The 114473-nt window shown below is 73.1% G+C and carries 102 protein-coding genes (1 of these 102 running past the window's edge); 48 read left to right on the forward strand and 54 right to left on the reverse strand.

All coding sequences use genetic code 11. The features are described from left to right. Positions 1-507: 507 nt before the first annotated feature. Together ACWEPX_RS10735 and ACWEPX_RS10740 are read left to right on the forward strand one after the other, a co-directional pair. Entirely contained in the window at positions 508-1935 is a 1428-nt protein-coding gene (locus ACWEPX_RS10735; protein WP_451896893.1) for an aldehyde dehydrogenase family protein, read from the forward strand. Continuing rightward, positions 1932-3332 carry an aldehyde dehydrogenase family protein gene (locus ACWEPX_RS10740; RefSeq protein WP_451896894.1) on the forward strand — a complete coding sequence of 467 codons (1401 nt, stop codon included), beginning with the start codon at positions 1932-1934 and terminating at the stop codon, positions 3330-3332. Before ACWEPX_RS10735 ends, ACWEPX_RS10740 begins: the two co-directional genes overlap by 4 nt. On the opposite strand, the gene ACWEPX_RS10745 is transcribed toward ACWEPX_RS10740, so the two are convergent. From ACWEPX_RS10745 to ACWEPX_RS10805, 13 genes are all read right to left on the reverse strand, one after another. Beyond that, positions 3329-4345 carry a response regulator transcription factor gene (locus ACWEPX_RS10745; RefSeq protein ID WP_451896895.1) on the reverse strand — a complete coding sequence of 339 codons (1017 nt, stop codon included), beginning with the start codon at positions 4343-4345 and terminating at the stop codon, positions 3329-3331. The two genes, ACWEPX_RS10740 and ACWEPX_RS10745, sit on opposite strands and share 4 nt — an antisense overlap. A gap of 123 nt (positions 4346-4468) precedes the next feature. Then, complete coding sequence (locus tag ACWEPX_RS10750) at positions 4469-5437, reverse strand: aldo/keto reductase (protein ID WP_451896896.1); 969 nt, start codon at positions 5435-5437, stop codon at positions 4469-4471. After that, a complete protein-coding gene (locus tag ACWEPX_RS10755) occupies positions 5434-6375 on the reverse strand; it encodes an alpha/beta hydrolase (RefSeq protein ID WP_451896897.1) in 942 nt (313 codons plus the stop codon). The genes ACWEPX_RS10750 and ACWEPX_RS10755 overlap by 4 nt, the downstream gene beginning before the upstream one ends. After that, positions 6359-8479 (reverse strand): N,N-dimethylformamidase beta subunit family domain-containing protein, encoded by a 2121-nt coding sequence (locus tag ACWEPX_RS10760; protein WP_451896898.1) that lies wholly within the window; start codon positions 8477-8479, stop codon positions 6359-6361. The genes ACWEPX_RS10755 and ACWEPX_RS10760 overlap by 17 nt, the downstream gene beginning before the upstream one ends. A gap of 4 nt (positions 8480-8483) precedes the next feature. Then, entirely contained in the window at positions 8484-9221 is a 738-nt protein-coding gene (locus ACWEPX_RS10765) for an SDR family NAD(P)-dependent oxidoreductase (RefSeq protein ID WP_451896899.1), read from the reverse strand. After that, positions 9221-10177, reverse strand: a complete 957-nt coding sequence (locus ACWEPX_RS10770) for a methyltransferase (protein ID WP_451896900.1) — start codon at positions 10175-10177, stop codon at positions 9221-9223. The genes ACWEPX_RS10765 and ACWEPX_RS10770 overlap by 1 nt, the downstream gene beginning before the upstream one ends. Next, entirely contained in the window at positions 10174-11292 is a 1119-nt protein-coding gene (locus ACWEPX_RS10775) for a zinc-binding dehydrogenase (RefSeq protein ID WP_451896901.1), read from the reverse strand. Before ACWEPX_RS10775 ends, ACWEPX_RS10770 begins: the two co-directional genes overlap by 4 nt. Continuing rightward, a complete protein-coding gene (locus ACWEPX_RS10780) occupies positions 11277-12023 on the reverse strand; it encodes a dienelactone hydrolase family protein (RefSeq protein WP_451896902.1) in 747 nt (248 codons plus the stop codon). The genes ACWEPX_RS10775 and ACWEPX_RS10780 overlap by 16 nt, the downstream gene beginning before the upstream one ends. Before the next feature lie 17 nt (positions 12024-12040). Further along, positions 12041-12904 (reverse strand): branched-chain amino acid ABC transporter permease, encoded by an 864-nt coding sequence (locus ACWEPX_RS10785; protein ID WP_451896903.1) that lies wholly within the window; start codon positions 12902-12904, stop codon positions 12041-12043. A gap of 1 nt (position 12905) precedes the next feature. Then, positions 12906-14060, reverse strand: a complete 1155-nt coding sequence (locus tag ACWEPX_RS10790; protein WP_451896904.1) for an ABC transporter substrate-binding protein — start codon at positions 14058-14060, stop codon at positions 12906-12908. Continuing rightward, positions 14057-15781, reverse strand: a complete 1725-nt coding sequence (locus ACWEPX_RS10795) for a branched-chain amino acid ABC transporter ATP-binding protein/permease (protein ID WP_451896905.1) — start codon at positions 15779-15781, stop codon at positions 14057-14059. The genes ACWEPX_RS10790 and ACWEPX_RS10795 overlap by 4 nt, the downstream gene beginning before the upstream one ends. Positions 15782-15783: 2 nt before the next feature. Continuing rightward, a complete protein-coding gene (locus ACWEPX_RS10800; protein WP_451896906.1) occupies positions 15784-16497 on the reverse strand; it encodes an ABC transporter ATP-binding protein in 714 nt (237 codons plus the stop codon). A 15-nt stretch (positions 16498-16512) separates the two neighbouring features. Continuing rightward, positions 16513-18405, reverse strand: a complete 1893-nt coding sequence (locus ACWEPX_RS10805; RefSeq protein WP_451896907.1) for a primary-amine oxidase — start codon at positions 18403-18405, stop codon at positions 16513-16515. Between the two features lie 144 nt (positions 18406-18549). Between ACWEPX_RS10805 and ACWEPX_RS10810 the strand changes: the two genes are divergently transcribed. The 5 genes from ACWEPX_RS10810 (at position 18550) to ACWEPX_RS10830 (ending at position 24684) form a co-directional block, all read left to right on the forward strand. Continuing rightward, complete coding sequence (locus ACWEPX_RS10810) at positions 18550-19653, forward strand: class II histone deacetylase (protein WP_451896908.1); 1104 nt, start codon at positions 18550-18552, stop codon at positions 19651-19653. A 109-nt stretch (positions 19654-19762) separates the two neighbouring features. Beyond that, positions 19763-20812 (forward strand): TIR domain-containing protein, encoded by a 1050-nt coding sequence (locus ACWEPX_RS10815; RefSeq protein WP_451896909.1) that lies wholly within the window; start codon positions 19763-19765, stop codon positions 20810-20812. Next, a complete protein-coding gene (locus ACWEPX_RS10820; RefSeq protein WP_451896910.1) occupies positions 20805-22964 on the forward strand; it encodes a hypothetical protein in 2160 nt (719 codons plus the stop codon). The genes ACWEPX_RS10815 and ACWEPX_RS10820 overlap by 8 nt, the downstream gene beginning before the upstream one ends. A gap of 3 nt (positions 22965-22967) precedes the next feature. Beyond that, complete coding sequence (locus tag ACWEPX_RS10825; RefSeq protein ID WP_451896911.1) at positions 22968-24146, forward strand: hypothetical protein; 1179 nt, start codon at positions 22968-22970, stop codon at positions 24144-24146. Beyond that, positions 24127-24684: a hypothetical protein gene (locus tag ACWEPX_RS10830; protein ID WP_451896912.1), complete on the forward strand. Its 558-nt coding sequence runs from the start codon at positions 24127-24129 to the stop codon at positions 24682-24684. The genes ACWEPX_RS10825 and ACWEPX_RS10830 overlap by 20 nt, the downstream gene beginning before the upstream one ends. A gap of 3 nt (positions 24685-24687) precedes the next feature. On the opposite strand, the gene ACWEPX_RS10835 is transcribed toward ACWEPX_RS10830, so the two are convergent. Then, positions 24688-25254, reverse strand: a complete 567-nt coding sequence (locus ACWEPX_RS10835) for a TetR/AcrR family transcriptional regulator (protein WP_451896913.1) — start codon at positions 25252-25254, stop codon at positions 24688-24690. A gap of 78 nt (positions 25255-25332) precedes the next feature. Here ACWEPX_RS10835 and ACWEPX_RS10840 point away from each other — a divergent pair, with 78 nt between their 5' ends. Further along, positions 25333-27087 carry an ABC transporter ATP-binding protein gene (locus ACWEPX_RS10840; protein WP_451896914.1) on the forward strand — a complete coding sequence of 585 codons (1755 nt, stop codon included), beginning with the start codon at positions 25333-25335 and terminating at the stop codon, positions 27085-27087. Positions 27088-27313: 226 nt separating this feature from the next. Further along, entirely contained in the window at positions 27314-29206 is a 1893-nt protein-coding gene (locus ACWEPX_RS10845) for a Calx-beta domain-containing protein (protein ID WP_451896915.1), read from the forward strand. Positions 29207-29249: 43 nt separating this feature from the next. Here the strand turns inward: ACWEPX_RS10845 and ACWEPX_RS10850 are convergent, their stop codons facing one another. The 6 genes from ACWEPX_RS10850 to ACWEPX_RS10875 form a co-directional block, all read right to left on the reverse strand. Continuing rightward, positions 29250-30806 carry an amidohydrolase gene (locus ACWEPX_RS10850; protein ID WP_451896916.1) on the reverse strand — a complete coding sequence of 519 codons (1557 nt, stop codon included), beginning with the start codon at positions 30804-30806 and terminating at the stop codon, positions 29250-29252. 53 nt (positions 30807-30859) lie between these two features. Next, on the reverse strand, positions 30860-33799 hold the full coding sequence (locus tag ACWEPX_RS10855) for a glycoside hydrolase family 48 protein (protein ID WP_451896917.1): 2940 nt from the start codon (positions 33797-33799) through the stop codon (positions 30860-30862). 102 nt (positions 33800-33901) lie between these two features. Then, positions 33902-36310 (reverse strand): glycoside hydrolase family 9 protein, encoded by a 2409-nt coding sequence (locus ACWEPX_RS10860; protein WP_451896918.1) that lies wholly within the window; start codon positions 36308-36310, stop codon positions 33902-33904. A 231-nt stretch (positions 36311-36541) separates the two neighbouring features. Further along, positions 36542-37099 carry a hypothetical protein gene (locus tag ACWEPX_RS10865; RefSeq protein ID WP_451896919.1) on the reverse strand — a complete coding sequence of 186 codons (558 nt, stop codon included), beginning with the start codon at positions 37097-37099 and terminating at the stop codon, positions 36542-36544. A 61-nt stretch (positions 37100-37160) separates the two neighbouring features. After that, positions 37161-38468, reverse strand: a complete 1308-nt coding sequence (locus tag ACWEPX_RS10870; RefSeq protein ID WP_451896920.1) for a lytic polysaccharide monooxygenase — start codon at positions 38466-38468, stop codon at positions 37161-37163. A 212-nt stretch (positions 38469-38680) separates the two neighbouring features. After that, entirely contained in the window at positions 38681-40279 is a 1599-nt protein-coding gene (locus ACWEPX_RS10875) for a cellulase family glycosylhydrolase (protein WP_451896921.1), read from the reverse strand. A 470-nt stretch (positions 40280-40749) separates the two neighbouring features. Between ACWEPX_RS10875 and ACWEPX_RS10880 the strand changes: the two genes are divergently transcribed. The 3 genes from ACWEPX_RS10880 to ACWEPX_RS10890 all read left to right on the forward strand — a co-directional run bounded on the left by ACWEPX_RS10880 (position 40750) and on the right by ACWEPX_RS10890 (position 42812). Further along, positions 40750-41355, forward strand: coding sequence for a TetR/AcrR family transcriptional regulator (locus ACWEPX_RS10880; RefSeq protein ID WP_451896922.1), 606 nt, complete (start codon positions 40750-40752; stop codon positions 41353-41355). Between the two features lie 204 nt (positions 41356-41559). Then, complete coding sequence (locus ACWEPX_RS10885; RefSeq protein WP_451896923.1) at positions 41560-42024, forward strand: ATP-binding protein; 465 nt, start codon at positions 41560-41562, stop codon at positions 42022-42024. Next, positions 42021-42812, forward strand: coding sequence for a SigB/SigF/SigG family RNA polymerase sigma factor (locus ACWEPX_RS10890; protein ID WP_451896924.1), 792 nt, complete (start codon positions 42021-42023; stop codon positions 42810-42812). Before ACWEPX_RS10885 ends, ACWEPX_RS10890 begins: the two co-directional genes overlap by 4 nt. 423 nt (positions 42813-43235) lie before the next feature. On the opposite strand, the gene ACWEPX_RS10895 is transcribed toward ACWEPX_RS10890, so the two are convergent. Next, positions 43236-43595, reverse strand: a complete 360-nt coding sequence (locus ACWEPX_RS10895; protein ID WP_451896925.1) for an STAS domain-containing protein — start codon at positions 43593-43595, stop codon at positions 43236-43238. A 130-nt stretch (positions 43596-43725) separates the two neighbouring features. Between ACWEPX_RS10895 and ACWEPX_RS10900 the strand changes: the two genes are divergently transcribed. Both ACWEPX_RS10900 and ACWEPX_RS10905 read left to right on the forward strand, forming a co-directional pair. Then, a complete protein-coding gene (locus ACWEPX_RS10900) occupies positions 43726-44214 on the forward strand; it encodes a DUF6328 family protein (RefSeq protein ID WP_451896926.1) in 489 nt (162 codons plus the stop codon). A gap of 3 nt (positions 44215-44217) precedes the next feature. Continuing rightward, positions 44218-45108 (forward strand): universal stress protein, encoded by an 891-nt coding sequence (locus ACWEPX_RS10905; protein WP_451896927.1) that lies wholly within the window; start codon positions 44218-44220, stop codon positions 45106-45108. Here ACWEPX_RS10905 and ACWEPX_RS10910 read toward each other — a convergent pair. Beyond that, positions 45105-45707 (reverse strand): flavodoxin family protein, encoded by a 603-nt coding sequence (locus ACWEPX_RS10910; RefSeq protein ID WP_451896928.1) that lies wholly within the window; start codon positions 45705-45707, stop codon positions 45105-45107. The two genes, ACWEPX_RS10905 and ACWEPX_RS10910, sit on opposite strands and share 4 nt — an antisense overlap. A 13-nt stretch (positions 45708-45720) precedes the next feature. Further along, positions 45721-46134 carry a CBS domain-containing protein gene (locus ACWEPX_RS10915; RefSeq protein ID WP_451896929.1) on the reverse strand — a complete coding sequence of 138 codons (414 nt, stop codon included), beginning with the start codon at positions 46132-46134 and terminating at the stop codon, positions 45721-45723. Between the two features lie 83 nt (positions 46135-46217). On the opposite strand from ACWEPX_RS10915, the gene ACWEPX_RS10920 reads away from it, so the two are divergent. Continuing rightward, entirely contained in the window at positions 46218-46964 is a 747-nt protein-coding gene (locus ACWEPX_RS10920) for a ZIP family metal transporter (RefSeq protein ID WP_451896930.1), read from the forward strand. On the opposite strand, the gene ACWEPX_RS10925 is transcribed toward ACWEPX_RS10920, so the two are convergent. Genes ACWEPX_RS10925 through ACWEPX_RS10935 form a run of 3 tightly spaced genes read right to left on the reverse strand, consistent with a single transcriptional unit; the run spans position 46961 to position 49449 of the window. Further along, on the reverse strand, positions 46961-47233 hold the full coding sequence (locus tag ACWEPX_RS10925; RefSeq protein WP_451896931.1) for a DUF3618 domain-containing protein: 273 nt from the start codon (positions 47231-47233) through the stop codon (positions 46961-46963). The genes ACWEPX_RS10920 and ACWEPX_RS10925 overlap by 4 nt on opposite strands. Further along, entirely contained in the window at positions 47230-47616 is a 387-nt protein-coding gene (locus ACWEPX_RS10930) for a phage holin family protein (RefSeq protein ID WP_451896932.1), read from the reverse strand. Before ACWEPX_RS10930 ends, ACWEPX_RS10925 begins: the two co-directional genes overlap by 4 nt. Positions 47617-47625: 9 nt before the next feature. After that, a complete protein-coding gene (locus tag ACWEPX_RS10935; protein ID WP_451896933.1) occupies positions 47626-49449 on the reverse strand; it encodes a transketolase in 1824 nt (607 codons plus the stop codon). 120 nt (positions 49450-49569) lie between these two features. On the opposite strand from ACWEPX_RS10935, the gene surE reads away from it, so the two are divergent. Next, complete coding sequence (gene surE, locus ACWEPX_RS10940; protein WP_451896934.1) at positions 49570-50346, forward strand: 5'/3'-nucleotidase SurE; 777 nt, start codon at positions 49570-49572, stop codon at positions 50344-50346. Positions 50347-50356: 10 nt separating this feature from the next. Further along, positions 50357-51556: an AGE family epimerase/isomerase gene (locus tag ACWEPX_RS10945; RefSeq protein WP_451896935.1), complete on the forward strand. Its 1200-nt coding sequence runs from the start codon at positions 50357-50359 to the stop codon at positions 51554-51556. Here the strand turns inward: ACWEPX_RS10945 and ACWEPX_RS10950 are convergent. Next, positions 51547-51975 (reverse strand): PaaI family thioesterase, encoded by a 429-nt coding sequence (locus ACWEPX_RS10950; RefSeq protein ID WP_451896936.1) that lies wholly within the window; start codon positions 51973-51975, stop codon positions 51547-51549. The two genes, ACWEPX_RS10945 and ACWEPX_RS10950, sit on opposite strands and share 10 nt — an antisense overlap. Before the next feature lie 70 nt (positions 51976-52045). Between ACWEPX_RS10950 and ACWEPX_RS10955 the strand changes: the two genes are divergently transcribed. Both ACWEPX_RS10955 and ACWEPX_RS10960 read left to right on the forward strand, forming a co-directional pair. Continuing rightward, positions 52046-52564 (forward strand): TetR/AcrR family transcriptional regulator, encoded by a 519-nt coding sequence (locus tag ACWEPX_RS10955; protein ID WP_451896937.1) that lies wholly within the window; start codon positions 52046-52048, stop codon positions 52562-52564. A 39-nt stretch (positions 52565-52603) separates the two neighbouring features. Beyond that, positions 52604-53353, forward strand: coding sequence for a GntR family transcriptional regulator (locus tag ACWEPX_RS10960; protein ID WP_451896938.1), 750 nt, complete (start codon positions 52604-52606; stop codon positions 53351-53353). Positions 53354-53706: 353 nt separating this feature from the next. Here ACWEPX_RS10960 and ACWEPX_RS10965 read toward each other — a convergent pair whose 3' ends face one another. From ACWEPX_RS10965 to ACWEPX_RS10975, 3 genes are all read right to left on the reverse strand, one after another. After that, a complete protein-coding gene (locus ACWEPX_RS10965) occupies positions 53707-54570 on the reverse strand; it encodes a hypothetical protein (protein ID WP_451896939.1) in 864 nt (287 codons plus the stop codon). 58 nt (positions 54571-54628) lie between these two features. After that, entirely contained in the window at positions 54629-56281 is a 1653-nt protein-coding gene (locus ACWEPX_RS10970) for a choice-of-anchor B family protein (protein ID WP_451896940.1), read from the reverse strand. Positions 56282-56486: 205 nt separating this feature from the next. Further along, complete coding sequence (locus ACWEPX_RS10975; RefSeq protein ID WP_451896941.1) at positions 56487-57206, reverse strand: maleylpyruvate isomerase family mycothiol-dependent enzyme; 720 nt, start codon at positions 57204-57206, stop codon at positions 56487-56489. A 150-nt stretch (positions 57207-57356) separates the two neighbouring features. Between ACWEPX_RS10975 and ACWEPX_RS10980 the strand changes: the two genes are divergently transcribed. After that, positions 57357-58067 (forward strand): hypothetical protein, encoded by a 711-nt coding sequence (locus ACWEPX_RS10980; RefSeq protein ID WP_451896942.1) that lies wholly within the window; start codon positions 57357-57359, stop codon positions 58065-58067. Between the two features lie 38 nt (positions 58068-58105). Here ACWEPX_RS10980 and ACWEPX_RS10985 read toward each other — a convergent pair whose 3' ends face one another. From ACWEPX_RS10985 to ACWEPX_RS11000, 4 genes are read right to left on the reverse strand one after another with little or no spacing between them, the layout of a single operon-like run. Next, positions 58106-58276 (reverse strand): hypothetical protein, encoded by a 171-nt coding sequence (locus ACWEPX_RS10985; protein ID WP_451896943.1) that lies wholly within the window; start codon positions 58274-58276, stop codon positions 58106-58108. A 21-nt stretch (positions 58277-58297) separates the two neighbouring features. Next, positions 58298-58774 (reverse strand): hypothetical protein, encoded by a 477-nt coding sequence (locus tag ACWEPX_RS10990; RefSeq protein WP_451896944.1) that lies wholly within the window; start codon positions 58772-58774, stop codon positions 58298-58300. A 59-nt stretch (positions 58775-58833) separates the two neighbouring features. Then, a complete protein-coding gene (locus ACWEPX_RS10995; RefSeq protein ID WP_451896945.1) occupies positions 58834-59241 on the reverse strand; it encodes a hypothetical protein in 408 nt (135 codons plus the stop codon). 4 nt (positions 59242-59245) lie between these two features. Beyond that, on the reverse strand, positions 59246-59704 hold the full coding sequence (locus ACWEPX_RS11000; RefSeq protein ID WP_451896946.1) for an NAD(P)H-dependent oxidoreductase: 459 nt from the start codon (positions 59702-59704) through the stop codon (positions 59246-59248). A gap of 85 nt (positions 59705-59789) precedes the next feature. Here ACWEPX_RS11000 and ACWEPX_RS11005 point away from each other — a divergent pair, with 85 nt between their 5' ends. Next, a complete protein-coding gene (locus ACWEPX_RS11005; RefSeq protein ID WP_451896947.1) occupies positions 59790-60119 on the forward strand; it encodes a PadR family transcriptional regulator in 330 nt (109 codons plus the stop codon). Continuing rightward, a complete protein-coding gene (locus ACWEPX_RS11010) occupies positions 60116-61249 on the forward strand; it encodes a hypothetical protein (protein WP_451896948.1) in 1134 nt (377 codons plus the stop codon). Before ACWEPX_RS11005 ends, ACWEPX_RS11010 begins: the two co-directional genes overlap by 4 nt. Here the strand turns inward: ACWEPX_RS11010 and ACWEPX_RS11015 are convergent. Next, entirely contained in the window at positions 61194-61679 is a 486-nt protein-coding gene (locus ACWEPX_RS11015) for a gluconokinase (RefSeq protein ID WP_451896949.1), read from the reverse strand. The two genes, ACWEPX_RS11010 and ACWEPX_RS11015, sit on opposite strands and share 56 nt — an antisense overlap. A gap of 66 nt (positions 61680-61745) precedes the next feature. Between ACWEPX_RS11015 and ACWEPX_RS11020 the strand changes: the two genes are divergently transcribed. Both ACWEPX_RS11020 and ACWEPX_RS11025 read left to right on the forward strand, forming a co-directional pair. Then, positions 61746-62435: a FadR/GntR family transcriptional regulator gene (locus ACWEPX_RS11020; RefSeq protein WP_451896950.1), complete on the forward strand. Its 690-nt coding sequence runs from the start codon at positions 61746-61748 to the stop codon at positions 62433-62435. Positions 62436-62445: 10 nt separating this feature from the next. Continuing rightward, positions 62446-62985 carry a copper resistance CopC family protein gene (locus ACWEPX_RS11025; RefSeq protein WP_451896951.1) on the forward strand — a complete coding sequence of 180 codons (540 nt, stop codon included), beginning with the start codon at positions 62446-62448 and terminating at the stop codon, positions 62983-62985. A 6-nt stretch (positions 62986-62991) separates the two neighbouring features. Here the strand turns inward: ACWEPX_RS11025 and ACWEPX_RS11030 are convergent, their stop codons facing one another. Further along, on the reverse strand, positions 62992-64533 hold the full coding sequence (locus ACWEPX_RS11030; protein ID WP_451896952.1) for a deoxyguanosinetriphosphate triphosphohydrolase family protein: 1542 nt from the start codon (positions 64531-64533) through the stop codon (positions 62992-62994). Positions 64534-64588: 55 nt separating this feature from the next. Between ACWEPX_RS11030 and ACWEPX_RS11035 the strand changes: the two genes are divergently transcribed. Both ACWEPX_RS11035 and ACWEPX_RS11040 read left to right on the forward strand, forming a co-directional pair. Next, on the forward strand, positions 64589-65722 hold the full coding sequence (locus ACWEPX_RS11035) for a lycopene cyclase family protein (protein ID WP_451896953.1): 1134 nt from the start codon (positions 64589-64591) through the stop codon (positions 65720-65722). 86 nt (positions 65723-65808) lie between these two features. Next, a complete protein-coding gene (locus ACWEPX_RS11040; protein WP_451896954.1) occupies positions 65809-67500 on the forward strand; it encodes an EAL domain-containing protein in 1692 nt (563 codons plus the stop codon). A 915-nt stretch (positions 67501-68415) separates the two neighbouring features. Here the strand turns inward: ACWEPX_RS11040 and glmS are convergent. From glmS to ACWEPX_RS11095, 11 genes are read right to left on the reverse strand one after another with little or no spacing between them, the layout of a single operon-like run. Continuing rightward, the gene (glmS, locus tag ACWEPX_RS11045) at positions 68416-70236 is read right to left on the reverse strand and encodes a glutamine--fructose-6-phosphate transaminase (isomerizing) (RefSeq protein ID WP_451896955.1); all 1821 of its coding nucleotides are present in this window, start codon (positions 70234-70236) and stop codon (positions 68416-68418) included. An 11-nt stretch (positions 70237-70247) separates the two neighbouring features. Beyond that, the gene (locus ACWEPX_RS11050) at positions 70248-70505 is read right to left on the reverse strand and encodes a hypothetical protein (RefSeq protein WP_451896956.1); all 258 of its coding nucleotides are present in this window, start codon (positions 70503-70505) and stop codon (positions 70248-70250) included. 30 nt (positions 70506-70535) lie between these two features. Next, positions 70536-71108, reverse strand: a complete 573-nt coding sequence (gene mug / locus ACWEPX_RS11055) for a G/U mismatch-specific DNA glycosylase (RefSeq protein WP_451897199.1) — start codon at positions 71106-71108, stop codon at positions 70536-70538. 39 nt (positions 71109-71147) lie between these two features. Then, the gene (locus ACWEPX_RS11060; RefSeq protein ID WP_451897200.1) at positions 71148-71498 is read right to left on the reverse strand and encodes a metal-sulfur cluster assembly factor; all 351 of its coding nucleotides are present in this window, start codon (positions 71496-71498) and stop codon (positions 71148-71150) included. Between the two features lie 32 nt (positions 71499-71530). Beyond that, positions 71531-71971 (reverse strand): Fe-S cluster assembly sulfur transfer protein SufU, encoded by a 441-nt coding sequence (sufU, locus tag ACWEPX_RS11065; RefSeq protein WP_451896957.1) that lies wholly within the window; start codon positions 71969-71971, stop codon positions 71531-71533. After that, positions 71971-73263 carry a cysteine desulfurase gene (locus ACWEPX_RS11070; RefSeq protein ID WP_451896958.1) on the reverse strand — a complete coding sequence of 431 codons (1293 nt, stop codon included), beginning with the start codon at positions 73261-73263 and terminating at the stop codon, positions 71971-71973. The genes sufU and ACWEPX_RS11070 overlap by 1 nt, the downstream gene beginning before the upstream one ends. A 43-nt stretch (positions 73264-73306) precedes the next feature. After that, on the reverse strand, positions 73307-74080 hold the full coding sequence (gene sufC, locus ACWEPX_RS11075; RefSeq protein WP_451896959.1) for a Fe-S cluster assembly ATPase SufC: 774 nt from the start codon (positions 74078-74080) through the stop codon (positions 73307-73309). A gap of 19 nt (positions 74081-74099) precedes the next feature. Then, positions 74100-74414, reverse strand: a complete 315-nt coding sequence (locus ACWEPX_RS11080) for a non-heme iron oxygenase ferredoxin subunit (RefSeq protein WP_451896960.1) — start codon at positions 74412-74414, stop codon at positions 74100-74102. Then, on the reverse strand, positions 74411-75556 hold the full coding sequence (gene sufD / locus ACWEPX_RS11085; RefSeq protein WP_451896961.1) for a Fe-S cluster assembly protein SufD: 1146 nt from the start codon (positions 75554-75556) through the stop codon (positions 74411-74413). Before sufD ends, ACWEPX_RS11080 begins: the two co-directional genes overlap by 4 nt. Continuing rightward, the gene (sufB, locus tag ACWEPX_RS11090) at positions 75557-76999 is read right to left on the reverse strand and encodes a Fe-S cluster assembly protein SufB (RefSeq protein ID WP_451896962.1); all 1443 of its coding nucleotides are present in this window, start codon (positions 76997-76999) and stop codon (positions 75557-75559) included. Beyond that, positions 76996-77769: a helix-turn-helix transcriptional regulator gene (locus tag ACWEPX_RS11095; protein ID WP_451896963.1), complete on the reverse strand. Its 774-nt coding sequence runs from the start codon at positions 77767-77769 to the stop codon at positions 76996-76998. The genes sufB and ACWEPX_RS11095 overlap by 4 nt, the downstream gene beginning before the upstream one ends. 108 nt (positions 77770-77877) lie before the next feature. On the opposite strand from ACWEPX_RS11095, the gene mptB reads away from it, so the two are divergent. The 3 genes from mptB to ACWEPX_RS11110 are packed head-to-tail and all read left to right on the forward strand — an operon-like array spanning position 77878 to position 81148. Beyond that, positions 77878-79464, forward strand: a complete 1587-nt coding sequence (gene mptB, locus ACWEPX_RS11100) for a polyprenol phosphomannose-dependent alpha 1,6 mannosyltransferase MptB (RefSeq protein WP_451897201.1) — start codon at positions 77878-77880, stop codon at positions 79462-79464. A gap of 11 nt (positions 79465-79475) precedes the next feature. After that, positions 79476-80387 (forward strand): ABC transporter ATP-binding protein, encoded by a 912-nt coding sequence (locus ACWEPX_RS11105; RefSeq protein ID WP_451896964.1) that lies wholly within the window; start codon positions 79476-79478, stop codon positions 80385-80387. A gap of 53 nt (positions 80388-80440) precedes the next feature. Beyond that, positions 80441-81148: an ABC transporter permease gene (locus tag ACWEPX_RS11110; RefSeq protein WP_451897202.1), complete on the forward strand. Its 708-nt coding sequence runs from the start codon at positions 80441-80443 to the stop codon at positions 81146-81148. Here the strand turns inward: ACWEPX_RS11110 and ACWEPX_RS11115 are convergent. Continuing rightward, positions 81132-81980 (reverse strand): GNAT family N-acetyltransferase, encoded by an 849-nt coding sequence (locus tag ACWEPX_RS11115; protein ID WP_451896965.1) that lies wholly within the window; start codon positions 81978-81980, stop codon positions 81132-81134. The genes ACWEPX_RS11110 and ACWEPX_RS11115 overlap by 17 nt on opposite strands. Positions 81981-82011: 31 nt before the next feature. After that, positions 82012-82434 carry a helix-turn-helix domain-containing protein gene (locus tag ACWEPX_RS11120; RefSeq protein WP_451896966.1) on the reverse strand — a complete coding sequence of 141 codons (423 nt, stop codon included), beginning with the start codon at positions 82432-82434 and terminating at the stop codon, positions 82012-82014. Between the two features lie 346 nt (positions 82435-82780). Between ACWEPX_RS11120 and ACWEPX_RS11125 the strand changes: the two genes are divergently transcribed. After that, positions 82781-83695, forward strand: coding sequence for a COX15/CtaA family protein (locus tag ACWEPX_RS11125; protein ID WP_451896967.1), 915 nt, complete (start codon positions 82781-82783; stop codon positions 83693-83695). Here ACWEPX_RS11125 and ACWEPX_RS11130 read toward each other — a convergent pair. Further along, the gene (locus ACWEPX_RS11130; protein WP_451896968.1) at positions 83692-84006 is read right to left on the reverse strand and encodes a hypothetical protein; all 315 of its coding nucleotides are present in this window, start codon (positions 84004-84006) and stop codon (positions 83692-83694) included. The genes ACWEPX_RS11125 and ACWEPX_RS11130 overlap by 4 nt on opposite strands. 82 nt (positions 84007-84088) lie before the next feature. On the opposite strand from ACWEPX_RS11130, the gene ACWEPX_RS11135 reads away from it, so the two are divergent. Beyond that, positions 84089-85057 (forward strand): quinone oxidoreductase family protein, encoded by a 969-nt coding sequence (locus ACWEPX_RS11135; protein WP_451896969.1) that lies wholly within the window; start codon positions 84089-84091, stop codon positions 85055-85057. A 7-nt stretch (positions 85058-85064) separates the two neighbouring features. On the opposite strand, the gene ACWEPX_RS11140 is transcribed toward ACWEPX_RS11135, so the two are convergent. Next, positions 85065-85613 carry an FKBP-type peptidyl-prolyl cis-trans isomerase gene (locus ACWEPX_RS11140; RefSeq protein ID WP_451896970.1) on the reverse strand — a complete coding sequence of 183 codons (549 nt, stop codon included), beginning with the start codon at positions 85611-85613 and terminating at the stop codon, positions 85065-85067. A 206-nt stretch (positions 85614-85819) separates the two neighbouring features. On the opposite strand from ACWEPX_RS11140, the gene ACWEPX_RS11145 reads away from it, so the two are divergent. Genes ACWEPX_RS11145 through ACWEPX_RS11155 form a run of 3 tightly spaced genes read left to right on the forward strand, consistent with a single transcriptional unit; the run spans position 85820 to position 88174 of the window. Continuing rightward, a complete protein-coding gene (locus ACWEPX_RS11145) occupies positions 85820-86821 on the forward strand; it encodes a hypothetical protein (protein WP_451896971.1) in 1002 nt (333 codons plus the stop codon). Positions 86822-86826: 5 nt separating this feature from the next. Continuing rightward, positions 86827-87459, forward strand: a complete 633-nt coding sequence (locus tag ACWEPX_RS11150) for a hypothetical protein (RefSeq protein WP_451896972.1) — start codon at positions 86827-86829, stop codon at positions 87457-87459. A 43-nt stretch (positions 87460-87502) separates the two neighbouring features. After that, positions 87503-88174, forward strand: coding sequence for an HD family phosphohydrolase (locus ACWEPX_RS11155; RefSeq protein WP_451896973.1), 672 nt, complete (start codon positions 87503-87505; stop codon positions 88172-88174). On the opposite strand, the gene ACWEPX_RS11160 is transcribed toward ACWEPX_RS11155, so the two are convergent. After that, on the reverse strand, positions 88171-89109 hold the full coding sequence (locus ACWEPX_RS11160) for a heme o synthase (RefSeq protein WP_451896974.1): 939 nt from the start codon (positions 89107-89109) through the stop codon (positions 88171-88173). The genes ACWEPX_RS11155 and ACWEPX_RS11160 overlap by 4 nt on opposite strands. Positions 89110-89400: 291 nt before the next feature. On the opposite strand from ACWEPX_RS11160, the gene tkt reads away from it, so the two are divergent. The 10 genes from tkt (at position 89401) to ACWEPX_RS11210 (ending at position 108042) form a co-directional block, all read left to right on the forward strand. Then, entirely contained in the window at positions 89401-91509 is a 2109-nt protein-coding gene (gene tkt, locus ACWEPX_RS11165) for a transketolase (protein ID WP_451896975.1), read from the forward strand. Then, a complete protein-coding gene (gene tal, locus ACWEPX_RS11170; RefSeq protein WP_451896976.1) occupies positions 91506-92636 on the forward strand; it encodes a transaldolase in 1131 nt (376 codons plus the stop codon). Before tkt ends, tal begins: the two co-directional genes overlap by 4 nt. Positions 92637-92665: 29 nt before the next feature. Beyond that, positions 92666-94267, forward strand: a complete 1602-nt coding sequence (locus ACWEPX_RS11175; RefSeq protein WP_451896977.1) for a glucose-6-phosphate isomerase — start codon at positions 92666-92668, stop codon at positions 94265-94267. Beyond that, positions 94264-95796, forward strand: a complete 1533-nt coding sequence (gene zwf, locus ACWEPX_RS11180; protein ID WP_451896978.1) for a glucose-6-phosphate dehydrogenase — start codon at positions 94264-94266, stop codon at positions 95794-95796. The genes ACWEPX_RS11175 and zwf overlap by 4 nt, the downstream gene beginning before the upstream one ends. Beyond that, positions 95793-96929, forward strand: a complete 1137-nt coding sequence (opcA, locus tag ACWEPX_RS11185; RefSeq protein ID WP_451896979.1) for a glucose-6-phosphate dehydrogenase assembly protein OpcA — start codon at positions 95793-95795, stop codon at positions 96927-96929. The genes zwf and opcA overlap by 4 nt, the downstream gene beginning before the upstream one ends. Beyond that, a complete protein-coding gene (pgl, locus tag ACWEPX_RS11190) occupies positions 96926-97663 on the forward strand; it encodes a 6-phosphogluconolactonase (protein WP_451896980.1) in 738 nt (245 codons plus the stop codon). The genes opcA and pgl overlap by 4 nt, the downstream gene beginning before the upstream one ends. A 119-nt stretch (positions 97664-97782) precedes the next feature. After that, positions 97783-98820, forward strand: a complete 1038-nt coding sequence (locus ACWEPX_RS11195) for a sigma-70 family RNA polymerase sigma factor (protein WP_451896981.1) — start codon at positions 97783-97785, stop codon at positions 98818-98820. Between the two features lie 13 nt (positions 98821-98833). Further along, entirely contained in the window at positions 98834-99568 is a 735-nt protein-coding gene (locus ACWEPX_RS11200) for an isocitrate lyase/PEP mutase family protein (RefSeq protein WP_451896982.1), read from the forward strand. Between the two features lie 191 nt (positions 99569-99759). Then, complete coding sequence (locus ACWEPX_RS11205) at positions 99760-105906, forward strand: hypothetical protein (RefSeq protein WP_451896983.1); 6147 nt, start codon at positions 99760-99762, stop codon at positions 105904-105906. Continuing rightward, on the forward strand, positions 105907-108042 hold the full coding sequence (locus ACWEPX_RS11210; protein ID WP_451896984.1) for an MBL fold metallo-hydrolase: 2136 nt from the start codon (positions 105907-105909) through the stop codon (positions 108040-108042). A 49-nt stretch (positions 108043-108091) separates the two neighbouring features. Here ACWEPX_RS11210 and ACWEPX_RS11215 read toward each other — a convergent pair whose 3' ends face one another. Continuing rightward, positions 108092-109204, reverse strand: a complete 1113-nt coding sequence (locus tag ACWEPX_RS11215; RefSeq protein WP_451896985.1) for an erythromycin esterase family protein — start codon at positions 109202-109204, stop codon at positions 108092-108094. Positions 109205-109293: 89 nt separating this feature from the next. Between ACWEPX_RS11215 and ACWEPX_RS11220 the strand changes: the two genes are divergently transcribed. After that, positions 109294-109974, forward strand: coding sequence for a TioE family transcriptional regulator (locus ACWEPX_RS11220; RefSeq protein WP_451896986.1), 681 nt, complete (start codon positions 109294-109296; stop codon positions 109972-109974). Here ACWEPX_RS11220 and pabB read toward each other — a convergent pair. After that, positions 109961-111991 (reverse strand): aminodeoxychorismate synthase component I, encoded by a 2031-nt coding sequence (gene pabB / locus ACWEPX_RS11225; protein WP_451896987.1) that lies wholly within the window; start codon positions 111989-111991, stop codon positions 109961-109963. The two genes, ACWEPX_RS11220 and pabB, sit on opposite strands and share 14 nt — an antisense overlap. Positions 111992-112219: 228 nt before the next feature. On the opposite strand from pabB, the gene ACWEPX_RS11230 reads away from it, so the two are divergent. From ACWEPX_RS11230 to ACWEPX_RS11240, 3 genes are all read left to right on the forward strand, one after another. Further along, on the forward strand, positions 112220-113347 hold the full coding sequence (locus ACWEPX_RS11230; RefSeq protein WP_451896988.1) for a sensor histidine kinase: 1128 nt from the start codon (positions 112220-112222) through the stop codon (positions 113345-113347). A gap of 84 nt (positions 113348-113431) precedes the next feature. Next, on the forward strand, positions 113432-113719 hold the full coding sequence (locus tag ACWEPX_RS11235; RefSeq protein ID WP_451896989.1) for a hypothetical protein: 288 nt from the start codon (positions 113432-113434) through the stop codon (positions 113717-113719). Next, on the forward strand, positions 113719-114473 hold the 5' portion of the coding sequence (locus ACWEPX_RS11240) for a hypothetical protein (RefSeq protein WP_451896990.1). It continues 196 nt past the right edge of the window; the window shows 755 of its 951 coding nt (coding positions 1-755); its start codon is at positions 113719-113721; its stop codon lies beyond the right edge, outside the window. Before ACWEPX_RS11235 ends, ACWEPX_RS11240 begins: the two co-directional genes overlap by 1 nt.

The raw sequence follows: 114473 nt of genomic DNA on the forward strand, positions 1-114473 counted from the left end.
CCAGCGCCCACAACTCATCCGGCACCAACCGCAGCGACAACCTGTCCACAACAAGATCATCGCAGACCTAGATCAACCCACGTGAGACACCCTCTAAGCGAAACGCCGCTGGGCGTGAAGAGCGGCGATGCGGGCGAAGCCCGTTCACGCCCTTGCCAGTTTAGCGGCGTTTCGCTCCCCGCGAATGCGAGTCCACCCCATCGGACATTTCGGGCGGGGCGCGTTGCGGTTGGGTGGGTGGGCGCGTTGCGGTTGGGTAAGTGGGCGCGTTGCGGTTGGGTGGGTGGGCGCGTTCCTTGTTAGGTGGGTGGCGCGTTCCTTGTTGGGGTGGGTGGCGCGTTCCCTTGTTGGGTGGGTGGCGCGTTCCCTTGTTGGGTGGGTGGCGCGTTGCTGGTGGTTGTGGTGGGTGCTTCAACGGCGGTTCGTCTCCCAACTGGGCACGCACGGTCAACACCCATGCACGTGGAACCAAGGGGCTGACAAGCGGCGAGCCGGAGACTTGCAGCCATGCGCACGACGAGTCTCTTCATCGACGGTGAGTGGAGCCGGGGCGAAGGTGTGTTCGCCACCTGTGATCCTGCTACGGGGGAGGTGCTGGCCGAGTGCGCGGTGGCGGGGCCCAAGGAGGTGGATGCCGCCGTGGCGGCGGCGCGGGCCGCGTTGGCCGGGTGGGCGGGGACGGCGCCTGGGGAGCGGGCGCGGGTCCTCTGGCGGATCGCCGAGTTGATTGAGGCGCATGGGGATGAGCTGGCGGAGATCGAGACGCGGGATCAGGGGCAGCCGCTGGGGGTTGCGCGGGGGGTGAGCGTCGCGGGGGCGGCGGAGCACTTCCGGTACTTCGCGGGGTGGTGCAGCAAGCTCGACGGGGCTGTGCACTCCGTCGGCTACCCCGACACGCTCCAGTACACCCGCCGCGTCCCCGTGGGCGTCTGCGCGCTGATCGCGCCGTGGAACTTCCCGTTGATGATCATGGCGTGGAAGCTGGCCCCGGCGCTCGCGTGCGGGAACACCGCGGTCATCAAGCCCGCTGAGCAGACGCCGCTGACCACCGTGCGGCTGGTCGAGCTGTGCGTCGAGGCGGGCGTCCCGCGCGGGGTGGTCAACCTGGTCACCGGTGGGCCGGAGACCGGGCGGGCGATGGTGCGCCACCCCGGGGTCGACAAGGTGTCCTTCACCGGGTCCACCGAGGTCGGGGAGGAGATCGTCGCGGAGGCGGGGCTCAAGCGGGTCACGCTGGAGCTGGGTGGGAAGACGCCGGTGGTGGTGGCGCGCTCGGCAGACCTGGACGCCGCGGTCGCCGGGACGGTGGCTGGCGGGCTGCTCAACAGCGGGCAGGTCTGCGCGGCGTACGCGCGGATCTTCGTCGACTCCGCCCGGGCCGAGCAGTTCACCGCGAAGCTGTCCGCGGCGGTGGCCGGGCTGCGGGTGGGGCCGGGTATGGCCCCGGACACCGAGCTGGGGCCGCTGGTCGGCAAGGAGCACGTGGCGCGGGTCGACGCGCACGTGCGGACCGCGGTGGGCGCGGGCGCGCGGGTGGTGACCGGGGGCGCGCCCATCGACGGGCCTGGGTGCTTCTACCAGCCCACGGTCTTCTCCGACGTCACCGACGAGATGGCGCTGGCCAGGGACGAGGTCTTCGGCCCGGTGCTGGCCGTGCTGCCCTACGACGACGAGGACACCCTGCTCGACCGCGTGAACGACTCGCGCTACGGCCTGGCCGCCGCGGTGTGGAGCGAGGACGTGCGGGAGGCGCACCGGCTGGCCGAGGGCATCCGCGCGGGCGCGGTGTACGTGAACATGCCGTGCATCCCCGACGCGGCCGCGCCCTGGGGCGGGTTCCGGGCCAGCGGCGTCGGCCGCGAGATGGGCCCGTACGCCATCGACGCCTACACCGAGGTCAAGGGCATCTGGGTGCACCACGGGGCGCGGGCGTGATCCCCTACTGGGTGGCCGGGTCGCCGGTCACCGGGGTCGAGCCGCTGACCGTGCGCGGCCCGCGCGCCTGCGCTCCCGCGGGGACGACGTCGTGGGCCACCGCGGCGCACGTCGAGCACGCGGTGGCCGCGGCGTGGGCCGCCCGCCGCCTGCGCACCCCGGCCCGGGTGCGGGCCGAGGCCCTGGCGCACGTCTCCCGCGCCCTGGTCGAGCGGGCCGACGAGGCCGCCGCGCTGATCACCGCCGAGTCGGGCAAGCCCGCGGCGTGGGCGCGCGCGGAGATCACCCGGGCCGCGGCCACCTTCCGCTGGGGCGCCGAGGAGGCCCGCCGGTACTCCGGCTCCGTCCAGCGCCTGGACACCGACCCGGGCTCCGACGGGCGCGTCGCGCTGGTGCGGCGGGTGCCGCGGGGCCCGGTCCTGGGCATCACGCCGTTCAACTTCCCGGTGAACCTCGTCGCGCACAAGCTCGCGCCCGCGATCGCCGTCGGCGCGCCCATCGTGGTCAAGCCCGCGCCGTCGACCCCGCTGTCGGCGCTGTTCCTCGGCTCGCTGCTGGCCGAGACCGACCTGCCCGCAGGCACGTGGTCGGTGCTGCCGGTGCCCAACTCCGAGGCCGCCCGGCTGGCCGCCGACCCGCGCCTGCCGGTGGTGTCCTTCACCGGCAGCGACCGGGTCGGGCACCTGATCCGCGACGCCAACCCGGCCAAGCACGTGCTGCTGGAACTCGGCGGCAACGCCGCGGCGATCGTCTGCCCCGACTGGACCGACCTGGACTGGGCGGCCGGGCGCATCGCGGAGCTGGGCACCGCCCAGGCGGGCCAGTCCTGCGTCTCCGTCCAGCGCGTCTACGCCCACCGCGCGGTCTACGCCGAGCTGGTCGAGCTGCTGCGCGCCCGCATGGCCGCCCTCGACCCCGACACCCACGTCGGCCCGCTCATCGACGACGCGGCGGCCACCCGGGTGCAGTCCTGGGTCGCCGACGCGGTCACCCGCGGGGCCACGCTGCTCACCGGCGGCGCCCGCGACGGCGCCCTGCTCGCGCCGACCCTGCTGGCCGACGTGCCCGAGGGCTGCGCGGTGCTCACCGAGGAGGTCTTCGGCCCGGTGGTCGTGGTGTCCCCGGTGGACTCCCTGGACGAGGCCATCGCCGAGGTCAACGCCTCCCGCTACGGCCTGCAGGCGGGTGTGTTCACCCACGACCTGCGGGTGGTCGACCAGGTGGCGGCCGAGCTGGAGGTCGGCGGCGTCATCATCGGCGACGTGCCCACTTACCGGGCCGACCAGATGCCCTACGGCGGCGTCAAGGACTCCGGCACCGGCCGCGAGGGCGTGGCCGCGGCGATGGAGGACCTGACCGAGCCGCGGGTGCTGGTCGTGCGCGGGATGGGCTACTAGCCCCAGCTCGGGTCGCTGCCCCTGGTCAGCCGGGCGAGGTCGCCGATGCCGGGGTGCGGGGTCGGGCGGACGAACCCGGCCCTGGCCGCCACGCCCGCGGTCTCGCCGCGGGTCTGGCAGCCGAGCTTGGTCAGCAGGCGCTCCACGTAGGTCTCCACCGTGCGGCGGCTGACCACCAGCATCTCCGCGATGGCCTGGTTGCTCAGCCCCGCCACCAGCCCGGTGGCCACGTCCAGCTCGCGGGCGGTCAGGCCGAGGGTGTTGGCGAAGGGCGTGCAGACCAGCACGACGCCGGTGTGCTCGCCCTTGATGACGCGCAGCAGCCGCGCCCGGTGCCAGCCGTCGCGGCCGGGCCACAGGAACGGCAGCAGGTCGGCCCGCACCCGGGCGAAGGCGTCGGCCACCGCCAGCAGCTCCCCCGCGATCGGCGCCGGGTCGCGCCCGGGGATCTCGGCGATCGAGGGCAGCACCCAGCTGGCCGTCCACTCCGGACCGAACCAGGCGTCGATGGCCGGGCAGTGCAGCGGGTTGACCCGGCGGGCGATGGCCGCGCCGACCTCGGCGATGAACAACCGGGTCGACTCGTCGAAGGCGTGGCGGACGGCGGCGTTCATGTGCAGCACGCCCACCACCGAGCCAGCCGACGAGCGCAGCGCGGCCGAGAGCCCGTCCTCCAGGCCCGCGGGCCGCAGCTGCTCCTGGTAGTGCGGGGAATCCCGGAAGTTGTGCGGCATGTCGTCCATGAGCAGCGGACGCGGCGAGTCGAACAGCTGCCCGCCCCACCGCGTCCGCGGCAGCTCGTAGGCCAGCTCGGTGCTGATCCTGCGGTTGTAGCCCTCCTCGGCCAGGACGCGGAAGCGCCGCTGGACCGGGTCCCAGCCGGTGATCTGGGTGGCGCACACCTCGGGCAGCGCGCGGCGGAGGTCGGCGAAGACCGACGGCCAGTCCACCGGCGACGCGCTGCCCAGGGTGGTGCCGATGCGCACGGCGGAGGCCAGCAGTGCCGGATCCATGCGCCCCTCCTCCTCGGGTAGAGCGCACAACCTACGGTGCGTGATGTGACCTGGACAATACTCCCGGCCTGACGTGCGCTCCCGGACAACAGCAGTTCCCCGGGAGACCAAAGCGAGGCACCCTCAGTGACCGGTCGGGTCCACCACGTCCCGGTCCAGCCACAGCTCGGCGACCGCCTCGCGGATGGCCGGGTCGTGCTCGGCGGCCAGCTCGACGGCGGCGATGTTCTCCGTCAGCTGGGCCATCCGGCTGGCTCCGAAGAGCACGGTCGTCGTCGCCGGATCGGCCAGGCAGAAGGCGATCGCGGCCTGGGCGGGGGTGGCGCCGAAGCGGGCGGCGATCTCGGCCAGGCGCGGCGCGGCCTCGATGATCCGCTCGCGGATGCCGCCGGGGTCCTTGCCGATCTGCCGCTGCGGGGCGCCCACGCCGGCCAGGATGCCGCCCTCCAGCACGTCGCTGGCCTGGATGGTCAGCCCCAGGTCGTCCACCAGGGACCGGAACGGCGCGCCGTCCGGGATGGACCGGCGCACGACGCTGTACTTGAGCTGGGCCATCGTCGGCCCGGGCACGCCCTGGGCGGCCGCGGCGGCGTGGGTGGCCCGGATGTGGTCGACCGACCAGTTGTTGACCCCCCAGCCGCCGAGCTTGCCCTTGGCGACCAGCTCGCCGAGCTGCGCGGTCAGCAGGTCGAGGTCGGGCTCCATGCCGAACAGGTCGCCGAGGATGGCGTAGTCGGCGTGCTCGACGCCGACGCGGAACAGCAGCCGGTCGAGCTGCTCCTCCATCGACTGGTCGGGGAAGTAGTTCACCCACAGCTTGGCCGAGAGCTTGTAGTCGCCGCGGTCGACGCCCGCGGCCTGCATGATCCGGCCGAAGATGACGTCGGTGTAGGACTCGGGCACGGGCTTGCCGTCGATGCTGAACCCGCCGTAGTAGCCGACGTCGAACAGGTCGATCCCGGCCGCGAGCGCGTGCTCGACCAGGGCGACCGAGTCGTGGAAGGGCACGCGGTCGTAGATGTGCCACGACCCCAGCGCGAGGACGGACACCTCCGGGCCCGTCGCCCCGATGCGGCGCTTGGGGATGGTCATGCGGTCTCCTCGGTGAAGGCGAAGGCCCGGCGCAGCGCGGCGGCGGCGCGGGCGTGGGCGTCGGCTGAGATGGAGAGCTGGTCGACCAGCAGGGCGAAGAACCCGTGGATCTGCCCGGGGTAGCGGACCAGCTCCACCGGGACGCCCGCGTCGAGCAGGCGGTGGGCGTACTCCTCGCCCTCGTCGCGCAGCACGTCGTACTCGGCGGTGAGCACGAGCGCGGGCGCCACCCCGGACAGGTCCGGCGCGGCCAGCGGCGACAGGTACGGGTCGTCGAGGTCTTCTGGGGTGCGCGGGTACTGGGCGAAGAACCACTCCATGCTGCCGCGGCTGAGGAAGTGCCCGTCGGCGTAGTCCACATAGGAGGGGCGGTCGCTCGGCGGCGCGGTGACCGGCGAGGCCAGCACCTGCAGGGCCACCCGCGGCCCGCCCCGGTCCCTGGCCATCAGCGACGCCACGGCGGCGAGGTTGCCGCCCGCGCTCTCCCCCGCCACGGCCACCCGGGCGGGGTCGACGCCCTCGGCGCCTGCCGTCCACAGCAACGCCGCGTAGGCGTCCTCGGCCGCGGCCGGGAACCGGTGCTCGGGGGCCAGCCGGTAGTCCACCGACACCACGACCATGCCCACCGCGTCGCACAGCACGCGGCAGGTGGCCTCGTTCTCGTCCAGCGACCCGATGACCCAGCCGCCGCCGTGGAACCACACCAGGGCGGGGAACGGGCCGTCGCCGTGCGGGGTGTAGACGCGCACGGGGATCTCCCCGTCCGGGCCGGGGATGGTGCGGTCGACCACGGACGCGACCGGCTTGAGGTTCGGGGACGGCTGCCAGGACTGGGCGAACGCGGCGCGCATGTCCGCGGCGGACAGCTCCACCGGGACCAGCCCGCCCGCGGCCTCGCTGGCCTCGATCACCGCCTTGGCTTCAGGGTGCAGTGGCATCGTCGGCTCCGTTCGACCCGGTGAACCGGCGCAGCACGGCGGCGGTCATCCGGGACACGTCGTTGTCGTCCCCGTCGTGGGTCAGGGCGGCGCACCAGCCGATGGAGCCGGTGGCGAACACCTCCCCGCCGCCGGGGTGGCGGTAGATGGTCAGGTCGGCGCGGCGGCGGTCCACCGGGTCGCCGAGCGGGTGCGGGATGGCCGGGCCGGTGTCGCCGGACATGTAGGTGTCGCCGAGCATCGCCCGGCCCAGCAGCTCGACCCCGGGCGGGCTGCCCAGCAGCGGGTCGATGCCGTCGGTCTCGAACGACGCCGCGCCGCCCAGCACCGCGCCGTAGTCGCCCAGCGGCTCGGTCACCCCGGCCAGCAGCGGGTGGTCGGCCAGGTCGGTGTACGACCCGCCGGTGGACATGCCCGCCGCGGTGGTGCCGATGCCGAAGAGCCGGTGCGGGGAGCGCCCGCGCTCGGCCCACAGCCCGCCGGGCTCGCCGGTGCAGGCGATGGTCAGCTCCCCCGGCTCGCACTCCCAGGTGCGCACGCCGCTGTAGCCGCGGCGCAGCTCGGCGATGTGCTCGCGGCCCGGCGCGATCGCGGTCACCCAGTAGGCGCCGTTGCCGCCGAGGTAGGCGAGGTTGCCGCCGCCGTCGAGGTAGGCGTTGGCGGCGTCGAGCATCGCCGTGGTCCAGTACTCGGGGTGGCTGCCGGTCAGCACGGCCCGGTAGCCGTCGAGCAGGCCCGGCACGGAGTGCAGGTCGTGGTCGGTGACGACGTCGACCGCGACGCCCTGGCGCTCCAGCCAGCCCACGAGGAACAGGTCCTCGCTGTACTGGTGCGGCGAGCGGGTGTAGCGGAAGAAGTGGTCCTCGCGCATCCCCAGCAGCGGCCGCAGCAGCGACGCGATCGCCACCCCGCTGCCGTCGGCGTGCCGGTCGTACAGGCTGTGCAGGGTGTTGTCCCTGGCGAAGGGCGCGGCGACCTCGCGCGGGTCCTCCGGGGCGAAGGGCTGGTAGAGGTGGTCCAGCGCGTAGGCGAGGTAGCTCAGCGTCGGGACCAGCAGCGCGACGTCGGCCTGCCTGCTGCGCGGCCGGACGAAGAACGGCAGCCGGTCCACGCCGCCGTCGGTGGCCAGCTCGACCGCGTAGCAGCCGGTCGGCAGGTCCGCGGGCAGCTCGACGGTGAGCACCGGCTCCCACCCGCAGTCGGACAGGTCGTCGGAGTGGAAGTGCACCGCGCCGTAGCCCTGCATGGCGAAGCGGAAGTCCAACACGTCGCCGTCCCAGTCGTACCCGGTGACCCCGCGCAGCGGGTGGTTGCGCAGCACGCCGTGCCGCCCGTCGATGACGTCGAGCATCCGGTCGCCGCCGATGTCGGCCGACAGGTCCCAGTGCGAGCGGGCGCCGCCGCGGGCGTCCAGCTGCGGGTCGGCCTCCACCCGGTCGAACACGGTGGGGCTGTCGAGCTTGCCGTCGAAGTGCCCGACCCGCTCGCCGTCGACCCGCCGCGCGGCCAGCAGCAGCGGGGCGGCGCCCGCCACGAGCTGCCCGGCGGCCGCGGTGGCGACCGCGGCGGGCTCCTCCCCCGCCACGCGGTCGCGCGGGCGCACCTCCAGCCGCAGCCCGTCGGGCCCGCAGCTGCCGACCAGCCGGTACCAGCGCCGCAGGTGCAGCGCCGGACCGGTGACCGAGGCCAGGCCGTCGGCCGTGCGGGCGGTGAACACCGGCCTGCCGTCGGCCGCCAGCGCCAGCTCGGCGTGCGGCCCGGCCGCGGCGTCGCCCTGGCTGAGCAGCCCGGCCCGCTCGGCAGGCCGGGCCGTCGGCCAGACCCAGACGGCGAAGGTGACCGCCGACCCCAGCTCCGGCGGGCGGGCCACCTCCCCGTAGGAGCCGTGGTCGATGCGCTCATGCCGCAGCTCGACCACCTCGGGTGTGCCGAGGTCGAGCGCGGTGTGCACGGGTGCGGTCCCGTCGTGCCCGACCCGCACCACCCGCACGCGCGCCACCGGGTCCAGCGCGCTGGCCGAGACGGTGATCCGCTCGCCGGGGGCGGCCGAGAGCCGGTCGGTGTAGCCCACCACCGGGGCGTGGGTGTGGTCCACGAGAGCCATCGCCTCAGCCCTTCAGCAGTTGGCCGCCGTCGATCGGCAGCACGGTTCCGGTGATGTGCGCGGAGTCCGGGGACGCCAGCAGCAGCACCGCGGGCACCAGGTCGGCCGTGGTGGCGACCCGGCCCAGCGGGATGCGCCTGGTCCAGAACTCCCTGGCCTCGGGCGCGGCCATCGCCTCGGCGGTCAGCGGCGTCTCCACCGGGCCGGGCGCGACGGCGTTGACCCGCACCCCGGCCGCGGCGAACTCCAGCGCCGCCGAGCGGGTCAGCGCGTTGACCGCGGCCTTGCTCGCCTCGTAGTGGCCGAGCCCGACCGTGGGCTGCACCGCGCCCGCGGAGCTGATGTGCACGATCGACCCGCCGCGCCCGGCCATCGCCTCCGCGGCGTGCCGGGTGACCAGGAAGGTGCCGCGCACGTTGACCGCCAGCACGGTGTCCAGCGCCTCGACCGGCAGGGCCAGCAGCGGCGCGCCGCCGCCGACGACGCCCGCGGTGTGCACCACGACATCGATCGGGCCCAGCTCGGCGCTGGTGCGGGCGAAGCCGGCCCGCACCGATTCCTCGTCGCGCACGTCCATCCGCACGGCGAGCCCGCCGATGCCCGAGGCCACCCGGACGGCGCCCTCGGCGTCCACATCGGCCACGGCGACCTTGGCGCCGAGCCCGGCCAGGGCGGTGGCGATCGCCCCGCCGATGCCGCCCGCGCCCCCGGTGACCAGCGCGATCCTGCCGTCGAACCCCATCACACCGCCTCGGCGACGACGACCCGCGGGCTGCCCGGCAGCGGCCGGACCTCCAGCAGCCGCCACCCGGTCCCGGCCAGCCACCCGGCGACCTCGGCCTCGGGGTAGACGACGGTGCCGTCGATGACCAGGTACTCCCCGGCCAGCACCGGGTCGAGCCTGCGGCCGTCGGCGGCGTCGAGCAGGAAGTCCAGCACGAGCAGCGTCGCGCCCGGGTCCACGACCTTGCGGGCGGCGCGGAAGAAGGTCTTGTTCTGCTCGGCGTCGAAGCGGTGGATGACGTGCTCCAGCAGCACCGCGTCGTAGTGGCCGGGGATCTCGTCGGTCAGCGGGTCGGCCTCGTGGAAGGAGATCCGGTCGGCCACCGCGGCGGGCACCGAGCCGGACACCATCGACAGGAACTCCGCGGTGCTGACGAACGACCCGCGCAGCTGCGGGGCCCGCGCCGCGGCTTCGGCGAGGAACGCCGTGGACAGCCCGCCCAGGTCGAGCACGGCGCGGTGGGCGCTGAAGTCGTAGTTCTCGGCGAGCATCTTCGCGTGCAGCGAGTTGTAGGTCTGCACGCCCGCCATGAACCGGCCCAGCGTGGACTCGTCGAGGTTGAACGGGCCGGGCTTGGCCGTGCGCATCGACTCCGTGTAGTGCTGCCAGTGCGGGTAGCTCAGCGAGTCCCAGAACGCCAGCCACGGCCGCAGGTCCAGCCCGTCGCCACCGGCCAGGTAGGCGGCGGTGACCTCGGTGTTGGCGTAGCGCCCGTCGGCGAACTCGACCAAGCCCAGGCCGACCATCGCGTCGGCGAGGATGCGGGCGGAGCGCTCCGGCAGGCCGGTGCGCTCGGCGACCTCGGCCGCCGTGCCCGGCAGCGCGGTGAAGACGCCCAGCTCGGACGCGGCGAAGAGCTGCTTGGCCGCCATGAACCCGGTGGCGGCGGCCACCAGCGGCGTCGGGTCGGTCATGGGGTCTCCATTCGGGGGTCGACGACGGCCTTGACGGCGGCCATCGTGGCCATGTCCTTGATCGCGGAATCGGCCTCGGCGAGGCCGACGGGGTCGCTGAACAGCGCGTCCCAGGCGAAGCGGTCGGCGAAGGCGGTGAGGAAGCGCAGCGCGCGGACGAGGTCGCCGACGTCGCCGTTGAGCGAGCCGACGACGCGCAGCTCGCGGCTCATCACCACGTCCATCGGCACCGCGGCCGCGTTCGGCCCGGCGAGGCCGACGACGACGTGGGTGCCGCGCTGGGCGCACATCAGCACGCCCTCGCGGTTGGCCGTCCGCGCGCCCGCCACGTCGACCACCAGGTCGGCGCCGCGCGCCCCGGTCAGCTCCTCGACCATCGCCACGCGCTCGTCGGGGTCGGTGACGGCGGTGACGTCGATGATGGTGTCGGCGCCGAACGCGGTGGCCATCCGCAGCCGCGTGCTCGGCCCGCCGAGGGTGATCACCTGGCCCGCGCCGCTGGCCCTGGCCAGTGCGGTCGCCACCAGCCCGAGCGGGCCGGAGCCCTGCACGACGACGGTCGAGCCCGGCTCGACGCCCCCGGCGTTGGCGAAGGCCCGCACGACGGTCTTGACCGCGCAGCCCGCCGAGGCCGCCCAGGTGTCGGGCACGTCGTCGCCGACGACCAGCCGGTGCGCGCCGGGCGGCAGGTAGGCGTACTCCGACAGCCCGCCGATGACGAACGGCCACCGGTCGGCGCGCTGGGTGAAGCCGTAGCCGCGGTTGGCGCACAGCACCGGCTCGCGCAGCACCGCGCAGCCGTGGCAGTGCCCGCACACCGACTCCGACCACACCACCCGGCTGCCGATCTCGACCGGCGCGCCGAGGGCGTCCTGCCCGGCGTAGGCGCCGAGCGCGACGACCTCGCCGACCATCTCGTGGCCGAGCACGATCGGCAGCGACACGAACGGCATCGCGCCCTGCCACAGGTGCGCGTCGGTGCCGCACAGCGTGGTCGTGAGCACCCGCACGATCGCCGCGCCGGGCGGCAGTTCGTCGGGCAGCGGCACCTCGGCCAGCTCCAGCGGGGCGCCGAACTCGCGCAGCAGCGCCGCGCGGGTCACCTTGGGACGCATGCCTGCTCCTCGATGAACGAGCGGACCCGCGCCCAGGCGTCGGCGGCGTTGGCCGCCTGGTCGGGCAGCGCGCCGTCGAAGAAGGAGTGCGGGGCCCCGGGGTAGAGGTGGAACTCGTGCGGCACGGCCGCCTCGGTCAGCCTGCGGTCGAAGTCGCGCGCCTCCTCCTCGGAGGTGAGCGGGTCCGCGCCCGCGGCGATGACCAGCAGCGGCGCCCGCATCTGCGGGATGAGGTCGGCGCACTCGGCGGGCTTGCCGTAGAAGCCGATCACGCCCGCCAGCCGCGGGTCGATGGCCGACTGGGCCCACGACATGGCCCCGCCCAGGCAGAACCCGACGGTGAACAGGGCGCTCACGCCCTCGTCGGCCAGCCGGTCCAGCGCCGCGGCGATGTCCATGCGGGTGTGCTCCGGCCGCAACTTGGCGACGTGGCCGAACCCGTCGAAGTCGGGCCCGCGGTCGTCGTCGGCGGCGACGCGGCCGTAGTAGTCCAGCCCGATCGCGGTCACCCCCGCCTCGGCGAAGCGCCGCGCGAGGTCGCGGTAGAACTCGTGCAGGCCGCGCACGTCCGGCAGCAGCACCACCCCCGCGCCGGACGGCTGCTCGGGCAGCGCCCGGTAGGCGAGGAAGCTCGCGCCGTCGGCCGCGGTGATCCGCAGCTCGCCGGCCTCGGCCACCGCCCCCGCCGTGCCGGGGAGGGCGGGCGGGCGCGACTGGTCACCGTGACACATATTCCGGTTGTCCTTTCTCAGGCGGGTTCGTCCCAGCGGTCCCGGCGCCGCGTCCAGACCAGGACGACGAGGATCACCAGGAACGGCAGGACGCCGCGGTACTGCTGGAGCTGGGTGACGGTGCTGGCCAGGCCTTGGAGCACGCCGAGGCCGACACCGCCGACGAAGGTCCACGCGAAGCTGCTGAACCCGCCGATGAGGGCGGCGGCCAGCGCGGGGGTGATGAGCAGGGTCTGGGAGCTGAAGTCGCTGGCCAGCTGCGGGGCCACGATCATGATGGCCAGGGCGCTGGCCGCGCCGGCCGAGCCCCACACCACCATCGACAGCCGCGGCACGCGCACGCCGATCAGCTCGGCGGTCGTGGGCCGCTCGGCCATCGCCCGCAGCAGCAGGCCCAGGCGGGTGTGCCGCAGCAGCAGCGCGGGGCCGACGGCGAACAGCACGGCCAGCACCATCGTCAGCACGGCCGTCCAGGTGACGACCACGCCGCCGACGGTGAGCGCGGGTGCGTCGAACGGGCTCGGGAAGCGACGCGGGTGCTGGGCGCCGAAGAGGCGCAGGCCCAGCGCGACGAGTCCGGTGTAGACGGCGATGGTGACGGCCGCCTTCACCCCCTCGCCCGCCTCGGCGAACCAGCGCACCATGACCACGCCCAGGCCCATGTGCAGCAGGGCGGCGACGGCCAGGCCCGCGGGCACGGCCAGCGGCAGCGGCAGCCCGGCCTCGTAGAGCACGACCATGGCGAAGGCGCCGAACGCGCCCACGGCGGCCTGGGCGAAGTTCACCACCGCGACGAGCCGGTAGGTCAGCAGGGTGGACAGGCCCATCAGGGCGTAGGCCCCGCCGGTGGCCAGCCCGGCGATGGCCGCGGAGACCAGCACCTCAGCCTCCCGTCGGGACGGAGATGAACTCGTCGCTGGCCACGACCCACTTCGTGCCCTCCAGGCGGACCATCTTCGACGCCTGGTTGGGCGCGTGGCGGTCGCCGGGGCCGAAGGCGAACGGCGTGCCGAGCATCGGGTGCTCGATCGGGGTCATGGTGCGCAGCGCGTTGTTGACCGAATCGCGGGTGATCTCGCCGTCGATGGTCTTGAGCACGTCGACGAGGAACTTCGCCGACAGGTAGCCGCCCTGGGAGAACGCGGTGGCGGGCTGCTGCGCGCGGGTCACGGTGTCGCGCCAGGCGGAGTTGGCCGGGCTCTCCACGGTGTAGGGCTCGAACTCGCTGCCCGCGTGCACCTTCAGGCCGAGCCCGCCCACGGCGGTGGCCACGCTGTCGGTGTAGGCCGGGGCCAGCAGCAGGAACTCCACATCGGACATGCCCTGGGTCTTGGCGGCCTGCAGCCACGGCACGACCAGCTGCTCGGCCGGGTTGAACAGGATGGCGTCGCAGCCCGCCTGCTTGGCCTTGAGCAGGTACGGGGTCAGGTCGCCGCTCTGCTGCACGGTCATGTCGTTGACCACGAGCTTCTGGCCGCTGAGCCGCTCCCAGTCGCCGAGCGCCTGCTTGACGGCGTCCTCGCTGCCGGGCAGCACGACGGTGAAGTTGCAGACCGCCTTGGCGTCGAGCTCCTCGGATGCGTAGAGCAGCACCGCCGTCATCAGGGTGAAGGGGCCAACGTTGACGGGGGCGATGTTGGGGCTCTGGAAGCACTTGGGGCTGGCCGCGACGGCCATGATCGAGCTGAGCTCGGACTGGCGGTAGAAGGCGTCGTTGACGTCGCAGTCGGTGAAGCTGGCCGACCCGGCCATCGCCACCACGCCCTCGCTGTCGAGCTCGCGGGCGACCTGGGCGGTGCGCTGCGGGTTGCCCGCGTCGTCCTTGACGATGAACTCGATCTTCTTGCCGTTGATGCCGCCCGCCTCGTTGGCGTCGTCGAACACCCGCTGGGCGGTCTTGACGACCTCAGCGGTGATGAAGTTGCCGGTCAGCCCGGCGATCGCGCCGATCTTGATGGTGTCGTCGGAGGTCGAGCAGCCCGCCAGCGCGGTGGCGGCGAGCGCGGCCGACAGCGCGGTCGCGATGTGCGCTCTCATGAGGTCTCCTTGGCTGTGGTGGGGGCGGTACCGAGGTAGGCGGAGATGACGGCGGGGTCGGCGAGCACCTGCTCGGGCGGGCCAGCGGCGATGACCCGGCCGAAGTCGAGGACGACCACGGTGTCGCAGGTGGAGCGGACCAGCTCGATGTCGTGCTCGACCAGCAGCACGGCGCTGCCGAAGCGCTCGGGGATCTCGGCGAGGCGCTGCTGCAGCAGCCGGGTCTCGCCTGCGGAGTGGCCCGCGGCGGGCTCGTCGAGCAGCAGCACCGGCGGCCTGCCCGCGGCCAGGCCCGCGACCTCCAGCAGCCTGCGGGTGGCCACGTCCACGGTGTCGACCGGGACGTCGGCGGCCGGGCAGCCGAAGAGGGCCAGCTGCTCGTCGATCTCCGTGGCCGTCAGCGGCTTGCCCGCCGCGACCTGCAGGAACATGCCCACGGTGACAGTGGTCGGCACGCGCAGCTGCTGGAAGCTGCGGCGCAGCCCGGCGCGGGCCCTGCGGTGGGCGGGCAGGGCGTCGACCGGCTTGCCGCCGAGCAGAACAGTGCCCTCGTACTGGCCGGTGAAGCCGGTGACGGTGTTGATGAAGGTGGACTTGCCCGCGCCGTTGGGGCCGACCAGGCCGACCACGCTGCCCTTGGGGACGATCAGGTCCACCCCGTCGACGGCGGTGAGGGCGCCGAAGCGCACCCGCAGGCCGCGCACCTCCAGGGCCGGGTCGCTGCCGTTGCTGGCCCGCAGCCGCATGGGCACCAGCGGCGGCGGGGGCGCGGTCGGCGCGGCGGGCGGGTGCTTGGCGGCCCGCTTCTGCCTGCGCTGGGCGCGCAGCAGGTCGGTCTGGCTGCCGCCCAGGCGCAGCACCTGGATGGCGGCCACGCCGAAGAACAGCGCGGCGAGGTCCTGCGGGATGCCCACGGCGTCGATGAGCACCGGGAACACCGCGCCGAGCAGGCCGCCCGCGATCGCGCCCTCGATGTTGTTCGTGCCGACGAACAGCGCGATGGCGAACATCGACACCGAGGCGAACGCGGCGAAGTTGCCCGCGGCGACGATGCCGAGCTGCCCGGCCATCAGCCCGCCGCCGACGCCCGCGACGAACGCGCTGAGCGCGAAGGCGGTCAGCTTGCCGCGCACGACGCTGATGCCGTGGGCGGCGGCGGCGCGCTCGGAGTGGCGGATCTCGGCGAGCGCGCCGCCGACGCGGCTGCGGTCGAGGAACCACAGCCCGACGAAGATCAGCGCGACGACGGCGACGGTGAAGGCGAAGTAGGCGCTGTCGTCGGTCAGGCCAGCGGGGCGGCGGACCAGCTCGAAGGTGTCCTGGCCGGGGAAGGCGATGCCGGTGAACACCACGTCGAGGGCGGTGGCGAAGGCGAAGGTGGCCACCGCGAGGTTCACCCCGCGCAGCCGCAGGGCGGGCAGGCCGACGAGCACCCCGGCCACCACCGCAGCCAGGCCGCCCAGCAGCATCCACACCACGAACCCGCCGGGGATGTCGACGACGTTGGCGAAGCCGACCGTCCACGCGCCGATGGCGGCGAAGCTGAGCTGGCACAGCGCGATGACCCCGGCCCGGCCGGTGATGAGCCCGTAGCTCTGCATGAACACCGTCGACACCGCGGCGCTGGTCAGCAGGAACAGCACGTAGTTGGAGGCGAAGCCCGCGACCAGGGCGGTGAGGACCGCGGTGGCCGCCAGGGCGATCGTGATCGGGTGACGCATGCTCACACCCCGCTTCCGGTGGTCGACTCGCCCAGGTAGAGCGCGCGCAGCAGGGAGTCGTCGGCGCGCAGCGCGGCGCCGTCGCCCGCGAAGACGATCTCGCCGCGGGCCATGACGTAGGCCCGGTCGGCGATGCCCAGGGCCAGGGCGGCGAACTGCTCGACCAGCAGCACCCCCATGCCGCCGTCGGCCAGCGCGCGCAGCGCGGCGGCCAGCCGCTCGACCACGATCGGGCCCAGGCCCAGCGACATCTCGTCGATCAGCAGCACCTTGGGCTCGCCCAGCAGGGCCCGGCCGACGACGAGCATCTGCTGCTCGCCGCCGGAGAGCAGCCCGGCGGGGGCGTCGAGCTGCTTGCGCAGTTCGGGGAACAGGTCCAGCACCTGGTCCGGCGACCGGCCCGCCGTGCAGGCGACCAGCAGGTTCTCCCGGGCGGTGAGGTCGGCGAAGACGCCGCGGTTCTGCTCGACGTGGGCCAGCCCGGCGCGGGCGCGGCGCCAGGCGCGCATCCGGTCGACACGCTGCCCGTCGATGGCGATCTCGCCGCGGGCGATCGGGATGGCCCCCGACACCCCGTCCAGCAGGGTGGTCTTCCCGGCGCCGTTGGCGCCGAGCAGCACGGTCACCGAGCCGGGGTCCACCAGCAGCGAGACGCCGCGCACGACGGGCAGCCCGGCCCGCTCGACGTCGACGTCCGCAATGGACAGAACACTCACGTATCCACCGTCCTGTCAGGGGTTGCCGGGCGACTGGCCCGGAGTGGGGTGGTTGGGACAGCCAACTCCGGTCGCGGGGGCGGGGCGGTCCGTAGAAATACCGAAATCGGCGGACGGGTTGCGGTCGCGGAAGCCGACCGGGCGCAGCAGGAAGCCGCTGTAGTCCACCGGCATGACCGGCCAGTCCTCCGGCCTGGGCACGTGCGTCGGGCCGAACACGTGCCAGAGCACCAGATCGGTCGCCACCAGCTCCCGGTCCTGCGCGGTCCACGCGGGCAGCCCGGCGCCGCCGGGGTGCTGGTTGGGGTAGTCGCCCGCCGGGTAGCGCTCGGCCGGGTCGTAGCGGGTGACCCACAGGTGCCTGGTGGCGAAGGCGGCCCGCGCGGCGACGCTGGAATCCGGCTGGGCGAGCAGGGTCGGCCCGGGGCGCGGGACGAGCTGGTAGGAGCGCGGCTTGCCCAACCGGTTGGTGTCGGTGCCGCTGACCAGCCAGGTGCGCCCGCGCGCGGGGTCGGCGACGCGCGCGGCCCGGGATTCGCGGTCCAGGACGGTGCGCTGGGTGGTGAAGGCGTTGCCGTAGGGGTTGTCCGGGCCCGTCGGCACGCCCACCAGGTCGACCTCGGTGACGGTGTTGGCCCCGTCGGCGACCGCGACGTCGAGCCGCGCGCAGAAGAGGTGCTGGTGCACCGGCGCGGTGAGGCCGGGGGCGATCTGGGCGGCGTAGGCCGACTCCTCGCCGCCCGCGGCGAAGACGATGCCGGTGGCCTTGGCCTCCAGCTCGATCGTGCCGTCGGGGTAGAAGTACCAGAAGAAGCCGTAGTCGTAGTTGCCGATGGTGCTGAAGAAGGAGATGACCAGCCTGCGCGAGCGCAGGGTGTCGGCGGCGCCGGTGAGGATGTTGGTGTGCTTCCAGAGGACGCCGTAGTCCTCCTCGTGCATGCAGATCGCCTGCGGGATGGTCACCGGGCGGCCGTGGTCGTCGGCCAGCACGGCGTCGAAGTAGCGGATGACCCCGAGGCAGTCGCAGCCCAGCTTGAGCGGGTTGGCGTTCTTGCCCAGCAGGTACTCGCCCGCGTCGAAGTAGCTGATCCAGTGCCGGAAGGGCGACGGGTCGCCGTAGGGCACGACCATCTCGGCGACCGCGGCGCGGTGCAGCACGGAGTCCCCGCCGAACTCGATGCCGTGCAGCGTCAGGCCCTCGCGGGCGTTGAACCCCACGCGCAGCCGCCATTCGCCCCAGGTGACCTCGTGCCCGTCGACGGTGAAGCTGACGCCCTCGGGCTGGGTGATGGCGATGGGGCGGAAGGGGTCGTGGGAGCGGTAGTTGCCGTGCTCGGCGGGGATGGGCGTGTCGCCCTCGTCGCGCACGTCCAGCACCTCGCCGCTGATCAGGTCGACCAGGGCGAGCAGGCCCTCCACCGGGTGCGCCCACGGGCTGTCGTCCACGTGGTCGCGCAGGAAGGTCAGCGTGCGCAGGACGCGGCGGCCGCGCTCCTCCGGGTGGTTGAAGTGGCCCGGGGACAGCGGGGCGAGGAACACCAGGTCGAAGTCGGTGACGCCGCGCCTGCGCAGGGCCGCCTGCCAGCGGGGGTCGGCGCGCACCAGGTCGGCGCAGCGGTCGTACTCCTGGAACAGGACGGGCGGCTGGCCGTCGCGGGCGGGGTCGAGGTCGCGGACGGTCTCGACCTCGCCCGCGTCGAGGTCGACCACCGCCTCGGCGGCCGCGCCGGTCGCGGTGTCGAGCAGGACGGCGAGCGCCCGCCGCGGCGCCGCCGCGCCGCGGGGCGGCTCCAGCGGGAGCACGCTGGGGAAGCGGGTGTGCTCGCCGACCCGCCCCTCGGCCACGAGCACGGCGCGGACCTGGGCGATCTCGGCCGCGCTGAGCGGATCGAGCGGGTGGGGTGTCATGGGGCGGCAGTATTGGCGGGTCCGCGCGCGCCGGTCTTGGCCCGGGGCGTACCGCTGTTGACCGTCCGCGAACGTGCGCTGTGGGCCAAGGAGGGGACGCGCGGGGACAAGACCGGGGCGGGCGCGCGGCCGACACTTCCCCCCATGGCGACGGGTTACGTGTACCACGAGCTCTACGGCTGGCACGACACCGGAACGCACGCGGGCCTGCTGCCCGCCGACCCCCGGCGCGGCCTTCAGCCCTACCGGCACTTCGAGAACGCCGAGGCCAAGCGGCGCGTGCACGAGCTGGTGGTGGCCAGCGGCCTGGTGGACCGGCTGACCCGGCTGCGCCCGCGCCCGGTGTCGGACGCGGAGATCCTGCGCGTGCACACCCCCGAGCACCTGCACCGGCTGGCCACCGGCGCCGACGCGGGCGACGGCGGCAGCCCGTTCGGCCCCGGCGGGCTGGACATCGCCCGGCTGGCCGCAGGCGGCGTCCTCGTCGCCGCGGAGTCCGTTGTGGACGGCGAGGTGGACAACGCCTACGCGCTCATCCGCCCGCCGGGCCACCACGCCCTGCCGGACACCGGGATGGGCTTCTGCCTGCTGGCCAACATCGCCGTCGCGGTGGCCGCCGTGCGGGCCACGCGCGGCGTGCGGCGGGTGGCCGTGGTCGACATCGATGTGCACCACGGCAACGGCACCCAGGCCATCTTCGCCGCCGACCCGGAGGTGCTGACCATCTCGGTGCACCAGGAGCGCGTCTTCCCGCCGGACTCCGGCGACCTGACCGAGCGCGGCGACGGCCCGGGCTTCGGCAGCGCCCTCAACCTGCCCCTGCCCCCCGGCACCGGCAACGGCGGCTACACCGCAGCCCTGTCCCGCGTCGTCATCCCCGCCCTGGAGCGCTTCGCCCCCGACCTGATCGTCGTCGCCGCGGGCTACGACGCGGGCGCGACCGACCCGCTCGCCCGCATGATGGTCACCGCCGCAGGCTTCCGCGCGATCGCCGACTCCCTCATCGACGCCGCGAACCGCCTCTGCGCAGGCCGGATCGTCTTCGCCCACGAAGGCGGCTACGACCCGGTCTACGTCCCGTTCTGCGCCCACGCCGTCATCGAGGCCCTCGCAGGCATCACCGACCCCCTGCCCGACCCCTTCTCCCCCAACTTCGACCACATGACCGGCCAGGACCTGCAACCCCACCAGGACCAGGCCATCGCCGCAGCCGAGAAGCTCCTGGCAGACATCCCGACCCGAACCTGACCCCGGCACCGGACAATCACCGGACAGTTCCAGGTCACGCCATTTCGGGGCCGTCGGGCCTCTGGTAATTCCTCTACCTTCAGCACTGCCTGGCTGGAAGAGGATCCGGATGGTCGAAGCGGCCTACGACGTCTGCCTGTCCTTCGCCGGGGACCAGCGCCCCTACGTCGACGAGGTGGCCAAGGTCCTGCGCGCCCACGGGGTGCGGGTGTTCTACGACGACGACGAGCGCGCCGACCTGTGGGGCAGGGACCTCGCCGCGCACCTCACCTCGGTCTACGCCGACGCGGCCCGCTACTGCGTGCTCTTCGCCTCGGCCGCCTACGCCCGCAGGCGGTGGACCGACCTGGAGCGCCGGGCGATCCTGGCGCGGGTGTTCCGCGACGGGGACGGCTACCTGCTCCCGGTGCGCTTCGACGACACCCCCATCCCCGGCGTGGTCGAGACGACCGGGCACGTCGACGCCCGCACCACCGGGCCGCCCGAGCTGGCGCGGCTGCTGCTGGCCAAGCTCGGCCGGACGCCGATCGCCCCGACCGGCCCGATGACGATCGTGGCCCTCTCCGTCGACACCACCGCGGTGGACCTCGACAAGATCGCCGACGACGCGCTCGCCCGCTGCCGCATGACCCTGGCCCCGCAGCTGCGGGGCCGGTGGGCGCAGTGGTCCGCGCTGGCCATCCCCACCGCCCAGGTGTCCGACGCCGAGGTCCTCGCCGCGCTCGTGCCCGCGCTCATCGCGGTGGGCGCCCCGCGGCTCACCGACGGCTCGTCCCTGCGGGTGGCGGTGCACCGCGGCGAACTCCCCGCAGGCGGCTGGAGCGGCCCGGACGTCGACGCGGCAGTCGATGCCGCCACCTCGGCCGCGGTGACCGACCTGGTGGCCCGCACCCCGGGCGCCGACTCCGCGGTGGTCGTGACCAAGCAGGTCTTCGACCGCGTGGTGGCGCGCGGGCGCGGTGGGGCCAACCCGGCGGCGTACCAGGCGGTGGCCTTGGCCGACGGCAGCGTCGTGCACGTCCGGCTGCCCGGCCACCCGAAGCCCGGCGGGGCCGCGCCGCCGCCGAGCGCCGCGGCGAGCCGGACCACCGTGTTCTTCGGGCCTGCCGCGGTGCACCAGATCGGCGACGTCATCAACTACGGGGGCTCGGGTGGCTGACGACGAGGCGCCCGCCGACGCCCCGGCCGAGGAGGCCAAGCCCCCCGACGAGGCGGCCCGGGAGCCCGCCGACGAGGGCAGCGCCGAGTCGCAGTCCCGCGCCGCCCAGGAGAACGCCACCAGCGCCAGCAGCAGCGAGGACTGGAAGCGGTTCTCCGCCTCGATCGAGTCCGGGATGCGCTCGCTGCTCGGCAGGCAGGCGGGCGGCACATCCAACTTCTTCTTCGGCGCCACCTCGGTGGACACCATCGGCGACCGGATCGGGCAGGCCGCCCCCGCCGCCCCGGTGCGCAGCGGCCCGGTGCCCGCCGCCACCCTGGCGCGGATCCGCGACTCCTTCGTGGCCCCGCCCGCGTTCCCCGCGCTCCAGCGCGTGCTGGAGTCCCACCACGTCCTGATCATCCACGCCCCGCCCGGGACGGGCCGCACGACCACGGCCCTGCGGCTGCTCGACCAGACCTGCCGCGCCGGGGTGCACAAGCTCGACCCGGACGTCCAGCTCAAGGGGCTGACCGCGGCCGACCTGCGCGGCGGCCCGGGCTTCCTGCTGGAGTCCCTGGACCCGGGCCAGGCGGCCGCCCTGCGCGGGTTCCACGCCGACCGGCTCGGCCGGTTGCTGCAGGAGCGGGGCGGCATGCTGGTGGTCGTCGTCGACCGCGCGACCCGGCTGCCCGCCGCAGAGATCGGCCACCTCGTCGTCGCCGACCTCGGCCCGGTCGAGCCCACCGCGCTGCTGGCCAAGCACCTGGAGCACACCCTCGGCGACGCCGCCGAGGCCGCGGCCGTGCTCGACCGGCCGCCGGTGCGGCAGATCATCGCCGACCTCGCCCCGGACACCCCCTGCCGGGAGGTCGCCGAGCTGAGCGGCCTGCTCATCGAGCTGGCGCGGGACCGCATCGACGCCGACGCCGTGCGCCGGGTCCGGGAGCGCACCTCCGACACCAGCTTCGCCGAGTGGTTCGACCAGCAGGGCACCACCGACCAGCGGGCGTTCGTGATCGCGCTGGCGGTGTTCAACAACGAGGCCGTGCAGCTGGTCTCCGAGGCGGCGACCGCGCTGGCCGAGCGGATCAGGCTGCTCGAGGTGCCGGACCCGGAAGCGCGCACGCGGTCGCTGTTCGACGTCCCGCTGCACGCCCGGCTCGACGCGGCCAGGGCCGAGGTGGTCACCGAGATCGTGGAGTACCGCGGCGCGGAGGTGCCCGAGCAGCGGGCGCGCTTCCGCGACGACAGCTACGCCACCCGGGTGCTCGCGCAGGTCGAGCGGTACGGCGAGGTCTACCCGGTCGTCCTCGACTGGATCCGGGACCTCGGCGCGATGACCGGCCAGGTCGTGCGGAGCCGGGCGGGCCTGGCCGCGGGCATGTTCGCCAGGACCGACTTCATCGGCGTCTTCGAGCGCCTCATCCACCCCTGGGCCTGCTCCGGCGACTTCGCGGACTGCTGGGCGGCCGCGGCCGCGCTGCGCATGGCGGGCGAGCACCCGACCTACGAGCGCATCGTGGTCGGCCTGCTCAGCCGGTGGGTTCGCCATCACGAGGACCCGGAGCTGCGCGCTGCCGCGGCCCGGGCCCTGGGGACCACCACGGCGCTGAGCACCGCCCGCGTCCTGTCCCTGCTGAAGGTCGCAACGAGGAACGCGACCCCGGAGCTGGGCCTGATCATCGGTGAGAGCGTGTCGGCGCTGATGCTCGACCCGGCCGCGCAGGATCCGGTGCTGCGCGCGTTGGTCAACTGGATCCACGACGCGCGGGAACCGCAGCGCCGCTGGACGGCGATGATCGCGGTGCTGCTGCTCTCGTACCGGTTCAAGGTGGTGGTCGCCGAGAGCGGCGAGCCGTGGCCCGCGCTGCTGTGGCTGGCCGAGCACCAGCCCGAGCACCGCCCCCAGATCGTCGTGCTGCTGGGCAAGGTGCTGCAAGCCGCGGCCTTCCTGCACAGCGGCTACGCCGAGGTCATGCGCTGGGTCCGGCTCGCCTACCGCGACCCCACCCTGCGCGCCCCGGTCGGCTCCCTGCTCGGCGCGGTCGCCGCCGAGATGGGCGAGACGGCCACGATCGAGCACTACATCGGCGAGTGGGCGGCGCGCCACCCGGCGCGGGCCGAGCCCGCCGCCGAGATCCTCAGCCACCTCGACCGGAAGGAGCGGTGATCCATGGAGGACCCGAAGGCGCCCGAGGACGCCGCCCCCGAGCCGCAGGCCGCCGACGAGCCGCCCGCCACCACCCCACCACCGCCTGCCGAGGCGCCGCCGCCGGACAGCGCGGCGGCGCCTGCCAGCCGCGGCACCGCCGTCCTGGCGGAGGCGCCCGCGGTCGAGGTCGTGCGCTCGATCGCCGTCGACCGGGCGAGCCTGCGCGCCACGAACCCGGTCAGCTCGGGGCACTGCGCCGTGGTCTACGTGACCAAGCGCGGCGACTACCGCCTCGGCGTCGGCAGGCTGACCGCCGCCGAGATCTGGCTGACCCCGCCGCGCGAGCTCCACGAGGTGGACGTCGCGCCGCACCCGGCCACCTTCGACATCGATCTGCCCTCGCGGCAGGAGGCGTTCCACTTCACCGCGAGCGTCCGGGTCGTGTGGCAGGTCGTCGACCCCGTCCACGCCGTGCGGTCCCGGCTCAGCGACCCCCAGCACGACATCAAGGCGTACCTGGAGAAGCACCTCAGGGAGATCACCCGGGGGTTCGACGTGGAGCAGAACGCCGCGGCCGAGCGCCGGATCAACGGCGACTACGCCAACCGGTCGGTCCACCTCTCCCCGGCGCTGGCGCTGCGCATCGAAACCGTGGTACTGCAACTGGACGAGGAGACCCGGGCCCACATCGCGGCCCGCACCCTCGCCGACCGCGAGGACGAGGCCGCGCAGCGGTCCAAGCTGAGCAACGCGATCAAGCACGAGCTCGCCTTGCAGGCCGCCGAGTTCGAGCGGGAGCGGGAGCGGCTGCAGCAGAGCCACCAGATGCAGCTCCAGCAGGAGCGGATCAAGTTCTACGCCGAAGCGCTGCGCAGCGACACCCTCAACGTGCTGGCCATGCGGCTCGACGGCCACGGCGAGGACGTCAACGACGTGATCAACCTGCTGATGAAGCAGCGGCAGATGGAGTTCCAGGAGGCGTCGAGCATGCTCGAACGGATCCTGGAAGCCAACCTGGCCGACCGCAAGGACGTCGCAGCGCTGATGGCGGGCGCGAGCAAGCACCTCGTCGACCGCATCCGCGGCGACGGCGGCACCGGCTTCGGCGCGCTCCCGGCCGCGGGCGGCGCGCCCGCCCCCGCCGAGGTGGCGGCGACCCGGCCGGACCGGGAGGACGACGATGACCCCAACGACTATTGACGTCCCCACCCCGGTCGACGGGCTGCCGGTCCTCGGCGACCTGGCGCACCTGGCCGACACCGCCGCCCGCGGGCTGGGGATGCCGTTCTGGCTGCGCGGCGTCGCGGTCGGCGCCCTGGTCGCGGTGCTGCTCTACGTCGGGTTGCGGCTGCTGGTCGCGCACCTCCTGCCGAAGGCGGAGGCGCTGCTGGCCGGTCCGCTGACCGCGGTGCTCGAAGGGGTCCGCGCGGTGCTGCTGCTGCCCGACCTCGGCGCGGCCTGGCTGTGGCGGCGGCTGGGCAGGATCCCGCCCGAGGTCGTGTACGCCTACGGAGCGGTGGTGATGACGGTCGTCGACGGCACCCAGAAGACCGTCCGGACCATCCTGCCGATGCTGGGGGCGGCCCACCAGGTCAAGCGCTGGATGCTCGGTGCGCTGGTCGTTCTGGCGTTCGTGGCGTGGAACGGCGGCGAGTGCGTGGCCGGGTCCGGTCCCGGCTGCGTCAGCCCGGCCGACCAGTGGGCGCTGTCGCTGACGAGTTGGCTGGGCGGCAGGTAGCGGTCAGGGACGTAGGGTCTTGCGCAGGCTGTAGAGGCACATGTCCAGGGCCTGGTGGCGGGAGACCTGGTGCTCCTGGGCGTACTGCCAGGCCGAGTAGAGCATCGACCAGAGCATGTTCTGCACCCACAGCGGGGACAGGCGGGGGTCGATCGTGCCGTCCTCGTGGCCGCGTTCGACCAAATCCAGCAGGGACTTGTCGGCGGGGCTGCAGGTGTCCCAGTCGGCGGCGGCGTACTGCTGGGGGTCGTTGAAGACCAGGGTGAGGACGCGGCCGAGGTCGAAGTACTCCTGGCAGAGGCGGTCGAGGGCGTCGGCGGCCGGGCCCTCGTGGGGGCGGGCGCGTTCGGTGGCCTCGGCGACCTGGTCCCACGCCGACTTGCTCAGGGCGGTGAGGAGGTCGGCCCGTTCGGGGAAGTAGCGGTGGACGGTGGTGCGGCCGACGCCCGCCGCGGTGGCGATGTCGCCCAGGGACGCGGCCGGGTCGGCGGTGAGCACGTCCACGGCGGCGTCCAGGATCGCGCGCCGGGTGCGGGCGCGGGTGCCCGATTCCGCGCGTACGTCGGTCATGGACGCAGCGTAAGGCAGGACGACCCGGAACGGTATTCGGCTTGACCGAAATGGAACAGCTATGTTCCACTCGTAAGCATGAGTGTTCCGAAGAGGTTTCCTCGGCTCCGCGTGCTGTGGTCGTTCGCCCGGCCGCACCGGGGCGCGCTCGCACTGGGGTTGCTGCTCGCGCTGGCGGGGTCCGCCGCCGGTCTGGCCACGCCGCTGGCCACGAAGTGGGTGCTGGACTCGCTGGGGGCGTCGGCGTCGCTGGCCGGGCCGGTGGTGCTGATGCTGTCGCTGCTGGTCGTCGGCACCGCGGTGTGGCTGATGCAGTGGATCCTGCTGGGCAGCCTGGGCGAACGGGTCGTGCTGGCCGCGCGGGAGGCGATGGTGCGGCGGTTCTTCCGCGCGACCGTCCCCGCGGTGACCGCGCGGCAGTCGGGCGAGCTGGTCACCCGCGTCACCTCCGACACCGTCCTGCTGCGCGAGGCGGCCACCTCCAGCGTCATCGGGCTGATCAACGGCGCGGTGACGCTGGTCGGCACGCTGGCGATGATGGCCGTGCTCGACCTGACGCTGCTGGCCACCACGGTCGCGTCGGTCATCGTCATCGCCATCCTGTTCGCCGTGCTCATGCCCGCCATCGCGGTGGCCAAGGAGAAGGCTCAGGCGCACATCGGCGCGCTCGGCGGCGTGCTGGAGGGCGCGCTGCGGGCGGTGCGCACGGTCAAGGCCAGCCGCGCCGAGAACCGCCAGGCCGAGCAGATCATGACCGACGCGCGCGAGGCCGCCCGGCACAGCATCGCCGCGGTCCGCCGGGAGGCGATCGCCTGGAGCACGGCGTGGACGGGCATCCAACTGGCGATCATCCTCATCCTGGGCATCGGCGCGTGGCGGGTGGCCGACGGCGAGCTGGCCATCTCGGCGCTGATCGCCTTCCTGCTCTACGCCTTCGGCCTGATCGACCCGATCACCTCGCTGAGCCAGAACGTCACCGCCCTGCAGAACGGCATCGCCGCGGCCGCCCGCATCCGCGAGGTCGAGGCGATGCCGGTGGAGGACGACAGCGAGGCCCGCAGCGGCCGCGCGGGCTCGCCCGAGGCGCCCGTGCTGGAGCTGCGCGGGGTGACCGCCGCCTACGGCCCGGACGCCGAGCCTGCGGTGCGCGGGGTCGACCTGGTGATCCCCCGCACCGGCCACACCGCGATCGTCGGCCCGTCCGGCGCGGGCAAGACCACGCTGTTCTCGCTGATCCTGCGCTTCCTCGAACCGCAGGAGGGCACCCTGCTGGTCGACGGGATCCCCTACCGCGAGCTGACCCACGCCGACGTGCGCGCCCGGCTGGCCTACGTCGAGCAGGAGACGCCGGTCGTGCCCGGCACCATCCGCGACAACCTGCTGTTCTCCCACCCGGAGGCGACCCGCGAGGAGCTGGACCGGGTGCTGCGCGCGGTCCGGCTCGACACCCTGGCCGACGGCCTGGAGCAGGGCCTGGACACCCCGCTGTCGGCGACCTCGGTCTCCGGCGGCCAGCGCCAGCGCATCGCGATGGCGCGCGCGGTCCTGCGCAACCCGGAGGTCCTGCTGCTGGACGAGGCGACCGCCCAGGTGGACGGGCTGACCGAGGCCGCGCTGCACGACGTCATCCGCGAGCAGGCCGCCCGCGCCGCGGTCGTGACCATCGCCCACCGCCTGTCGACGGTGGTGGACGCGGACACGATCATCGTGCTGCAGGACGGCGGCGTCCGCGCCCGCGGGACGCACAGCGAGCTGCTGGCCACCGACGAGCTCTACCGCGAGCTCGTCGCCTCGCTGCGCATCCCGGACGACGACGCCGTCCTCGCCGGATGACCGCCGGTCGACGGGCAGGCCCCCTGCCTGCCCGTTGACCGCTGCGATGGGCCGAAGGGCTCTACCTGATCGGACGCGCGCCAGCCAACCCAGCGTTGAGCGGAGCAACGCCGGTTGCGCCGGTCAGGTCCAGACCGCTGGACCGGAGGCGTTTCGTGCCGCCCTGCGCGTTGTCCGCCCGATCACCCGGTGCCCAGGATGTGTCGCTACCGACCCTGGAGGACACATGCGCAGATCCACCGGACGAAGACGAGCTGCGGCGGGCATCCTCGTGCTCGCCGTGACCGCGGGGCTGGTGACCGCCCTGCCGGGCGCGGCCGCGGCGGCGCCCCCGGGCGTTTCACCCTCCACTGTGGACGTGACCCTGGGACCGGGCCAGTCGACGACGGTCACCAAGTCCGTCACCACCGCCGCCGTCCCGCCCAACCCCGACCTGGTCCTGCTGGCCGACACGACCGGCAGCATGGGCATCTCGATCGCGGACGTGAAGGCCAACGCCAGCGAGATCACCTCCGACGTGCTGGCCGCCCAGTCCAGCGCCCAGTTCGCGGTGGCGGAGTACAAGGACTTCACCGACCCGTTCGCCTACCGGCTCAACCAGAACACCACCGCCGACCCGGCCGCCGTCCAGGCGGGCATCGACCAGTGGGTCGCCTCCGGCGGCGGCGACTTCCCCGAGGGCCAGATCAACGCCCTCTACCAGATCGCCACCGGCTCGGTGGCCTTCCGCCCGGGCAGCACCCGCATCCTGGCGATGTTCGGCGACGCGCCCGGCCACGACCCCAGCGGCGGGCACACCCTCGCCGAGGCCATCGCCGCCCTGCAGGCGGCCGACGTGCGCGTCATCGTGGTCAACGTCGGACTGATCGATGCGACCGGCCAGGCCACCGCGCTGGTCGAGGCCACCGGCGGCGTGCTGCTCAACGACGTCCCCGCCGACCAGGTCTCCCAGGCCATCCTCGACGGCATCGCCGCGATCGAGGTCACCGTCACCCCGCAGGTCGGGGCGTGCGACGACGAGATCGAGATCAGCAACTCGCCCGCCAGCCGCACGGTCGTCGGCGGCGAGACGGCCACCTTCACCGAGACGATCGGCGCGGCTGCGGACGCGGCCCCGGGCGTCTACACCTGCTCGGTCGACTACCTGGTCGACGGCGTGTCCGCGGGCTACGTCCAGACGGTCACCGTCCGGGTGCCCGGCCTGTCGATCAACGACGTCACCGTGACCGAACCCGACGTGGGCACGACCGCGGCGGTGTTCACCGTGTCGCTGTCGATCCCGGCGAGCACGGCGGTGACCGTGCAGTACGTGACGGCCAACGGCACGGCGACCGCGCCCGCGGACTACGCCAGCGCGTTCGGGACGGTCACCTTCGCCCCCGGCGAGACGAGCAAACCGGTCGCGGTGCAGGTCGTCGGCGACACCGTGGATGAGCTGGCGGAGAACTTCACCGTCACGCTGTCCAACCCGGTCGGCGCGGGCCTGATCGACCCGGTGGGCGTCGGCACGATCATCGACGCCGACCGCGACGGGACGTTCTCCTGCTCGGCCACCGGGCTGCGCGTGGCGGGCATCGAGGTGGCGCGGGCCAACCCGCAGAACCTGCCGTGCGCCGACGACAGCAAGACTGTCGTGGACGCGAACCTGAACGCTGGCCTGATCAACGTCGGCGCCGAGGCGCTGAGCGCGCGGACCGGGCTGACCCCGGACGACCAGCAGGTCGCCCCGGCGCCCGGGGACAAGGCCGAGGCGCACAGCCAGGTCGAGCGGACCGTCGTGAGCACCCTGGGCCTGAAGGTCGAGCTGGGCGTGATCGAGGCCAACGCCGCGGTCACCTGCGTGCCGGGTGACGGCGGGCTGGTGCCGGTCTTCGCGGGCGACTCCCGCGTCGCCTCGCTGAAGATCAACGGTGTCGCGGTGGAGGTCGGCTCGGCCCCGCTGACGATCCCGCTGGTCATCGGCTCGCTGAAGCTCAACTCGCAAACGCTGAAGAACGGCGTGCTGACGCAGCGCGCGGTGTCGATCGAGACCCCGCTGACCACCATCGTGGTCGCCGAGGCCAAGGTGGACATCCACGGCACGTCCACGCACCCGGGCGGCAACCCCTGCCGCAGGTGAGCCACCCGGGGGCGGGCGCCGGACGACCGGCGCCCGCCCCCGCTCACCAGCCTTGGCCGTGCACGACCGCGCCACCGAGCACAGTGGACACCACGGAGATGTCGAAGGAAGCCATTGGGTCGCCGTCGAGCACCACGAGGTCGGCGAACCGCCCCGGCGCGATGCTGCCGAGGTCGTCCTCCCACCCGCAGGCCCACGCGGCGTCGACGGTGTAGGCCCGCAAGGCCTGCATCGGCGTGATGGCTTCCTCCGGCCCGATCGGCTGGCCCGAGGAGGACAACCGGTCGACCATGAACCGCATGGCCGTCAGAGGGGCGCCGGTGGTCACCGGGCGGTCGGAGCTGCCGACCAGCCGGACACCCGCGTCGAGGAACGAGCGGCCCCGGTACAGCCAGCCAGCGCGCTCCGGGCCCATGATCCGGGCGTAGTCGTCGCCGAAGGACCACAGGAACGCGGGCTGGACGACGGCGGCGATCCCCAGGCGGGCGAAGCGCGCGAGCTGGTCGGGCCGGACCAGCCCGGCGTGCTCGATCCGGTGCCGCAGGCCCGGGCGGGGCGTGGACACGGCCGCCTCGAAGCCGTCCAGGGCGACGTCGACCGCGCGGTCGCCGATGGCGTGGACGGCGAGCTGCCACCCGGCCAGGTGCGCGTCGCGGATCACCGCGTGCAGCTCGGCCGGGTCGGCGTACAGCTCGCCGGAGCCGGACCCGTCGGCGTACGGCGCGGTCAGCGCGGCGGTGCGGGCCATCATCCCGCCGTCGGTGAAGACCTTGACCGCCCCCAGGCCCAGCCGGTCGCCGCCGAACCCGCTGCGCAGGCCGAGGTCCATCGCCCGCGGCGTCGCGTCCGACGGGTGGGCCCCGACCGGGCGCAGCACGTCGGCCGAGACCATCAGCCGCACCCGCAGCGGCAGCCTGCCGAGCCGCTGGGCCTCCTGGTAGGCCGCGCCCTCGATCGGGCTGTGCTTGATCAGCCCGCCGCCGATGCCCGCCTCGGCGCAGGCCGTGACGCCCTCGGCCAGGCACTGCCGCCCCGCCCGCTCGATCGCGTCGACCAGCTCGGCCCGCGGGTAGGGCTGGCGCGCCTGCCGCACCGCCGCCGCGCCTGCCTCCACCAGCAGCCCGTCGAGGTGCGCGGTCCCGTCCGGCAGCAGCGGCAGCACCGACGACGAGACCACGCAGGCGTGCCCGGAGTCGTGGACCAGGTGCACCAGCCGCCCGTCGGCCACGGCGTCCAGCTCGGCGGCGGTGATGTGCCTGCCCAGCCTGCGCTGGTCGTAGCCCACCACGTCGACCCACTCCCCCGCCGCCCGCCGGGCCGCGGCCGCCCGCACCGCGGCCAGCAGCTCCGCGGGGTCGGCGCACCCGGCCACCGACGGCGTGCCCGCGGCCAGGCCCGCCCACGCCAGGTGCACGTGCGCGTCGACGAACCCGGGCACCACCCACGCCCCGCCGAGGTCCACCCGCGCGGCGGCGGGCAGGTCGGCCACCGCCTCGTCCACCCCGACGACGCGACCCCGCCACACCCCGATGCTGCGCGCGGCGGGGTGGGCGGGGTCCATGGTCAGCGCCCGGGCTCCGGTGATCAGCAAGTCCAGCACGGGCGCAGCCTAGCCGGCGGGGCCGCCGGAACGGGTCCGGCGGCCCCGCGGGGCTACGGCGTGAACAGGTCGACGTGCGCGGCGAAGGCGGTCGCGATCTCCGCCTGCGCCCAGAACCGGTGGTAGGTGAACGTCGGCGCGGGGCCGCCGTCCAGGTACGCCTGCACCTTCGGCCAGTCCGGGTCGTCGAGGTAGAACGAGCGGATGGACAGGAAGGTGGCGCCCGGCTCGATCACGTCGCCGTTGGGCATCGTGCCGCGCCAGCCCGGCGGCACGTACACCCCGTCGCCGCCTGCGACGTACTCGTCGTCGAAGCGCGAGTAGTCCGTGCGGGTCTCCGGGGTGGCGATGCCCAGCGCGGTCTGGTTGGCCAGCAGGGCGTCCAGCAGGCCCTCGCCGGTCGTGCGCGCCGCCGCGTCGCCGGACCGCGCCGCGTAGTGCAGCAGGGTCTTGGCCAGCGCCGCGGCCACGCCGACGTCGCGGCCCTTGGTGTCGACGGTGACGTGCAGGCCGGGGTTGGCCGCGGGCCAGTTGCTGCCGCTGCTGGTGAAGCTGCCCGACGGCGTGCCGGTCCAGGTCATGTCCGACGGCACGGCGAAGTCGCCGCCCTCGCCGACCTCGGTGTTGGCGATGGCCCACGGCACCCACTTGTCGAGGATGTCCTTGGCCTGGGCGTTGCCGGTCTCGGAGTACAGCGCCGCGACCCGCTCCATGCCCCACACCTGGAACCCGAACCACCGGTTGGACGGCGGGTCGTGCCAGACCGGCTGGTAGTCGTAGAACATGCCGTTGAACGTGGGCAGGTTCGCGGGCGGCTGGGCGTACTGGCCGTCCCAGCTGTTCGTCGCGCCACCGGCGATGCCGCCCTCGGCCGACTGGAGCCACTTGATGAACTGGAGCTGCCGGTTGAGGCTGGTCGCCCAGTCCTGCGCGCCGGTCGCCGACCGCGGCCGCAGCGCCGGGTCGTTGGCCAGCGCGTAGGCCGCCAGCGGGTTCTGGTAACCCTGGTGGTTGGCGCCGTCGCCGATGCGCCACGCCCAGCCCGCCGAGGTGTCGGTCGCCCCGCCCCAGGCGTAGTACCAGGACATCAGGTAGTGCTGGCTCTGCCTGCCGGTGCCGCCGGGGCACGCCGACGGGCTGGTGCAGCCGCCGATGCGCTTGAAGTACTTGTCGAACATGGCGTAGCGCAGGTAGTCGCCCATCTTCGAGGCGTCGGCGACGACGCCCGCGACCTCGGCCGCCTTGCCCTGCTCGGTCGCCCACTTGTTCGCCAGGTAGGCCACCTGCACCGCGCGCGCGTCGGCGTCGGGGGCGTTGGTGTACTTCCACTGCTTGGCGTACTGGGCGTCCCCGGTGAACAGGTCGAGGAAGCCGTTGGGGCCGCCGTGGGCGAAGGTGTCGCACGAGGGCTGCGGGATCGTCTCCCACACCGACTCCTGCGAGCCGCGCTGGTAGGTGTTGATGTAGGCCGGGGCGGCGTCGGACTCGTCGCCGCAGCGGCCGAAGCCCAGCGTGTTGTCCACGTCGAGCAGCCAGTGCATGCCATAGATCGCGTCGGTGCCGTAGGCGGTGCGCAGCTCGCCCGCGATCGGGTCCTGCCCGACCGGGACGTTGCCGTCCAGCTGCGAGGGGTAGGCCGACGGGTGCGGGTGCTCCGGGGCGTAGGTCGCCGGGTCGGCCGGGTTGTAGCGGCCCGCGTTCGGCTGGTCGGCCGCCGAGGGGACGATGAACTTCTCCAGCGACTCCCAGGCGTCGTTGAACGGACCCCACTCACCGCTGATCCGGCCGTAGGCCGCCTCCAGCCACAGGTAGTAGCTGTAGGCCTCGGAGGTGGTCTGGTGGCCGTGGTCGGGGGCCTCGACGAGCAGCGTCTCCACCGAGTGGTACGGCACGAGCAGGCCGCCGATCTCGCGGAAGTAGCCGCTGGCAGGGTCCTTGATCTTGTGGTACTGCTCCAGGAACGCCGCGGTGTAGTCCGAGGTGTCCGCCGACAGCTCGCGGGCCTCGATCGTCGCCGCGGTGTAGCCGGTCGCGGTCGCCCGGAAGGTCGCGCTGGCCAGCGCCCCGCCGTTGGCCGCCGAGGTGATGGTCACCGGCTTGGCGGTGCTCCAGTCCGTCGGCGAGAACGTCAGGGTGGCGGGCGATGCGGTCAGGTCGGTGCTGCCCGCGGTGCGGGCGACCGAGACCGTCACCGTGCCCGACGGCTGGGTGGCCAGCTTGACCCCGGTCTGCGCGGTCTGCCCCTGCCGCACGGTCACCGCGGAGGGGCTGGCCACGATCGTGGGCGCGCCGACGACGGTCACCGCGATGGGCGTCGACAGCGCGGACGCGCCGCGGTTGTCGTGCGCCCGCGCGGCCAGCGAGTGCTGCCCCACCGGCGCGTTCGCCCACTGCACGCTGTAGGGCGCGGTGCTGTCGGTGGCGATCAGCGTCGTGCCGTTGTAGAACTCCACGCGGTCGACCGTGCCGTCGCTGTCGGCGGCGCTGGCCGACAGGGTGATCGGCGTGCCGACGGGGTGGCTGGAGTTGTCGGCCGGGGCCGTCATCGCCACCGTGGGCGGCTTGTTCGCCCCGGTGCAGGGCGTGCCGTTGACGGCGAAGTCGGTCGGCGTGCGGTTCTGCCCGCTCCAACTGGCGTTGAAGCCCAGGCTCACCGTCCCGCCTGCCGGGACCGCGCCGTTCCAGGACTCGTTCTGCACCACCACGGCGCTGCCGTTCTGGGTGTGGCGGCCGCTCCACAGCTGCTGGATCCGCTGGCCGTCGAGGAAGGTCCAGGTCAGCTGCCACGCGGTCAGGGCGTCGCCCTCGTTGCGCAGGGTGAGGTTGGCGGTGAAGCCGCCCGGCCACTGGTTGGTCGTGTAGGTCACCGAGCACGCCACGGCGGCGTGCGCCGTGCCTGCCATCGGCACCAGGGCCGCGGCCGCCAGGGTGGTCGCCGCGAGGGCCACCCCCAGCGGCCCCGGCCGGGCTCGGCGGGACAGGACGGAACGCATCGTTGCAGGTCCTCCTTCATGGGACGCAGGGATTCCCGCGCGGGGGCACGGGGTCCGGCCCGGGGCACAGCCGCCCCGGGCCGGGGCTGGCACGCCGTCCCGCTAGGGTTCGACGCCCCAGAGCAGGGCGGGTCCGCTGTGCGCCGTCACCCGCGGGGCGTCGCGGTAGGCGGCGGTGGCGCCTGCAAAGCTGTGGTCGTCGGACTGGTCGAGCGGGGACCAGTCCGCCTTGGCGACCCGCAGCTGGACCTCACCGGAGTCCTGTCCGGGGTGGACAGTGCCCGCGGTGAAGGAGACCTGGACGTAGTGGTCGGCCCCGGGACGCGCGGCGGGCAAGGCGGCCACGCTCATCCGGACGTTGGCGCAGCCGACGGCGGCGTAGTCGCACCAGACCTGGAACGACCGCGCGCCATCGCCGGTGAACCAGTAGCGCACCGTCGTGGTCGCCAGGTCCAGCGGCGCTGTCCCGGTGTTGCGGACGCGCACCGCGCCGCGGATCTGGTTCTCGGTGGGCGCCGAGGACGTGCGGTGCTGGACCACCACGGGGCCATTCGGCACAGGCTCAGTTGTGGTGGTGGGGGTCGTGGTGGTGGGTTCGGGGCTGCTGCCGTCCGGGACCTGGCCCCACAGCACGCCGGACTCGTCGGCGATGACAATGTTGTTGGTGGTGGCCTGCCCGGCGGTCAGGCCGCGGTAGGACCAGTCATTGGTGGGGTCCCACGCGCCGGAGCTGGTCAGCCGGAGCTGGATCTCCCGCCGCCACGCGCTCTGCCCGGCAGGCGCGATGTCGCCCGCGCACCGCACCTCGACGTAGTACACCGCGCCCGAGTGCTGCCTCGGCGCAGAAGGCGCACCGCATTGGTTGTAGTTCGCCGTCGCGGTGATCTGCTCAGGGCGCGTGCCGCCGTCGAGGGTGAAGTAGTAGCGGACGACGCCGTTGGTCACCGCGTGGGCGGGGAACGCCGACCGGTTGTAGGCGAACATCTTGACCTCGGTGAAGGTCGCCGCGGACTGGCTGATGCCCGCCTGGACGTAGATCTCGTCGAGGTCGGGCTCCTCGACCGGCGGGAAGTCCGCCAGCGGCGCGCCGCCGAACTCGTCGTAGAGCTTGACCAGGGCGCTGGTGAACCCGGCGTTGTAGTCGATGGCGACTTCGTTCGCCACGTAGTCGTCGCGGTTGTCGGTGTAGGCGTCGTTGTTGGTCGACGGCCCGCCGACGAGCGCGCCGTAGAGCACGTGCCTGCTCAGCTCGGGCGTCTTGCTGCTGTCCAGCCACGCGCCGTGCGCGGTGCGGTGGTGCGGGTTGCGCGGCGGGTTGTGCCCGAACCCGACGACGTAGCTGGACCCGCGCGGGTTGTCGCCGAGGATGTAGTTGATCTGGCGGACGCCGAAGTCGTGGTAACGGGCCTTGCGCACCGGGTCGGCGACGTTCTCGGCGTGCACCATGGCGACGAAGGCCGTGTTCGCCGCGTAGCGCAGCGAGCCCCAGGTGTCGAGGACGGCCTGCCCGCCCGGGGAGTAGCGGACGCGGTTGCCGTTGTGCCCGACGGTCCAGAAGTCCAACCAGCGGTTGGCGTCGGTGACGTAGCGCTGGCCGCCGGTCAGCTCGGCGAGCAGGACGTAGGCGCCGTAGGACTTGTCGTCCCACGCGATCGTCCAGCGGTAGGAGCGCTCGGTGCTCTGCGGCTCGGTGGCGAGGCGGTCGTACTCGCTCTCAGCCTTGGCCAGGTAGGCGGCCTCGCCGGTGGCCTTGTGCAGCCAGATCGCGCCCCACACGAGTTCGTCCTGGTAACCGCTCCACGAGCGGTAGAAGTTCTGCGCGTCGGTGATGCAATCGCTGTAGCGGCCGCGGTAGGTGTCGGCGAAGCTGTAGAGCTGGCGGGCGTGGGTGAGCAGCGTCGCGGCGTAGGCCGGGTCGCTGTCGCGGAAGACCAGGGACGCGGCGGCCATCGCCGCGGCGTACTCCCCGGCCAGGTCCGAGCCCGGGCAGCGGGCGTCCACTTTGTACGCCGGGCGGGCCATCGGCATGACCTCGGCGGGCCCCCACCAGCGGTGGTCGTCGTCGCCCTTGCCCACCTGCCCGTAGACGACGTTCGGCTCCGGGTGCGCCTTGATGATCCAGTCGGTGCCCCAGCGCAGGTTGGCCTTGAGGTGGTCGAGCTGGCCGGAGCGGGCGTAGGCCGCGGGCTCCTCCAGCGCGCCCCAGGCCAGCATGGTCATCGACGCGGCGAACGGCAGGCCGAACTTGACGTGGTCGCCCGCGTCGTAGAAGCCGCCGGTCAGGTCCAGGCCGACGTCGGCGCCGTCGGCGAGCGCGGAGTCCCCGCGCCAGGACACGCGGTTGTCCGCGGGCAGGGCGCCCGAGCGCTGGGCGTCGTAGAACCAGAGGGATTTCTGCAGGGCCTCGCCGTAGTTGAAGGCCGGGGCGGCGGTGGCCGAGCCCGCCACCGGGACGACGACCGCGGCGACCACCACGGCGCTCAACAGCGCGCGAACGGGACGACTGGTCACAGCCGCTTCCTCCTCGAAGCATCACCGTGCTGGCATCGCCGGAGCGATTGGGAGCGCTCTCAGCAGAGAGTAGCCCCCGTCACGTCGGTTGGGAACAGGCAAACCCGAAGGCGCACGAATGGATCGGCGGGGTGCGCCGAATGCCGGAAAGGCGGGACCGCCCGCCGTGTAAGAGCGCTCCCAGTCTCTCGGCGGGCGGTCCCGGTCAGGGGCGGCCGGAACGGCCGGTTCCTACTCGTGGTGGTCGACGGCGGCGTACACGCAGCCGGGCACGTCGGCGGGCACGGTGCCCGACGCGGGCAACTCCCCCGGCTCGCACATCAGGTACCGCAGCCCCAGCCGCTCGACGCCCAAGGGGCCCGCGGTCACCGCGAAACCGTTGCCGAAGGCCCAGTCCGGGTTGCTGCGCTCCTCACCGGCCCGCAGCGCCGCGGCCCAGTCCTGCTGGAACTGAGCCTGCGCGCCCGGGGCGAAGACGACCAACCCGATCTTGGCGTACGGGGCCACCGCGCACGTCGCCCACGACCCGACATACGCGGCGTACCAGGGGAAGCGCGTCGGGCCGAGGTACTCCCGCAACTGCTGCTCGGTGGCGGATTCGGCGTCGTCGCACTCGTCGGTCGCGCTCTGCACCCAGTCGATGAGCGCCTCCAGCTCGCCGACCGGCTGGCTGAGCGCGGCCGACCCGCTCGACCCGGCCGGGATCAGCATCCGGTCGGCGTGGTGGCCCGGGCTGCAGGCGGCCAGCGCCGCGGTCACCGCCGCGACGGCGGCCAGGCGCACCAGCATCGGCACTCCCTCGCGCTCGCGGGAGCGGGGCGGGCCCGCGCCGGACCCGCCCCGCCGCCCATCAGGAAACGGTGCACGCCGTGCCGTTGAGGGCGAACCCGCTCGGCGCCGCCCCCGGCTGGCCGGTGCCGTTGAATCCGAACTCGACGGTCGCGTTCGGCGCGATCGACCCGTTCCAGGACACGTTGCGCGCGGTCACCGCGGTGCCGGACTGGCTCACCGTCGCGTTCCACGCCTGGGTGACCTGCTGGCCGCCGGGGTAGGACCAGGTCAGCGCCCAGCCGTTGACCGCGGCCGTGCCGGTGTTGGTGATCCGCACCGCGCCGGTGAAGCCGCCGTTCCACGAGGTGGCGACGGTGTGGGCGATCCGGCAGGTGGAGCCGCCCGGCCCGTCGCCGGAGGCCGTGGTGAACCGCCCGACGGGCGAGGCCGCCGACCGGTTGCCCGCGGCGTCCTTGGCCACGACGTAGACGGCGTACTCGGTGCTCGCGGTGAGCCCGGTCAGCGCGGTGGAGTTGGTCGCCGTCGAGGTCAGCAGGGTGTCGTTGGCCCCGTTCTCCCGGTACACCTCGTACCCGGCGACGCCGGTGTTGTCGGTCGACGCCGACCAGCTCAGCTGCGCCGACGAGGCGGTCACCCCGCTGGCCGCGGGCGTGCCCGGCGTGGACGGCGCGGTGGTGTCATCGCCACCGGTGCCGCCGTTGAAGACCACGTCCGAGCAGTTGTAGAACGCCTCCGGGCTGTCCGAGCGCTGCCAGATCGAGTAGATGATGTGCCTGCCGGACTTGTTGGGCAGGGTCACCGGCCAGGTGTACTCCGCGCCCTCCGGCCCGCTGCCGTTGATCGGCGGGTTCGTCACCTCGTTGAACGGCACCGGCTCCAGGTCCGACCACTTCAGCGGCTGCGAGGGGTCCCAGCCGTTGCGGGTGACGTACTGCGACCAGGTGCCCGGGTGCGGCGCCCAGGCGTTGTAGCGGAAGGTCACCCGGGCGTTGGCCTGCAGGGTCGTGGTGGGCCACGCGGGGTGCGCGATGTTGAAGCCGTCGTACTTGGCGGTCGGCCCGCACAGGTCGCCGTCGGCGATGATCTCGCGGTGCCTGCCGCCCGCCAGGCTGATCAGGTTGCCGAACCAGTCCCACAGCGGCTGCTTGCCGCTGATCGCCACCGCGGCCTTGCACGCCTCGTTCTGCGGGTTCAGGTCGCCGCCGCCCCCGCCTGCCCGGCCGTCGACGTAGCAGGCGTAGGTCCGGGTGGCCGGGAAGGTCATCCCTCCGTGGGCCTGCGCCGTGGTCGTGGGGATCAGGATTCCCCCCGCCGCCAGCGCGCCGACCAAGCCCGCGAGCAACGCGCCGTTGCGTCGTGTTCGCACGGGTATCTCCTTTGGTGGTCTGGGAGCACCTCGGGACTGAGAGCGCTCCCAGAACTAGGGGAGCATCCGCGTCCCGATCTCGTCAAGGGTTGACCTGGTGGCAGGCCAGGCCGAACATCTTTCGAGCAGCACGCAGCGGCCGCACCGCATGCGGCACGGCCGCCGGGCTCCCCGGTCAGGTGTCGGTTGCTGTTGTGAACCCAGGGTCCGCGTCAGGTGACCGAGCAGGTCGTCCCGTTGAGCGCGAACGCGGTCGGCGCGCTGTTGGCGCCGGACCAGCTTCCGATGAAGCCGAAGGCCGCCGACCCGTTGGGCGCGATCGTGCCGTTCCACCCGGCGTCGGCGGCGGTGACCTGCGCGCCGGACTGGGTGTGCCCGGCGTTCCACATCTGCGAGATCCGCTGCCCGTCGCCGAACGACCAGCGCAGCGACCAGCCCGCCACCGGGGACGCGCCGGTGTTGCGGATCGTGACGTCGCCTTGGAAGCCGCCCTGCCACTGGTTGACCACCTTGTAGGTCACCGCGCAGCCGCCTCCGCCGCCAGTCGTCGTGACGGTCACCGGGGCCGACCGGGGCGAGCGGTTGCCCGCGGCGTCGAAGGCGTAGACGGCGAAGGAGTAGGTGGTCGACGCCGCGAGGCCGGAGATGGTGGCGGAAGCGGTGGTCGACGTCCCGGCCGGGGACTCGCTCCCGTCCGCGATGCGCACGACTTCGTACCTGGTCACGCCGACGTCATCGGTCGCGGCCTGCCAGGCGAGGCGGACGCTGGAGCTGGTGGCGTCGGATGCGGTGGGCGCGCCGGGGGCGGTCGGCGGGGTGGTGTCGGCGGAGCCGCCGTAGATCGCGGCCTCGCGGGAGGTGGCCCTGATCCCGTCCACGCCGTTGACCGCGCGCTGCCCCCAGGGGGTGAGCTGGGCGGGGTTGAAGGCGGTCACCATGTCCAGGTACTCCACCCCGCCGCCGTTGCCGCTCCACGACCAGGCCAGGTAGCCGAGCCGCAACCGCTGGGCGGTGGCGAAGATGGCGTCCTCGTCGGGGTTGCCGTCGGAGTGGTCGTGCCCGAACTCCCCTACCAGGATCGGCAGTCCCGCGGAGACGAAGGCGTTGAGGTAGGCCGAGATCTCCGCGACGGTGTCGAACACGCCGTACATGTGGATGGAGAACATCGTGTTGCCGGTGGGGTCGGCGGCGTACACCTGCGCGGCGTTGTCCCGCATGGTGAAGGACCAGTCCTGGCCCCAGTTGGGCGCGTCGACCATGATGACGTGGTCGTACCCGCCCGCGCGGAGCCGCTGGATGGCCTGGCTGCTGTGCGCTGTCCAGTTCTGGTAGCCCGTGTTGCCGAAGGGTTCGTTGCCGACGTTGAGGATGACGTAGTCCTCCTGGCCCGCGAGCGCGGCTTTGATGTCGGCGCTGAGCCAGTAGTCGGTGGCTTGAGCGAGTGAGGAGGCGCCGCTCTGCTCGCCGTATCCGGTGGTGTCGTGGACTTCTAGGACGCAGATGAGCTTGTTGGCCTTGCAGAGCGAGATGACGTTGGAGACGTCGGCACCGCTGTTGCGCGTCCATCGCACGCCGTTGGAGAGGACAACGCGGACGGTGTTGGCACCGGTTGCCTTGATGTTGGCGAAGGAGCTGGTTTCGCCTGGGTACCAGGTGTGGGCGTGGTTGACGCCGCGCATGACGAACTCGGTGCCGCTGCTTTCGTAGAGCCTGCCGTCGTGTACGTGCAGGCCGGTGGCGGCTGTTGCTGGGATGGCGGTGAGCAGGGGGAGGAGGAGTGTGAGCGCTCCCAGTGCGATGGGTGATCTCATGGTGCAGACCTCTCGGGTGGTCCTGGGGGATCGCGCACGCTGGTGAGTCCACAGTGGAGTGGAGCGGCTGGTGTCGGACGCACGGGCGTGCTGTCCGCCTGTTCGCGAAGCCGCTCTCACGCCGGGGGGCGTGTCTTCGTTGAGAGGGAGGACGGGGATCACTTAACCAATCGAGGGGTGGAGCGTCAAGGGTGGGCCGGTGAGGTGGTCCCGCGGCTTGGCGGGCGGGTCCGATGGGGTGAACTCGCATTCGCGGGGACCCCTAAGCGAAACGCCGCTTGGGCGTGAAAGCGGTGAAGGCGGGCGAAGCCCGTTCACGCCCCCGCAAGTTTAGCGGCGTTTCGCTCCCCGCGAATGCGAGTCCACCCCATCGGACAGGCTTGGTGGGGCGCGTTCCTGTTGGGCGGGTGGGCGCGTTGCCTTTCCCATGTCGGAATCTTCGTCTGTGGACCGGTCAGTACAATCGGGTGATGGGCAACCTTCCTCGGACTGAGCGTGGGCGGCGGACGCGCGAGCGGTTGGTTAGTGCGGCGGCGGAGTTGTTTCGGGTGCAAGGGGTGCGGGCTACTGGGGTTGAGGAGGTGTTGGAGCGGGCTGGGTGTGGGAAGAGTCAGCTCTACCACTACTTCGATGGCAAGGCGGATCTTGTTGCTGCCGTGCTTGATCACCAGTTGGATCGGTTGTTGGACAACCAGCGGGAGCATCTTGCGGCGTTGGGGAGTTGGGAGGGGATCGAGCGTTGGTTGCGGGCGTTGGCGTTGGTGTTTGTGCGGCCGACGGGGGTGATGGCGTGTCCGTTGGGGGCGTTGGCTGCGGAGTTGGCTGGGACGGATGAGGATGTGCGGCATGCGCTCGTCGCGGCGTTTGATCGGTGGGGCAGCCATCTCGGCGCGGGGCTGGCGGCGCTACGGGAGCGGGGGGAGTTGGACGGTGGGGTTGATCCGCAGCGGTTGGCGCGGATGACCATCGGGACGATGCAGGGTGGGCTGCTGATGGCGCGGACGTATGCCGATCCGACGGCGCTGGACGACGCCGTGGAGTGCGCGTTGGCGGGGCTTCGGGCGTTCGCCCGTTGAAACTGTACCGAACGGTCCGTACAGTTCTTGGCATGATCGAGTCGCGCTGCCCCGTGTTCGCGTTGCAGGTCTGCTCGTGCGGGGAGGGCCGGCAGCGGAATCGCGACATGGCCTGCTCGGTCCCACCGGCGCACTCCTGCCGTGAGCGGCTGCCGCCCTGCGCCGACTAGGTGTAAATCCGCGCCCAGCGGGTACATCACCCGCGTGACTGACTGGACGCAGGTGGGCTGGTCGCCGGAGTCGACGGCCGCGGAATCGGATGCAGCGGAGACCATGACGCAGGGCGAACTCGTCGAGCTGCGGGTCGACGCGGCACTGGACAGCCTTCCGCTCGTGCGGACGATGGCGGGCGCGGTCGCCATGCGCGCGGACTACGACATCGATGCCATTGCCGACCTCAAGCTGGTCGCCGACGAGATCTGCACCATGCTCATCCGGCGGGCCGCGGCGGGCGCGCGGCTGTGCGGGCGGTTCTCGCTGCTGCCCCGGTCACTCACGTTCGGCGTGTCGGTCGAGGTCGTCGACACCGCCCCCATCCGGCCGGACACCCTGGGCTGGCGGCTGCTCACCGCGCTGGTCGACTCGATCGCGACCACCGTGCGCACCGACGGCGGGCAGCCGCAACTGGTCATCGAGGTCCTCATGACCAGGAAGAGCGCCGTATTGTGACCCAGCCGCACCTGACCACCCACGCCCGGCGGGAAACAGGTGACTACGCGGACCTGGCGCCACTGTTCGACGAACTGGCGGCCCTGCCGCCCGACGACCCCCGCCGTGCCGACCTCCGCACCCGCCTGGTCACCGGCCACCTCCCCGTCGCCCAGCACATCGCCCAGCGCTTCGCCAACCGCGGCGAGCCCCAGGACGACCTGCTGCAGGTGGCGACCGTGGGGCTGATCAACGCCGTCGACCGCTTCGACCCGTCGCGCGGCACCGACTTCCTGTCCTTCGCCATCCCGACGGTGATGGGCGAGGTCCGCCGCCACTTCCGCGACACCTGCTGGTCCCTGCGCGTCCCCCGCAGGCTCAAGGAACTCCACCTCGCGGTCAGCACCGCCAGCGCCGAACTGGCCCAGACCCTCGGCCGCGCCCCCACCCCCAGCGAGATCGCCGCCCACCTCAAGGAACCGATCGAAGACGTCTACCAGGGCTTGGAGGCGGCAGGCGGCTACCGCTCCCAATCCCTCGACGAAGTCCTCGGCCCCGACGAGGACTCCGCCTCCGTCGGCGACCGAATCGGCTTTGAAGACCGCGCCCTGGCCGAAGTCGACCAGCAGGAAACCCTCCAACCCCTCCTAGCCGAACTCCCCGAACGCGAACGCCGAATCCTCATCCTGCGCTTCTACGGCAACATGACCCAAACCCAGATAGCGGAGAAGGTCGGCCTCTCCCAAATGCACGTCTCCCGCCTCCTGAGCCGAACCCTCCGCCGCCTCCGCGAACGAATCGGCGACTAACCCGCCTCCCGGACGGCCCGCGCGCCTGCCCCCCGGCTCTCCCGCCAGCCGCTCTCCCACCGGCCGCTCCCGCCAGCCGCTCTCCCACCGGCCGCTCAGCTGCCGGCCCCTCAGCTTCCGGCCGCTTAGCTGCACACACGACACCGTCCTTGCGTCGACCACCCAGGCTCCGCCGCCCCGAGGTCGCCCCGCCCATTCCGCGGCAAGCGCATGACCCGCGACGCCTTCCCGTCACCCAAAACGCCGCCAAGGATCATCTCGATCATGACTATGCTGCCCCCACCTGCCGCTTGACCAGGCCGTTTCATCGGTCCTGCAATATTCGCTTGCCCGCTCGAACGCCAGTTCGATAGCGTAATTCTGTGGGGGTAAGCCCCCGGGTGGGCGGGGTCGTGTCTGGGGGTGCTTTCGCGCTGGCGCGGGTTAGGGGTTGGGGGTTTTGGGGGTTAGGGCGGAGGGTTCGTCGTCTACGACGGTGAGGACTCGGTCTAGGCCGGTTAGTTCCAGGGCTCGGCGGGCTACGCAGTCGGGGCCTGCTACGACTACCAGGGAGCGGCCGGTGGTTGCGGTTTCCGAGCCTGCGGTGACCAGGACGGCCAGGCCTGCTGAGCCGAGGAAGCGGAGCTTGCTGAGGTCGGCGACCAGGAGGTGGTCGGTGTCTTCGGCGGCCAACGCCAGGGCGGCGGCCAGCTGGGGGGCGGTGGCCAGGTCGACCTCGCCCTCGGCGGTGACCACCACCGCGGCGTCGTGGTCGGCCCGGCCCAGGGTCAACAGGGTGCTCACCGGTGTGACTCCTTGGTGCCTGCGGCTCGGTCGAGGCCCACTGTAACCGCTTCCAGGGCGGCGCGCGGCACGGTTGAGCGGTACCCGATCGGGGTACGTCGAGCGCATCATCCGAGGTCAGGAGGGCCGGTTGAGCGAGGAATCCGACTCCGCGCGGTTACGGCGGAACCTCAACGAGCTGCTGCAGGAGCTGCGCGTCGCACAGGCGGGTGTGCAGATCCTGTTCGGGTTCCTGCTCGCCGTCACCTTCACCGAGCCGTACCTGCGGGGCACGGACTTCCAGCACGTCGTGCACTTGATCACAGTCGGCTTCACCGTCGTGGCCGTCGCGCTGTTCACCGCGCCCGCCGCGTGGCACCGGGTGCTGTTCCGCAACGGGCAGCGCGACCGCATCCTGCGCAGCTCCAACCGGTTCGCCATCTGGGGCATGGGGTGCCTGGCCTGCGCGGTGTCGGGAACGGTGCTACTTCTGGTGGACGTCATCGTCGGGACGGTCCCCGCCGCGATCGCCGCGGCGGCCGCGTTGGCCGGGTTCGGGGTGCTGTGGTTCGCCCTGCCGCTGCGCCACCGCGACCCGGAGCGGGAGAAGCCCGCCCCGCGCGACATCAGCGAGGAGTGAGCGATGCGAGACCGCGCGGTTGTGGTCGGGTACGACGCCTCCCCCGGGGCCCGCGACGCGATCAGGTGGGCGGCGGCCGAGGCGCGGCGGACCGGGGGGCCGCTGGTCGCGGTGTTCGCCGTCGACCCGAACCCGGTCGCCCCCGCGCTCGCCGGGCCGGTGCCCACCGACGGCATCGATGAGGAGAACCTGCGCGCCGCCGCCGCATCGATCCTGGACGAGCTGACCGCCGTGCTGCGGGAGAAGGCGGGCGACGTGCAGGTCAGCACCCGCATCCCGCTCGGCCCGCCCGCGCCCGGCCTGCTGGCCGTGGCCGACGAGACCGACGCCGAGGTGATCGTCGTCGGCGCGACCGGGCACAACGCGGTGGCCCGCGCGGTGCTCGGCTCGACCACCGACGCCCTGCTCAAGGCCGCCCGCCGACCGGTCGTCGTCGCGCGCGGCGCCGGCGACCCCGACGGCGACGTGCTGGTCGGCATCGCCGACGACGACTCCAGCAACGCCGCGGCCGCCTTCGCCGCGGAGTACGCCTCCCGGCACGGCAAGCGGCTGCGCGCCGTGCACGGCTGGTCCCCCGAGCCCATCCCCGGCTTCGGCGCGGTCGAGCTGTGGGCCGGGGACGCCCAGCGCGGCGAGGGCCTGGCCGACGAGCTGCTCAGCGGACCGCTCGCCCCGATCCTGGAGGCGTACCCGACCGTCCCCATCGAGGTGGAGGCGATCCCCGAACCGCCCGGCCAGGCCCTGATGGAGCGCGCCGCGCACGCCGCGCTCCTGGTGGTGGGCACGCACGGGCGCGGCGCGCTGCGGCGGATGCTGCTCGGCTCGGTCAGCCACCGGGCCGCGCACGTGGCGCCCTGCCCGGTGGCCGTCGTGCACGGCCGCTGCGAGCTCTAGCCCTGCGGCTGGATCGGGTTGCGCCGCAACGCCTCGGCGACGGAGTGGAGGTTGTGGGCCATCGCCTTGGCGGTCTTCTCCGACCAGTCGTGGCGGTGGTCGGTCTCGGTGTAGCTCGGGCCGGGGCCGGGGCCCATGTTCCAGTACGTCCACGACTGGCCGGGCACGGTGTAGCCGATGTCGATGAGCGCGCCGCTGATCTCGCTGATGACGTGGTGCGCGCCGTCCTCGTTGCCGGTCACCACCACGCCCGCGACCCGGTTGTAGGCGACCGGGTTCCCGTCGTCGCCGGTCTCCGACAGCATGGCGTCCATCCGCTCCAGCGCGCGCTGCGCCAGCGACGAGGGCCTGCCCAGCCAGGTGGGCGAGGCGAAGACCAGGATCTCCGCGGCCAGCAGGTCCTCGTGGATGCGCGGCCACTGGTCGCCGTCGCCCGCGTCGGTGACCACCCCCGGCGGCACGTTCAGGTCCGCCAACCGGTGCACCGTGGTGGCGCAGTCCCGCTCGGCCAGCGCCCCGATCACCACATCGGCGAGCACCTGCGTGTTCGACGGCTCCGGTGAGCCCTTCAACGAGCAGTTGAGCACGACCGCGCGCACGGCGAGCTCCCCCTCAGTCCGAGATCTCGGCGAGCAGGGCGCCCACGGTCTCGTGCGGCAGGGCCCTGGCCACGTCGGCCTGGGCGACGACGCCGACCAGCTTGTGCCCGTCGATCACCGGCAGCCTGCGCACCTCGTGGCGGGCCATCGTGCGCAGGATCTCCTCGGCCTCGTCGTCGGCGCCGATGGTGACCGCCTCGCCCTGGGCCAGCTCGCCCACGTGCACCGCCATCGGGTCCTTGCCCTCGGCCAGCACCTTCACCACGATGTCCCGGTCGGTGATCATGCCCTTGAGCTTGCCGTCCTGCCCGCAGATCGGCAGCGCCCCGACGGCGGAGGAGGCCATCTTGGCCGCGGCCTCGCGCACGGTGGACGAGGTCTCCACGCACACCGGGTCGGGGGTCATCAGTTCACGTGCGGTAGTCATCGCATCTCCTTGTCGGCTGGTTCTGCACTTTCCACGCCCGCCCACCCGGCAAACCCCGTCCACATCGGACTACCCTCGGTCGGGTGCCGGAATGGATGGCAGCGGGGCTGTGGGGGCTGGTGGCCGGGTCGACGCTGGTCGTCGGCGCGGCGATCGCGTGGCTGGTCCGGGTGCCCGCCCGGGTGGTCGCGTCGGTGATGGCCTTCGGCGCGGGCGTGCTGATCGCCGCGCTGTCCTTCGAGCTGGTCGACGAGGCCGAGCGCACCGGCGGCCTGCTGCCCACCGCGGGCGGCTTCCTCGGCGGCGCGCTGGCCTACGTGGGGGCGAACGTCGTGCTGGCCCGCCGCGGCGCCCGGCACCGCAAGCGCTCCGGCGGCCAGCAGCCCTCGGAGGAGCAGCAGGCGGGCAGCGGCCTGGCCATCGCCATCGGCGCGCTGCTCGACGGCATCCCCGAGTCGGTGGTGCTCGGGCTGACCCTGCAGACCGGCGGCATCGGCGTCACCGTGCTGGCCGCGGTGGCGATCTCCAACCTGCCCGAGGGCCTCTCCAGCGCCGCGGGCATGAAGGCCGCGGGCCGCGGCGCCGGCTACGTCTTCGGCGTGTGGGGCGGCATCGCGGTGGCGTCCGGGCTGGCGGCGCTGGTGGGCAGCCTGCTGCTGGCCGACGCCTCGCCGCAGGTGATCGCGGTCATCACCGCGGTCGCCGCGGGGGCCATCCTGGCCATGGTCGCCGACACGATGATCCCGGAGGCGTTCGAGCGGGCCCACCTCTACGCGGGCCTGCTGACGACGCTCGGCTTCCTCACCGCGTTCACCATCGACCGGCTCTAGTGCCGCAGCCCGCGGGCCAGCGCGCCGACCGCGCCGAGGCCCAGCGCCGCGCCGACGGCCACCGGGACCGGGTCGCGCCTGACCCACTCGGCCGCCTGCCTGCCCGCCAGCGCCACGCGCCCGCGCAGCTCGTCGGCCTTGGCCGAGGCGCGCCCGCGCACGTCGGCCTTCTCGACCAGCAGGTCCACGGTGTCGGCCAGCTCGGCCCTGGTCCGCTCGATGTCCGCGCGCAGCCCGTCCTCGCGCAGGATCTCCTCCCGCCTGCTCATCGGTGTGCCCTCTCCTTGATCGCGTCGATGTCGCGCCGGGTGCTGGCGATGGCCTGCTCGGGCACCGGCGGGGTGGCCTTCTTGACGTCGCCGATGCCGATGGCGGCCAGGATGCCCGCGACCACCAGCAGCACGGCGCCCACGATCAGCGCGGCGGCCCAGACCGGCAGCACCAGGGCCAGCGCGGCCCCGGCGGCCACCAGCAGCGCGCCGAGGCCGAACCAGGCCAGCACCCCGGCCGCCCCGCCGAGCGCGGCGCCCGCGCCCATGCGCCTGCCCTTCTCCCGCAGCTCGGCCTTGGCCAGCGCCATCTCGTCGCGGACCAGGCGGGAGAGCTGCTCGCCCACCCGGCTGATGAGTTCGGCTGTGGATGGTTCGCTCATACCCGGGGGCTACCCCGTTCCGCCGTTGATCACGCGCGCGGCCGCGGCGATGGCGTCGGCGTCGATGCCCGCGGCGGCCACCAGCTCGGCGGGCTTGCCCGACAGGGGCATGTCCCGCACGGCCAGCGACCGCACGGGGGCCTGGACCCCGGCCTCGGCCAGCGCCGCCAGCACCGCCTCGCCCAGCCCGCCCTGCGGCCAGTGGTCCTCCACGGTCACCAGGCCGCGGGTCTCCCGGGCGGCCGCGACCAGCGCCTCGGCGTCGATCGGCTTGATGGAGTAGCAGTCGAGGACCCGCGCGCTGATGCCCTGCTCCGCGAGCGCGTCCGCGGCGGTGTCGGCCTCCGCCACGGTGATGCCGCAGGCCACGATCGCCACGTCGGAGCCGTCGCGGACGATGCGGCTGCCGCCGACGCGCACGTGCTCGTCGGCGGGCGTGCGCACCTTCGTCGCCCCGCGCAGGGTCCGCAGGTAGGAGATGCCGGGCAGCCCGGCCATCGCGCGCACGAGCTGGCCGGTCTGGTTGGCGTCGGAGGGGTGCAGCACGGTGCTGCCGTGCACGGCGCGGAAGAACGCCAGGTCCTCCAGCGCCATCTGCGACGGCCCGTCCTCGCCGATGGACACCCCCGCGTGCGAGCCGCACAGCCGCAGGTCGGCCCGGGACACCGCGGCCATCCGGATGAAGTCGGCCGCCCTGGTCCAGAACGCGCCGAAGGTCGAGGCGAACGGCTTCCACCCGCGTGCCTGCATGCCCACCGCGGCGGCGAGCATCAGCTGCTCGGCGATGAACATCTCGAAGTAGCGCTCGGGGTGCGCCTCGGCGAACAGGTCGCTGTGCGTGGAGTTGGAGACCTCGCCGTCGAGGGCGACGACCTCGCCGTCGCGCGCGCCCAGCGCGGCCAGGGCCATGCCGTAGGCCTTGCGCGTGGCGACCTCCTCGCCCACCTGCCAGGTCGGCGGGTCCGCGGAGCCCGCGGGGAAGCGGTGCGGCGTGCCGTCGGCGGGCACGGCCACCGAGACGTCGAGGTCGCGCTCGCCGCCCAGCTCGGCGATGGCGGCGCGCGGGTCGTCCAGGGGCTTGCCGTGCTTGCCCGGTTTGTCCTCCACGGCGGCGACGCCGTGCCCCTTCTCGGTGCGCGCGACGACCGCGGCGGGCCGGTCGGCGCCCTCGGCCTCGGTGTAGGCGCGGTCCACCGCGTCGACGTCGTGGCCGTCGACGACGATGGCGTGCCAGCCGAAGGCCCGCAGGCGGGCGGCGTAGCCGTCGACGTCCCAGCCGAGCATGGTCTCCCTGGTCTGGCCGAGCCGGTTGACGTCGATGACCGCCACCAGGTTGTCCAGCCGGGCCCAGCCCGCGTGCTGGATGGCCTCCCACATCGAGCCCTCGGCCATCTCCGAGTCCCCGCACAGCACCCACACCCGGTACGGCAGCCGGTCCAGCCGCTTGCCCGCCAGCGCCAGGCCGACGGCGACGGGCAGCCCCTGCCCGAGCGAGCCGGTGGCCACGTCGGTGGGCGGGATGCGCGGGGTGGGGTGGCCCTCCAGCCTGCTGCCGAAGGTGCGGAAGCCGAGCAGCTCCTCGTCGCTGACCGCGCCTGCGGCCTTGAGCATCGCGTAGTACAGCGGCGATGCGTGGCCCTTGGAGAAGACCAGGTGGTCGTTGGTGGGCTCGTGCGGGCGGTCGTAGCGCAGGCGCAGGTGGCCGTCGAGCAGCACGGCCATCAGCTCGGCCGCGGACATCGATGAGGTGGGGTGGCCGGACCCGGCGGCCGCGGCGGCCCTGATCGAGTCGACGCGCAGCTGGGCGGCCAGCTCGCGGCGGAAGTCGGACATGGAACGGCGCCCCCTTCGGCGAGGTCGGTGGGCATCGGCGTACCCGGGAGCCCACCGGCGAAACCTGTCCACAGTGGACCCCGGGGTTGACGCAGGCCGGTACGGGGTAAGCACCAGGGCATGACGACGGTCGTGATCACCAACGACGACGGCATCGACTCCCCCGGCCTGGCCGCGCTGGCCGGGGCGGCGGTGGCCGCCGGGTACCGGGTCGTGGTCGCCGCGCCGCACTCGGAGTCCAGCGGCACCTCGGCCGGGCTGACCGCCGCGTCCGCCGACCGGCGCGTGCTCACCAAGGAGCACCCCCTCGCCGCCCTGCCGGACGTGCCCGCCTACGCGGTGGAGGCCCACCCCGGCCTGATCTCCCTGGCCGCCTGCAACGGCGCCTTCGGCGTGCAGCCCGACCTGCTGCTCTCCGGCATCAACCGGGGCGCGAACATCGGCCGCGCCGTGCTGCACTCGGGGACGGTCGGGGCCGCCTTGACCGCGAGCATCAACGGCGTGCGCGCGATGGCCGTCTCCATCGACGTCCCGCTGCGGGCGTCGGAGGAGCCGCATTGGTCGACCGCGGCAGGCGTGGTCGGCGGGCTGCTGCAAGACCTGGTCGACAGCCCGCCGTGCACCGTCCTCAACGTCAACGTCCCGGACACCGCGGCGGCGGAGCTGAAGCAGGCCCGGTGGGCGCCGCTCGCGCCGTTCGGCTCGGTGCGCACGCGCGTGCACCGCACCGAGGACGGGACCATCGAGGTGGGCTCGGTGGAGGGCGACGAGCCCCCGGAGCCGGACACCGACGCCGCGCTGCTGGCCGCGGGCCACGTCACCGTCACCGCGCTGCGCTCGGTCGCCGAGGACGAGCACGCCCGGCGCGCGTTGACCGCTGAACCGATCGAGACCTAAGGTCGGGCTGGTGCCGATCACGACCGAATGGCTGGCGGGCCAGCGCCGCGGGCTGGCCGCGTTCGCCGCGGGATCCCGGGTGCCGGGGGGCTTCGCGTGGCTGGACCCGGCGGGCGCGCCCGCACCGGACCAGCCGGTGGCCACCTGGATCACCAGCCGGATGACCCACGTCTTCGGCCTCGCCGACGGCCTCGGCGAGCCCGCCGCGCCGGGCGTGCCCGCCGCCGACCTCATCGACCACGGCATCGCCGCGCTGACCAGCGGGCCGCTGCGCGACACCGAGCACGGCGGCTGGTTCACCAGCACCGCCGACACCGGCAAGGACGGCTACGCCCACGCCTTCGTGGTGCTCGCGGGCGCGGGCGCCGCCGCGGCGGGCAGGCCGGGCGGGGCGGACCTGCTGGCCGACGCGCTGGCGGTGGTCGACCGGTGGTTCTGGGACGAGGAGGCGGGCCTGGCCCGCGAGTCCTGGGACGCCGCGTGGACCGCCACCGAGGACTACCGCGGGGCCAACAGCAACATGCACCTGGTCGAGGCGTACCTAGCCGCTGGCGACGTCACCGGCGACCGGATGCTGCACGAGCGGGCGCTGCGGATCGCCTACCGGATGGTGCACGAGTTCGCCGCCGCCCACGGCTGGCGGCTGCCCGAGCACTACAGCGCCGACTGGTCGGTCGACCTGGAGTACAACCGCGACCGGCCCGACCACCCCTTCCGGCCCTACGGCGGCACCGTGGGCCACTGGCTGGAGTGGGCGCGGCTGCTGCTGCACCTGGAGGCCGCCCTGGGCGAGGCCGCCCCGGGCTGGCTGCTGCCCGACGCCCGCGCGCTGTTCGACTCCGCGGTGCGCCGCGGCTGGGAGACCGACGGCAACCCCGGGTTCGTCTACACGCTGGGCTGGGACGACCGCCCGGTCGTCGACGCCCGCATGCACTGGGTGAGCTGCGAGGCCGTCCTGGCGGCGTGGGCGCTGCACACCCGGACCGGCGAGGCGGCCTACGCCGACTGGTACGAGCGGTTCTGGGCGTACGCGCGCGAGCACCACATCGACACCGAGCTGGGCGGCTGGCAGCACGAGCTGACCCCCGACGGCAAGCCCGCGGCCGGCACGTGGCCGGGCAAACCGGACACCTACCACGCCTACCAGGCGGTGCTGCTGCCCACGCTGCCGCTGGCCCCGGCCCCCGCCGTCGCGGTGCGTCAGCGGTAGATCATGCAGGTCGTCGTGCCGTGCGCGACGAGCCTGCCCGCCGCGTCGGTGACGCGGCCCTCGGCGGTCGCGGTGCTGCGGCCGAGGTGGATGGTGGTGCCGGTGGCGGTGAGCAGGCTGCCGTCGGCCGGGACGGCGCGCACGTAGTTGACCTTCAGCTCCAGCGTGCCGTAGCCGACGCCCGCGGGCAGCCGGGAGTGCACCGCGCAGGCCATCACCGAGTCGAGGAGGGTGGCGCAGATGCCGCCGTGCAGGGTGCCCAGCGGGTTGGCGTAGTCCGGGCGGGTGGGCAGGCTGAACGCGACCTCGCCCTCCTCCAGCCGGTCCACCCGCATGCCGAGGAAGGAGCCGATGTTGGGCGGCGGCTCGGGCATGGCGAACATGGCCCGCAGCGTCTCCAGGCCGGTTGCGCTGGTCAACGGATCACCCCAGGTCACTAGAACGGTCGGTCTACGGCGGTAGCATAGACCGATCGGTCTAGGAGGTGGCATGGGTCCGCGGGACCGCCTGATCGCGAGCACGATCACGCTGATGCGCACCCAGGGCGTCGCCGCGACCGGCGTCGCCGACCTGCTCGCCCACAGCCGCACCGCCCGCGGCTCCCTCTACCAGCACTTCCCCGGCGGCAAGGCGGACCTGGTGGCCGCGGCGACGCGCGCGGCGGGCGACTACGTGCTGCGGATGATCGAGGGCCGCTCCCCCGCCGAGGCGGTGGTCGCGCTGGTCGAGTGGTGGCGGCCCGCGCTGGCCGGGTCCGGGGACGCGGCCAGCTGCCCGATCGCGGCGGCCGCCGTCGCCGACGGGCCCGCCCGCGCCGCGGCCGCCGCGGTGTTCGCTTCGTGGGAAGAAGCGCTGGCGGCGGCGCTGCGGCGGGTCGGGGCGGCAGAATCGCTGGCGGGGTTCGTGGTGGCCGCGCTGGAGGGCGCGGTCCTGCAATCCCGGGCCGCCGGGTCGATCCGGCCGCTGGAGGAGGCCCGCGACAACCTCCTGCGGCTGCTCCCGGCGTGACGCAGGGACGCTCTCGCGGGGCGATCGGGGAGGACGGGGATGGCGGCACGCGCGCTCGACCGGGCGGACGCCCGCCCGCTGTGGCGGCAACTGCAGGACGACCTGCTGCACCGGCTGCGGGTCGGGGAGTTCGCCGACGGCTTCCCCGGTGAGCTGACCCTGGTCGACGACTACGGCGTCAGCAGGCACACCGTTCGCCAAGCCCTGCGGAAGCTGCGCGCGGACGGGATGGTGACCGCCGAGCGCGGCCGCCAGCCGCGGGTCTCCCCCGCGGCCGACATCGTCCAGCCGTTGGGGGTGCTCTACAGCCTGTTCTCGTCGGTCGAGGGCAGCGGCCTGGCGCAGCGCAGCGTGGTGCAGACGATCGGCCTGCGCGCCGACGCCGTGGTCGCCGACCGCCTCGGCCTGGAGGGCTCCACCCCGCTGGTGCACATCGAGCGCATCCGCTACGCGGGCGACGACCCGCTGGCCATCGACCGCGTCTGGCTGCCCGCCGCCCACGCCGCGCCCATCCTCGACGCCGACTTCACCCACACCAGCCTCTACACGGTCCTGGCCGAACGCACCGGCCTGCGCCTCGACCGCGGCGAGGAGACGATCCGCGCCGTCCTCCCCACCCCCGGCGAACGCGCCCGCCTGGGCACCACCCCCGACCAGGCCGCCCTCTCCATCCACCGCCTCGGCTACGCAGGCCCCCACCGCCTCGAATGGCGCCACACCCTCGTCCGCGGCGACCGCTTCGCCCTCACCGCCGAAACCACCGCCAGCTACCGCCTCACCCCCCGCTAGCTCACGGCCCCCGCAACCCCACCCGGTCCACCTCAGTCCACACTGCCGACCGCCCGACCCGGGGGTGCCATCGGCCACGCGCGCGTCCAGGGGGCCGAGCAGGTGGTCGGTGCCCTTGCCCGCACCGCCACGGGGCCTGGCCGCACCGAGCCCGGCCGGGGCAGGCCGCACCGAGCCCGGCCGCACCGAGTCGAGCCGCACCGAGCCAGGCCGGGCCGGGCCGAGCCGGGCCGGGGCGGGGCGGGGCGGGCCGAGCCGGGCCGGGTCGGGGCGGGCCGAGGCGGGCCGGGGCGGGTGAGTGCACCGTCTCGACCGCGGGCAGCCGCTCGTGATGCCGTGGGACTGCCTTGCTCCTACGTCACCATCACCGTCAGCGCTGCCCTGTGGATGGTGCCGCCGCGGTTGAACTCCAGGAACAGGCGGTGCTCGCCGCGCTCGGCGAAGGCGGCGCGGAAGGTCAGTTCGCCGTTGATCAGGGGGGTGCCCGCGGGTTCGACGGGGTGCAGGTGGGTGGCCGAGAGCAGGAGGGTGTGGAAGCCGGTCATGTGGCCGCTCGCCCCCAGGTGCGGGTCCACGCGGTCCACCGGCTGCCCGTCCGCCCCCTGGATCCGCAGCCGCAGCAGGGTCGGCGTGCGGACGGGGATCGGGGTGGGGCCGTCGAGGCGGGTGATGGTGTAGCCGGTGGTCGTGTCCGCGGAAGCCGCTGGGGCGGGGATCGGGGTGAGGGTGGTGTCGCCGGTGATGGTGAAGGGGAGGCCGAGGACGATCGGGTGCAGGGGGTCGGCCGAGTCGAAGGGGATGAACTCGGTGAAGAGGCGGTAGGCGCCGCCGTCGGGGATGTCGATGGCCGTGTGCCAGGTGTCGCCGCGGAGTTCGGGGTGGACGTGGGCGAAGACGGCCATGTCGTCGCGGATGGCGAAGAAGTGGAGCTTCTTGGTCTGGTTCACCTGGAAGTCGGTGACCGCCGCGCCCGTCGGGCCGACGATGCGGAACGCCACCGCCCGCGCGTCCCCCCGCGCGGTGGGCACGGCGACCGGCTCCAGCCGGTAGCCGTTCTCCGCGTCCGACAGCCCGTCGCTGTGGGCGGCGGGGATGCCCTGGGGCATCGAGTGCGCGGACGAGCCGCCCGGGGTCAGCACGATCACCAGCAGCAGGCCCGCGGCCACCACCGCGGCGACCCCGACGGCCACCCATTCGTGCAGGCGCAGGGAGCGCATGGGGGATCTCCTCACGAGCAGGGGGCCGGGAACCCCAGGTCCCCGGCCCCCGACGGGCTCAGAACTGCAGGCTCCAGGCGTTGATGAAGCCGCTGTCGGACCGGTAGACGTCGCGGACGCGCAACTGCCACGTCCCGTTCGCCGCCTCCGCCGAGGCGTCGACGGTGTAGGTGGCGACCACGTTGTCGGCCGAGTCACTGGAGCTGGAGTTCTTCAGCCGGTACGCCGTGCCGTCCGGCGCGACCAAGTCGATCACCAGGTCACCGCGGTAGGTGTGCTTGATGTCCACGCCCACCTGCAGGTCCGCGGGCGCGTTGCCCATCCGCCCGCTCACCGCGATGTCGCTGGTGATCGCGTCCCCGCCGTCCGGGATCGGCACGTCGTCGGTGTTCTCGAACCGGTCGCCCGCGGGCGGCTGCGTGTCGAGGTTGGGCCGCACCACGACGAGCCCCTGCTCGATGCCGTTGATCACCACGACCCCGCTGGCGAAGTACGGGTAGGTGCTCCACGCCCCGTTGAACGAGGCCCCGTCGCCGGACTCGTAGATGTCGAAGTAGCCGACCTCGCCCAGCTGCGCCGAGGCCACTTTGGACACGTCGAGGATGCGCAGACCGGCCCGGTAGTTGGCCTGGTAGGCGTAGTTCCCCTTGATGTAGAGGTTGTGGTCGATGGCCTGCGCAGGCGAGTTGTACGTCCCGGTGTGCTGCGGGTTGTCGAGGTCGACCAGGTCCCAGATGTAGGTCTTGGTCCGCTTGTCGCTGCCGTTCTGCTCGTCGAGCTCGTCGTCGAGCAGGAAGTAGCGCTGGTCCTCGGTCAGCCAGCCCTGGTGGGAGTACTGCGCCGTGCTGTAGCCCTTGCGCGCGATCTGCACGGGGTTGGCCTTGTCCGTCACGTCGACGATCGTGAGCGTGTCCTCATTGGAGTTGAAGCACAGCTCCCGGCCGCGGTAGTCGGCGTCCGGACCGCGGTAGACCACGCACTGGTTGTCGTGGGTGTAGCCGTCCTGGCTGACGCACCCGGCGTACACCGGCGACTTCGGCGTGCGGATGTCGACCATGTGCGGCCCGCCGCTGCAGGTGTTCGACCCGATGGCGTAGGCGTAGCCCGTCTCCTCGTTGATGGCGATGTTGTGCGCCGGGCCGAAGCGGGTGTAGGTGGTGTCCGCCCGGAAGGTCTGCGGGCTGGTCACCGCGCGCAGCCGGGTCAGGTCGAAGACCTGCATGCCGTGCCCGGAGATCATGTCGGCGACGATGAAGGCGTGGTCCTTGTACACCTTCATGTCCCGCCACGTGCTGCTGCCGCCGTTGGAGGGCAGGTTGCCCAGGTAGCGCGGTGACGTCGGGGTGCTGATGTCGACGAACGCCGTGCCGTTGGTGCGGCCGACGATCGCGTACTCCTTGCCCGACTGCGGGTCGGTCCAGCCCCAGATGTCGTTGCCGTTGCCGCCGCCGATGCTCGCCAGCGGCAGGACGCTGAGCAGGTCGACGTTCTTGCACGGGTACTTGTCGGCCCGCCCGTTGACGCACGGCACACCGTCAGCCGTGCCCACCAGCGGCGCGCGCCGGTCGGGCGGTTCGTGGTCGGCCATGAATGCCTGCATGGCCGCTATTCCCTCGGGGGTGTCGGGGTCGTGCGCCGATGCCGGGGTCAGCGACAGCGCCACCGCCCCGGCGGCCAAGACCGCCAGCCCCGTCGTTCGCAGGAGTTGCATTGTGGGACCTCTCGTGGAGCAGACCGGCCAGCGGTCACCCCGCTCCCGGTCGCAGGGACTCCGCGATCGCGCAGTCACGCGATCACGCTCCGGAGTGTAAGGTCGCTGATCAGCGCAGGCACACCGACGAATATGGGTTACCCGTGGGTAGTTCCCGGGATTCCTTGCCAATTGCCAAGGTGATCGCGGCGCAATTCGCCGTAAATCAGAACGGGGTGCGCGCCAGGAAGTCCGCGAGGACCGCGCGCTCGCCGAAGACCTCGACCCGCTCCGGCGGCAGGCGGCGCAGCAGCACCAGCAGCAGGTCCATCGCGGGGCCGCGAACCGCGGCGCTGGCCTTGGCGTGGCCCGGCTCGCACACCAGGCCCGCGCCGTCGTGGCGCAGCGTCCATTCGCCGTCGGTGTCGGTCGCGTGCAGGTGCAGGGTGCGGTCGCCGTCGAGCGCTGGCGCGTTGCCGCCCACCAGCAGCGACAGCCACTCCGCCACCCCGTCGGCGGCGAGCGCCGGGTCCTCGGCCACCGGCCTGCCCAGCGCCAGCAGGGCGTCCGCGCGGTGCACCAGCACCTCGTGCAGCCGCCTGCGGACCCACCACCCCGCGGGCCGCGGGCCGATGAACGTCCACACAGGAACGTCGGGGTCGGCGTCGACGGCGGCGCGCAGCAGGCCCGGCCCGGCCGCCACCCAGTCGACGGCCGCCGCGTGGTCGGCGGGCGGCTTGCCGTCGGGCACGTCCTTGGACTCCACGCGGTCCTCGGCGCGGGTGGACACGATCGTGGCCGCCCACCGGTCGCCACGGCCGACGTGGGTCAGCAGCTCGCGCAGCGTCCACCCCGGGCAGGCGGGCACGGGGGTCGCCGGGTCCGCGTCCGCGAGCAGGTCGGCGAAGGCGCGGTTGCGCTCGGTGAACGCGGCGGCGGTGTCCATGCGCCCCACCCTATCCGCTGTGATCAACGATACGCCCGGGGATTCCCGAGGCCCGCACCCGGCGCGATCGTCCTCGGCGGACCGGCAGCCCGCGGTGATCTCCGCCGAACGATGGCCACCCGAATGGGGGAAGGGCTACGGTAGGGACCCGTGTCGGATCCAGTGCCCAAGTTCCCGCCCCGGCCCAGTGACCAGGGGGCGCTGATCGTCAGCTCCCTGCCCGACCACCTGCCGCCCACCCTGCGGACCGCGCCGGTCGCCGCGCCGCGCCCGCCCCGCCGCAGGCGCGGGCCGGTGCTCGCGGGCGGCGCCCTGGCCGCGGCGCTGCTGGCGGGCGGGGTCGTCTGGTGGACCACCACGCCGCAGCCGCAGGAGCCCGCGCCGCCGCCTGCCGCCCCGGCCGCCGAGTTCGTCTTCGCCCGCGCGCCGGAGACCCCGCAGGCGGTCCTCGACAGCGACTGCTCGGCCCACGCCTACGGCAAGACCAGGGAGTTCCTCCAGGACACCCCGTGCGCGCAGCTCTCCCGGGCCCTGTTCACCACCACGACCGCCGACGGCCGCACGGTCCACACCTCGGTGGCGGTGGTGCGCATGCGCGACGCCGACGCCGCGGCCCGCCTCGGCGACCTGGTGCGCGCCGACGGGACCGGCAGCGTCAACGACGTCCTGCGCGACGGGATCGCCACCGTGCCCGGCCTGCCCCGGCTCAGCCGCGGCGGATTCGCCGCCACCGTGCTCGACGCCCACGTCATCATCGCCGAGTCGGACACCGCCACCCCGCTGGCCGACCCGGCCGCGCACGTGGCGGAGATGAAGCGGGTCAGCGCCGAGGCGCTGGAGCTGGGCGTCGGCCTGGGCTGAAAAGCCGGGAGCCCACCCGGCCCGGGTGGGCTCCCGGCTCAGTCGCGCTTGGTCAGCAGGTTGGGTCCGAGGATCTTGCGAGCGATCCGGCGGGCCATGCTCTTGGGCGGCTTCGGTGGCTGGGGTGGGGTCGGCAGGGTCCCTGCCAGGCGGATGCGGACCGTCGGGGCGTCATGGGCGGTGGCTGGCTCGGGTGCGCTGGCCGTCATGGCCCCGATCTTGCCAAATCCTCAGCAGAAGGAGTCCATCCGGTCCAGTGCGTCGGAGGTCTTCTCCCGGTTCTCCGGCGTGTCGCCGCCCTCCAGCGAGGCCAGCAGGTCCCGGCCCGCCTCCTGGCACTTGGTCAGCTCGCCGACCTTGGTCTCGGCGATCCGCTTGTCCTCCTCGGCGCCCGCGAGGGCGTCCTCGGCCGCCTTCACCTTCTTCTCGCTGGCCGCCAGCGAGCCCTCGCTGCGGGTCAGGCTCTCCTGGGTGGCGGTGTGGTCGCCGCGCTCGATGATCCACAGCGTGGCGAAGGCGCCCGCGCCGAGCACGCCCAGCACCAGCAGCACGACCAGGACGACGACCGGCCCGCGGCCGGACTTGGCCGGGGCGGGCGCGGGCGGCTGCGCGCCGTACTGGCTGTACTGCTGTCCCCCCGCGGGCGTGGCGAGGCCCTGGTACGGCGTCGATGCCGGGTAGCCGGACTGTTCCGGTCCGTAGGTCATGGATCCCCCTCTGGCTGGCTCCGCACCCTGAGATGGCGGTGCGGGGCCGTCGGTTCCGCTCAGTAGTGGTCGCCGCCGAAGAACATCTCCTCCAGCTGGTCCCCGGTGCCCGCCAGCAGCGCCAGCGGCTCGGTGAACTCGTGGATGTCCAGCGTCGCCAGCGGCAGCGAGTGGCGCAGCACCACGTGCTCGCCCATGATCGCCGCCCCGCAGGCGATCGTGGCGTGCCCGATCTCGGTCAGCAGCGCCTTCAGGTCCACCTCGGCCGCCTTGCCGATCGGCGTGGCGATCTGCACCCACTCGTGCTGCTTGTCCAGGACCTCGCGCACCAGGATCACCACCTGGGTGCGCTCGTCCTCCTCGTTGTAGTGCTCGAAGTCGAACAGGATGCGGATCTCGTCCGCCTCCTCGCTGAGCACCTCGTACTCGTCGCGCACGTACTCGGCCAGGTCGGCCCATGTCGCCATGTGATCATGCTATCGAGACGCCTGCCGGTTCCAGCGCCGCGAGGGTTGCACACAACCCGTCCAGGTCGGCTCGGTGCTGCGGCAGGAACGCGGTGGGCAGCGCCCGCGGGCCGAGCGCGGGGCGGATGGCGTGGTCGAGCACCCGCGCGTGCGCCGAGCAGGCGCCGACGGCGACCGGCAGCACGGGCGCGGTCGGCGACAGCAGCTCGACGAGCCCCTTGAGCAGGCCGCTGGTCGAGGACCGGGTGACGGCGGCGACCACCACCACGGCGTCGACGCGGCCGGCGCGCAGGTCGGCGAGCATCGGGTGGTCGGCGTCGCCGGTGAGCACCGCGAGCGTGGGCAGGTCGCGCACGCCCACGACCCGCACGTCCTGCCCCGTCGCGCGCAGGTGGGCGGCCGCGTAGTCGGCGTACGCGGCCGCGGTGGCCGAGCCGCCGGTCAGGATGAGGATGGACGCCACGCCGACCAGCCTCCCCCGCCGCGCTGACAGCGCGCCGACGCGCGCCCCTGGCGCCAATGCATCGGGAGCCGATATATTCCGCCGCATGAGCGTTCGCGGGATGTCGGAGCAGGCTTTCCTGGTGCTGACGGCGCTGGCCGAGGAGCCCCGCCACGGGTACGCGGTGGTCCAGGCGGTCGAGGCGCTGTCCGATGGCCGGGTGCGACTGGCGATCGGCACGCTGTACGGCGTGCTGGACCGCCTGGTCGCCGACGGCCTGGCCGAGCGCGACCGCGAGGAGGTCCACCAGGGCAGGCTGCGCCGCTACTACCGGGTGACGGATGCGGGCGCCCGCGCGCTGGCCGCCGAGGTGGCGCGACTGCGGGCCAACGTCCGGGCCGCCAGCGCGGTGCTGCGGGCGAGGACCGCCCGGTGACCCGGCTGGAGCGCCGCTACCGCGCGCTGCTGGCGGTCCTGCCACGCCGGTACCGGGCCGAGCGCGAGGAGGAGATGGTCGCCAGCTTCCTCGACAGCAGGCACGGTAACCGCGGTGACGACCGCGGCGACAGCCGTGAGGACGGCCGCGGTGACGACCGTGAGGGCGACCGTGAGAGCGACCGCGGCGACGGCCGTGAGAGCGACCGTGAGAGCGACCGCGGCGACGACCGTGAGAGCGACCGCGGCGACGACCGCGGTGACGGCCGTGAGGGCGACCGCGGTGACGGCCGTGAGGGCGACCGGGGTGACGACGACGGTAACGGCCGCGATGACGGCCGCGGTAACGAGCGCGGTGAAGGTCGTGAGGGCGGCCGTGAGGGCGACCTCGACGCGGAGTACGGCTGGCCCGGGTGGGCCGAGACCCGCGCGACGCTCGCCCTGGCCGTCCGCACGCGGCTGACCGGGCGGGCGCGGGAGGCCGCGCGGCTGGCGGGGCTGTTCGGCCTGCTGCTGGGCGTTGCGATGGCCGCGTACTCGGTCACCTCCGCGGTGCGCGCCCAGCCCGTGGTGTCACTGTGGACACTCGTCGCCGTGACCTCGGCGGGCGCGCTGGTCGCCGCGGCGCGCGGGGCGTGGACGGAGGCGCGGCTGCTCGCCGCGGTCCCGGCGCTGCCCGCCGCGGTGGCGGTGGCGGTGGCCTTCCCGCCCGCCGACCCGCCCTGGCAGCCCGCGTTGGCCGCGGCCTTCTTCCTCCCGGCTGCGGCCACGGCGGTGTTCCTGGTCGCGGCGGTCCCGCGCAGGCCGGGCGCGCGGTGGCTGTGGGCGGGCGCGGTGGCCGCCGCGGTCGGCGCGCTGCTGCCGCTGGCCGGCATCGACCCGCTGACCTGCGCGCCCGCCGCGCTGCTCGGGGCGGCCGCGGTCGGCGGGAGTCGCGTGTGGACGGACGCGGTGGCGCTGTCGGCCGCGGTCCTGCTCCCGCACGCCGCGCTGCTGGCCGCGCTGCCCGGGACCGCGCCGCGCCCGCTGCTGGTCGGGCTGGCCGCCGCGGCCGCGCTGGCCGCGCTGGCCCCGCTCAGGCGGCGAGCCGCGCCGCGACCTGCGCCACGATCCGGTCGGCTGGCTCGGTGACCTCGACGGTGAGCCCGGGCTCGTCGGGGCCCAGCGGCTCCAGGGCGGCGAACTGGGAGTCCAGCAGCGACGGCGGCATGAAGTGGCCGCTGCGCCCGGCCATCCGCCCGCGGATGACCTCGCGGGTGCCGTGCAGGTGCAGGAACCAGGCCGGGCCGCCCGCGCGGAGCTGGTCGCGGTAGGCGCGCTTGAGCGCCGAGCAGGTCACCACCCCGCCGGTGCCCGCGTGCTCGCCGATCCACGCCGCGATCGCGCGCAGCCAGGGCAGGCGGTCGGCGTCGGTGAGCGGGATGCCGGACTCCATCTTGGCGATGTTCGCCCGCGGGTGGAACTCGTCGGCCTCGGCGTAGGGCACGCCCAGCTCCGCGGCCAGCGCCGTGCCGACCGTCGTCTTGCCCGACCCGGCCACGCCCATCACCACGACCACCATTCATCCGCCTTCCCGAGCGCACAAGTACGACCAATTCAATCACTCCACCGGGTAGATTTCCCGCCCATGACCAACGGCATGCACGCGCGGGTGCTGGCCGAGCTGGGCGCCGAGATCGTCTCCGGGGCCCTGCCGCCGGGGTCGGTGCTGCGGCTGGAGGGCCTGCAGGCCCGCTTCCGCGTCTCCCGCACCGCGGCGCGCGAGGTGGTGCGCGTGCTGGAGGCCCTGCGCCTGACCAGCAGCAAGCGGCGGGTGGGGATCACCGTGCGCGAGCGCGACGAGTGGAACCACTACGACCCGCTGGTGATCCGCTGGCAGCTCGACGGCCCGGGCCGGGTGGCGGCGCTGCGCGCGCTGACCGAGCTGCGCCACGCGGTCGAGCCGACGGCGGCCCGCTGCGCGGCGGTCCGGGCCACCCCGCAGCAGCGCGCCGCGCTGCGGGCGCTGGCCGGGCGGCTGGCGGGCGCGACCGACGACCTCGCCGCGTTCCTCGACCACGACACCGCCTTCCACGACCTGGTGCTGCGCGCGTCGGGCAACCCGATGTTCACCCAGCTCTCCGCGGTGGTGGCCGAGGTGCTGCGCGGCCGGACCGGCCACGGCCTGATGCCCGACCGCCCCGACCCGGCCGCGGTGGCCCTGCACGCGACCGTCGCCGACGCGATCACCGCGGGCGATGCCGACCGCGCGGAGGCCGCCATGCGCGCGATCCTCGTGCAGGCCCACCGGGAGGTGGCGGAGCTGGTCCCGGACTAGAGTCCGGCGCGTGTCCCGAATCACACTGGTGATCGCCGCCGCGGCGGCCCTGCTGCTGGCAGGCGCCCCCGCGGCGACCGCGCACGTCGAGCTGGCGTCCAGCGACCCCGCCGACGGCGCCACCCTGGGCAGCGCCCCCACGACCGTGACGCTGGCGTTCACCGGCCCGGTCCTGGCCAACCCGGAGTCGGTGAAGATCACCGCCCCGGACGGCACGGCCTGGGCGGTGTCCGATGTGGAGACCGCGGGCGGGAAGGTGACGGCCGCGGTCGAGGCGGCCGGTCCGCCCGGCGTGCACGGCATGAGCTACCGCGTCACCTCCGACGACGGCCACGTCCTGACCGGCACGATCCGCTTCACGCTCAGCGGGCCCACCACCACTCCCCCGACGACCACTCCTCCAACGACCACGGCCGTCCCGACCACCACGATCGCGGTCGAGCCGGTGGCGGAGGCGCGGGACGGTGGCGGCTTCCCGGCGTGGGCCTGGGCGCTGATCGCCGCGGGCGTGCTGATCGTGGGGTTCGCGGTGGCCCGCAGGCGGCGGTGACGCCGGTCAGAGCACCAGCGCGTCCGACCAGAACCGGCTCTCCCGGCCGCTGAGGGCGTCGAGCAGGGCGACGGTCTGGCCGTCGGTGAGCGAGGCCACGAAGTCGATCACCGCGCGCCCCCTGGCCAGCGCGGGCACGCTGACCTCGCGGTCGCCCCCGGCGCCGACGAGGGTGTGCGGGTGCTCCTTGGCCAGCGAGCTGTACTCGGCGTGCGCGAGCTCGACCAGGTCGTAGAGCCTGCGCGGGAGCCGGTCGGCCTCGTACGGGTCGGCCAGCCACTCGTCGAGCGCCTCCACCAGCGAGGTCAGCAGCCGCGCCTGGCCGCGCTGGTGCAGGGCGAGGTCGGGGCGCAGCAGCACGAACCGGCGGTGCACGAACTTGAGCACCTGCACCTCGTGCCACTGCTCGCAGGCCAGCAGCACGTGCCCGGAGCGCGTCGGCGGGTCGGCGAGCACGTGCACGCCCGCGACCAGCCGCCGGGTCCACCCGGTGGAGAACGCGCCGAACGCCTGCTCGGCGGCGACCGAGCCGTCGAACGGGACGGCGAGCAGGGCGTCGACCAGGTTCTCCCGGACCCGGGTGACGGCGGCGGCGAAGGCGTCGTCGTCGACCATCCAGGCGTCGCGCAGGTGCAGGCGGCGGCGCAGCGCCTCCAGCGAGCGGCCGGGGCGGCGGCGGTCGGCGGCCAGCTCGGTGTCCGAGAGCCGGGCGAACTCCGCGCGCCCGCGCTCCCACTGGCTCAGCTCCGCCGAGACCGGCGCGTGCTGGAGGACCCCGATGCGGTGGAAGTCCTCCAGGTCGTGGATGGCGTAGGCGATGTCGTCGGCGTTGTCCATCACCGAGGACTCGACGGTCTGCTGCCAGTCGGCGATCTTCCCGGCGAACGGCGCCCGGCAGTCGAGCAGGTCGTCCAGCTCGGTGACGTAGGCGGAGAACTTCGCCGAGCCGGTGCCCGGCGCCTCCGGCGGCTCGGCGGCCCCGCGCGGCGGGTCGGCCATCGCCCTGGGGTGCGGGTCCGGGTGGGTCAGCCGGGTCCACGGGTACTTGAGCACCGCGGCGCGCACCGCGGCGGTCAGGTCCAGCCCGGCGGCGTTCGGGCCGCGGGTGTCGGTCGTGGTCACGATCCGGAAGCTCTGCGCGTTGCCCTCGAAGCCGTCGGGCAGGCCGAAGCGGTGCCGGGCCAGCCGGTCGAGCACCTGCTCGCCGAGGTGGCCGAACGGCGGGTGGCCGAGGTCGTGGGCCACCGCGGCGGCCTCGACCACGTCCGGGTCGCAGCCGCCGAGGTCCTCCAGCAGCGGCGCGAGGTCGGGGTCGGCCCCGATGCGCTCGGCGATCGCCCGCGCCACCTGGGCGACCTTGAGGCTGTGGGTGAGCCGGTTGTGCAGCAGCCCCGACCCGCCCGCCGTCACCACCTGCGTCACCCCGCCCAGGCGGGCGAAGAACGGCGAGGCGACCAGCCGGTCCCGGTCGCCGCGGAACGGCGTGGCGGCCAGGTCGCCCGGGGCGGTCCCGGGGTCGCGGCGCCCGGCGCGGTCGTGTTCGGACATGCCGGTGAGCCTATTCGGCCCCCGGCCACCTGGACCGGCGTGGTGGAATCTCGCCGTGGCGGTGGACGTGGTCATCGCGGGCAGCGGCCCGGCCGGGTGGGCGCTGGCCCGCGCCTGCGCCCGGCGCGGCCTGGCGACGACGCTGGTGGCCCCGCACCCGGACGTGCCCTGGCTGCCGACCTACGGCCTGTGGGCCGACCAGGCCGTCGACCTGCCGGTCCCCCCGCTGGTGGTGACCGGGGTGCGGGCAGGCGGGCGGCCGGTCGACCGCGCGTACGCCGTCCTCGACAACGCCGCGACCGTCGCCGCGTACGCCCGGGGCCGCACGCCGGTGGTGCGGGACAAGGCCGTGGGCGTGACGAGCACGGCCCGGGGCTCGGTGGTCCACCTCGACTCCGGGGGCGAGATCGAGGGCGCGGTCGTCATCGACGCGACCGGGCACGGCCGCAAGCTGACCGGTGGCAGGCCGACGGGGCCGCGGGCCGAGCAGTCCGCCGTCGGCGTCGTGCTGCCCGCCGAGCTGGCCGCCCCGCTCGTGCCCCCGGGCACGGCGGTGTTCATGGACGACTGGGACACCGCCGACGGCCTGGCGACGTTCCTCTACGCCGTCCCCCTGCCCGGTGGGCGCACGCTGGTGGAGGAGACGTCCCTGGCCGCGCGGCCCGGGGTCCCCGCCGACGTGCTGCGTGCCCGGCTGGCGCGGCGGCTGGCCGCAGCCGGGATCACCGCGCCCGACGACGCCCGGACCGAGCGCGTGCGCTTCCCCCTGGACCTGCCGGTGCGGACCGGGACGGGACCGGTCGCGTTCGGCTCGGCGGCGGCGATGGTCCACCCGGCCACCGGCTACAGCGTCGGCGACGCGCTGGTCACCGCGCCCGCCGTGGCCGAGGCCATCGCGCGGGCGCTGCCCGGTGGCCCGCTCGCCGCCGCGGCCGCCGCGCGGGCGGCGATCTGGCCGCGCAGCGCCCGGGTGGTGCACGCGCTGCGCAGGCACGGGCTGCGCGCGCTGCTGGCGATGCCCGCCGAGCGCGTGCCCGAGTTCTTCGCCGGGTTCTTCGACCAGCCCGCCGCCCGGCAGCGGGCGTTCCTCACCGGCCGCGCCGACCTGGCGGGCACCGCCGCGGCGATGGGCGCGATCTTCGCCGCGGCCCCGTGGCCGATCCGCAGGCGGCTGGTCGCGCTTCGCTGAACCCGCGGCGGGGCGTGGGACAAAGCTCCGTGAACAGCTGGTGACGAAACCACCGGAACCCGCGGCTCGGGGGCACACTGTCGGCCGTGACCGTGGTGCCGGACGTCAGCTTCGCGTTCCAGCCATTGCTCAGCACCCGCACCGGCGAGACCGTGGCGGTGGAGGCCCTGGCCCGCCCCGCGGACGGCACGATCTACGACCTGCTGCGCCAGGCCGGGAAGGCGGGCAGGCTCACCGAGACCGACATCTCGCTGGCCAGCGGCGCCCTGCTGGCCGCGGCCGGGCACAGCGGCGCGCTGCCGGTGCACGTCAACGTCCTGGCCGCCACCGCGACCCGCGCCGACGAGCTGATCCGCTTCCTGCGCCCCGCGCTGGCCCGCTGCGGACGGCACCCGCACGACGTGGTCCTGGAGATCACCCCGCCGTTCAGCCGCGTGCACCGCGCCGCCCTCGTGCGCGGCGTGACCACCCTGCGCGAGCAGGGCTTCCGCATCGCCTTCGACTCCCTCGGCGACGGCGACCTCCCGCTCACCCTGCTCACCGACCTGCGCCCGGACCTGCTCAAGGTCGACGCCCAGCTCATCGGCGGCCTGCCCGACGACGAGGCGTGCCTTGCGGTGGTGGAGCTGCTGGCCCAGTTCTGCGCCCGGGTCGACGCGCGCCTGGCCGCGGTCGGGGTGGACAACGAGGACCAGCTGCTGTGCCTCAACCGGGCGGGCGTGCGGCTGGCGCAGGGCAACCTGCTGGCCACCCCCAGCCGGGAGGGCGTCCCCGCCCAGCTCCCCCGCCCGGTGGCCGAGATCATCGAACTGCACGCGACGACGACCGCGGAGGGCACCGGCGTCCCGATGGTCGCCGACTTCCTGCGCCCGGCGTCCACCCTGCCCGCCGACGCCCCCGCCGAGGCAGCCCGCGAACGCTTCGCCGACGACCCGACGGTGAACGGGATCGTGCTGGTGGACCCGGACGGCAAACCGGTGTCGACGGTGACCCGCAGCCGCTTCCTGCTCGCCGTCACCGGGCTCTACGGACACGCCCTCAACGCCAAGCGGCCCGCCGCCCGCCACGGCGAGCCGTCCCGAGTCATCGGCATCGACGCGACCGGGCTGCAACTGCTGGAAGCGGTGGACGACGCGGAATGGGACCGCTCTGGGGAAGACATCGTCGTTGTGGACGCTGGTGGGGTGTGCCAGGGGGTCGTACGGCTGGGAGAGGTTGTCCGCGCGGTGGCGGCGGCTCGGATTGAGCAGGCGGCTGCTTTGAATCCGCTGACGCGGCTGCCGGGGAGCGACGTGATCGACCGGGAGATCGACCGGCGCATCCGGCGCGGGGAGATGTTCGTGGCGGCTTGGCTGGATGTGGACTCGTTCAAGGCGGTGAACGACTCCGTGGGGTTCGCGGCTGGGGACGACTTGATCCGGGCTATCGGGCGGGAGTTGGTGCGAGCTCAGGCGGAGTTGGGTGGGGTGCGGGTGGGGCATGTGGGTGGGGATGACTTCTTGGTGGTTGCTGAGGTGGATGAGATCGCTGCTGTGGTGGGGCGGGTGGTGGATCGGGCTTGGGTGGTGGAGGGGGTGCGGGTGAGCGTGTCGTTGGCTTCGGTGGTGTGCGGGGTGGGGTCGGTGGGGTCTTATCGGGAGGTGTCGCGGGTGTTGGCTGGGGTGAAGCGGCGGGCTAAGGCGGTGGAGGGGTCTAGTTGGGTGGTGGGTCGGGTGGGGAGTTCTCGTGTGGAGGTGTTGCGGGGGGCTTCGGGGCGAGTGTCGTCTGTGGTTGGGTGACGCTGCTTGGGGGATGCTGGTTGGGGGCGCGGATTGCCCGGCTTCGTGGGCGCGGGGTTGCGCGCTTTGGGTGGTGGTTGCGCGGCTTGCGTGGGTGGTCCGATGCGGTGAACTCGCATTCGCGGGGACCCCTAAGCGAAACGCCGCTTGGGCGTGAAGGCGGTGAAGGCGGGCGGAGCCCGTTCACGCCCTCGCGAGTTTAGCGGCGTTTCGCTCCCCGCGAATGCGAGTCCACCCCATCGGACAGGCTTGGTGGGGCGGGTTGCCTTGGTTTGGTGGTTGCGCTGCTACTTCTTTCCCTCTTCCCGCATCCTTCCTCCCGCATCCCACCTCCCTCTTGGCAGCATCCCACTTCCCGCTTCGTCCCCGCTTCCCGCCTTCATCCCCGCTTCCCGCTTCATCCCCCACTTCCCGCTTCGTCCCCGCTTCCCGCCTTCATCCCCGCTTCCCGCTTCGTCTCCCGCTTCCGCTTTCCTTCCCCGCATCCTTCTCCCCCTTCCGCCTCCCGCATCCCACTTCCCCTCCCCCACTTCCTGTCTCCCCTCCCCCACTCATGCCTCTCCTCGCTCCCGCTTCCCTCCCTGGTCCCCGCTTCCTTACCCGGCTTCCCTTCTCTCGCGTCCTTCCCCGCGCCCCTCTTCCCGCTTCCCGGTTCCCTCCCTGGTCCCGCTTCCCCTCTCTCGCTTCCTCCCCCGCGCCCCTCTCACCGCTTCTCGCTTCCCTGTCCGGTCCCGCCTCCCGCCACCTTCCCCGCTTCCCTCTCCCTGCTTCCTGCTTACCGCCTCTCGCCCCCGCTTCCCGCCTCTCGCTTCCCGATACCCGCCCCTCGCTCCCCTCTCCCCGCCTCTCGCTTCCCGGTCCCGCCTCTCACTTCCTGCCCTCGCTCCCCCTCCCCCTCCCCTCCCCCGCTCCCCCTCACTCCACGGTGACGCTCTTCGCCAGGTTTCGTGGTTTGTCGATGTCTCGGCCCAGGGATTTGGCTGTGTGGTAGGCGAGGAGTTGGAGGGGGATGGTCAGGGCGATGGGGTCCAAGGCTGGTTCGCCTGGGGGGACTTGGATGATGGCGTCGGCGGCTGTGTCGGGGAGGGTTGTTGTGGTTACGGCGATCACGGGGCCGCCGCGGGAGCGGATTTGTTCTATTGTGGACAGGTTCTTGGCCACCAGGTCATCGTTGGGGATGAGGATGATGGTGGGCATCGATTGGTCGATCAAGGCGATGGGGCCGTGTTTGAGTTCGGCGGATTGGTAGGCCTCGGCGTGGATGTAGGAGACCTCCTTGAGCTTCTGGGCGCCTTCGCGGGCGGCGGGCCAGGCGGAGACGCGGCCTAGGAAGAACATGTTCCTGGCCGTGGCGTAGCGGGCGGCGATGGCGGCGATCTCGGGTTCGGCGGCCAGCACGGCCTCGATGCGGGCCGGGAGGGCCTGCAGGCCCTCGACGATGCGGGCGCCCGCGGCGGCGGAGAGGTCGCGGACGCGGCCGAGGAGGAGGGCCAGCATGGCGAAGGAGACGCCCATCGTGGTCACGGCCTTGGTCGAGGCCACCGAGATCTCCGGGCCAGCATGCAGGAAGACGCCGCTGCCGCACTCGCGGGCGATGGCGCTGCCCACCACGTTGACCGCGCCCATCACCCGGCCGCCCTTGCGGCGCAGCTCCTGGACGGCGGCGAGGGTGTCGAGGGTTTCGCCGGACTGGCTCACCGCGACGTACAGGGTGTCCGGGTCGACCACGGGGTTGCGGTAGCGGAACTCCGAGGCGGGTTCGGCGTCGGCCGGGATGCGGGCCAGGGACTCGACCAGGTTCGCGCCGATCTGGCCCGCGTAGTAGGCCGAGCCGCAGCCGAGGAACTTCACCCGGCGGATCGAGCGCAGGGTGATCGGGTCCAGCTCCAGGCCGCCGAGGTGGGCGGTGGCGAAGCGGGTGTCGAGGCGGCCGCGCAGGGCGCGGCGGACGGCCTCGGGCTGCTCGGCCATCTCCTTGCTCATGAAGTCCGGGTAGCCGTCGAGGCCGTACGAGCCCGCCTCCACGTCGACGGTCGTCGGCGTGCGGGTCGTCGTCTGGGAGTCCAGCGTGCTGGTGCGGTACTCGGCCGCCTTGACGGTCGCAACCTCGCCGTCGTCGAGGAACACCACCCGCTGCGTGTGGTGGACGAGGGCGGCCACGTCCGAGGCGACGAACATCTCCCCGTCGCCGACGCCGAGGACGATCGGGCTGCCGTTGCGGGCCACCACCAGCTCGTCCGGCCGGGTGCGGTCGAGGACCACCAGGCCGTAGGTGCCCTCGACGTGCCGCAGCGCGGCGCGGACGGCGTCCTCCAGCGGCCCGGCGTCCACGGCCGCCGCGATCAGGTGGGCCAGCGCCTCGGTGTCGGTGTCGGAGGCCAGCGCCACGCCCTCGGCGGTGAGCCGGGCGCGCAGCTGCTCGGCGTTCTCGATGATCCCGTTGTGCACCACCGCGATCCGGCCCGATGCGTCCAGGTGCGGGTGGGCGTTGCGGTCGGTCGGCTCACCGTGGGTGGCCCAGCGGGTGTGGCCGATGCCGGTGGTGGCCGTGCCGGGCAGGTCCAGCTTGGCGCGCAGGTCGCGGACGCGGCCCGCCACCTTCGTCACCGCCAGCTTCCCGCGCCGGGGCACGGCGATCCCGGCCGAGTCGTACCCGCGGTACTCCAGCCGGTGCAGCCCCTCGACCAGCACCGGCGCCGCCGGCCTGCTCCCCACGTATCCCACGATCCCGCACACCGGCGGCTCCTCTACCCGTAGACGATCCGGCGAAGCTGCCGCTCCGACAGCGGACCGGCCGCGAACGGCCGCTCGGCCACCTCGGCGGCGATCGCGGTCCAGATCTCGGCGTTGCGGCGCTGCCTGCTGCGCAGCTCGGCGTGGCGGCGGCGGACGAACTCCTCGACGGTCTCGTCGTAGTACGCCACCACGTCGGCGACCACCCGGGCGGCCACGGCGGGCGGCAGACCGGTGCTCTGGGCCACGTGCCGGACTAGCGGGTCGGTCACAGAGCCGACCCTGTCACCTGCGGACGGGGTTCAGCAACTTTCCTGCCCGAATTCGGGCAAGGACTGCCGCAAGGCGCGGAACTCGGCCGCGAGCGCGGGCAGCTGGTAGTGGGCGTTGAGGCCGCTGGGGTTGGGCAGGACCCACACGGCGGCCGGGCCGACCCGCTCGTCGCGCCGCCCGACCCGCGCGTCCGGGATGCCGAAGGCCACCCGGTAGGCCGTCACGCCCACGACCGCGACGACCTTCGGCTCGTACTGCTCGACCAGGGCGCGCAGCCGCTCCCCGCCCGCCACCAGCTCAGCGCGCGTCAGCTCGTCGGCGCGCGCGGTCGCGCGGGCCACCAGGTTCGTCACGCCCAGGCCGAAGCCGGGCAGCAGGTGCTGCTCGGCCGGGCCCAGCAGCCGGGGGGTGAACCCGGAGCGGTGCAGCGCGGGCCAGAACCGGTTGCCCGGCCGCGCGAAGTGGCAGCCGGTCGCCGCCGAGTACAAGCCCGGGTTGATGCCGCAGAACAGCACCGCGAGCCCGGGCGCGACGACGTCCGGGACGGTCCGGTCGCGGGCGGCGGCCAGGTCGGCTCGGGTGGGACGGGGCACGTCGACCATGCCACCACCGAAGTCGATCACCACGCCACCGCTGCGGTGCTAGACGGTGAAGCCGAGGGCGCGCAGCTGCTCGCGGCCGTCCTCGGTGATCTTCTCCGGGCCCCACGGCGGCATCCACACCCAGTTGATGCGGAAGTCCGAGACGATCCCGCCGCCCGCGCCGCCGGTCAGGGCCGCGCGCGTCTGGTCCTCGATGACGTCGGTCAGCGGGCAGGCCGCCGAGGTGAGCGTCATGTCGATGGTGGCGGTGTTGTCGTCGTCCACGCGGATGTCGTAGACCAGCCCGAGGTCGACGACGTTGATGCCCAGCTCGGGGTCCACCACGTCGCGCATGGCCTCCTCGACGTCGTCGAGGCTGGCCTTGTCGGCGCGCGGGGCGATCTCGGGCATGCCCGCCGCGCCGCGCTCCACGGTCTCGTCCGTCACGCTCGTCCTCCGGTCTTGGCCAGCGCGTCCTTGAAAGCCATCCAACCAAGCAGCGCGCACTTCACCCGCGCGGGGTACTTGGCGACACCCGCGAACGCGATGCCGTCCTCCAGCACGTCCTCGTCCGGCTCCACCTGGCCGCGGCCCTGCATCAGCTCGACGAAGGCGTCCATCGTGGACAGCGCCGCCGCCACCGGGCGGCCCACCACCAGGTCGGTCAGCACCGAGGTCGACGCCTGGCTGATCGAGCAGCCCTGCCCCTCGTAGGAGACGTCGGCGACCTCGTCCCCGGCGAGCTTGACCCGCAGCGTCACCTCGTCCCCGCAGGTCGGGTTGATCTGGAAGGACTCGGCGTCGAACGGCTCGCGCAGGCCGCGCCCGTGCGGGTTCTTGTAGTGGTCCAGGATGATCTCCTGGTACATCTGCTGCAGCTGCATCACGCCACCCCGAAGAAGCGCTGGGCCGCCCGCACGCCGTCGAGCAGCGCGGCGACGTCGTCGAGGTCGTTGTAGAGGTAGAAGCTCGCCCGCACGCTGGCGGGCACCCCGAGGCGCCGGTGCAGCGGCCAGGCGCAGTGGTGCCCGACCCGGACCGCGACGCCCGCGTCGTCGAGCACCTGGCCCGCGTCGTGCGGGTGGATGCCGTCGACCACGAACGACACCGCGCCGCCGCGGTCGGCCACCTCGCCTGCGCCGTCCAGCGCCGGGCCGAGCACCCGCACGCCCGGGATCTCGGCCAGCCCGGCCAGCGCGGCCACGGTCAGCGCGTGCTCGTGCTCGGCCACCCGCGCCATGCCCACCGCGTTGAGGTAGTCCACCGCCGCGCCCAGCCCGACGGCCTGCGAGGTCATCGGCACGCCCGCCTCGAACCGCTGCGGCGGCGGGGCGAAGGTGGACCGGGCCATCTCGACCATCTCGATCATCGACCCGCCGGTCAGGAACGGCGGCATCGCGCCGAGCAGCTCGCGGCGGCCGTAGAGCACGCCGATGCCGGACGGGCCGAGCATCTTGTGCCCGGAGAAGACCGCGAAGTCCACCCCGAGCGCGGCGAAGTCGACCGGCGCGTGCGGCACCGACTGGCAGGCGTCGAGCACCGTCAGCGCGCCGACGGCCTGGGCCTTGGCCACCAGGGCCGCGACCGGGTTGACCGTGCCGAGCACGTTGGACTGGTGGGTGAACGCCACCAGCCGCGTGCGCTCGGTGATCAGCTCGTCCAGGGCCGACAGGTCCAGCCTGCCCCCGTCGGTGACGCCGAACCAGCGCAGGGTCGCCCCGGTGCGCTGGGCCAGCTGCTGCCACGGCACGAGGTTGGCGTGGTGCTCCATCTCGGTGACCACGATCTCGTCGCCGGGGCCGAGCACGAACCGCGCCGACTCCGGGCCCGCGGTCGCGGCGTTGCCCATGGCGTAGGCCACCAGGTTGATGCCCTCGGTCGCGTTCTTGGTGAACACCACCTCGTCGGCGGTGACGCCGATGAACGCCGCGATCCGCGCGCGGGCGGACTCGTAGGCGTCGGTCGCCTCCTCGGCGAGCTGGTGCGCGCCGCGGTGCACCGCGGCGTTGTGCTGCTCCAGGAACGCGCGCTCGGCGTCGAGCACCTGGCGCGGGCGCTGGGAGGTGGCCCCGGAGTCCAGGTACACCAGCCGCTTGCCGTCGCGGACGGTGCGCCCCAGGATCGGGAAGTCCGCGCGCAGCGCGGCCACGTCCAGGGGTGCGGTCACCGCGGTCATCGCCACCTCCTCATCACTCTCATCACTGCCTGGTGGTGCAACGTCAGGACGCGCTCGCGGCTTCCTGCTTGCCGGTGTACTTCACGTAGCCCTCGGCCTCCAGCTGCTCGGCCAGCTCCGAGCCGCCGGACTCGACGATGCGCCCGCCAGCGAAGACGTGCACGAAGTCCGGGGTGATGTGGCGCAGGATCCGGGTGTAGTGGGTGATCAGCAGCACGCCGGACTCCCCGGAGGCGCGGAAGCGGTTCACCCCGTCGGAGACCACGCGCAGGGCGTCGACGTCGAGGCCGGAGTCGGTCTCGTCCAGGATGGCGATCTTCGGCTGGAGCAGCGCCAGCTGCAGGATCTCGTGGCGCTTCTTCTCCCCGCCGGAGAAGCCCTCGTTGACGCTGCGCTCGGCGAAGGACGGGTCGATCTCCAGCTCGCCCATCGCCGCCTTGACCTCCTTGACCCAGGTCCGCAGCTTGGGCGCCTCGCCGCGCACGGCGGTGGCCGCGGTGCGCAGGAAGTTCGACATCGACACCCCCGGCACCTCGACCGGGTACTGCATGGCCAGGAACAGGCCCGCGCGGGCCCGCTCGTCCACGCTCATCTCCAGCACGTCGTCCCCGTCGAGGGTGACCGAGCCGGAGGTGACCTCGTACTTCGGGTGCCCGGCGACGGCGTAGCTCAGCGTCGACTTGCCCGACCCGTTGGGGCCCATGATCGCGTGCGTCTCGCCCGCCTTCACGGTCAGGTCGACGCCCTTGAGGATCTCCTTGGGCCCTTCCTCGGTGGCGACCGAGACGTGCAGGTCCTTGATTTCCAGGGTGGCCATTGCGGCTTCTACTCCAAAGTCAGTTCTTCGTGGTGGTGACGTCGACGTGCACCTCGCCCGCGACCACGGTCACGGGGTAGACGTCGACGGGTTCGGTCGCGGGCGGCGCGGACGGCCTGCCGGTGCGCAGGTCGAAGCACGACCCGTGCAGCCAGCACTCGATGCCCTTGCGGGTCACCTCGCCCTCCGACAGCGCCAGCTCGGCGTGCGAGCACTCGTCGCGCAGGGCGTGCACCTCGTCGCCCTGGCGCACCAGCACCACGGCCACGTCGTCGACCTCGACGGCCAGCGGCTTGCCGTCGTCGAGGTCGGCCATCGCGCACACGCGGGTCATACCCCGACGACCGCCAGCTCGGCCTCGATCGCGGCCTCCAGGCGCTCGCGCACCTGCGGGACGTCGATCTTCATCAGCAGCTCGTGGAAGAACCCGCGCACCACCAGCCTGCGGGCCTGGTCCTCGGGGATGCCGCGCGCCTGCAGGTAGAACAGCTGCTCGTCGTCGAAGCGGCCGGTCGCCGATGCGTGGCCCGCCCCGGCGATCTCGCCGGTCTCGATCTCCAGGTTCGGCACCGAGTCGGCGCGGGCGCCGTCGGTGAGCACCAGGTTGCGGTTGAGCTCGTAGGTCTGGGTGCCCTCGGCCGCCGCGCGGATCAGCACGTCGCCGATCCAGACGGTGTGGGCGCCGTCGCCCTGCAGCGCGCCCTTGTAGACCACGTTGGACGTGCAGTTGGGCACGGCGTGGTCGACGAAGGTCCGGTGCTCCAGGTGCTGGCCCGCGTCGGCGAAGTACAGCCCGGACATGTCCACCTCGCCGCCGGGCCCGGCGAACGCGGCCGTCGGCGAGACCCGCACGAGGTCGCCGCCGAGGGTGACCACGATGTGCTTGAGCAGCGCGTCGCGGCCCAGCGATGCGTGGTGCGCCGAGACGTGCACCGCGTCGTCGGCCCAGTCCTGGATGGACACCACGGTCAGCTTCGCGCCGTCGGCGAGCACGAACTCCACGTTGTCGGCGTAGACGCCGGAGCCGCGGTGGTCGAGCACCACGACGCCCTCGGCGAACAGCTCCGCGCGCACCTGGATGTGCCCGTAGGCGACCTGGCCCGCGCCGGGGCCGGTCACGGTGACCGTGGTCGGCTCCGAGGCCCGGGTCTCCCCGGGCACGGTGACCACGGTGGCCGCGGTGAAGCTGGAGTACGCCTGCGCGGCGATCCGGTCGGCGGGCACGCCCGCCGCGCCGAGCCGGGCGTCGTCGCGGCCGACGGTCTCCACCCGGACCTCGGGGGCGGCGGCCACCTCGACGCCCGCCGACCCGGTGGCCGCGGCGCCGGTGTGCAGGCCCGCGAGCCGCTTCATCGGCGTGAAGCGCCAGATCTCCTCGCGGCCGGAGGGGGTCTCGAACGCCTCGACGTCGTAGGAGGTGAACCAGTCGGCCCGCGACGACTCGGGCGCGACCGGCTTGTCGACAGAGACGGTCATTTAGCCGACCGCTCCTTCCATCTGCAGCTCGATCAGTCGGTTCAGTTCCAGCGCGTACTCCATCGGCAGCTCGCGCGCGATGGGCTCGACGAACCCGCGCACGACCATCGCCATGGCCTCGTCCTCGGTCAGGCCGCGCGACATCAGGTAGAACAGCTGGTCGTCGCTGACCTTGGAGACCGTGGCCTCGTGCCCCATCTGCACGTCGTCCTCGCGGATGTCGACGTAGGGGTAGGTGTCCGAGCGGCTGATCTGGTCGACCAGCAGCGCGTCGCACTTGACCGTGGACTTGGAGTTGTGGGCGCGCTTGTTGACCTGGACCAGGCCGCGGTAGGAGGTGCGGCCGCCGCCGCGGGCCACCGACTTCGACACGATGGTCGAGGAGGTGTGCGGGGCCATGTGGACCATCTTCGCGCCCGCGTCCTGGTGCTGGCCCTCGCCCGCGAAGGCGATCGAGAGGACCTCGCCCTTGGCGTGCTCGCCCATCAGGTACACGGCCGGGTACTTCATGGTCACCTTGGAGCCGATGTTGCCGTCGACCCACTCCATCGTCGCGCCCTCTTCGGCCTTGGCGCGCTTGGTGACCAGGTTGTAGACGTTGTTCGACCAGTTCTGGATGGTCGTGTAGCGGCAGCGGCCGCCCTTCTTGACGATGATCTCCACCACGGCCGAGTGCAGCGAGTCCGACGAGTAGATCGGCGCGGTGCAGCCCTCGACGTAGTGCACGTACGCGCCCTCGTCGACGATGATCAGCGTCCGCTCGAACTGGCCCATGTTCTCGGTGTTGATCCGGAAGTAGGCCTGCAGCGGGATCTCCACGTGCACGCCCGGCGGCACGTAGATGAACGACCCGCCGGACCAGACGGCGCCGTTGAGCGCGGAGAACTTGTTGTCGCCGTGCGGGATCACCGAGCCGAAGTACTCCTGGAACAGCTCGGGGTGCTCGCGCAGGCCGGTGTCGGTGTCGAGGAAGATGACGCCCTGGCGCTCCAGCTCCTCGTTGATCTTGTGGTAGACGACCTCGGACTCGTACTGCGCGGCGACGCCTGCGACCAGGCGGGCCTTCTCCGCCTCCGGGATGCCCAGCTTGTCGTAGGTGTTCTTGATGTCCTCGGGCAGGTCCTCCCAGGACTGGGCCTGCTTCTCCGTGGAGCGCACGAAGTACTTGATGTTGTCGAAGTCGATGCCCGAGAGGTCGGCCCCCCAGGACGGCATCGGCTTGCGATCGAAGAGGCGCAGCGCCTTGAGCCGGGACTCCAGCATCCACTCCGGCTCGGACTTCTTCGCGGAGATGTCCCGCACGACGGCCTCGGAAAGGCCGCGCTGCGCACTCGCCCCCGCGGTGTCGGCATCGGCCCAGCCGTACTCGTAGCGCCCGAGCGTGGCAAGGGTCTCTTCCTGCGAAAGCGGCGTGGTGGTGCGCTGCTCGGCAGCGGCAGTCATTCGGACTTCCCTCCATCCGGAACCGGTGGTGCGGTGTCTAGCGATGGGGCGGCCGTCCCCGCGGCGGGCTCGCGCCCAGCCGCCTTGGCGGGCGGCAGCGGGACGTGGGTCGTGCAGACCGCGTCCCCGTTGGCGATGGTCGCCAGGCGCTGCACGTGGGTGCCCAGCAGCGCTGCGAACGCCGCCGTCTCCACCTCGCACAGCTCGGGGAACTCGGCGGCGACGTGCGCCACGGGGCAGTGGTGCTGGCACAGCTGCTCCCCGGCGCCGACGCTGCGGGTCGAGGCAGCGTAGCCCTCCCTGGTCAGCGCCGTGGCCAGGGCCTCGGCCCGGGCCGCGGGATCGGCTTCCCCGGTCACCGCGGCGCGGTGGCGGTCGACCAGCGTCGCCACCCGCCGCTCGGCGAAGGCCCGCACCGCCGCCTCCCCGCCGTTCTCGGCGAGGAAGCGCAGCGCGGCGATGGCCAGGTCGTCGTAGGCGTGGCCGAAGCGGGCCCGGCCCGCCTCGGTGAGCAGGAAGAGCTTGGCCGGGCGTCCGCGGCCGCGGTCGCCGCGGCGGGGGGCGTCGCGGGTGGCGGCCTCCCCCTCGGCGACCAGCGCGTCCAGGTGCCTGCGGACGGCGGTCGGGCTCAGCCCCAGCGCCTCGGCGATCGCCGCCGCCGTGATCGGGCCCTGCTCCAGCAGCAGGCGGGCGACACTCTGCCGAGTGCGCCCGTCGTGCTGCCCCGGACCCCCGTCAGGGGTCCGCGGAGCGGGAGCCGTCTTTTTCACAACACAAGTGTGTCGTATTTCGTCGGCGGCGGCAAAGGCGGGGTGAGCGGAGTCACCGGAGAACGCACGAACGGGTCTATCCAAGTCCCCCGATACTCTCACGCCGTGGTGGCGGGAGACACGGATCGGCGCGGAGCAGCGGCTCCGGCCACGGGACTGAACAGCGCGGAGCGCAAGCAGCTCGACGTGATCCGCCGGTTCGGCACCGTCGGCGCGCTGCTGCTGCTGCTCGGCTCGCTGGGGGCGGGCGCGGCCCCGGTGTTCAACCCCGTCCTGCGGCTGCCGGTGCTCAGCCTGTTCAGCCGCATGACCACGGTGTCGATCGCCGTGGGCTTCACCGGCGTGTTCATGCTCGTCCTGGCCTGGCTGGCGCTCGGTCGGCTGTCGCGGCCCTCCCGCGAGCGGGTGGTGTCGCTGCCGCAGATGGCGCGCACCCTGGTCATGTGGATCACACCGCTGGTGTTCGCGGTGCCCAGCTTCAGCCGCGACGTCTACAGCTACCTGGCGCAGAGCGAGATCGCCGCGCTGGGCATGGACCCCTACACCCAGGGGCCCGCCCAGGCCCTCGGCGTGGACCACCCGCTGACCAAGGGCGTGCCGACGGTGTGGCGGGAGACCCCGTCGCCGTACGGGCCGCTGTTCCTCTCCGCAGGCCGGATCGTCAACTGGCTCACCGGCGGGCACGTGGTGTGGGGCGTGGCCATGCACCGGCTGCTGGCCCTGATCGGCCTGGCGATGATCATCTGGGCGCTGCCCCGGCTGGCCCGCCGCTTCGGCGTGCACCCGGTCAGCGCGCTGTGGCTGGGCGCTGCCAACCCGCTGGTGCTGTTCCACCTGGTCGTCGGCGTGCACAACGAGTCGCTGGCGATCGGGCTCATGCTGGTCGGCTTCGAGCTGGCGCTGGCCAGGATGCCGTGGGTCGGCCCGGACGGGCCGTTCCCGCCGCTGCAGCCCGGCGAGCTGATGGGCTACGCCGTCGGCGCCGCGGTGATCACCCTGGGCGCGGCGGTGAAGATCCCGGCCGCGCTGGCGCTGGGCTTCCTCGGGGTGATGATCGCCCGCAGGCTCGGCGGCAAGTGGCGGCACCTGTTCGCCGCCGCGGGCGGGCTGTTCGTGGTGTTCGCCGTGGTGCTGACCGCGGCGTCGCTGGGCAGCGGCCTGGGCTACGGCTGGGTGGCGACGCTGAACACCGCGGCCACCATCAAGAGCTGGCTGGCCCCGATGACCGCGCTCGGGTTCGCCGCTGGCGGGCTGGGCATCCTCATCGGCCTCGGCAACCACATGGACGCGGCGATCACCGTCAGCCGGGTCGTCGGGTCGGTGATCGGGCCGCTGATCGCGGCCAAGCTGCTCTTCGACAGCTTCCGCTGGAAGCTGCGCCCGCTGACCGGGCTGGGCGTCGCGCTCGGCGCGGTGCTGGTGTTCGGGGCGACCGTGCAGCCGTGGTACCTGCTGTGGGCCGCGGTCCCGCTGGCCGCGGCGGCGGGCGACACCAAGTTCCGGGTGGTGGCGACCGGGATCAGCGTCGTGCTCGCGGTCGTGCTGAACACCACCGGCTCGCCGTTCGACGGGCGGACCTTCCAGCTCCCGTACGCCTACATCGCGGCGATCATCGCCACCGGCCTGGCGGTGCTGCTGGCGCGCAGGCACCTGATTGGCCTGCCCGCGAACCGCGTGACCCCCGGCACCGCTTAGGCTTCCAGCCTGTGAGCGAGTCCGCCGTCGAGGTCTCCGACGTGGTCAAGCGCTTCGGGCCGACGACCGCGGTGGCTGGGGTCGACCTGAGGCTGCCGCGCGGCCAGGTGCTGGCCCTGCTCGGGCCCAACGGCGCGGGCAAGACGACCACCGTGGAGATGTGCGCGGGCTTCCTGCGCCCGGATTCCGGCGTCCTGCGGGTGCTGGGCATGGACCCCCGCGCCCGCGCCCTGCGGCCGCGCGTCGGCGTGATGCCCCAGGGCGGCGGGGCCTACCCGGGGGTGCGGGCGGCGGAGATGCTGCGCCTGGTGGCCGCGTGCGCGCGGCAGCCGCACGACCCGGACTGGCTGCTGGACGTGCTCGGGCTCACCGGGGCGGCGCGGACGCCGTACAAGCGGCTCTCCGGCGGCCAGCAGCAGCGGCTGTCGCTGGCCTGCGCCCTGGTCGGGCGCCCGGAGCTGGTCTTCCTCGACGAGCCGACCGCGGGCCTGGACCCGCAGGCCCGCCGCCTGGTCTGGGACCTGGTCGCGGCCCTGCGCGCCGACGGGGTGAGCGTGCTGCTGACCACCCACCTGATGGACGAGGCCGAGGCGCTGGCCGACCAGGTGGTGATCATCGACGGCGGCCGGGTCGTCGCCGAGGGCACGCCCGCCGCGCTCACCACCGACGGCCAGCTGCTGCGCTTCCGCACCCGCCCCGGCCTGGACCTGACGCTGCTGACGGCCGTGCTGCCCGAGACCTGCGCCGTGGCCGAGCCCTCGCCCGGGGCCTACCTGGTCACCGGCGAGGTCGACCCGCAGGTCGTCTCGGCGGTGACGGCGTGGTGCGCCCAGCAGGGCGTGCTGGCCGAGGAGCTGCGGGTGGGCAGGCGCAGCCTGGAGGACGTCTTCCTGGAGCTGACCGGACGGGAGCTGCGGTCGTGACCTTCCCAGCGGGCACCTTCACCCCGGCCCCCGGCGCGGGCAGGCCGCTGCGGATGCTGTGGGCGCACGCCCGCACCGAGGCCACCCTGACGCTGCGCAACGGCGAGCAGGTGCTGCTGACCCTGCTCATCCCGCTGGCCCTGCTGATCGGGCTGACCCTGGTGCCGGTGATCGAGCTGCCGGAGCCGCGGGTGGCCGCCGTGACGCCGCGGGTGCTGGCGCTGGCGGTGCTGTCCTCGGCGTTCACCGGGCAGGCGATCGCGCTGGGCTTCGACCGCCGCTACGGGGTGCTCAAGCGGCTGGCGGCCACGGCCCTGCCGCGCTGGCTGCTCGTGCTCGGCCGGGTGGTCGCCGGGCTGGTCGTGGTGGCCGTGCAGGCGGTGGTGATCTCGGTGGTGGCCCTGCTCATGGGCTGGTCGCCGTCGGGTCTGCTGTGGATGGTGGCGCTGCTGGCCCTGGGCACGCTGTGCTTCGGCGCGCTGGGCGTGCTGCTGGGCGGGGCGCTGAAGGCCGAGGTCGTGCTGGCGCTGGCCAACGTCGTGTGGTTCGTGCTGCTGCTGGCCGGCGGCATCGTCGTCGCCACCGCCGACCTGCCCGGCGGCATGGCGTCGGTCGTGGCGCTGCTGCCGTCCGCGGCGCTGACCGACGGGCTCACCACGGCCCTCGCAGGCGGCACCCCGCCGCTGTCGGTGTGGCTCACCCTCACCGCGTGGGGCGTCGCCGCGGGCGCGCTGGCGACGCGGACTACCCGGCTGACCTGACGTAGGTGGCGTTGCGGGCGTATTCGGTGAAGCCCAGGCCCCGGTAGAGCGCGAGCGCGCCCGGGTGGGCGGGCGGACTGTCCACGGGGTACACGACCGCGGTGTCCGCGCCGTGGTCGCGCAGGGCGTGCATGGCGGCGAGGCAGACCGCGCGGCCGAGCCCGCGCCCGCGGTGGTCGGGGTGGGTGCCGACCGGTTCGAGCTCCCCGACCCGATTGCGCTCGTCGAGCCAGATAAGGCAATTCGCCGCGTATGCACCGTCCGGGGCGACGGCGACCCAGTCGAGTTCGGGCCGGTAGGGCCAGGTCGCCATGACGTTGCGGTAGCTCTCCTCGGTGACCCGCGAGGGATGCCACACCACCCGGTGCACCGCGACCCGCTGGGTGACATCGGTGCTGGGTTGGACGGTGTAGCCCGGCGGCAGCACGGGTTCGGGCAGGTCGGCGAGGTCCCTGCGGTGGTAAATGTTGGCGGGGTCGTCGGTGCGGGTGTAGCCGTTGCGCTCCAAGGCTTCGGCCAGGCGCGGGTCGGCGGTGGTGACCGTGCGGCGCGCGGCGGTGGCGGTCTCGGCGAACCAGGCGAGGACCTCGTCGGCGAGCGCGGGGTCGGCGGTGGCCAGGGCGAGGTGGCCGGGCAGGTGGACCCACCCCCAGGCGACGACCTCCCCGTCGCGCTCCCAGAGCGCGGTGGGCCACTCCGGCTCGCGGCCGGTGTGCTGGGTGCGCTGCCAGGCCAGGTCGCCGATGTGCCAGTCGCCGGGCCACAGGTGCTGGACCAGCTCCTGCATCCTGCGGAGGTCGGCGGGACCGCGGTAGGGACGGGAAGGCGCCATGCGCCCAGCTTCCCCACCGGCGCAAGCGGATTCAGCCGGACTGCTTGCCCGCGCCCCGCTCGATCTCGCGCACCCGGATGGCCATCTCCAGCAGCGCGGCGCGGCCCGCCTCGGACAGCTCGCCCGCCCGCATGGCGATGGCCCGGACCTGGCTGTCGCGCCAGGCGGCGACCAGGTCGAGCTGCTCATCGATGCGCGCGGACTCCGCGTCGTCGCTGAAGTAGGTGATCGGCACGCCGAAGAACTTCGCCAGGGCGGCCAGGTGCCGGAAGCTCGGGTTGTCCCGGGTGCCCCGCCGCCACGCCGAGACGGCGCTGTGGGTCAGCTCGACGTTCTGCTCGGCGCGGATCGCCGCGGCGATCTCCTCGTTCGTGTACGGCCCGCGCCCAGCCGGGTGCACGGTGGCCACCAGGCGGTTGAGCTTGGCGGCCAGGCTGCCGGTCCCCAGTTCCATGACACCCCTCCCGGTGGCGCTCGACAAGCGTCGAGCACACCCACCGGCAATTGCACCAGTGTTGAAACCCCTGCACAAGAAGTATAGGTTTAGGCGCGAGGGGTGGCGCTACCGCCGGACGGCCCGTTGGGGGGAGCGAACCGTCCGGCGGTAGCTGGAGGAAGGCGATGGGGGAGGCCGCCTTCCGCGACGTAGTGTAGTGCCCCGTGATCGCTGCGTGGAGGCGAATCGCGAACGCGGGCGCACTTTTGTCATCGCCGCGCCAGGTTGGCGGCGACTGAGACGGACGACACGGTACGAACCCACCACCGCAAGCCCGCGGTGGCGCTCGTCCTACGATTCAGCGGTGAGCCTGAAGACCCGCCTTGACACCGTCCGCCCCCTGTCTCGGCGCGCTCAGCGGCTGCTGGCGTGGGCGGTCGTGGTCACCCAGGCGCTCATCGCCGTCACCGGCTCCATCGTGCGGGTCACCGGGTCCGGTCTGGCCTGCACCACCTGGCCGGAGTGCCACCCCGGCAGCATGGTGCCCACCGAGCACCCGGAGTACGCCGACCTCAACCAGTGGATCGAGTTCGGCAACCGGCTGTTCACCGGCGTCGTCGGGCTCATCGCGCTGGCCGCGTTCGCCGCGGCGTACCTGGAGCGCCCGCGCCGCTCGCGCTACCTCAAGCTCGCGCTGATCATGCCCGTCGGCGTGGCCGTGCAGGCCGTGATCGGCGGGATCACGGTCCGCTTCGACCTGCTCTGGTGGACCGTCGCCGTGCACTTCATGGCCTCCGCGGTCATGGTCTGGCTCGCGGTGCTGCTGGCCTACGCCGTCGACGAGCAGGACGGCCCGCCGCGGCCGGTCGGCCCGCCCGCCCTCGGCCGCACCCTGCAGGTGATGTCCGCGGTCTTGGTCGCCCTGCTGGTCGCGGGCACCTTCGTCACCGGCGCGGGCCCGCACGCGGGCGACGCGCAGACGCCGCGGTTCGACGCCCCGGTGGAGACCACGGCGCACATCCACGCCGCGTTCCTCTACCTCTTCCTCGCCCTGCTGGTCGCCGTCGGGCTGATGCTGCGCCAGGCGGGCTCGACCCGGCTCTGGCGGCACTACGGCGTGCTCGTCGCGGTCGTGCTCGCCCAGGGCGCGCTCGGCTTCACCCAGTTCGCCCTCGGCGTGCCGGAGCTGCTGGTCGCCCTCCACGTGCTGGGCGCGATGGCCGTCATCGTGGCCACCGCGGCCCTGTGGAGCGCGGCGCACCCGCGCGAGCGGGTCTAGCCGCGGGCGCGGTCGGCCATCTTCACCCGGTGGGCCGCGCCGATCCGGGTGGCGGCCACCGTCTCCCGGTCCCACTCCTCGCTGGCCTCCAGCCCCTCCACCCCGGCCACCAGGGCCTCGGCGGCGGCCATCGAGGCGACCATCACGTCGCCGAGGGCGCCGTCCGCCCCCACCAGGACCACGCGAACGCCCGCGAGGCCGATGTTCTCGGCCACCGCCCGGGCGGGCTTGCCGTGCGCGCGGACGAACGCGGTGGCAGCCTTCACCGCAGTGGGGCTGGGCTTCGCGGTCTTCTCGGTTTCGGTCGCCATGCCGGGGAGCCTAGGACGTGGGGGCCGGGAACACCGGGCGGGCGTGATCGGTTCCACTCCCAGGAGCGAGAGGAGAACGCGCGTGCCCAAGGCAGTTCAGGTGACGCGGACGGGCGGACCCGAGGTCCTGGCCGTCACCGAGGTCGAAGCCCCCTCCCCCGGCCCGGGTGAGGTCCTGGTCGACGTCGCCGCGGCGGGGGTGAACTACATCGACACCTACCACCGCAGCGGCATCTACCCGCTGCCGCTGCCGTTCGTCATCGGCCTGGAGGGCGCGGGCACCGTGGCCGCGGTCGGCGAGGGCGCCGACGCGCGGGTGGGCGACCGGGTGGCCTGGTCGGGCACCCTGGGCAGCTACGCCAGCCAGGCCGTGGTGCCGGTGTCCGACACCGTGCCCGTCCCGGACGGGGTGAGCGACCAGACCGCGGCCGCGATGATGCTGCAAGGACTGACGGCGCACTACCTGGTCACCTCGACCTACGCCGTGCAGCGCGGTGACACCGTGCTGGTGCACGCCGCGGCAGGCGGGGTCGGCCTGCTGCTGACCCAGCTCGCCACCGCCCGCGGCGCGCGGGTCATCGGCACGGTGTCGACCGAGGAGAAGGCCGAACTGGCCAGGGCCGCGGGCGCGGCCGAGGTGATCCGCTACGACCAGACCGACTTCGCCCCGGTCGTGCGCGAGCTGACCGACGGGGCGGGCGTGGCCGCGGTCTACGACGGCGTGGGCAAGACCACCTTCGACGCCAGCCTGTCGGTCGTCCGCCGCCGCGGCGTCATGGCCCTGTTCGGCCTGGCCAGCGGCCCGGTGCCGCCGGTGGACCCGCAGCGGCTCAACCAGCAGGGCTCGGTGTTCCTCGCCCGGCCCAAGCTCGCCGACCACGTGGCGACCCCGCAGGAGCTGCGCGAGCGCGCGGCCGACCTGTTCGACGCGATCCTCGCGGGCGAGCTGGACGTGCGCGTGGGCGCGACCTACCCGCTCGACGACGCCCGCGCCGCGCACGAGGACCTGCAGGGCAGGCGCACGACCGGCAAGGTCCTGCTCCTGCCCTAGCGTCTACTCAGGACTGGCCGGAGTCGTCGGTCACGGCGACGGCGTCGATCACGAACACCAGCGTCTCGTTGGGGGCGACGCCGTTGCCGCCCTGGCCGTACCCCTTGTCCGGCGGCACGACCAGCAGCCTGCGCGCGCCCTGCTTGATGCCGACCAGGCCCTCGTTCCAGCCGTCGATCACCCGCGCGTTGCCGAGGTTGGCCACCGGGAAGGGCTGCCCGCGGTCCCAGGAGTTGTCCAGCACCTGCCGGTCCGACCAGGTGGTCAGGTGGTAGTGGGCGAGCACGGTGTCGCCCTTCCCCGCCTCCTCGCCGCTGCCCGCCACCAAGTCCTTGATCAGCAACGCGCTCGGCGGCGTGCAGTCGTCCGGCAGCGTGACCTTCGGCTTGCTGTTGGCCGCGCCCTCGACGGTGATGTCGTCGGCGGTGCACTCGCCGCCGGTGGCGAGCTCCGTCGGCTCCGGGACGGGCTGCTCGCCCGTGGTCGCAGGGGTTTGGCCGCAGGCGGTGAGGACCGCGAGCAGGGCGGTGGCCACGGCGGGCCCGAGGATGCGCATGTCAGCGGACTCTAGGTGCTCCCGGTGTGAGGCGCAGGTAAGGGCGGTCGACCCGGTTGCGGTCACTCCGCGTCTCACCCGTTTTGCGCATATGCCAACCCGATCATCGGGCGTAAAGTGACTGGTCGCGCCCGTTCGGATACTGAAAGCAGCGACTGCTGCCCGCTCCAGTGCCGCACGGCCGTCCGCCGAGGAGGTGACCTGCCTTGCCCGCGGACGCCACCGGCCTCCGCACCACCCGGATCCACGAGATCTTCTGGACCAGGACCACCCTGCTGCTCACCACCCTGCTCGTGGTGTCGGGCCTGGCCTTCTGGGCGTCGAGCCCGCTGGACGCGGGCACGCCGAAGAGCCTGCTGACCGCGCTGGCCACCGGAACCCTGGTCTCGGCCGTGGTCGGGTTCGGACAGACGCTGATCACCGCCCGCGCCACACGCGAGGCGATGCTGACCCCGCTGGTGGAGGAGACGCGCAAAGCCCTGCGCGAGCTGTCGGACGAGTACCGGTCGCTGAACCAGGAGTTCTTCCCCACGCACGTGTTCGAGGCCAGCGTGGCCCCCGACCCGGCGTTCAACGCGCTGATGATGCAGGACCTGCGCCGCGCCAAGCAGTACTGGTTCCGCGGCTTCTCCGGCCGCTACGCCGCGGTGCGCCTGCTGGCGGCGCGGTCGGAGTGGGAGGTCAGGGCGGTGGTCGCCGACCCGCGCGAGCGCAGCGCGATCAGCGGCCGGGCGCGCTACCTGGCCCGCCGCGAGGGCGCGGAGACCGATCTGGACAAGATCCGCGACCAGCTGCACGAGGAGATCCGGATCGGACTGGTCGGGCTGTTCCTCGCGCGGTCCCGGTGCACCCGCATCGATGTGACGGTGGTCGCGGACCCGCCGCTGGACCGCGTGGAGATGTTCGACGACAGCGTGTGGATCACCCTCTACAGCGACCCGGCGACCCCATCGCCCTACCCCAGGACGCTGCGGTTCGCCGAGAGCTCGTTCATCCACGGCATGGAGCGCGCCGACTTCGGCAGGCTGCACGCCACCCGCGACGCCCGCAGGCTGGTGATCACCCCGGACACCAGCCGCGCGGAGTTCGCCGCGCAGTTCGCCCGGGTGACCGGGACCGCGCTGACCGACACCGGCTTCGGAGAACTGGAGGCCGCCTTCCACGGCTTCCGCCGGGACTTCTCCGCCAAGGCCGAACTGGAGAGCTGATACCGTTGCTGACCCGCGTCCACGCGCTGCCCGATCTCGCCGACCGGCTGCTGCGCGAGCCCCCCGGCCCGGGCTGGGACACCGTGCACGCCGTGTTCGAGTCCTGGGTGGACGGACGACCGCCGAAGGCGGCCGTGCGCCGCCACCTCGCCGACCTCGACCCGGCGGGCGCCGCGGCGCTGGTGGCCCGGTCCCGGGAGACCACCACCCACTTCGCCTGGTGCCTGCGCGACGAGGCGGACGAGCCGTTCTCCTTCTGGCTGCACGAGTACAAGGCCCAGCGCGACTGGCGGGCCGGGTACGCCGACTCGGTGCACAACCACCGCTACCACTTCTGCACGGTGATCCTCAGCGGCGGCTACCGCCACGAGCGCTTCACCACCCGGCTGGACCCGGTCACCGGGCTGGTGGACGCGGTGACCCTGACCCGGGGCGCGGACTACGCCGTCGGCACGACCGGCTACCTGCTGGCCAGCGAGTTCCACCGCATCCCGACCGCCGTGGACGGCACGATGACGTTCCTGGTCAAGTCGCGGCCGGTGGCCGAGTGGAGCCTGTCCTACGACCCGGTGACCGGACTGGGGCACCGGCACGTGCCGGTGGAGAGCAGGCTCCCGGAGCTGACCCGGCGCATCTGACACGATTTACCATCACCCCACCCGAGCGAACGGGAGGGGTCCATTGTCAGCGCCAGCCTTCGCGCCCACGATCGACCGCGCGACCATCGACGACCTGGAGCGCCGGGTCCGCGCGCTCTGCGAGCGCCACGCCCGCCGCCTGCCGTTCCACGGCTGGCACCACGTCGGCTTCGTCCGCGACAAGGCGGTCGGGTTCGCCGAGGCCAACGGGGCCGACGTGCCGGTCGTGGCCGCCGCGGCCCTGGTGCACGACGTCAACTACCTGGTCCGGCGCAACTCCGCCGCGGCGGCGGGCTCGGGCCTGCGCCTGCGCCTGCTGGCCAGGGCCGGGGTCCGCAGGGCTACCGCGGAGTGGATCGACGCCATCGTCGACGAGGCCGAGATGCGCACCCGCCACCGCGGCATCAGCCGCGAGGCGCAGGCGCTCTCCGACGCGGACACGCTGTTCAAGGCCCTGCCGATCACGCCGGTCGTGCTGGCCCACCGCTACCTGGCCGAGAACGGGGTCACGCTGCGCGAGCTGGCCCACAAGATCGTCGACGAGCAGTCCGGCGCCCACGACGGCGGCTTCTACTTCTACTCCCCCGCCGCGGCGGCCCAGTACTCGGAGTGGGCGGCGGCCAACCTGCACCTGTGGCGCTGCATCCGCGACTCGCTGGACGACCCGGCGGTCGAGCGCCTGCTGGCCGAGGTGGGGTCACCCGCGGCGAGCTAGAACGGCCACCCCATGACCGGCAGGCCGAGGGCGGAGTCGACGGCCAGGGCGAGGAACACCAGGGTCAGGTAGCTGTTCGACAGGTGGAACAGCTTCATCGGGTTGGCGGGCTCGTCGCGCTTGACGGCGGTGTGCAGGCGGTGGGCGTAGACCAGGAACCACGCGCCAGCCAGGAGCGCGAAGGCCAGGTAGACCCAGCCGGTGGCGGGCACCAGCAGCAGGGTCCAGGCGACCATGACCCAGGAGTAGACGACGATCTGCTTGGCGACCTGCACCGGGGTGGCGACCACCGGCAGCATCGGCACGCCCGCCTTGGCGTAGTCGTCGCGGAACTTCATGGCCAGCGCCCAGAAGTGCGGCGGGGTCCAGAAGAAGATCACGCCGAACATCACCAGGGCGGGCCAGCCGACGTCGCCGGTCACCGCGGCCCAGCCGATGACGACCGGCATGCAGCCCGCCGCGCCGCCCCAGACGATGTTCTGGGCCGTGCGGCGCTTGAGCACCATGGTGTAGACGAGGACGTAGAACAGGATCGCCCCGACGGCCATCGCCGCGGCCAGCAGGTTCGTCGTGGCCCACAGCCAGGCGAACGACAGCACGCCCAGCACCACGCCGAAGACCAGGGCGTTGCGGGCGGGCACGACGTGGCGGGCCAGCGGGCGGGCCTTGGTCCGCTTCATGACCGCGTCGATGTCGGCGTCGACCACGCAGTTGAGCGCGTTGGCGCTGCCCGCGGCCATCGTGCCGCCGACGAGGGTGGTCAGCACCAGCCACGGCGACGGGATGCCGCGCGCGGCCAGCAGCATGGCCGGGACGGTCGTGACGAGCAGCAGCTCGATGATGCGCGGCTTGGTCAGCGAGACGTACGCCCGCAGGATGTCACCGCGGGAGGGTGCGGTCGGCGCGTCGGCAGGCACTGGGGTCACCGACGGCATCTCGCTCCTCAGGCTTGACGGCGCAGACGCCCTGAGACGCAGGTCACTGGGGTCGCGCGGGGTTTGCGTCCAGCGCCGCGCGGGTAACGCGGCACCGTACGGAATGGTAGCCGCGCGGGCCCTCGATGCCCGTATCGGGTGGCTCGGGCCGACCGAGTTCGGTCGCAGATCACAGCCGCCGACTAGGCTGGCTCCGGACCAGGGATGACCTGCGGGTCGTGGCAACCCAGCCGTCTGGTGTGCTGGGCGCGACGAACCGCCTACAACAATGGAAGTGGGAGCGCGAAGTCCGTGTCCGCCAGCAGTGACGTCCCAGAGAACCTGACCGCAGCATCGGTGCCCGACGACTGGACCGACCTCGACCGGCGGGCGGTGGACACCATCCGGGTGCTCGCCGCGGACGCCGTGCAGAACGTCGGCAACGGCCACCCCGGCACGGCCATGAGCCTCGCCCCCCTGGCCTACGCCCTCTACCAGCGGGTCATGCGCCACGACCCGAGCGATCCGGAGTGGATCGGCCGCGACCGGTTCGTGCTCTCCTGCGGCCACTCCAGCCTGACGCTGTACCTGCAGCTGTTCCTCTCCGGCTACGGCCTGGAGCTGGAGGACATCAAGGCGCTGCGCACCTGGGGGTCGAAGACCCCCGGCCACCCCGAGCACGGGCACACCGCTGGCGTGGAGATCACCACCGGGCCGCTGGGCCAGGGCCTGGCCTCGGCGGTCGGCATGGCGATGGCCGCCCGGCGCGAGCGCGGCCTGTTCGACCCCGACGCCAAGCCGGGCGAGAGCGTCTTCGACCACTTCGTCTACGTCATCGCCTCCGACGGCGACATCGAGGAGGGCGTGACCTCCGAGGCGTCGTCCATCGCGGGCCGCCAGGAGCTGGGCAACCTGGTGGTGATCTACGACGACAACCAGATCTCCATCGAGGACGACGTCGCCATCGCGCTGTCGGAGGACGTGGCCAAGCGCTACGAGGCCTACGGCTGGCACGTGCAGGTCGTCGAGGGCGGGGAGAACGTCACCGGCATCCTCGCCGCGATCGAGGCCGCCAAGGCCGAGACCGGCAGGCCCTCGTTCATCCTCCTGCGCACGGTGATCGGCTACCCCGCGCCCAACCTGATGAACACCGGCAAGGCGCACGGCGCCGCGCTCGGCGACGCCGAGGTCGCCGCCGTCAAGGAGATCCTGGGCTTCGACCCGGCGCGCACCTTCCAGGTCGAGCCCGAGGTGCTCGCGCACGCCCGCCAGGTCGCCGAGCGGGGCAAGGCCGCCCGCGCGGCGTGGGAGCAGAAGTTCGGCGAGTGGGCCGCGGCCAACCCCGAGCGGCGCGCCCTGCTCGACCGCGCGACCGAGTACAAGCTGCCCGACGGCTTCGCCGAGGCGCTGCCGACCTGGGAGCCCGACGCCAAGGGCGTGGCCACGCGCAAGGCGTCCGGCCAGGTGCTCAACGCCATCGGCGGGCTGATGCCGGAGCTGTGGGGCGGCTCGGCCGACCTGGCCGAGTCCAACAACACCACGATCAAGGGCGCGGACTCCTTCGGCCCGGCCTCGGCGTCGACCAAGGAGTGGTCGGCCAACCCCTACGGCCGCACGCTGCACTTCGGCGTCCGCGAGCACGCGATGGGCTCGATCCTCAACGGGATCGTGCTGCACGGCCCGACCCGCCCCTACGGCGGCACCTTCCTGGTGTTCAGCGACTACATGCGCCCCGCGGTGCGGCTCGCGGCGGTCATGGGCCTGCCGGTGACCTACGTGTGGACCCACGACTCGATCGGCCTCGGCGAGGACGGCCCCACGCACCAGCCGATCGAGCACCTGGCCGCGCTGCGCGCGATCCCGAACCTGGTCGTGCTGCGCCCCGGCGACGCCAACGAGACCTCCGCGGCGTGGCAGGCGATCCTCTCGCAGAGCACCCAGCCGGTCGGCCTGTGCCTGACCCGGCAGAACCTGCCGGTGCTGGAGCACACCCGGGAGAAGGCGTTCGAGGGCGTGGCCCGCGGCGGCTACATCCTGGAGGACTCCGAGACCGTGCCGCAGGTCGTGCTGATCGGCACCGGCTCCGAGCTGCAGATCGCGGTCGAGGCGCGCAAGGTCCTGGAGGCCGACGGCGTGCCGACCCGGGTCGTGTCGATGCCGTCGGTCGAGTGGTTCGACGCCCAGGACGAGGCCTACCGCGACACCGTGCTCCCGCCGACGGTCAAGGCGCGGGTGGTGGTCGAGGCGGGCATCGCCCAGCCGTGGCACCGCTTCGCGGGCAGCACCGGCGAGATCGTCTCCATCGAGCACTTCGGGGCGTCGGCGGACTACCAGACGCTGTTCCGCGAGTTCGGGTTCACCACCGAGGCCGTGGTGGCCGCGGCTCGCCGCTCCCTCACCGCGAACGGAGGCACCAAGTGAGCGACAAGACCGATCTGCTCGGCAGGCTCTCCGCGGCCGGGGTGTCCATCTGGCTGGACGACCTGTCCCGCGAGCGGCTGCAGTCGGGCAACCTGGACGAGCTGATCCGGGACAAGCACGTCGTCGGCGTCACCACCAACCCGACGATCTTCGCCACGGCCCTGGCCGACGGCGAGTCCTACAACGAGCAGGTGCGCGAGCTGGCCGCGCGCGGGGCCTCCCTGGAGGAGGCCGTCCGCGAGCTGACCACCGCCGACGTGCGGCACGCCTGCGACAAGTTCCGCGACATCTGGCAGCGCACCGACGGGGTGGACGGCCGGGTCTCCATCGAGGTGGACCCGCGGCTGGCCAAGGACTGCGACGCCACCGTGGCCGAGGCGCTGGACCTGTGGAAGGCCGTGGACCGACCGAACCTGCTGGTCAAGATCCCGGCGACGGAGGAGGGCATCCCCGCGATCACCCGCACGCTCGCCGAGGGGGTCAGCGTCAACGTGACGCTGATCTTCTCCGTCGAGCGCTACCGGCTGGTCATGGACGCCTACCTGGCCGGGCTGGAGCAGGCCAGGGCCAACGGGCACGACCTGCGCTCGATCCACTCCGTGGCCTCGTTCTTCGTGTCCCGAGTGGACACCGAGGTCGACAAGCGGTTGGATGCCATCGGCACCGACGACGCTGCCGCCCTCAAGGGCAAGGCCGCGCTGGCCAACGCCCGGCTGGCGTACGCGGCGTTCCAGGAGGTGTTCGCGGGCGAGCGGTTCGCCGCCCTGGCCGCCGACGGCGGCCGCCCGCAGCGTCCACTGTGGGCCTCGACGGGCGTGAAGAACCCGGACTACCCGGACACGCTCTACGTCGACCAGCTGGTCGTGGCCGACACGGTGAACACGATGCCGGAAAAGACCCTGCACGCGGTCGCCGATCACGGCAGGATCACCGGTGACGCCTTCGCCGACGCGGTGACGGGCACGGCCGAGCAGGCGGGCGAGGTCTACGCGGCGCTGGAGCGCGTGGGCATCGACGTCAGCGACGTGTACCGGACGCTGGAGGACGAGGGCGTGGACAAGTTCGAGAAGTCCTGGACCGAGCTCCTGGAGACGGTGCGGGGCCAGTTGGACGCCGCCGAGAAGTAGACCGACGAGGAGAGGGCTGACGGGCCGATATGGCAGACCACCCCGGAGAAGTCGCAGCAAGGATCAACGACGAGCGGCTGTCCGAGGAGGCGGCCCCGCTCATCGGCCAACTCGTCGCGGACCGGGTGGCCTCGCGGCTCACCGCGCAGGACCACACCCTGTGGGGTGAGGCCGCCGAGGCCGAGGCCGCCATCCGGCTGTCCTGGACCACGCTGCACGAGACCTCCCGGCCGCTGCTCGCCGAGATCGACGCCCTCCGCGCCGAGCTGCGCGCGGAGGGCGTCGACCGGGTCGTGCTGGCGGGCATGGGCGGCTCGTCGCTGGCCCCGGAGGTCATCACCGCGACCGCGGGCGTCCCGCTGGTCGTGCTCGACACCACCGACCCCGGCCAGGTCGCCGACGCGCTGGCGGGCGACCTGGACCGCACGGTCGTGGTGGTGTCGTCGAAGTCGGGCTCGACGGTGGAGACCGACAGCCACCGGCGGATCTTCGCCGCCGCGTTCGCCGCCGAGGGCATCGACGCGGCCTCGCGGATCGTCGTGGTCACCGACCCGGGCTCGCCGCTGGAGGAGCTGGCCGAGGGCTACCGGCGGGTCTTCCGGGCCGACCCGAACGTGGGCGGGCGCTACTCGGCGCTGACGGCGTTCGGCCTGGTGCCCGCAGGCCTGGCGGGCGCCGACGTGGCCGCGCTGCTGGACGAGGCCGCCGCCGCGGCCAAGGCGCTGGGCCAGGACGGCCCCGACAACCCCGCGCTGGTGCTGGCCGCCGCGCTGTCGGCGGCGCACGCGCGCGGCGCGGAGAAGGTCGTGCTGGCCGACACCGGCTCGGGGATCACCGGCTTCGGCGACTGGGCCGAGCAGCTGGTGGCCGAGTCCACCGGCAAGGACGGCACCGGCCTGCTGCCGGTCGTGGTCGAGGGCCCGGACGCCCCCGGCTACGCCGACGCGGGCGACGACGCCACCCCGGTGGCCATCGGCCCCGGCGGCGCGGTGTCCACCACGGGCAGCCTCGGCGGGATGTTCCTGCTCTGGGAGTACGCGACCGCGATCGCGGGCAGGCTGCTGGGCATCAACCCGTTCGACCAGCCCGACGTCGAGGCGGCCAAGAAGGCCGCGCGGGCGCTGCTGGACAACCCGACCGAGCAGGCCGGGACGGGCCAGGCGTTCCTCGACGGCCCCATCGAGGTGCACGGCGCGCCCGACGGGGTGACCACGCTGGTCGAGGCGCTGCAGGTGCTCACCGGGTCGGCCCCGGAGTTCGGCTACGTCGCCGTGCAGGCGTACCTGGACCGCATCGCCGACGCCTCCGCGGCCGTGCTGCGCCCGGAGCTGGCCCGCAAGACCGGGCTCCAGGTGACCTTCGGCTGGGGCCCGCGGTTCCTGCACTCGACCGGGCAATACCACAAGGGCGGCCACCAGAACGGGGTGTTCCTGCAGCTCACCGGCTACCCGGAGACCGACATCGACGTGCCCGACCGGCCCTACAGCCTGGGCGTGCTGCAACTGGCGCAGGCCGTCGGCGACGGGCAGGTGCTCTCCGGCCTGGGCAGGCCCGTGCTGCGCCTGCACCTGACCGACCGGGCCGCAGGCCTGGCCCACCTCGTGCACGCGCTGGCCGAGGTGGCCAGGTGACGCGGATGTGGACCAACCCCCTGCGCGACGAGCGGGACAAGCGGCTGCCGCGCATCGCCGGGCCGTGCGGCCTGGTGATCTTCGGCGTGACCGGCGACCTGTCCCGCAAGAAGCTGATGCCCGCCATCTACGACCTGGCCAACCGCGGCCTGCTGCCGCCGGGCTTCTCGCTGGTCGGCTTCGCCCGCCGGGACTGGGCCGACCAGGACTTCGGCCAGGTCGTCTACGAGGCGGTCCGCAAGCACGCCCGCACCCCGTTCCGGGAGGCGGTGTGGGACCGGCTCGCCGAGGGCTTCCGGTTCGTCGCGGGCACCTTCGACGACGACGACGCCTTCGACCGGCTGGCCAAGACCGTCGCCGACCTCGACGAGGCGCGCGGCACCAGCGGCAACCACGCCTTCTACCTGTCCATCCCGCCGGGGGCGTTCCCGGTGGTGACCAAGCAGCTGGCCCGCAGCGGCCTGGCCGCGCCCAAGTCGCCCGACGAGTGGCGGCGGGTCGTCATCGAGAAGCCGTTCGGGCACGACCTGGCCAGCGCCAAGCAGCTCAACGACATCGTCAACGACGTCTTCCCCGAGGAGTCGGTCTTCCGCATCGACCACTACCTCGGCAAGGAGACGGTGCAGAACCTGCTGGCGCTGCGGTTCGCCAACCAGCTGTTCGAGCCGATCTGGAACTCCCACTACGTCGACCACGTGCAGATCACGATGGCCGAGGACATCGGCTTGGGCGGGCGAGCGGGCTACTACGACGGCATCGGCGCCGCGCGCGACGTCATCCAGAACCACCTGCTGCAGCTGCTGGCGCTCACGGCGATGGAGGAGCCGGTCTCCTTCAGCCCGCAGGCGCTGCGCACCGAGAAGATCAAGGTGCTGGAGGCGACCAGGGCGACCGGCCCGTTCGCCGAGACGACCGCGCGCGGGCAGTACGCGGGCGGCTGGCAGGGCGGGCAGAAGGTGCCCGGCCTGCTGCAGGAGGAGGGCTTCGCCAAGGACTCCACCACCGAGACCTTCGCCGCGATCACCCTGGAGGTGAACACCCGGCGCTGGGCGGGCGTGCCGTTCTACCTGCGCACGGGCAAGCGGCTCGGGCGGCGGGTCACCGAGATCGCCGTGGTGTTCAAGCGCGCCCCGCACCTGCCGTTCGACCAGACCTCGACCGAGGAGCTGGGCCAGAACGCGCTGGTGGTGCGGGTGCAGCCGGACGAGGGCGTGACCCTGCGGTTCGGCTCGAAGGTGCCCGGCACCACGATGGAGGTCCGCGACGTGTCGATGGACTTCAGCTACGGCCACTCCTTCACCGAGAGCTCCCCGGAGGCCTACGAGCGGCTGATCCTGGACGTGCTGCTCGGCGAGCCCTCGCTGTTCCCGGTGAACAAAGAGGTGGAGCTGAGCTGGGAGATCCTGGAGCCGGTGCTGGGGTACTGGCAGACCGCTGGCAAACCCGAGGACTACCCGGCGGGCACCTGGGGCCCGCCGTCTGCTGATCAGATGCTGGCGCGGACCGGCAGGCACTGGAGGCGGCCGTGATCATCGACCTGCCCTCGACCACCACGTCGCAGGTCAACACCAAACTCGTCCAGGTGCGCGAGCAGGGCGGGGCGAACACCCTGGGCCGGGTGCTCACCCTGGTCATCGTCACCGACGACGGCGAGCGCACCGAGGACGCCATCGACGCGGCCAACGACGCCAGCCGCGAGCACCCGTGCCGGGTGATCGTGGTCGCGCGCGGGACGAAGAAGGCCGCGGCGCGGCTGGACGCGCAGATCCGCGTCGGCGGCGACGCGGGGGCCAGCGAGGTCGTGGTGCTGCGGCTCTACGGCGCGCTGGCCGACGAGGGCGCCTCCTGCGTGATCCCGCTGCTGCTGCCGGACGCCCCGGTCGTGGCGTGGTGGCCGTTCGAGGCGCCCGCCCGGCCGGTGGACGACCCGATCGGCAGGCTGGCGACCCGGCGGATCACCGACTCGGCCGCGGAGAAGAACCCGATCAAGGCGCTGGCCGTGCGGCAGAAGAACTACGCCGACGGCGACACCGACCTGGCGTGGACCCGGCTGACGCTGTGGCGGGCCGTGCTGGCCGCCTCGCTCGACCTGCCCCCGCACGAGCGGGTGTCGGCGGCGACGGTGACCGGCGAGGGCGACTCGCCGTCGACGGACCTGCTGGCCGCGTGGCTGGCCTCGCGGCTGAAGGTGCCGGTGCGCCGGGTGAAGGCGACCAGCGGGCAGGGGATCTGCTCGGTGGTGCTGGAGCGCCGGTCGGGCCTGGTGGAGCTGGAGCGGCCGGACGGCAAGGTGGGGACGCTGGTCCAGCCGGGCCAGCCCGCCCGCCGGGTGGCGCTGCAGCGCCGGGAGATCCGCGACTGCCTGGCCGAGGAGCTGCGGCGGCTGGACCCGGACGAGATCTACGAGAACACGCTCAAGGCGCTGTCGAAGATCGAGCGGTCCCGCGCGGTCCCCAAGCCCAAGGCCAAGCCCGCCGAGCCCAAGCCGGAGGAGGCCCCGAAGCCCTCGGCCCGCCGGGCCAAGGCCGTCGCCGCGGCCCGCCCCGGCCCCGCCGAGAAGGCCGAGCACCCGGCCACCCCGCCGAAGAACGCCGCGCCCCGGGCGAAGCGGTCGGCGAAGGCCAAGCCCCGCACGGCGCAGCCCGCCGGTGATGCCTCGTGACGCAGGTGGTCGTGCACCGCACGCCGGAGCTGCTGGCGGCGGCGACCGCGGCGCGGCTCATCACCCGGCTGGTGGACGTGCAGGCCGAGCGCGGGTCGGCGTCGCTGGTGCTGACCGGCGGCCGGACGGGCATCGCGGTGCTGGAGCAGGTGCGCGCCTCGGCGGCGTGCGCTGCGGTCGACTGGTCCCGGGTGGACCTCTACTGGGGTGACGAGCGGTTCCTCCCCGCAGGCCACCCCGACCGCAACGAGACCCAGGCCCGCGCCGCCCTGCTCGACCACATCCCGGTCGACCCGGCGCGCGTGCACCCCATGTCCCCCTCCGACGGGGAGTTCGGCGACGACCCGGACGCCGCGGCGGCCGCGTACGCCGACCTGGTGGCCGACCGCCTCGCCTTCGACGTCCTGCTGCTGGGCGTGGGCGAGGAGGGCCACACCCTGTCGGTCTTCCCCACCTCCCCCGCCGTCTACGAGACCGACCGCCCGGTGGTGGCCGTCCGCGACTGCCCGAAGCCCCCGCCCACCCGGGTGTCCCTCACCCTCACCGCGGCCCGCAACGCCGCCGAGGTGTGGCTGATGACCACGGGTGAGAACAAGGCCGAAGCGGTGGCCGCGGCCCTCGCGGGCGCTGACGAGGTGCAGCTCCCGGCTGCGGGCGCCCGCGGCCGGGACCGCACCCTCTGGCTCCTGGACACCGCTGCCGCCGCGAAGGCGACCCCGCCGCCTGCGGGCTGACCCGAGCGCCGAGACGCCGTGCTGCTCCCGGGCAGCACGGCGTCTCGTCGTCGCAGCGACCACTTTCCTGCCCGCGCGGTGTCCATCCAGCTGTGAAGGACCACGGGGAAGGAGCCACCATGCGCGGAAGCCACCTGCTGGCGGCGGCGCGCGGCGGCGACGGGGAGGCGTTCCGGCGGCTGGTCGAGCCGCACCGGCGCGAGCTGCAGGTGCACTGCTACCGCATGCTCGGCTCGATCCAGGACGCTGAGGACCTGCTGCAGGAGACGCTGCTGGCGGCGTGGCAGGGCATCGGCGGGTACCAGGAGCGGGCGTCGCTGCACACCTGGCTCTACCGGATAGCGACCAACCGCTGCCTCAACGCGCTGCGGGCGCAAACCCGCAGGCGGGCGGCCCACGAGCCGGAGATCCCGCTGCCCGCGCCGTCGCGCAGGCGCGCCGAGCCGAGCTGGCTGGAGCCCTACCCGGACGCGCTGCTCGACGGCATCGCCGACGACGCGCCCGGCCCGGAGGCCCGCTACGCGCTGCGGGAGTCGGTGTCGCTGGCGTTCCTGGCCGCGGTGCAGCAGGTGTCGCCGCGGCAGCGGGCCGTCCTGGTGCTGCGGGACGTGCTCGGCTACCGGGCCGCCGAGGTGGCCGATCTGCTCGACACCACAGAGGACGCCGTGACGAGCGCGCTGCGGCGGGCGCGGGCGGCGCTGGCCGGGGTCGACCGCGGCAGCGCGCCGACGCCGGGCTCGCCGCAGGAGCGCCGGGCCGTGGACGAGTTCAGCCGCGCCTTCCAAGCCGGTGACATCGATGCGGTCGTCGCCCTGCTGACCGACGACGCCTGGCTGACCATGCCGCCGCTCCCCTTGGAGTACCAGGGCGCGCAGGCCATCCGGAACTTCCTGGCCACCGTCGCGCTGCGGGCGGGGAGCCGGTTCGTGCTGATCCCGACGCGGGCCAACGGGCAACCCGCGTTCGGCTGCTACCTGCGCGACCCCCGCTCGCCCATCCTGCACGCGCACGGCGTGATCGTGCTGACGCTGGCCGGAGAGCGGATCGCCGAGCTGACCCGGTTCCTCGACAACGCGCTGCTGGCGGCCTTCGGGCTGCCCAGGTCGCTGCGCTCGCCGTCCACCGGCATGCCCACCGCATGCCGGGCAACCGAATGACCGAGGGGTAGAGATGGATCTGAAGGCCAAGGCCGACCGCCTCCGCGCGCTGCACGGCGGGGAGATGCTGGTGCTGCCGAACGTGTGGGACGCGGCCAGCGCGAAGACGGTGGTGGAAGCCGGTTTCCCGGTCGTGGCGACGGCCAGCGCGGCGGTGTCGGCGATGCTGGGCTACCCCGACGGCGAGGGCGCGCCTTGGGCGGAGATGTTCGCCGCGGCCGCCCGGGTCGCCCGCGCGGTGCCGGTCCCGGTGACCGTCGACGCCGAGGCGGGATACGGCATGGACCCGCGCGAGCTGGTCGACCGCCTCCTGGAGACCGGCGCGGTCGGCTGCAACCTGGAGGACACCGACCACACCACCGGCGCCCTCCGCGACCCCCACGCCCAGGCCGACCGGTTATCCGCCATCCGCTCCGCCGCCGACGACGCAGGCGTCCCCATCGTCATCAACGCCCGCGTCGACACCTTCCTCTCCCCCACCCCTGCCAGCCTCGACGAGGCCATCCACCGCGGCACCCTCTACCGGGACGCCGGCGCCGACTGCATCTACCCGATCGCCGTCCGCGACAAGGCCACGATCACCACCCTGGTCACCGAACTGGCCTGCCCCGTCAACGGCAACACCAGCGACACCCTCGACCTGCCCACCCTCCGCACCATCGGCGTAGCCCGCGTCTCCTACGGCCCCCGCTTCTACCGGGCGGCCTTGGCGGATCTAGCAACGAGCATCCGGGGTCTCCAGGTCTGACCTTGCGCTCACCGACGGAGAGGCCGGGCCAGCCTTCGGGAGCTGGCCCGGTCCGTTGTCACGATCCGGTCAAGATCCACTACTGCTGGTCCCCCGCTCGGTAACTCCGCACCGACCTCGCCGATGTACCTCGCGCGATGTGAGCGGCAGCACCACCGCCGCCCGTGCACAACAGCGGCTAGGAGTCCGGCGTGACTGATCCAGACCATGTGCTGCATGACCGAACCGAAGGAGCATGCGGCTCGCTGACCTCGGACGAGGTCGGCGCCCTGCGCGCCGCCAAGTTGGCCAAGTCGGCCGTGGCGGCCGTGACGCAGGCAGAGCTGCAGGCCGAGATCCGCCTGCTCCACCCGCGCACACTCGCATTGATCAGGCAGGCGCTCAAGGCCAGGAGGAATGCCCCGCCCGCGGTCTACGCCCAGGCGCTCCTGACCAGGCTGGCGCAGGCGCCGGAGGACACCGCCACCGACATCCTGCACGACGTGCTCCCCCATGTGGTGACCCTCACGTGCCTGACCGAGCACCTCGACCACCTCGAGCTCGCCTCCCTGCTCTCGGGCAACCCCGACGAGCTGGGGTTCCTCACCGGCTCGGAGCTGCTCGCCGAACTGCTGAACCAACGCGGGACCGCCCGTGCTCGATCGATCTATGCGGCGGGCTGGGCGTCGATGGCCGGTTCTGGCCATGCGGGGTCGACGGCGGCCCTCGCCTGGCTCGTCGCGAACCCGCCAGAAGTGTGGACCAAGGAACAGCTGTCCCTCGTCGAGGCGGTGTGGTCCCGGGTTCGCGAGCGCGTTCCCGGCCTTCCCGCACGTCCCGCGCCATTCCACCACCTGTGCGAGGCCGTCGAGGAATTGCACGCAGCGGGCGCGTTCGCCGATCGGGAGGAGCTCGGTGATCCCTCGCTCGCACCCGTTGAACGTGCCGCAGAGCTGATCGCGGGGCAGAGCGCCGTCGAGATCCCGCTCGAAACGCTGATCAGCCGTCGCGAAGAGATCGAGCGGACTGTCGAGGCAGTTCGCGGCACCGCGTTGCCGGAGGTGGCCGCCGCTCTGGCGGCAGGCCGGGTTCCCGAGCCCGACCAGATCGCCCGCCTGCTCGACATGATCAATTCGATGACGGCCTTCTTCGCAGATGTCGCCCTCGCCACCGGCGGGGAACCACCCCAGTCGCTCGAACAGGCTGGATCCCTCATCAGCGAACTCGCCGACGCCCGCGCATCGGCTGGCGCGCTCGACCGGCTCCGGACGCTGACGACCTTGAACGCGCCTGACTACGTGGCTGCCGAGGCTGCGATGGTCGCGCAGTTGGCTGGCGAGGTGGACGCGACGAGCGATGCCAAGCTGCTGGCCGCGTTGGACGCCCTCCTGACGATGATCGAACTCGCCGGGTCCGACCCGCAACGGGGAACCGAGCTCCTCAAGGTGATCCAAGCAGGTCTGCCAAGCGCGATGCCGCTGGTGATGCCAGCGAGTACCGGAGGTCTGCGCCTCGGCACCTCGCCCGGAGAGGCACTGCCCACCGCAACCCCCGCTGATCAGCTCGGTGACGGCACAGAGGACACCGAGGTCACGCAGGACGCCGAGCAGCCTGAGGACATGCCTGCCGCCCGCGACGAGACGACCACGGCGTTGTCCCTCGACCTGGAGGCCGTCATCGCTGACATGGCCTTCACCGTTCCAACCCCAGCTCCGCCGAGTCCAGCCGAGGCCAACCCCGACGACGCGCCCGCCGCGGCGGACGTGTCCGCCGCACCGGCGGTCGACCTGGTGACCTCCGACGTCAACCTGCCGCCCGAGCACGGGGACATGCTGAGCAGGTTGATCAGCGCCCGCCAGTTCGCCCTGGCGGCCTGGCTCAGCGATGCCCTCGATCGGCGCGACGCGGACGGGGCGGTCTTCCGGCTCGCCGCGCACGCCCTCGCGATCTGCTCGTCCTTGGACTCCAACGCCACCGCGTTCGCCGACATCGCCAAGGACCTCGACGCCGAGCAGCTCGAGGACCGGATCGACCTCCAACTGCTCGTCTACGCCGCTGGCGTGCGCGCGGGCCTGCTGTCACCGGTCACCAACGCGGCGACCCTCCTGCGCGAAGTAACCCCGAATGTGCTCAAGACCGGGCCAGCCGTCGAAGAGCTCACCGACGCCCTCCTGACCGCGTTCTACAGCGGGGCCCACCTGACCCCGCAGAGCGCGGATGCGGTGGCGGAGGCAGCGGGCGCCGAGGCGGAGCACGAGCGGCTCACGGCGGCGGCGCAGACCATGCTCAGGACGAGCCAGTCGCGCACCATCCGCTACGTCGCGGCCACCGAGTTGTGGCAGCGGTGGACGTCCACCACCGGGTACCTCGGGGAACACCTCGCCATCGCCGCTTCCGGGTCGAGATCGGCCGAGAGCGCACGTCGGGTCCGAGCGCATGTGGCGGAGCTGCGGTCGCGGGCGAACGTGGAGGCCGCTCTCGACAGGGACAGCATGAAGCTGCAGAGCACGAGGAACCGCCCGCGCCGGATCGAGGCCCGCGCCCGGGACAAGCTCCTCGCCTGGACGAGCGAGGTGGCCGACCTGCTCGCCCGGTGGGTCACGGTCACCGACAACCTCAACCGCCCCGCCGCCGGGACGTGGATGGCCGACCCCATCGCCGAGTTGCGCCAGACCGTCGCCGACCGCCGGAGCCAGGCCATCGAGCAGCTGACCCGGCTCATCGGGGGGCAGACGGCGACGCAACGCGCCACGATCGGGGTCGGGCTCGCGCTGCTCACCGAGTCCCTCGACCTCTTGGACGGCGCGGACGAGGTCGACAAGGTGGAGATGCCCGCGCAGTACGTCATCTCCGGACAACTGGCCCTCGCGACGGATTTGCCGCTGGACGCCACCGCCGCCCCGCAGCGGCCGGTGACCGCCGACGACGTCGCGGCAGTCGCCGCCGCGCTCGGCAGCGAAGACGTCGGCTGGACCGAAGCGTTCAACGCCCGGTTGGCCCGGCACGACCACGTCGGCGCCCAGGTCCTCGTCGAGACGTTGCGCTCGAGGCAGCCGAGCCTCGCCCAGCGGCTGTCCACCGAGCGGGACAGGGCGGTGTCGCGGTCGGCTGAGAAGCTCGACGACAAGCTCACCGAACTCCTGCGCCGCATCGATTCCGACCGGCGGTTCGGACGGCTGAACCCCGATCAGTGGACAGACCTGTCCAGCCACGCGCGCGGCTACGACAAGACCGCCCGGGGCACCCGTCGCGATTTCGACAAGATGCTGTCAGACCTCGACGAGATCGAGGCGCGACGGGCGAAGGCCGTCGCGGCGACCTGCGAGACCGCCCTGGCGGCACTGGCCGACCTGGACATCGAGCAGGGGGACCGCGACCGCATCCGGAGCTGCATCGACCAGGGCGACATCACGACCGCGCACGAGTTCACGGAGACGCTGCGCAGCGGTCACGGCCTCCCTGCGCCGAAGCCGGACCCGCAGCACCTGACGCGGTTCCACCCCGCCTTCCCCGAGCTGTTCTCGGCTGCGGACAGCGATGGACGCCGCACCGGGCTCGATTTGCTGCGCACGCTCGTCGACATGATCAAAGCGGGTCGGCCGCTGGCGGGATCGGCGTTGAGCACCCTGTTGGCGGAGGCAGGCATCGACGTGTCGGCGATCCGGCGCCCCACCGCGGCAGCGCCCAGGCTCGAGAAGTGGATCGCGCTGACCGAAGCGGCCTCCTTGGCGAGGCAGCCGAACCACGTCAAGGCGATCCTCGAACAACTCGGCTTCTTCGTCGAGCGGGTGGAGCTGAAGGACAAGCCTGCGGGCAAGGCGCGCCGTTCGTCCTGGGCTCAGCTCGTCGGGGTCCGCCCGACGTCCGGGAAAGCCCTGATCCCGGCCTTCGGCTCCCGGATGAGCCCGTCCGGGGACTCGCTGCGGCTCCTCGCCGTCTGGAACTCCCCGACCCCCCAGGAGCTCGTCGAGCTGCTGCGCTCGGAACCCGTCGACCAGTCGGTCGTCGTGCTCTACTTCGGCGCCCTGTCCCCGGCGGCACGTCGCGAACTGGCCACCCTGTTCCACCGCGGCCGGAAGCTGCCCGCCGCCGCTGTGATCGACCACGCGGCGTTCTCCTACCTCGCGGTACAGCCGGAGGCGGGCCGGGACATCACGATGTCGATCACCTTGCCGTTCACCACGGCCTACCCGTTCACCCCCGACGTCGCGGGTCTGGTGTCGCCGGAGATGTTCTACGGCCGCACCGAGGAGCGCGACAAGGTCGTGGACATGATGGGGCCCTGCATCGTGTACGGCGGCAGGCAGCTGGGCAAATCGGCCCTGCTGCGGGCCGCCGCGCGGGAGTTCGACAACAGGCCGCTCAGGTACGCCATCTACCAGTCGATCTTCAAGGTCGGGCAGTCCCACCCGGTCGAGGCCGTGTGGCCGCTGTTGTGGGAGAGCCTGACCAAGAAGGAGGTCTTGACTGACCCCATCCCGACCGACAACGTCGCGGCTGCGCTCATCGCCGCGATCGAGGGTTGGATACGGGAGACCCCGGGCAGGCAGCTCCTGCTGCTGCTCGACGAGTCCGACTTCTTCCTCGACGGTGACGCCGCCGATGGCCGGTTCACCCATGTCACGCAGTTCAAGGAGCTGATGGAGTCGACCGACCGCGCTGTCAAGGTCGTGTTCGCCGGACTCCACAAGACCGCGAGGTTCGAGCGGCTCGCGAATCATCCCCTGGCCCACTTCGGTGATCCGGTGTGCGTCGGGCCGCTGGCCCCGCAACCCGCCTACGACCTCCTCACCCAGCCGTTGCGAGCGCTCGGCTACCACTTCGAGGAGGACGACGAGCAGGCCGCCCGGGTCATCGCGCTGGCGAACAACCAGCCCGCGCTGATCCAGCTCTTCGGTGACCAACTGCTCCGGAACCTGTACAAGGCGCCCCTTGCCGCTACCGCTCCGCCGCACATGGTGACCAAGTCCGACGTCAGCGCGGTGTGGTCGGACAACGCCCTGCGCACCTCGTTCCGGAAGCGGTTCGAGTGGACCCTCAACCTCGACCCGCGTTACAAGATCATCGCCTACAGCGTCGCGTTCCACGCCCACACCAGCGGCATCGGCTCGACCTTGACCGCAGCGCAACTGCGCGCTGACTGCGAACAGTGGTGGCCGCAGGGCTTCGCCGCGGAGGCGGTCCGCACCGGGGAGTTCCACGCGCTCCTCGACGAGTGCGTCGACCTCGGCGTGCTGTCCTACACCAAGGGCGGCTACCGTCTGCGCACCCCGAACATCCTGGACCTCCTCGGCTCCGTCGACGACGTCGACGAGGTGCTGGGACAGGCCGAGTCCACCCCCCTGCCGGAGAGCTTCGACGGCTCGCTCATGCGTCCGCCGTTCCTCGCCACCCCGACGCGAGGGCCGCTGACCTCGCGGCAGATCGCCGATCTCCTCGCCCAGCGCAGCCAGGTCCGGCTTATCGCGGGCTCGGACGCGCTCACCGTCCAACGGTGCGCGCGCACCCTGCAGAAGGAGGCCGGAGCCCAAGCGCGGCTGATCGAGTCCACGATCCCGCAGTTGCGCAAGACGTGCGGCAACGCGCCGCTGCAGGCCGCAGGGCAGCACGCGGTCATCGTCGTCAACGTCCCGGACTCGGCGAAGCCGCAGGATGTGCTGACCGCTTGGCAGCAGGCGCGGGAGGTGATCGCCGCGCACTCGGTCGGGACCCTCGGCATCGTCATCATCACCAGCCCGGCGCATGCTGCTGCCTGGCCCACCGCCGAACACCAGGCCGACGCCTCGTCATCGGTGATCAGCCTGCGCCGGTACGGCGACACGGACCTGCGGCTGTGGCTCAACGATTCGGCCCTGCCGTTCCAGGACGATGCGTCCCGAGGCGATTTGCTCGCGGTCACCGGTGGGTGGCCGATGCTCATCAACTGGCTGGCCGAACAGCTGACCGACCATCCCGAACCGCCCAACGGCGACCCGCTCGGCCGGATCCGCTCCTACCTGGACGCCCCGGATTGCGCCGACGGCCTGGTGACGGCATCCGGCGTCCGCGCCGACGAGGTCCTCTCCCAGGCGTGGTCGCTGTTGTGCGACCACTACGCGGACGACATGACCGACGCGGCCACCTTCGCCGACTACTTGAAGATGCACGCCGAGGACGACGAGCCCGGCGCCCAGGCGCTGAAGGAGTCCAGGCTGCGCGAATCGGGCTACCGCGACACCAACGGCGTGGTCGGCGTCTTGGCTACGCTCGGGGTCCTCGCCACGGCGGAGGACGGTTTGCTGCGGGTCGAACCGGTGCTCGCCAAGGCGACGGCGAGCGCCGCAGGACGCTCCAAAGACCAGCTCCGGGCAGGCCGGTAGATGGCCGCGGAGCAGCGCAAGTTGCTGCACGCCCTGCTGGAGGACGCGGCCAGGCGCGTCCTCCAGCAGCGACCAGACCTCGGCGGCACCGATCCATCGCAGTTCGCTGCGATGAACACGCCTCAGCTCCTCCACGTGATCGCCCGATCCCCGCTCTTGCGGGCCACCTTGGCCGAGGCGCACGCTGCCGAGTTGGCCACGGCCCACGATCTGCTCCGCGATCTGGTCTCGGCCGACTCGGAGGCCGCCGAGGACGCCGCGCGGGCGCTCTCGGCCGATCCGAACCGGGTGGACACCAAGACCCGAAGCCGCACCTCGAACCCAGCGATACCCGCGACCAAGGACGACCGGGCGGCGAGGCGGGCAGCACGGAATCTGGCCCAAGCGCGGGCCGCCCGCGACCGGGCTCGCGTGCAGTTCGACTACGCGATCGCAGAACGAGATGCAGTCCGGCTGGAGCTGGCTGCTGCGCAGTCCGACTTGGCGGAGGCGACGGCCGTCATCGACGCCCTGCGCGGCCAACTCGCCGCGGCGCAAGCCCGGACCGCCGCCATCGCCACCGACATCGCGCACGCCGCCCGTGTCCTGATCGAGGCGACTCGCCCGCAGCAGAACACGACTGGCGCCGCCGATCGCGACCCCCGCGACCACGAAACCCAGACCGATCCTGGCCCCACGAGCGACCCGCTGATCAAGAGCGCGCTCGATCGAGCAGACCTCGTCGAAGAGCGGTTCCTCGCCGTCCTCTGCGAGATCGTCGAGCCGACGCCCACCTCGCCTCAGCTGCCCGTCGAGGCGGCGACGACCGCGGCCGAGATCGAACTGCTGCTCACCCCGTTGGGTGGTGACACCGAGATCGGCGGGTCATGCCTGCTGGTCGAGGCAGGCGGGATCCGGGTGCTGGTGGACGCGGGGATGGACCCCAAGCGTTCCCTGCGCGAGCCCGGACCACGAGACATCCACCTCGCCATGGACGGGCCCATCGACGCCGTCGTCATCACCCACGCGCACAACGACCACGCGGGTTACGTACCAGCGGTCGCAGCCGCAAACCCCGGGATGGACATCTTCTGCACGCCTGACACGGCAGCTCTCCTGCCCGCGATGTGGGCTGATTCGCTGAAGTTCTTCAATCGCGGCACCGAGGCAGTCGACTACGCCGAGCAACTGCCGCCGCCCTACACCGCAGCCGAGGTCCGAGGTGCGCAGAGCAGGGTGCGGGAACTGGAGTACGGCCGGACGGTCGAGCTGGCGCCCGGCTTCACCATCGAGCTGTTCCCCGCGGGCCACATCCTCGGAGCGGCGGGAGTGGTGATCTCGGCGGGCTCGGACCGCATCGCGGTCACCGGCGACGTCAGCGACCTGCCCCAGGCCACCACACCCGGCCTCGTCGTCCCCGATTCCGCCCGCGGGTGCGACCTGCTCGTCATCGAATCCACCAACTGCAGGCCAGGTGGCTCGCACCGCTCGACGGAAGTCGACAACTTCGTCTCGACCGTGGCGGAGGTCGTCACCGCGGGCGGACGTGTGCTGGTGCCCGCGTTCGCGCTCGGCCGCGCCCAGGAGATCGCCCTCATCATCCGGAACCGGCTCCCCGACGTCCCCGTCCTCATCGACGGCATGGCCAGGGAGATCACCCGGATCTACGAGCGGCAGACCGCCGATCGGGACCAGCCGCTGCGCATCTTCGGCGACAACGTGCGCGAGGTTCCGGTCACCCAGCGGAGTGAACTCATCGCCTCCTTCCGACGCGGCGTCATCGTGACCCCGTCGGGCATGCTGACCGGCGGACCTGCGGTTCAGTGGGCGCGGTCGATCCTGCCCGACCACCGCGCCGCCTTGCTCGTGACCGGCTACCAGGATGCGGAGGCGCCGGGGAAGGCGCTGCTCGGCCTGGGCAGCGGGTCCGTCCGCTCCTTCGACCTCGACGGCAGGCCGGTCGAGGTGAAGGCTCGCGTGGCGAAGTTCGGACTCTCCGCACACGCCGATCGAGAGGGACTCACCTCGATCATCGATTCCTTCGCGCCCGCCCAAGTCATGCTCGTCCACGGCCACCGCGGCGCCCAGCGGGAGTACAGCGCCTTCCTCAGGGACCGAGGCCACCAAGTCGTGCGAGCGGCGGGTTGGAGCCGGTGACAGCTGCGCCGGACCGGTGGAAGTTCGCTGGCGAAGCGACCAGCGACCCCTATGCGCCGTTGATGTGCAGGATGGCGTCTGCCGCGCCGAGGAGTGAGCGATCGAGGGGGAAGTAGCCGTGCGTGGCGGCGCGGGGTTCGGCGGGTGGGAGGTCGGCTGCGGTCAGGCCCCATCCGTCGAACCGGCTCTGCAGCCGGCCTTCGTAGGTGTCGGGCTCCGGTTCGGACAGACCGGCGGCTGTGCTGCGGCCCAGGCTGCCCGCGATGAAGGTGTAGGGCTCGCTCGACACCGACGCGACGATGGCGCCTGCGGAGTTCCAGCGGGAATCCGACTGCTGGATGGTGCTGGTGCTGCGCTGCAAGTGCAGGTTGTGGGCGAAGACCAGGGTTGGGCCGCGGCGGGCTTCGATCGCGCGGATGTCCAGGAGGTTCTGGGCCATGAGGCCGTCGCGCGCGGAGATGAGCCGGGTCATGCGGGTGTGCGCGTCGCCGGGGCAGGCGGATTGGCGGTGGTAGCGCAGCAGGCCGATGCCCGCGGTGAGGTGGGTCTTGGCCCGCAGCCACGCGGCGCGGGAGGTCGCCGCGACCAGGTCCGGCGCGCGGGCGAGGAGGGTGGCGAGCAGGTCGTCGGCGAGCACGCGCAGCCGCTCGGCCTCGGGGGTGTCGCCGGGCGAGCGGGCCGGGTCGAGGATCGCCTCCTCGCGGCTCCACCGGTGGTCGTCGCCTGCGAGGCCCGCGATGTCCAGGTCGAGCCCGAGGTAGTCGCGGGCGTGTTCGAGGTAGGCGCGCGGGCTGGGGGCGGTGGTGTTCTCGGTCTCGATGTCGAAGCCGTGGAAGGTCACGCGGTCCGCTGGCGGGCGGTCCTGGTTGTGCTCGCGCAGCCACTCCACCAGGTCGCGGTTGCCCTCCAGCGCGCCGAAGCCGTGCGAGAGGCCGTCGGACAGCACCGCCTCGACGCTGCCCTCTCCCCCGCCGATGTACTCGTCGACGGCGAGCCCGGCGACCCGGTGGGTCTCCAGGGTGATGGACCGGAAGCCGCAGGCCACGAGCTGGGCGAACAGCTCGTTGCGGACGCGGGTGAAGGCGGGTTCGCGGTGGGTGGGCTCGCCGAGGCCCAGCAACGCGCAGGAGGGGGTGAGGAAGTCGCGGATGTCCTGACTCATGAGGCTCAAGCGTATCTTTGAAAGTCGGTGTAAGCTTCCAGCGCTCCTGGCTTGGATCGCTGGGCTGAGGTTTCAAACCGGGGATAGCCATGCGACCAGCCGACCTCGCGCGCGAGCACGGCATCTCGACCCAGGCGGTGCGCAACTACGAGCGCGACGGCTTCCTCCCGCCCGCCGAGCGCACCCCAACCGGCTACCGGGTCTACACCGAGGAGCACGCGGCCGCCCTGCGCGCCTTCCTCGCCCTCGTCCCCGCCTACGGGCATGCGACAGCAGGTCAGATCATGGCCGCCATCCACGACGACCGGCTCGACGACGCCCTGCTCGCCATCGACCGCGGCCACGCCCTGCTGCTGCGCGACCGCGACACCCTCGACGCCGTGCGCACCGCGATCGGCCAGCTCACCGGGGCCACCCCGCGCCCTTCTGGTCCCCGCAGCATCGGCGAACTCGCCCACCTGCTGCGCGTCACCCCGGCCACCCTGCGCAACTGGGAGGACGCGGGCATCCTCACCCCCGCCCGCGACCCCGCGACCGGCTACCGCGTCTACCAGGCCGACGACATCCGCGACGCCGAGCTGGCCCACCTGCTGCGGCGCGGGGGCTACCCGCTGGAGCGCATCGCCGCCGTCGTCCGGCAGATCCGCACCGCGGGCGGGGCCGACGCGCTGGCCGAGGCCATCGCCGGGTGGCAGCGCAGGCTGACCGCGCGCGGGCTGGCCATGCTCACCTCAGCAGGCCACCTGGGCAGCTACCTCAGCCGCCGGTGACCCTGGCCCGCTCCGGGAACGGCACCCCCAGCAGGTCCACCAGCGCGGCCGCCTTCACCGCCGTCTCCTCGTACTCCTCGGCCGGGTCCGACAGCGCCACCACCGCCCCGCCGACGCCGAAGCCGACCTCTCCGGGGCGCGCCACGAGCGTGCGGATGACCATGCTCAGGTCCGCGGCCCCGGTCAGCGAGAACCAGCCCAGGGCTCCGGAGTAGACCCCGCGCGGACCCCGTTCCAGCCGGTCGATGATCTCCATAGTGCGCTCCTTGGGCGCGCCGGTCATCGACCCGCCCGGGAAGGCCGCGCGCAGGCACCGCACCGCCGACACCCCCTCGGCCAGCCGCGCCCGCACGGTGCTGACCAGCTGGTGCACGGTCGCGTAGGACTCGACCTGGAACAGGGCGGGCACGTTCACCGAGCCGACCTCGGCGTAGACCCCGAGGTCGTTGCGCACGAGGTCGACGATCATCAGGTTCTCGGCCCGGTCCTTCTCCGCGGTGGCCAGGTCGTGGCGCAGCGCGGCGTCCTCCTCCGGGGTGCGCCCGCGCGGGCGGGTGCCCTTGATCGGCCGGGACTCCACGACCCCGTCGGCGGAGATCGCCAGGAACCGCTCGGGGGACGCGCTCAGCACGGCGCGGTCGCCGAAGCGCAGGAACGCCCCGAACGGGGCCGGGTTGGCCGCGCGCAGCCGCCGGTACGCCTGCCAGGGGTCGAGGTCGGCGGGCGCGGTCAGCTCGTTGGTCAGGCAGACCTCGTAGGTCTCGCCCGCCTGGATGGCGGCCAGGCAGGAGTCGATCATGTCCAGGTAGGTCGCCCGGTCGTGGCGCGCGGTCAGCGGCCCGACGGGCGGCAGCGGGTCGGGCTCGGGCAGCGGCGAGAGCGTGAGCAGCCGGGCCGAAGTGTCGTCCAGCCACTGCTCGGCGTCGGCGGAGTCCAGCGCCAGCAGGTGGATCTCCCCGGTGTGGTGGTCGAAGGCGATCACCCGGTCGGCGAAGACCAGGGCCGCGTCCGGGTCGGGGCTCGCGTGGGCGCGGGCGCCGCCGGTCTCGGCCTTCAGCTCGTACCCGAGGTAGCCGACCCAGCCGAGCGCGAACCCGAACGGCAGGTAGGGCACGTCGACGGTCCAGCGCGCCAGGTCCTCGTCGAGCCAGTCGAGGAAGGGGCCGTGGTGCACCTGCCTGCCCTCGCGGTCCTGGACGGTCACCGTGCCCGCTTGGACGTCGGCGGTGGCCACCCGGGCGTGCGGGCCGGAGGCGTCGCCGAGGTAGGAGAAGCGGCCACCGGCCGCGGAATCGAGCCAGAAGGCGTGCGGGGAGTCGCGGTAGCAGGCGTCGAACGCCTCTTCGGCGGTGACCGGCAGCGTCAGGCGGCGGACGAGGACGCGGGCGTTGGGGGTCTTCGGGCGGGCGGCGACGGTGATGGCCTCGCGGGGCTGCTCGGCGTGGTGGCGGCGGGTCATCGCGGCGAAGTTGGCCAGCAGGTCGACGCCGTGCTCGGTGCAGACCGACTCCGGGTGGAACTGGACGCCCCAGGCAGGTCGGTCGCGGTGCCGCACGCCCATCAGGACGCCGTCGTCGGACCAGGCGGTGGCCGTCAGCTCCGGGGGCAGGTCGGTGACGGCCAGCGAGTGGTAGCGCACCACCCGCAGCGGGTTGGGTAAGCCGTCGAACAGGTCACGGCCGTCGTGGTGGACCGTCGAGAGCCTGCCGTGGCGCACCTGCGGGGCAGGCCCCACGCGCGCCCCGGCCAGCAGGCACAGCCCCTGGTGGCCCAGGCAGACCCCGAGCAGCGGCTGGCGGGCCGCGGCGATGACGGCGGCGCTGAGGCCGAAGTCGCGGTGCTTGGCGGGGTGGCCGGGACCCGGCGAGATGACGATGCTGTCGAAGTCGGCGAGGCCGCCGAGGTCCCAGTCCTCGTCGTTGCGCACGACCGTCGGACGCGCCCCGTCGAGGGCTGCCAGGGCCTGGTAGAGGTTGTAGGTGAAGGAGTCGTGGTTGTCCACGATCAGCGTCCGCACGGCCCCTCCTCTCGTTTGCGCCCGCACAGAAGTTGCAGGCCGGACGTCCCGGTGCCGCGGCAGCCGCGTCTCCCAGGTGACGAGGAGGGGCGATCCATGCCACAGCACCGGCGCCACCCGGCCCCGAACCGCGAGAATGCTACCGCCGTGCCCGAACCCCGCGCCGATGCGCACGACCGGGCTGACCAGCCCGGACCACCGATTCGCGGAGGTGGGAAGCTGACCGGTGTGCTGCCCCGACAGGTCCCCCTGCGCCTGCCGCGCGCGTTGGCGCAGTCGAGCCCGCGCACCCGCGCCCTGGCCTCCGACGCCGCGGCGGTGGTGCTGGCCGCGCTCGACGTGTGGCTGGTCGTGCCCGAGGCCCCGCCGTGGTACTCGCCGTGGTTCAGCTGGCTGTCCGTCGCCGCCCTGCTGCTGCGCCGCCACCTGCCCTTCGCAACGGTCGTGCTGTGCGTGCCCGGGTTCTTCTTCGGCTGGGCCCAGCTGGCGGCCATGATCGCCCTGGGCTCGCTGGCCAAGCGCGAGCTGTTCTCCTGGAAGACCGCCGCGGGCGCGCTGCTGGTGTGCGCCTGCCGGTTCGTGCTCTGGCCGTGGACCGACTTCCTCGACCTGACCTGGCGCGAGCACATCCTCGACCTGATGTACGGGGTGCTGGTGGCGGGCATGCCGGTCGCCATCGGCATGCTGATCACCGTCCGCGGCCAGCTGTCGGCCCGCATCCGCGACCTGGCCCGCAGCCGCGACCGCGAGAAGCGCCTGCACGCCGCCACCGTCCGCGCCTCCGAACGCGCCAAGCTCGCCCGCGAGATGCACGACGTCGTCTCCCACCAGGTCACCCTCATCGCCATGCAGGCGGGCGCCCTCCAGGTCGGCACCGCCGACACCGAATCCCGCGAAGCCGCCGCCACCATCCGCTCGCTGAGCACCCGGACGCTGGAAGAACTCCGCGAACTCGTCGGCGTCTTGCGTTCTGGTGGTGATGAGGAGGAATTGCAGCCGGGTTTGGACGAGGTCGATTCCCTCGTCCACGAAGGCGTCGCCATGACCATCTCGGTCGACCCCCTCTCCGTCCCCGGCCCCATTTCCCGCGCCGCCTACCGGACGGTTCAGGAGGCGTTGACCAACGTCCGCAAACACGCAGGCGGCGCCCGCACCTCCGTCCTGGTGAAGGAATCCGACGGCCACCTGGAAATCGAAGTCCGCAACAGCCGCCCCCGCCGCCGCCCCCCAGCCTTCCCCTCCGGCGGCCACGGCCTCCTCGGCCTCCGCGAACGCGCGACCCTCCTCTCCGGAACCCTCGAAGCAGGCCCCACCCCCGACGGCGGCTACCGCGTCATCGCCCGCTATCCGCTGTAGCCCGAACGGCTGACACTGGTCGATTCCCACTCCTGACGCAACTCAGCACCGATAGGTTGCCCGCGTCCGAATTGAGGGGGAGCAATGAGCAGCGGCTTCGCACTATCGCTCGACGACCTGGACACCTTGGCCAACAGCGACCTGCCCGAACTCGCCGGGCTGATGGCAGCACCGATCTCGGCATTGGCGGGCTTCGCCTCCTTCGGCCCCATCGGCGACAGCGCGGAATCGGCGGGCACCCACGAGGTCTACGCGGCGCACGTCGAACTCCTCACCACCCGCCAGCGCCGGTTGTACGCGGCCATCGACGAGACCGCCGAAGCGCTGCGGGAGATCATCACCCTGTACCGCCGCGCCGACGGGCAGGGGTGATGATGTCGGACTGGCCCACCGACCACGAGCTCCTCGACGCCGAGTCCCGGCTCCGCGCGAAGTTCGCGGAGTACTACACCACCCCGGTGCATCGGAACGTCGGAATAGCACCCGAGTTCGAACTCACGGCCGTGCCCGGCCTCACCACCTGCATGTCCCTCGATCCGAGGGCCATCAGCGAAGACTTCTCGGCCATGCAGCGCGCGGCCCGCGACATCGCCGACTCCGAGCGCGCCGACGTCATCTTCGCGACGATCTCCGACAACAGGCTCGCGGGCTGGAAGGGTGAGGCCGCCCAGGCGTTCGTCGCGCGCATGACGGCAATCAAGGGCTTTGCGTCAGAGCAAGGCAACCACATCCTGCGCAATCTGAACAGGCGGGCGGCGATTTATCAAATAGCGGTCACCACGCGCAAGAGTTATCTCGAACTGATGGAAACGACGATTGCCGCGATCGATGTCGAGATGGGCAACCAGGCGGCAAGAGAGGCGAAAGCGTGGGCCAACTTCGGGCTGGACCTGGCCAAGGACCTGGCGAGCCTCGATCCCCGCAAGCTCCTGTCAGGTGCAATCGGCACGATGATCGGCGTCATCAAGAACACGATTGAACTCCTCCCTGACGGATCAGGTATGGAGAGGATCGCGTCGGGGTTCACCGAGCACGCGCGCAAGCTCGCCGAGCGCATGGACGCCGACCTCATCGAGGTTCGCACCAGCGTGAACGACGACATCCACCTCATCGCCAACCAGACGGC

It is taken from the genome of Actinokineospora sp. NPDC004072 (genome assembly GCF_053604195.1).

Coding starts and splice junctions, on each gene's coding strand:
- ACWEPX_RS10735 (WP_451896893.1), top strand. CDS start 508: ATGCGCACGACGAGTCTCTTCATCGACGGTGAGTGGAGCCGGGGCGAA.
- ACWEPX_RS10745 (WP_451896895.1), bottom strand. CDS start 4,345: ATGGATCCGGCACTGCTGGCCTCCGCCGTGCGCATCGGCACCACCCTG.
- ACWEPX_RS10750 (WP_451896896.1), bottom strand. CDS start 5,437: ATGACCATCCCCAAGCGCCGCATCGGGGCGACGGGCCCGGAGGTGTCC.
- ACWEPX_RS10755 (WP_451896897.1), bottom strand. CDS start 6,375: ATGCCACTGCACCCTGAAGCCAAGGCGGTGATCGAGGCCAGCGAGGCC.
- ACWEPX_RS10760 (WP_451896898.1), bottom strand. CDS start 8,479: ATGGCTCTCGTGGACCACACCCACGCCCCGGTGGTGGGCTACACCGAC.
- ACWEPX_RS10765 (WP_451896899.1), bottom strand. CDS start 9,221: ATGGGGTTCGACGGCAGGATCGCGCTGGTCACCGGGGGCGCGGGCGGC.
- ACWEPX_RS10770 (WP_451896900.1), bottom strand. CDS start 10,177: ATGACCGACCCGACGCCGCTGGTGGCCGCCGCCACCGGGTTCATGGCG.
- ACWEPX_RS10775 (WP_451896901.1), bottom strand. CDS start 11,292: ATGCGTCCCAAGGTGACCCGCGCGGCGCTGCTGCGCGAGTTCGGCGCC.
- ACWEPX_RS10780 (WP_451896902.1), bottom strand. CDS start 12,023: ATGTGTCACGGTGACCAGTCGCGCCCGCCCGCCCTCCCCGGCACGGCG.
- ACWEPX_RS10790 (WP_451896904.1), bottom strand. CDS start 14,060: ATGAGAGCGCACATCGCGACCGCGCTGTCGGCCGCGCTCGCCGCCACC.
- ACWEPX_RS10795 (WP_451896905.1), bottom strand. CDS start 15,781: ATGCGTCACCCGATCACGATCGCCCTGGCGGCCACCGCGGTCCTCACC.
- ACWEPX_RS10805 (WP_451896907.1), bottom strand. CDS start 18,405: ATGACACCCCACCCGCTCGATCCGCTCAGCGCGGCCGAGATCGCCCAG.
- ACWEPX_RS10810 (WP_451896908.1), top strand. CDS start 18,550: ATGGCGACGGGTTACGTGTACCACGAGCTCTACGGCTGGCACGACACC.
- ACWEPX_RS10815 (WP_451896909.1), top strand. CDS start 19,763: ATGGTCGAAGCGGCCTACGACGTCTGCCTGTCCTTCGCCGGGGACCAG.
- ACWEPX_RS10825 (WP_451896911.1), top strand. CDS start 22,968: ATGGAGGACCCGAAGGCGCCCGAGGACGCCGCCCCCGAGCCGCAGGCC.
- ACWEPX_RS10830 (WP_451896912.1), top strand. CDS start 24,127: ATGACCCCAACGACTATTGACGTCCCCACCCCGGTCGACGGGCTGCCG.
- ACWEPX_RS10835 (WP_451896913.1), bottom strand. CDS start 25,254: ATGACCGACGTACGCGCGGAATCGGGCACCCGCGCCCGCACCCGGCGC.
- ACWEPX_RS10840 (WP_451896914.1), top strand. CDS start 25,333: ATGAGTGTTCCGAAGAGGTTTCCTCGGCTCCGCGTGCTGTGGTCGTTC.
- ACWEPX_RS10845 (WP_451896915.1), top strand. CDS start 27,314: ATGCGCAGATCCACCGGACGAAGACGAGCTGCGGCGGGCATCCTCGTG.
- ACWEPX_RS10855 (WP_451896917.1), bottom strand. CDS start 33,799: ATGCGTTCCGTCCTGTCCCGCCGAGCCCGGCCGGGGCCGCTGGGGGTG.
- ACWEPX_RS10865 (WP_451896919.1), bottom strand. CDS start 37,099: ATGCTGGTGCGCCTGGCCGCCGTCGCGGCGGTGACCGCGGCGCTGGCC.
- ACWEPX_RS10875 (WP_451896921.1), bottom strand. CDS start 40,279: ATGAGATCACCCATCGCACTGGGAGCGCTCACACTCCTCCTCCCCCTG.
- ACWEPX_RS10880 (WP_451896922.1), top strand. CDS start 40,750: ATGGGCAACCTTCCTCGGACTGAGCGTGGGCGGCGGACGCGCGAGCGG.
- ACWEPX_RS10905 (WP_451896927.1), top strand. CDS start 44,218: ATGCGAGACCGCGCGGTTGTGGTCGGGTACGACGCCTCCCCCGGGGCC.
- ACWEPX_RS10915 (WP_451896929.1), bottom strand. CDS start 46,134: ATGACTACCGCACGTGAACTGATGACCCCCGACCCGGTGTGCGTGGAG.
- ACWEPX_RS10925 (WP_451896931.1), bottom strand. CDS start 47,233: ATGAGCAGGCGGGAGGAGATCCTGCGCGAGGACGGGCTGCGCGCGGAC.
- ACWEPX_RS10930 (WP_451896932.1), bottom strand. CDS start 47,616: ATGAGCGAACCATCCACAGCCGAACTCATCAGCCGGGTGGGCGAGCAG.
- ACWEPX_RS10935 (WP_451896933.1), bottom strand. CDS start 49,449: ATGTCCGACTTCCGCCGCGAGCTGGCCGCCCAGCTGCGCGTCGACTCG.
- surE (WP_451896934.1), top strand. CDS start 49,570: ATGACGACGGTCGTGATCACCAACGACGACGGCATCGACTCCCCCGGC.
- ACWEPX_RS10955 (WP_451896937.1), top strand. CDS start 52,046: ATGGGTCCGCGGGACCGCCTGATCGCGAGCACGATCACGCTGATGCGC.
- ACWEPX_RS10960 (WP_451896938.1), top strand. CDS start 52,604: ATGGCGGCACGCGCGCTCGACCGGGCGGACGCCCGCCCGCTGTGGCGG.
- ACWEPX_RS10965 (WP_451896939.1), bottom strand. CDS start 54,570: ATGCGCTCCCTGCGCCTGCACGAATGGGTGGCCGTCGGGGTCGCCGCG.
- ACWEPX_RS10970 (WP_451896940.1), bottom strand. CDS start 56,281: ATGCAACTCCTGCGAACGACGGGGCTGGCGGTCTTGGCCGCCGGGGCG.
- ACWEPX_RS10975 (WP_451896941.1), bottom strand. CDS start 57,206: ATGGACACCGCCGCCGCGTTCACCGAGCGCAACCGCGCCTTCGCCGAC.
- ACWEPX_RS10985 (WP_451896943.1), bottom strand. CDS start 58,276: ATGACGGCCAGCGCACCCGAGCCAGCCACCGCCCATGACGCCCCGACG.
- ACWEPX_RS10990 (WP_451896944.1), bottom strand. CDS start 58,774: ATGACCTACGGACCGGAACAGTCCGGCTACCCGGCATCGACGCCGTAC.
- ACWEPX_RS10995 (WP_451896945.1), bottom strand. CDS start 59,241: ATGGCGACATGGGCCGACCTGGCCGAGTACGTGCGCGACGAGTACGAG.
- ACWEPX_RS11005 (WP_451896947.1), top strand. CDS start 59,790: ATGAGCGTTCGCGGGATGTCGGAGCAGGCTTTCCTGGTGCTGACGGCG.
- ACWEPX_RS11015 (WP_451896949.1), bottom strand. CDS start 61,679: ATGGTGGTCGTGGTGATGGGCGTGGCCGGGTCGGGCAAGACGACGGTC.
- ACWEPX_RS11020 (WP_451896950.1), top strand. CDS start 61,746: ATGACCAACGGCATGCACGCGCGGGTGCTGGCCGAGCTGGGCGCCGAG.
- ACWEPX_RS11030 (WP_451896952.1), bottom strand. CDS start 64,533: ATGTCCGAACACGACCGCGCCGGGCGCCGCGACCCCGGGACCGCCCCG.
- mug (WP_451897199.1), bottom strand. CDS start 71,108: ATGGTCGACGTGCCCCGTCCCACCCGAGCCGACCTGGCCGCCGCCCGC.
- ACWEPX_RS11060 (WP_451897200.1), bottom strand. CDS start 71,498: ATGCCCGAGATCGCCCCGCGCGCCGACAAGGCCAGCCTCGACGACGTC.
- sufU (WP_451896957.1), bottom strand. CDS start 71,971: ATGCAGCTGCAGCAGATGTACCAGGAGATCATCCTGGACCACTACAAG.
- ACWEPX_RS11070 (WP_451896958.1), bottom strand. CDS start 73,263: ATGACCGCGGTGACCGCACCCCTGGACGTGGCCGCGCTGCGCGCGGAC.
- sufC (WP_451896959.1), bottom strand. CDS start 74,080: ATGGCCACCCTGGAAATCAAGGACCTGCACGTCTCGGTCGCCACCGAG.
- ACWEPX_RS11080 (WP_451896960.1), bottom strand. CDS start 74,414: ATGACCCGCGTGTGCGCGATGGCCGACCTCGACGACGGCAAGCCGCTG.
- sufD (WP_451896961.1), bottom strand. CDS start 75,556: ATGACCGTCTCTGTCGACAAGCCGGTCGCGCCCGAGTCGTCGCGGGCC.
- sufB (WP_451896962.1), bottom strand. CDS start 76,999: ATGACTGCCGCTGCCGAGCAGCGCACCACCACGCCGCTTTCGCAGGAA.
- ACWEPX_RS11110 (WP_451897202.1), top strand. CDS start 80,441: ATGCTGTGGGCGCACGCCCGCACCGAGGCCACCCTGACGCTGCGCAAC.
- ACWEPX_RS11115 (WP_451896965.1), bottom strand. CDS start 81,980: ATGGCGCCTTCCCGTCCCTACCGCGGTCCCGCCGACCTCCGCAGGATG.
- ACWEPX_RS11120 (WP_451896966.1), bottom strand. CDS start 82,434: ATGGAACTGGGGACCGGCAGCCTGGCCGCCAAGCTCAACCGCCTGGTG.
- ACWEPX_RS11130 (WP_451896968.1), bottom strand. CDS start 84,006: ATGGCGACCGAAACCGAGAAGACCGCGAAGCCCAGCCCCACTGCGGTG.
- ACWEPX_RS11140 (WP_451896970.1), bottom strand. CDS start 85,613: ATGCGCATCCTCGGGCCCGCCGTGGCCACCGCCCTGCTCGCGGTCCTC.
- ACWEPX_RS11160 (WP_451896974.1), bottom strand. CDS start 89,109: ATGCCGTCGGTGACCCCAGTGCCTGCCGACGCGCCGACCGCACCCTCC.
- ACWEPX_RS11175 (WP_451896977.1), top strand. CDS start 92,666: ATGGCAGACCACCCCGGAGAAGTCGCAGCAAGGATCAACGACGAGCGG.
- ACWEPX_RS11195 (WP_451896981.1), top strand. CDS start 97,783: ATGCGCGGAAGCCACCTGCTGGCGGCGGCGCGCGGCGGCGACGGGGAG.
- ACWEPX_RS11200 (WP_451896982.1), top strand. CDS start 98,834: ATGGATCTGAAGGCCAAGGCCGACCGCCTCCGCGCGCTGCACGGCGGG.
- ACWEPX_RS11210 (WP_451896984.1), top strand. CDS start 105,907: ATGGCCGCGGAGCAGCGCAAGTTGCTGCACGCCCTGCTGGAGGACGCG.
- ACWEPX_RS11215 (WP_451896985.1), bottom strand. CDS start 109,204: ATGAGTCAGGACATCCGCGACTTCCTCACCCCCTCCTGCGCGTTGCTG.
- ACWEPX_RS11220 (WP_451896986.1), top strand. CDS start 109,294: ATGCGACCAGCCGACCTCGCGCGCGAGCACGGCATCTCGACCCAGGCG.
- ACWEPX_RS11235 (WP_451896989.1), top strand. CDS start 113,432: ATGAGCAGCGGCTTCGCACTATCGCTCGACGACCTGGACACCTTGGCC.